This window comes from Mesorhizobium sp. AA22, from assembly GCF_001672375.2.
GTDB lineage: Bacteria > Pseudomonadota > Alphaproteobacteria > Rhizobiales > Rhizobiaceae > Mesorhizobium > Mesorhizobium wenxiniae.
Map to the genome: position 1 here is coordinate 4,046,450 of NZ_CP048406.1, position 112,291 is coordinate 4,158,740.

Annotated in this window: 115 protein-coding genes, 4 tRNA genes and 2 pseudogenes (1 of these 121 only partly in view); 35 read left to right on the forward strand and 86 right to left on the reverse strand. The window is 60.6% G+C overall.

Annotation, left to right across the window (positions count from 1 at the left end; translation table 11 throughout):
- From A9K68_RS19480 to rpsL, 35 genes are all read right to left on the reverse strand, one after another.
- Positions 1 to 733, reverse strand: partial view of an RluA family pseudouridine synthase gene (locus A9K68_RS19480; protein ID WP_065008712.1) — the 5' portion only. The gene continues 248 nt to the left of window position 1, outside the view; 733 of the gene's 981 nt are visible here — the first part of the coding sequence; it begins with the start codon at positions 731 to 733; its stop codon lies beyond the left edge, outside the window.
- A 133-nt stretch (positions 734 to 866) separates the two neighbouring features.
- On the reverse strand, positions 867 to 1,244 hold the full coding sequence (gene crcB / locus A9K68_RS19485) for a fluoride efflux transporter CrcB (protein ID WP_065008711.1): 378 nt from the start codon (positions 1,242 to 1,244) through the stop codon (positions 867 to 869).
- 68 nt (positions 1,245 to 1,312) lie between these two features.
- Positions 1,313 to 2,623, reverse strand: coding sequence for a replication-associated recombination protein A (locus A9K68_RS19490; protein ID WP_065008710.1), 1,311 nt, complete (start codon positions 2,621 to 2,623; stop codon positions 1,313 to 1,315).
- 51 nt (positions 2,624 to 2,674) lie between these two features.
- Entirely contained in the window at positions 2,675 to 4,162 is a 1,488-nt protein-coding gene (locus A9K68_RS19495; protein WP_065008709.1) for a DegQ family serine endoprotease, read from the reverse strand.
- Positions 4,163 to 4,354: 192 nt separating this feature from the next.
- On the reverse strand, positions 4,355 to 4,786 hold the full coding sequence (gene rplQ / locus A9K68_RS19500) for a 50S ribosomal protein L17 (RefSeq protein WP_023799277.1): 432 nt from the start codon (positions 4,784 to 4,786) through the stop codon (positions 4,355 to 4,357).
- Positions 4,787 to 4,930: 144 nt separating this feature from the next.
- Positions 4,931 to 5,941 carry a DNA-directed RNA polymerase subunit alpha gene (locus tag A9K68_RS19505; RefSeq protein ID WP_023799278.1) on the reverse strand — a complete coding sequence of 337 codons (1,011 nt, stop codon included), beginning with the start codon at positions 5,939 to 5,941 and terminating at the stop codon, positions 4,931 to 4,933.
- 101 nt (positions 5,942 to 6,042) lie between these two features.
- A complete protein-coding gene (rpsK, locus tag A9K68_RS19510) occupies positions 6,043 to 6,432 on the reverse strand; it encodes a 30S ribosomal protein S11 (protein WP_023799279.1) in 390 nt (129 codons plus the stop codon).
- 138 nt (positions 6,433 to 6,570) lie between these two features.
- Positions 6,571 to 6,939 (reverse strand): 30S ribosomal protein S13, encoded by a 369-nt coding sequence (gene rpsM / locus A9K68_RS19515; protein ID WP_029352234.1) that lies wholly within the window; start codon positions 6,937 to 6,939, stop codon positions 6,571 to 6,573.
- 200 nt (positions 6,940 to 7,139) lie between these two features.
- Positions 7,140 to 7,751 (reverse strand): adenylate kinase, encoded by a 612-nt coding sequence (locus tag A9K68_RS19520; protein WP_065008708.1) that lies wholly within the window; start codon positions 7,749 to 7,751, stop codon positions 7,140 to 7,142.
- A complete protein-coding gene (gene secY / locus A9K68_RS19525) occupies positions 7,748 to 9,088 on the reverse strand; it encodes a preprotein translocase subunit SecY (RefSeq protein WP_065008707.1) in 1,341 nt (446 codons plus the stop codon). The genes A9K68_RS19520 and secY overlap by 4 nt, the downstream gene beginning before the upstream one ends.
- A 191-nt stretch (positions 9,089 to 9,279) precedes the next feature.
- Positions 9,280 to 9,753: a 50S ribosomal protein L15 gene (gene rplO, locus A9K68_RS19530; protein ID WP_029352230.1), complete on the reverse strand. Its 474-nt coding sequence runs from the start codon at positions 9,751 to 9,753 to the stop codon at positions 9,280 to 9,282.
- Between the two features lie 22 nt (positions 9,754 to 9,775).
- Complete coding sequence (gene rpmD, locus A9K68_RS19535; RefSeq protein ID WP_006205449.1) at positions 9,776 to 9,973, reverse strand: 50S ribosomal protein L30; 198 nt, start codon at positions 9,971 to 9,973, stop codon at positions 9,776 to 9,778.
- A gap of 24 nt (positions 9,974 to 9,997) precedes the next feature.
- Positions 9,998 to 10,561 (reverse strand): 30S ribosomal protein S5, encoded by a 564-nt coding sequence (gene rpsE / locus A9K68_RS19540; protein WP_006333394.1) that lies wholly within the window; start codon positions 10,559 to 10,561, stop codon positions 9,998 to 10,000.
- A 154-nt stretch (positions 10,562 to 10,715) separates the two neighbouring features.
- A complete protein-coding gene (gene rplR / locus A9K68_RS19545; protein WP_029352225.1) occupies positions 10,716 to 11,075 on the reverse strand; it encodes a 50S ribosomal protein L18 in 360 nt (119 codons plus the stop codon).
- Positions 11,076 to 11,160: 85 nt separating this feature from the next.
- Positions 11,161 to 11,694: a 50S ribosomal protein L6 gene (rplF, locus tag A9K68_RS19550; protein WP_023799285.1), complete on the reverse strand. Its 534-nt coding sequence runs from the start codon at positions 11,692 to 11,694 to the stop codon at positions 11,161 to 11,163.
- 92 nt (positions 11,695 to 11,786) lie between these two features.
- Entirely contained in the window at positions 11,787 to 12,185 is a 399-nt protein-coding gene (rpsH, locus tag A9K68_RS19555; RefSeq protein ID WP_006205453.1) for a 30S ribosomal protein S8, read from the reverse strand.
- 12 nt (positions 12,186 to 12,197) lie between these two features.
- Positions 12,198 to 12,503 carry a 30S ribosomal protein S14 gene (gene rpsN / locus A9K68_RS19560; RefSeq protein WP_029352223.1) on the reverse strand — a complete coding sequence of 102 codons (306 nt, stop codon included), beginning with the start codon at positions 12,501 to 12,503 and terminating at the stop codon, positions 12,198 to 12,200.
- A 27-nt stretch (positions 12,504 to 12,530) separates the two neighbouring features.
- Positions 12,531 to 13,109 carry a 50S ribosomal protein L5 gene (gene rplE, locus A9K68_RS19565; RefSeq protein WP_023799287.1) on the reverse strand — a complete coding sequence of 193 codons (579 nt, stop codon included), beginning with the start codon at positions 13,107 to 13,109 and terminating at the stop codon, positions 12,531 to 12,533.
- Complete coding sequence (gene rplX, locus A9K68_RS19570) at positions 13,102 to 13,416, reverse strand: 50S ribosomal protein L24 (RefSeq protein ID WP_013531428.1); 315 nt, start codon at positions 13,414 to 13,416, stop codon at positions 13,102 to 13,104. Before rplX ends, rplE begins: the two co-directional genes overlap by 8 nt.
- A gap of 12 nt (positions 13,417 to 13,428) precedes the next feature.
- Positions 13,429 to 13,797 (reverse strand): 50S ribosomal protein L14, encoded by a 369-nt coding sequence (gene rplN / locus A9K68_RS19575; RefSeq protein ID WP_006205457.1) that lies wholly within the window; start codon positions 13,795 to 13,797, stop codon positions 13,429 to 13,431.
- Positions 13,798 to 13,878: 81 nt separating this feature from the next.
- Complete coding sequence (rpsQ, locus tag A9K68_RS19580; protein ID WP_023799288.1) at positions 13,879 to 14,118, reverse strand: 30S ribosomal protein S17; 240 nt, start codon at positions 14,116 to 14,118, stop codon at positions 13,879 to 13,881.
- Positions 14,119 to 14,129: 11 nt separating this feature from the next.
- Complete coding sequence (rpmC, locus tag A9K68_RS19585; protein ID WP_023799289.1) at positions 14,130 to 14,330, reverse strand: 50S ribosomal protein L29; 201 nt, start codon at positions 14,328 to 14,330, stop codon at positions 14,130 to 14,132.
- Positions 14,331 to 14,343: 13 nt separating this feature from the next.
- The gene (rplP, locus tag A9K68_RS19590) at positions 14,344 to 14,757 is read right to left on the reverse strand and encodes a 50S ribosomal protein L16 (protein ID WP_023799290.1); all 414 of its coding nucleotides are present in this window, start codon (positions 14,755 to 14,757) and stop codon (positions 14,344 to 14,346) included.
- Positions 14,758 to 14,784: 27 nt separating this feature from the next.
- On the reverse strand, positions 14,785 to 15,510 hold the full coding sequence (gene rpsC / locus A9K68_RS19595; protein ID WP_029352216.1) for a 30S ribosomal protein S3: 726 nt from the start codon (positions 15,508 to 15,510) through the stop codon (positions 14,785 to 14,787).
- Positions 15,510 to 15,899, reverse strand: coding sequence for a 50S ribosomal protein L22 (rplV, locus tag A9K68_RS19600; RefSeq protein WP_023799292.1), 390 nt, complete (start codon positions 15,897 to 15,899; stop codon positions 15,510 to 15,512). The genes rpsC and rplV overlap by 1 nt, the downstream gene beginning before the upstream one ends.
- Before the next feature lie 2 nt (positions 15,900 to 15,901).
- Positions 15,902 to 16,180: a 30S ribosomal protein S19 gene (rpsS, locus tag A9K68_RS19605; RefSeq protein ID WP_006205463.1), complete on the reverse strand. Its 279-nt coding sequence runs from the start codon at positions 16,178 to 16,180 to the stop codon at positions 15,902 to 15,904.
- 16 nt (positions 16,181 to 16,196) lie between these two features.
- Positions 16,197 to 17,030, reverse strand: coding sequence for a 50S ribosomal protein L2 (gene rplB / locus A9K68_RS19610; RefSeq protein WP_065008706.1), 834 nt, complete (start codon positions 17,028 to 17,030; stop codon positions 16,197 to 16,199).
- A 23-nt stretch (positions 17,031 to 17,053) separates the two neighbouring features.
- Entirely contained in the window at positions 17,054 to 17,347 is a 294-nt protein-coding gene (locus tag A9K68_RS19615; protein ID WP_065008705.1) for a 50S ribosomal protein L23, read from the reverse strand.
- The gene (gene rplD, locus A9K68_RS19620) at positions 17,344 to 17,964 is read right to left on the reverse strand and encodes a 50S ribosomal protein L4 (protein ID WP_065008704.1); all 621 of its coding nucleotides are present in this window, start codon (positions 17,962 to 17,964) and stop codon (positions 17,344 to 17,346) included. The genes A9K68_RS19615 and rplD overlap by 4 nt, the downstream gene beginning before the upstream one ends.
- Positions 17,964 to 18,710 (reverse strand): 50S ribosomal protein L3, encoded by a 747-nt coding sequence (rplC, locus tag A9K68_RS19625; protein ID WP_065008703.1) that lies wholly within the window; start codon positions 18,708 to 18,710, stop codon positions 17,964 to 17,966. Before rplC ends, rplD begins: the two co-directional genes overlap by 1 nt.
- A 93-nt stretch (positions 18,711 to 18,803) precedes the next feature.
- Complete coding sequence (rpsJ, locus tag A9K68_RS19630) at positions 18,804 to 19,112, reverse strand: 30S ribosomal protein S10 (protein WP_006205468.1); 309 nt, start codon at positions 19,110 to 19,112, stop codon at positions 18,804 to 18,806.
- A 63-nt stretch (positions 19,113 to 19,175) separates the two neighbouring features.
- Positions 19,176 to 20,351 carry an elongation factor Tu gene (tuf, locus tag A9K68_RS19635; RefSeq protein ID WP_029352152.1) on the reverse strand — a complete coding sequence of 392 codons (1,176 nt, stop codon included), beginning with the start codon at positions 20,349 to 20,351 and terminating at the stop codon, positions 19,176 to 19,178.
- A gap of 66 nt (positions 20,352 to 20,417) precedes the next feature.
- The gene (gene fusA / locus A9K68_RS19640; RefSeq protein WP_065011392.1) at positions 20,418 to 22,508 is read right to left on the reverse strand and encodes an elongation factor G; all 2,091 of its coding nucleotides are present in this window, start codon (positions 22,506 to 22,508) and stop codon (positions 20,418 to 20,420) included.
- Between the two features lie 30 nt (positions 22,509 to 22,538).
- Entirely contained in the window at positions 22,539 to 23,009 is a 471-nt protein-coding gene (gene rpsG, locus A9K68_RS19645) for a 30S ribosomal protein S7 (RefSeq protein ID WP_008875664.1), read from the reverse strand.
- Positions 23,010 to 23,094: 85 nt separating this feature from the next.
- Complete coding sequence (rpsL, locus tag A9K68_RS19650) at positions 23,095 to 23,466, reverse strand: 30S ribosomal protein S12 (RefSeq protein WP_006333356.1); 372 nt, start codon at positions 23,464 to 23,466, stop codon at positions 23,095 to 23,097.
- A gap of 463 nt (positions 23,467 to 23,929) precedes the next feature.
- Between rpsL and A9K68_RS19655 the strand changes: the two genes are divergently transcribed.
- Both A9K68_RS19655 and A9K68_RS19660 read left to right on the forward strand, forming a co-directional pair.
- Positions 23,930 to 24,211: a hypothetical protein gene (locus A9K68_RS19655; RefSeq protein ID WP_029352173.1), complete on the forward strand. Its 282-nt coding sequence runs from the start codon at positions 23,930 to 23,932 to the stop codon at positions 24,209 to 24,211.
- Positions 24,212 to 24,389: 178 nt separating this feature from the next.
- Complete coding sequence (locus tag A9K68_RS19660) at positions 24,390 to 25,325, forward strand: Gfo/Idh/MocA family oxidoreductase (protein WP_065011393.1); 936 nt, start codon at positions 24,390 to 24,392, stop codon at positions 25,323 to 25,325.
- A 365-nt stretch (positions 25,326 to 25,690) separates the two neighbouring features.
- On the opposite strand, the gene rpoC is transcribed toward A9K68_RS19660, so the two are convergent.
- The 13 genes from rpoC to tuf (A9K68_RS19725) form a co-directional block, all read right to left on the reverse strand.
- Positions 25,691 to 29,887, reverse strand: coding sequence for a DNA-directed RNA polymerase subunit beta' (gene rpoC / locus A9K68_RS19665; RefSeq protein WP_065011400.1), 4,197 nt, complete (start codon positions 29,885 to 29,887; stop codon positions 25,691 to 25,693).
- 130 nt (positions 29,888 to 30,017) lie between these two features.
- Positions 30,018 to 34,154, reverse strand: a complete 4,137-nt coding sequence (rpoB, locus tag A9K68_RS19670) for a DNA-directed RNA polymerase subunit beta (RefSeq protein WP_065011394.1) — start codon at positions 34,152 to 34,154, stop codon at positions 30,018 to 30,020.
- A 252-nt stretch (positions 34,155 to 34,406) separates the two neighbouring features.
- Complete coding sequence (gene rplL / locus A9K68_RS19675) at positions 34,407 to 34,784, reverse strand: 50S ribosomal protein L7/L12 (RefSeq protein WP_023680442.1); 378 nt, start codon at positions 34,782 to 34,784, stop codon at positions 34,407 to 34,409.
- A 54-nt stretch (positions 34,785 to 34,838) separates the two neighbouring features.
- A complete protein-coding gene (gene rplJ / locus A9K68_RS19680; protein WP_065011395.1) occupies positions 34,839 to 35,357 on the reverse strand; it encodes a 50S ribosomal protein L10 in 519 nt (172 codons plus the stop codon).
- Positions 35,358 to 35,752: 395 nt separating this feature from the next.
- On the reverse strand, positions 35,753 to 36,451 hold the full coding sequence (gene rplA, locus A9K68_RS19685) for a 50S ribosomal protein L1 (RefSeq protein ID WP_065011396.1): 699 nt from the start codon (positions 36,449 to 36,451) through the stop codon (positions 35,753 to 35,755).
- Between the two features lie 4 nt (positions 36,452 to 36,455).
- Entirely contained in the window at positions 36,456 to 36,884 is a 429-nt protein-coding gene (gene rplK, locus A9K68_RS19690) for a 50S ribosomal protein L11 (protein WP_029352163.1), read from the reverse strand.
- 175 nt (positions 36,885 to 37,059) lie between these two features.
- Positions 37,060 to 37,587 (reverse strand): transcription termination/antitermination protein NusG, encoded by a 528-nt coding sequence (nusG, locus tag A9K68_RS19695; RefSeq protein WP_006202141.1) that lies wholly within the window; start codon positions 37,585 to 37,587, stop codon positions 37,060 to 37,062.
- 27 nt (positions 37,588 to 37,614) lie between these two features.
- Entirely contained in the window at positions 37,615 to 37,818 is a 204-nt protein-coding gene (gene secE, locus A9K68_RS19700; protein ID WP_029352158.1) for a preprotein translocase subunit SecE, read from the reverse strand.
- A 407-nt stretch (positions 37,819 to 38,225) separates the two neighbouring features.
- Positions 38,226 to 38,301 (reverse strand) — tRNA-Trp (locus A9K68_RS19705).
- A gap of 35 nt (positions 38,302 to 38,336) precedes the next feature.
- Positions 38,337 to 38,846: a metal-dependent hydrolase gene (locus tag A9K68_RS19710; protein ID WP_065011397.1), complete on the reverse strand. Its 510-nt coding sequence runs from the start codon at positions 38,844 to 38,846 to the stop codon at positions 38,337 to 38,339.
- 97 nt (positions 38,847 to 38,943) lie between these two features.
- Positions 38,944 to 39,423 (reverse strand): group II truncated hemoglobin, encoded by a 480-nt coding sequence (locus tag A9K68_RS19715; protein ID WP_065011398.1) that lies wholly within the window; start codon positions 39,421 to 39,423, stop codon positions 38,944 to 38,946.
- A gap of 111 nt (positions 39,424 to 39,534) precedes the next feature.
- Positions 39,535 to 41,163, reverse strand: a complete 1,629-nt coding sequence (locus A9K68_RS19720) for a hypothetical protein (protein ID WP_246811194.1) — start codon at positions 41,161 to 41,163, stop codon at positions 39,535 to 39,537.
- Positions 41,164 to 41,467: 304 nt separating this feature from the next.
- A complete protein-coding gene (gene tuf / locus A9K68_RS19725) occupies positions 41,468 to 42,643 on the reverse strand; it encodes an elongation factor Tu (protein WP_029352152.1) in 1,176 nt (391 codons plus the stop codon).
- A 306-nt stretch (positions 42,644 to 42,949) separates the two neighbouring features.
- On the opposite strand from tuf (A9K68_RS19725), the gene A9K68_RS19730 reads away from it, so the two are divergent.
- Together A9K68_RS19730 and A9K68_RS19735 are read left to right on the forward strand one after the other, a co-directional pair.
- Complete coding sequence (locus tag A9K68_RS19730) at positions 42,950 to 43,837, forward strand: DMT family transporter (protein WP_065008270.1); 888 nt, start codon at positions 42,950 to 42,952, stop codon at positions 43,835 to 43,837.
- A 44-nt stretch (positions 43,838 to 43,881) separates the two neighbouring features.
- Positions 43,882 to 44,346 (forward strand): GFA family protein, encoded by a 465-nt coding sequence (locus A9K68_RS19735; protein WP_246811195.1) that lies wholly within the window; start codon positions 43,882 to 43,884, stop codon positions 44,344 to 44,346.
- Between the two features lie 66 nt (positions 44,347 to 44,412).
- On the opposite strand, the gene A9K68_RS19740 is transcribed toward A9K68_RS19735, so the two are convergent.
- From A9K68_RS19740 to A9K68_RS19750, 3 genes are all read right to left on the reverse strand, one after another.
- Positions 44,413 to 44,670: a GlsB/YeaQ/YmgE family stress response membrane protein gene (locus A9K68_RS19740; RefSeq protein ID WP_065008269.1), complete on the reverse strand. Its 258-nt coding sequence runs from the start codon at positions 44,668 to 44,670 to the stop codon at positions 44,413 to 44,415.
- Between the two features lie 403 nt (positions 44,671 to 45,073).
- A tRNA-Gly gene (locus tag A9K68_RS19745) sits at positions 45,074 to 45,147 on the reverse strand.
- A gap of 71 nt (positions 45,148 to 45,218) precedes the next feature.
- Positions 45,219 to 45,303: transfer RNA gene (locus A9K68_RS19750), tRNA-Tyr, on the reverse strand.
- Positions 45,304 to 45,502: 199 nt separating this feature from the next.
- Between A9K68_RS19750 and A9K68_RS19755 the strand changes: the two genes are divergently transcribed.
- On the forward strand, positions 45,503 to 46,354 hold the full coding sequence (locus A9K68_RS19755; protein ID WP_065008268.1) for an RNA methyltransferase: 852 nt from the start codon (positions 45,503 to 45,505) through the stop codon (positions 46,352 to 46,354).
- 73 nt (positions 46,355 to 46,427) lie between these two features.
- On the opposite strand, the gene A9K68_RS19760 is transcribed toward A9K68_RS19755, so the two are convergent.
- From A9K68_RS19760 to gcl, 3 genes are read right to left on the reverse strand one after another with little or no spacing between them, the layout of a single operon-like run.
- A complete protein-coding gene (locus tag A9K68_RS19760; protein WP_065008267.1) occupies positions 46,428 to 47,315 on the reverse strand; it encodes a 2-hydroxy-3-oxopropionate reductase in 888 nt (295 codons plus the stop codon).
- Positions 47,316 to 47,349: 34 nt separating this feature from the next.
- Positions 47,350 to 48,147 carry a hydroxypyruvate isomerase gene (gene hyi, locus A9K68_RS19765; RefSeq protein WP_065008266.1) on the reverse strand — a complete coding sequence of 266 codons (798 nt, stop codon included), beginning with the start codon at positions 48,145 to 48,147 and terminating at the stop codon, positions 47,350 to 47,352.
- Between the two features lie 16 nt (positions 48,148 to 48,163).
- Entirely contained in the window at positions 48,164 to 49,945 is a 1,782-nt protein-coding gene (gene gcl / locus A9K68_RS19770) for a glyoxylate carboligase (RefSeq protein ID WP_065008265.1), read from the reverse strand.
- A 204-nt stretch (positions 49,946 to 50,149) separates the two neighbouring features.
- Between gcl and bhcR the strand changes: the two genes are divergently transcribed.
- Together bhcR and A9K68_RS19780 are read left to right on the forward strand one after the other, a co-directional pair.
- Complete coding sequence (bhcR, locus tag A9K68_RS19775) at positions 50,150 to 51,034, forward strand: HTH-type transcriptional regulator BhcR (RefSeq protein WP_065008264.1); 885 nt, start codon at positions 50,150 to 50,152, stop codon at positions 51,032 to 51,034.
- Between the two features lie 61 nt (positions 51,035 to 51,095).
- Positions 51,096 to 51,566: a YbaK/EbsC family protein gene (locus tag A9K68_RS19780; RefSeq protein ID WP_065008263.1), complete on the forward strand. Its 471-nt coding sequence runs from the start codon at positions 51,096 to 51,098 to the stop codon at positions 51,564 to 51,566.
- Between the two features lie 322 nt (positions 51,567 to 51,888).
- On the opposite strand, the gene A9K68_RS31360 is transcribed toward A9K68_RS19780, so the two are convergent.
- Positions 51,889 to 52,041, reverse strand: a complete 153-nt coding sequence (locus A9K68_RS31360; RefSeq protein WP_156768319.1) for a hypothetical protein — start codon at positions 52,039 to 52,041, stop codon at positions 51,889 to 51,891.
- A gap of 64 nt (positions 52,042 to 52,105) precedes the next feature.
- Here A9K68_RS31360 and A9K68_RS19785 point away from each other — a divergent pair, with 64 nt between their 5' ends.
- On the forward strand, positions 52,106 to 52,720 hold the full coding sequence (locus tag A9K68_RS19785; protein ID WP_156768318.1) for a hypothetical protein: 615 nt from the start codon (positions 52,106 to 52,108) through the stop codon (positions 52,718 to 52,720).
- A 159-nt stretch (positions 52,721 to 52,879) separates the two neighbouring features.
- Here the strand turns inward: A9K68_RS19785 and A9K68_RS32490 are convergent, their stop codons facing one another.
- Together A9K68_RS32490 and A9K68_RS31365 are read right to left on the reverse strand one after the other, a co-directional pair.
- Positions 52,880 to 53,068 carry a BA14K family protein gene (locus A9K68_RS32490; RefSeq protein ID WP_348640727.1) on the reverse strand — a complete coding sequence of 63 codons (189 nt, stop codon included), beginning with the start codon at positions 53,066 to 53,068 and terminating at the stop codon, positions 52,880 to 52,882.
- Positions 53,069 to 53,375: 307 nt separating this feature from the next.
- On the reverse strand, positions 53,376 to 53,543 hold the full coding sequence (locus A9K68_RS31365; protein WP_082982369.1) for a hypothetical protein: 168 nt from the start codon (positions 53,541 to 53,543) through the stop codon (positions 53,376 to 53,378).
- 154 nt (positions 53,544 to 53,697) lie between these two features.
- Between A9K68_RS31365 and A9K68_RS19795 the strand changes: the two genes are divergently transcribed.
- The 3 genes from A9K68_RS19795 to A9K68_RS19805 all read left to right on the forward strand — a co-directional run bounded on the left by A9K68_RS19795 (position 53,698) and on the right by A9K68_RS19805 (position 56,017).
- Positions 53,698 to 53,773, forward strand: a tRNA-Thr gene (locus tag A9K68_RS19795).
- A 935-nt stretch (positions 53,774 to 54,708) separates the two neighbouring features.
- Complete coding sequence (locus A9K68_RS19800; protein WP_246811196.1) at positions 54,709 to 55,179, forward strand: VOC family protein; 471 nt, start codon at positions 54,709 to 54,711, stop codon at positions 55,177 to 55,179.
- 625 nt (positions 55,180 to 55,804) lie between these two features.
- Positions 55,805 to 56,017, forward strand: coding sequence for a hypothetical protein (locus tag A9K68_RS19805; RefSeq protein WP_246811197.1), 213 nt, complete (start codon positions 55,805 to 55,807; stop codon positions 56,015 to 56,017).
- A gap of 80 nt (positions 56,018 to 56,097) precedes the next feature.
- On the opposite strand, the gene A9K68_RS19810 is transcribed toward A9K68_RS19805, so the two are convergent.
- Positions 56,098 to 56,496: a hypothetical protein gene (locus tag A9K68_RS19810; protein ID WP_065008260.1), complete on the reverse strand. Its 399-nt coding sequence runs from the start codon at positions 56,494 to 56,496 to the stop codon at positions 56,098 to 56,100.
- 39 nt (positions 56,497 to 56,535) lie between these two features.
- Positions 56,536 to 56,706, reverse strand: a complete 171-nt coding sequence (locus A9K68_RS19815; protein WP_156768317.1) for a hypothetical protein — start codon at positions 56,704 to 56,706, stop codon at positions 56,536 to 56,538.
- Between the two features lie 986 nt (positions 56,707 to 57,692).
- Between A9K68_RS19815 and A9K68_RS19820 the strand changes: the two genes are divergently transcribed.
- Positions 57,693 to 58,067 carry a PRC-barrel domain-containing protein gene (locus A9K68_RS19820; protein WP_065008259.1) on the forward strand — a complete coding sequence of 125 codons (375 nt, stop codon included), beginning with the start codon at positions 57,693 to 57,695 and terminating at the stop codon, positions 58,065 to 58,067.
- A 223-nt stretch (positions 58,068 to 58,290) separates the two neighbouring features.
- Here A9K68_RS19820 and A9K68_RS19825 read toward each other — a convergent pair whose 3' ends face one another.
- Positions 58,291 to 59,199 (reverse strand): PhnA-like protein, encoded by a 909-nt coding sequence (locus tag A9K68_RS19825; protein ID WP_065008313.1) that lies wholly within the window; start codon positions 59,197 to 59,199, stop codon positions 58,291 to 58,293.
- 376 nt (positions 59,200 to 59,575) lie between these two features.
- Between A9K68_RS19825 and A9K68_RS19830 the strand changes: the two are divergent.
- Positions 59,576 to 60,115 (forward strand): annotated as a pseudogene (locus A9K68_RS19830) (ferritin-like domain-containing protein); the annotation flags it as partial.
- Between the two features lie 224 nt (positions 60,116 to 60,339).
- On the opposite strand, the gene A9K68_RS19835 reads toward A9K68_RS19830, so the two are convergent.
- Positions 60,340 to 60,549 carry a hypothetical protein gene (locus A9K68_RS19835; RefSeq protein ID WP_065008258.1) on the reverse strand — a complete coding sequence of 70 codons (210 nt, stop codon included), beginning with the start codon at positions 60,547 to 60,549 and terminating at the stop codon, positions 60,340 to 60,342.
- A gap of 783 nt (positions 60,550 to 61,332) precedes the next feature.
- Between A9K68_RS19835 and A9K68_RS19840 the strand changes: the two genes are divergently transcribed.
- Both A9K68_RS19840 and A9K68_RS19845 read left to right on the forward strand, forming a co-directional pair.
- Entirely contained in the window at positions 61,333 to 61,878 is a 546-nt protein-coding gene (locus A9K68_RS19840) for an isochorismatase family cysteine hydrolase (RefSeq protein ID WP_065008256.1), read from the forward strand.
- A gap of 24 nt (positions 61,879 to 61,902) precedes the next feature.
- Complete coding sequence (locus A9K68_RS19845) at positions 61,903 to 62,541, forward strand: DUF6766 family protein (protein ID WP_065008255.1); 639 nt, start codon at positions 61,903 to 61,905, stop codon at positions 62,539 to 62,541.
- 24 nt (positions 62,542 to 62,565) lie between these two features.
- Here A9K68_RS19845 and A9K68_RS32495 read toward each other — a convergent pair whose 3' ends face one another.
- The 4 genes from A9K68_RS32495 to A9K68_RS19865 form a co-directional block, all read right to left on the reverse strand.
- On the reverse strand, positions 62,566 to 62,949 hold the full coding sequence (locus tag A9K68_RS32495; RefSeq protein WP_348640688.1) for a hypothetical protein: 384 nt from the start codon (positions 62,947 to 62,949) through the stop codon (positions 62,566 to 62,568).
- Complete coding sequence (locus tag A9K68_RS31805; RefSeq protein ID WP_246811199.1) at positions 62,931 to 63,119, reverse strand: hypothetical protein; 189 nt, start codon at positions 63,117 to 63,119, stop codon at positions 62,931 to 62,933. The genes A9K68_RS32495 and A9K68_RS31805 overlap by 19 nt, the downstream gene beginning before the upstream one ends.
- Positions 63,120 to 63,228: 109 nt before the next feature.
- A complete protein-coding gene (locus A9K68_RS19860; protein WP_082982367.1) occupies positions 63,229 to 64,392 on the reverse strand; it encodes a PHB depolymerase family esterase in 1,164 nt (387 codons plus the stop codon).
- Positions 64,393 to 64,623: 231 nt separating this feature from the next.
- Complete coding sequence (locus A9K68_RS19865; protein WP_065008254.1) at positions 64,624 to 65,106, reverse strand: YidB family protein; 483 nt, start codon at positions 65,104 to 65,106, stop codon at positions 64,624 to 64,626.
- A gap of 570 nt (positions 65,107 to 65,676) precedes the next feature.
- On the opposite strand from A9K68_RS19865, the pseudogene A9K68_RS19870 reads away from it, so the two are divergent.
- A pseudogene (locus A9K68_RS19870) lies at positions 65,677 to 65,975 on the forward strand (PRC-barrel domain containing protein).
- Between the two features lie 111 nt (positions 65,976 to 66,086).
- Here A9K68_RS19870 and A9K68_RS19875 read toward each other — a convergent pair.
- Entirely contained in the window at positions 66,087 to 66,368 is a 282-nt protein-coding gene (locus A9K68_RS19875) for a hypothetical protein (protein ID WP_065008253.1), read from the reverse strand.
- Positions 66,369 to 66,677: 309 nt separating this feature from the next.
- On the opposite strand from A9K68_RS19875, the gene A9K68_RS19880 reads away from it, so the two are divergent.
- Entirely contained in the window at positions 66,678 to 66,929 is a 252-nt protein-coding gene (locus A9K68_RS19880; protein WP_065008252.1) for a hypothetical protein, read from the forward strand.
- Between the two features lie 497 nt (positions 66,930 to 67,426).
- Here A9K68_RS19880 and A9K68_RS19890 read toward each other — a convergent pair whose 3' ends face one another.
- On the reverse strand, positions 67,427 to 67,693 hold the full coding sequence (locus A9K68_RS19890) for a hypothetical protein (RefSeq protein WP_156768315.1): 267 nt from the start codon (positions 67,691 to 67,693) through the stop codon (positions 67,427 to 67,429).
- Between the two features lie 201 nt (positions 67,694 to 67,894).
- Between A9K68_RS19890 and A9K68_RS19895 the strand changes: the two genes are divergently transcribed.
- Positions 67,895 to 68,899 carry an HWE histidine kinase domain-containing protein gene (locus tag A9K68_RS19895; RefSeq protein ID WP_065008251.1) on the forward strand — a complete coding sequence of 335 codons (1,005 nt, stop codon included), beginning with the start codon at positions 67,895 to 67,897 and terminating at the stop codon, positions 68,897 to 68,899.
- A gap of 6 nt (positions 68,900 to 68,905) precedes the next feature.
- Positions 68,906 to 69,265 (forward strand): response regulator, encoded by a 360-nt coding sequence (locus A9K68_RS19900; protein ID WP_065008250.1) that lies wholly within the window; start codon positions 68,906 to 68,908, stop codon positions 69,263 to 69,265.
- A gap of 465 nt (positions 69,266 to 69,730) precedes the next feature.
- On the opposite strand, the gene A9K68_RS19905 is transcribed toward A9K68_RS19900, so the two are convergent.
- The 3 genes from A9K68_RS19905 to A9K68_RS19915 form a co-directional block, all read right to left on the reverse strand.
- Positions 69,731 to 69,919, reverse strand: coding sequence for a hypothetical protein (locus A9K68_RS19905; protein ID WP_156768314.1), 189 nt, complete (start codon positions 69,917 to 69,919; stop codon positions 69,731 to 69,733).
- 222 nt (positions 69,920 to 70,141) lie between these two features.
- Positions 70,142 to 71,227, reverse strand: coding sequence for a hybrid-cluster NAD(P)-dependent oxidoreductase (locus A9K68_RS19910; RefSeq protein WP_082982366.1), 1,086 nt, complete (start codon positions 71,225 to 71,227; stop codon positions 70,142 to 70,144).
- Positions 71,228 to 71,313: 86 nt separating this feature from the next.
- Entirely contained in the window at positions 71,314 to 72,171 is an 858-nt protein-coding gene (locus A9K68_RS19915) for a LysR family transcriptional regulator (RefSeq protein WP_065008248.1), read from the reverse strand.
- A 134-nt stretch (positions 72,172 to 72,305) separates the two neighbouring features.
- Between A9K68_RS19915 and A9K68_RS19920 the strand changes: the two genes are divergently transcribed.
- From A9K68_RS19920 to A9K68_RS19945, 6 genes are all read left to right on the forward strand, one after another.
- Complete coding sequence (locus A9K68_RS19920; protein ID WP_065008247.1) at positions 72,306 to 73,388, forward strand: amidohydrolase family protein; 1,083 nt, start codon at positions 72,306 to 72,308, stop codon at positions 73,386 to 73,388.
- A 12-nt stretch (positions 73,389 to 73,400) separates the two neighbouring features.
- Entirely contained in the window at positions 73,401 to 73,754 is a 354-nt protein-coding gene (locus A9K68_RS19925; protein WP_065008246.1) for a Rieske (2Fe-2S) protein, read from the forward strand.
- Between the two features lie 114 nt (positions 73,755 to 73,868).
- Positions 73,869 to 75,476 carry an ABC transporter substrate-binding protein gene (locus A9K68_RS19930; protein ID WP_065008245.1) on the forward strand — a complete coding sequence of 536 codons (1,608 nt, stop codon included), beginning with the start codon at positions 73,869 to 73,871 and terminating at the stop codon, positions 75,474 to 75,476.
- 72 nt (positions 75,477 to 75,548) lie between these two features.
- Positions 75,549 to 76,595, forward strand: a complete 1,047-nt coding sequence (locus A9K68_RS19935) for an ABC transporter permease (protein ID WP_065008244.1) — start codon at positions 75,549 to 75,551, stop codon at positions 76,593 to 76,595.
- On the forward strand, positions 76,592 to 77,476 hold the full coding sequence (locus tag A9K68_RS19940; protein WP_029353914.1) for an ABC transporter permease: 885 nt from the start codon (positions 76,592 to 76,594) through the stop codon (positions 77,474 to 77,476). Before A9K68_RS19935 ends, A9K68_RS19940 begins: the two co-directional genes overlap by 4 nt.
- A complete protein-coding gene (locus A9K68_RS19945; RefSeq protein WP_065008243.1) occupies positions 77,466 to 79,118 on the forward strand; it encodes an ABC transporter ATP-binding protein in 1,653 nt (550 codons plus the stop codon). Before A9K68_RS19940 ends, A9K68_RS19945 begins: the two co-directional genes overlap by 11 nt.
- Before the next feature lie 269 nt (positions 79,119 to 79,387).
- Here the strand turns inward: A9K68_RS19945 and A9K68_RS19950 are convergent, their stop codons facing one another.
- Entirely contained in the window at positions 79,388 to 79,621 is a 234-nt protein-coding gene (locus A9K68_RS19950) for an SOS response-associated peptidase family protein (protein WP_065008242.1), read from the reverse strand.
- Between the two features lie 407 nt (positions 79,622 to 80,028).
- Here A9K68_RS19950 and A9K68_RS19955 point away from each other — a divergent pair, with 407 nt between their 5' ends.
- The gene (locus tag A9K68_RS19955; RefSeq protein ID WP_246811200.1) at positions 80,029 to 80,691 is read left to right on the forward strand and encodes a Crp/Fnr family transcriptional regulator; all 663 of its coding nucleotides are present in this window, start codon (positions 80,029 to 80,031) and stop codon (positions 80,689 to 80,691) included.
- Between the two features lie 653 nt (positions 80,692 to 81,344).
- Positions 81,345 to 82,133, forward strand: a complete 789-nt coding sequence (locus A9K68_RS19960; protein WP_082982364.1) for a response regulator transcription factor — start codon at positions 81,345 to 81,347, stop codon at positions 82,131 to 82,133.
- Positions 82,134 to 82,235: 102 nt separating this feature from the next.
- Here A9K68_RS19960 and A9K68_RS19965 read toward each other — a convergent pair whose 3' ends face one another.
- Together A9K68_RS19965 and A9K68_RS19970 are read right to left on the reverse strand one after the other, a co-directional pair.
- A complete protein-coding gene (locus A9K68_RS19965) occupies positions 82,236 to 82,433 on the reverse strand; it encodes a hypothetical protein (protein ID WP_065008240.1) in 198 nt (65 codons plus the stop codon).
- Between the two features lie 267 nt (positions 82,434 to 82,700).
- Entirely contained in the window at positions 82,701 to 83,498 is a 798-nt protein-coding gene (locus A9K68_RS19970; RefSeq protein WP_065008239.1) for a response regulator transcription factor, read from the reverse strand.
- 768 nt (positions 83,499 to 84,266) lie between these two features.
- Here A9K68_RS19970 and A9K68_RS19975 point away from each other — a divergent pair.
- Positions 84,267 to 85,997, forward strand: coding sequence for a polysaccharide biosynthesis/export family protein (locus A9K68_RS19975; RefSeq protein ID WP_065008238.1), 1,731 nt, complete (start codon positions 84,267 to 84,269; stop codon positions 85,995 to 85,997).
- A 49-nt stretch (positions 85,998 to 86,046) separates the two neighbouring features.
- Here A9K68_RS19975 and A9K68_RS19980 read toward each other — a convergent pair whose 3' ends face one another.
- The 10 genes from A9K68_RS19980 to A9K68_RS20025 form a co-directional block, all read right to left on the reverse strand.
- A complete protein-coding gene (locus A9K68_RS19980) occupies positions 86,047 to 87,207 on the reverse strand; it encodes an NAD(P)/FAD-dependent oxidoreductase (RefSeq protein WP_163603052.1) in 1,161 nt (386 codons plus the stop codon).
- Complete coding sequence (locus A9K68_RS32500; RefSeq protein WP_156768313.1) at positions 87,200 to 87,550, reverse strand: FAD-dependent monooxygenase; 351 nt, start codon at positions 87,548 to 87,550, stop codon at positions 87,200 to 87,202. The genes A9K68_RS19980 and A9K68_RS32500 overlap by 8 nt, the downstream gene beginning before the upstream one ends.
- Before the next feature lie 96 nt (positions 87,551 to 87,646).
- The gene (locus A9K68_RS19990; protein WP_082982360.1) at positions 87,647 to 88,909 is read right to left on the reverse strand and encodes a GNAT family N-acetyltransferase; all 1,263 of its coding nucleotides are present in this window, start codon (positions 88,907 to 88,909) and stop codon (positions 87,647 to 87,649) included.
- A gap of 13 nt (positions 88,910 to 88,922) precedes the next feature.
- Positions 88,923 to 90,260 (reverse strand): hypothetical protein, encoded by a 1,338-nt coding sequence (locus A9K68_RS19995; protein WP_156768312.1) that lies wholly within the window; start codon positions 90,258 to 90,260, stop codon positions 88,923 to 88,925.
- Positions 90,251 to 91,531 (reverse strand): glycosyltransferase family 4 protein, encoded by a 1,281-nt coding sequence (locus A9K68_RS20000; protein ID WP_082982359.1) that lies wholly within the window; start codon positions 91,529 to 91,531, stop codon positions 90,251 to 90,253. The genes A9K68_RS19995 and A9K68_RS20000 overlap by 10 nt, the downstream gene beginning before the upstream one ends.
- Before the next feature lie 14 nt (positions 91,532 to 91,545).
- Positions 91,546 to 92,190 (reverse strand): hypothetical protein, encoded by a 645-nt coding sequence (locus A9K68_RS20005; protein WP_156768311.1) that lies wholly within the window; start codon positions 92,188 to 92,190, stop codon positions 91,546 to 91,548.
- Between the two features lie 100 nt (positions 92,191 to 92,290).
- The gene (locus tag A9K68_RS20010; protein WP_163603053.1) at positions 92,291 to 94,270 is read right to left on the reverse strand and encodes a hypothetical protein; all 1,980 of its coding nucleotides are present in this window, start codon (positions 94,268 to 94,270) and stop codon (positions 92,291 to 92,293) included.
- Positions 94,267 to 95,412, reverse strand: a complete 1,146-nt coding sequence (locus tag A9K68_RS20015; protein WP_065008233.1) for a glycosyltransferase family 4 protein — start codon at positions 95,410 to 95,412, stop codon at positions 94,267 to 94,269. Before A9K68_RS20015 ends, A9K68_RS20010 begins: the two co-directional genes overlap by 4 nt.
- The gene (locus tag A9K68_RS20020; protein WP_156768309.1) at positions 95,400 to 96,218 is read right to left on the reverse strand and encodes a glycosyltransferase family 2 protein; all 819 of its coding nucleotides are present in this window, start codon (positions 96,216 to 96,218) and stop codon (positions 95,400 to 95,402) included. The genes A9K68_RS20015 and A9K68_RS20020 overlap by 13 nt, the downstream gene beginning before the upstream one ends.
- A 667-nt stretch (positions 96,219 to 96,885) precedes the next feature.
- Positions 96,886 to 98,541: a hypothetical protein gene (locus tag A9K68_RS20025; protein ID WP_065008231.1), complete on the reverse strand. Its 1,656-nt coding sequence runs from the start codon at positions 98,539 to 98,541 to the stop codon at positions 96,886 to 96,888.
- 315 nt (positions 98,542 to 98,856) lie between these two features.
- Here A9K68_RS20025 and A9K68_RS20030 point away from each other — a divergent pair, with 315 nt between their 5' ends.
- The 4 genes from A9K68_RS20030 (at position 98,857) to A9K68_RS20045 (ending at position 103,941) form a co-directional block, all read left to right on the forward strand.
- Positions 98,857 to 100,149 (forward strand): cellulase family glycosylhydrolase, encoded by a 1,293-nt coding sequence (locus A9K68_RS20030; RefSeq protein ID WP_082982358.1) that lies wholly within the window; start codon positions 98,857 to 98,859, stop codon positions 100,147 to 100,149.
- Between the two features lie 114 nt (positions 100,150 to 100,263).
- Entirely contained in the window at positions 100,264 to 101,436 is a 1,173-nt protein-coding gene (locus A9K68_RS20035) for a glycosyltransferase family 2 protein (protein WP_065008230.1), read from the forward strand.
- On the forward strand, positions 101,437 to 103,053 hold the full coding sequence (locus A9K68_RS20040; protein WP_065008229.1) for a GMC family oxidoreductase: 1,617 nt from the start codon (positions 101,437 to 101,439) through the stop codon (positions 103,051 to 103,053). It begins immediately after the preceding gene.
- Positions 103,054 to 103,059: 6 nt separating this feature from the next.
- Positions 103,060 to 103,941: an NAD(P)-dependent oxidoreductase gene (locus tag A9K68_RS20045; RefSeq protein WP_065008305.1), complete on the forward strand. Its 882-nt coding sequence runs from the start codon at positions 103,060 to 103,062 to the stop codon at positions 103,939 to 103,941.
- Between the two features lie 452 nt (positions 103,942 to 104,393).
- Here the strand turns inward: A9K68_RS20045 and A9K68_RS20050 are convergent, their stop codons facing one another.
- Complete coding sequence (locus A9K68_RS20050; protein WP_065008228.1) at positions 104,394 to 105,113, reverse strand: class I SAM-dependent methyltransferase; 720 nt, start codon at positions 105,111 to 105,113, stop codon at positions 104,394 to 104,396.
- Positions 105,114 to 106,756: 1,643 nt separating this feature from the next.
- Between A9K68_RS20050 and A9K68_RS31815 the strand changes: the two genes are divergently transcribed.
- From A9K68_RS31815 to A9K68_RS20065, 3 genes are all read left to right on the forward strand, one after another.
- Positions 106,757 to 108,376: a family 16 glycosylhydrolase gene (locus A9K68_RS31815; RefSeq protein ID WP_246811201.1), complete on the forward strand. Its 1,620-nt coding sequence runs from the start codon at positions 106,757 to 106,759 to the stop codon at positions 108,374 to 108,376.
- Positions 108,377 to 110,168: 1,792 nt separating this feature from the next.
- Complete coding sequence (locus A9K68_RS20060) at positions 110,169 to 110,414, forward strand: hypothetical protein (RefSeq protein ID WP_127210427.1); 246 nt, start codon at positions 110,169 to 110,171, stop codon at positions 110,412 to 110,414.
- Between the two features lie 221 nt (positions 110,415 to 110,635).
- A complete protein-coding gene (locus A9K68_RS20065; protein WP_348640689.1) occupies positions 110,636 to 110,845 on the forward strand; it encodes a hypothetical protein in 210 nt (69 codons plus the stop codon).
- 174 nt (positions 110,846 to 111,019) lie between these two features.
- On the opposite strand, the gene A9K68_RS31820 is transcribed toward A9K68_RS20065, so the two are convergent.
- Positions 111,020 to 111,340: a hypothetical protein gene (locus A9K68_RS31820; protein WP_246811202.1), complete on the reverse strand. Its 321-nt coding sequence runs from the start codon at positions 111,338 to 111,340 to the stop codon at positions 111,020 to 111,022.
- A 266-nt stretch (positions 111,341 to 111,606) separates the two neighbouring features.
- Positions 111,607 to 112,221 (reverse strand): TetR/AcrR family transcriptional regulator, encoded by a 615-nt coding sequence (locus A9K68_RS20075; protein WP_065008224.1) that lies wholly within the window; start codon positions 112,219 to 112,221, stop codon positions 111,607 to 111,609.
- Positions 112,222 to 112,291: the final 70 nt, after the last annotated feature.

Sequence of the window (112,291 nt, forward strand, 5' to 3'; positions counted from 1 at the left end):
GGCCGGTATAGGGTTCCATCTCCAGCCAGGACAGCGTCTGCGCTGCCTGCTCAACGATCCGGTAATAGGACACCGCGTGGTCGGCGCCCTTTTCGCCATGCTTGGCGACGCGCACCCGGTCGCCGTCGGGCGTCGGCTCCTTGATCAGCCAGGTCGAGATCTTGTCCTCGCGCTTCGGCGGCACGCCCTTGACCAGCGCCCAATAGGTCTTCTTGGTCTCACGCGCCCGGAACGCCTCGGCAAGCTTCATGGCGGCGAGCCTGGTGCGGGCGACGACCAGCACGCCTGACGTGTCGCGGTCGAGCCGGTGCACCAGACGCGGTTTCTCGCCCTTCTGGTTGCGCCAGGCTTCCAGCATGTCGTCGACATTGCGGGTGACACCCGAGCCCCCCTGAACGGCAAGGCCTGCAGGCTTGTTGAAGACGAAGACTTTCGGATCTTCATGGATCAGCATCTTGGCCAGAACGTCGGCGTCGCCCTGGTTGCGGATCGAGTGACCGGTGAGCGGGCTCTCGCCCTTCTTGTCCACTTCGAGCGGCGGGATGCGGACCATCTGGCCCGGCTCGACGCGGGTATCAGCCTTCACCCTGCCACCGTCGACACGGATCTGGCCGGAACGCAGCAGTTTTTGCAGATGGCCGAAGCCAAGCCCCGGAAAATGGGTCTTGAACCAGCGGTCGAGCCGCATACCCGCCTCGCCGGCCTCCACCGTGATCTGTTCAACGCCTGCCATTGTCTCGTTTTACCCGTCTCTAGCGCATGACCTGAAATGGATTTTCGGAAAAGGTCATGCGCAAAATCAAAATGCTACAGGGTCCTTTGCGCGACATAAGGGACGCGCGGCGATGTAAGCGGGGGCAATAGCATTAAGGCAGGCTTCTTGCGAGCCAAAGACCCAGAAACAGGGCAATGATCGCGCCAATGAGGCTGGCAAGGGCATATCCGAACGCCGGCAGCGTCGCGCCACGCTCCCACAGCGTCGCGAAATCGAGCGAAAAGGCGGAGAAGGTGGTGAAGCCGCCGAGGATGCCGGTGGCGACGAACAGCCGGAGCTCGTTCGATCCGCCGTAGCGCCGCGCCAGGGTCGTGATGAACAGACCCATGGCAAAGGAGCCGACAATGTTGATTGCCATCGTGCCCCAGGGAAAACTCGGGCCGACAAGACGCAGCGCGACGAAATTGGCGGCGTGGCGCAGCCCGGCACCAATAGCGCCGCCCGCGGCAACGAGGAGGAGATTGATCATCGCCGTTTACTGCCCTTACAGGGCCACCTCGGTCAATCCCTGCCGCGTGAGCGGGAAATTGCGCGAGCCTACTTTTGCCGCTCGCCGCGCAGCTTCGCCCAGTAGTCGAGCCGTTTCCTGATATCGCGTTCGAAACCGCGCTCGGGCGGATCATAGAATGTGCGGCGGCCCATCTTTTCCGGAAAATAATCCTGTCCGGAAAAAGCGTCCGGCTCGTCGTGGTCGTAACGGTAGCCGGCGCCGTAATCTTCTTCTTTCATCAGCTTGGTCGGCGCGTTGAGGATGTGTTTGGGCGGCAGCAGCGAGCCGAACTCCTTCGCCGCCTGAGTGGCGGCCTTGAAGGCGGTGTAGACGGCGTTGGATTTGGGCGCGCTGGCGAGATAGACGGTGGCCTCGGCGAAGGCGAGCTCGCCCTCTGGCGAGCCCAGGTAGTCGTAGGCATCCTTGGCGGCATTGGCGATGACCAGCGCCTGCGGGTCGGCCAGCCCGATATCCTCCATCGCCATGCGCACCAGCCGGCGGCCGAGGTAGAGCGGATCCTCGCCGGCGTCGAACATACGGGCGAGATAATAGAGGGCGGCATCCGGGTCGGAGCCGCGCACCGATTTGTGCAGCGCCGAGATCAGATTAAAGTGGCCGTCCTGGCCCTTGTCGTAGATCGGCGCCCGGCGCTGGACGATGCGCTGCAGGCCCTCGGCGCCGAACACCTCGCCTGACTTGGCGGCGCGCCAGACCTCTTCGGCCAGCGTCAGCGCCGCGCGGCCATCGCCATCGCTCATGCGGATGAGCATCGCCCTCGCCTCGTCGTCGAGCGGCAGCGCCCTGCCCTCGGTCTCCTCGGCACGCGCCAGCAGTTTGGCGATGCTGTCCTCACCGAGCGAATGGAAGACCAGGACGCGCGCGCGGGACAGAAGCGCCGCGTTCAGCTCGAAGGACGGGTTCTCCGTCGTGGCGCCAACCAGCACGACGGTGCCGTCTTCCATGACAGGCAGAAAACTGTCCTGCTGGGCGCGGTTGAAGCGATGGATCTCGTCAACGAAGAGCAGCGTCTGACGGCCATTGGAGCGGCGCAGCTTCGCCGCCTCGAACACTTTCTTCAGGTCGGCGACACCGGAAAACACCGCCGATATCTGTTGGAAGGCAAGGCTGGTTTCGCCGGCAAGCAACCGCGCGACCGTGGTCTTGCCCGTCCCGGGCGGCCCCCAGAAGATCATCGAGCCGAGCGATCCCGAGCCGATCAGCCGCGTCAGTGCGCCGTCGGGCCCGGTCAGATGCTCCTGGCCAACGACCTCGCCGAGGTTCTTCGGGCGCAGCCGGTCGGCCAGCGGCCTGCCGGGCGGCGCCTTTTCCGGTTCATCGACACTGAACAGATCGGCCATGCACTTCGTTTCGTTGGAGCGCGATCTCGTCCGAAGGATCGACGCTCGGGCTCAGTAACGCAACACCTGGCGCAGTATCTGCCCGCCGCGCTCGACGGTAAAGCGCCACCAGCGCGTCTCTTCCATGGCTGCCTGTTCCAGGGTCGCGGCGGTATCGATGGTCACGCCATTGACCTCTCGAACGATGTCGCCCGGCTGGAAGCCGAAATCGGCTGCGGGCGAACCGCGATTGATGTCGACCACCGTAACACCCTTGACATCGGTGCGCATGCCGAGCCGCTGGGCGAGCCGGGGCGAGAGTTCCGCAACCTTGGCACCGGAAAACGGGCTGCGACCGCGCAGTGTCACTTCCGCGAGTTTTGCACCTTCCGGCGCGCGCTCCAGCGCGATGTCCATCGTCGCTTGCTGGCCTTTGCTGAGGACGCCAAAGCTGGCATTGGTGCCGATCGACAGCGTTGCCATCCGGTAATCCAGCGCCTCGATACTCTCGACCGGCGTGCCGTTGAGCGACAGCACGACATCGCCGGGCTTGAGCCCCGCCGTGGCCGCCGGCCCTGCTTCTTCGATGGACGAAACCAGCGCCCCGGTCGGGGTCTCCAGACCGAGCGATTCGGCGATCTGCGGCGTCACGCGCTCGAATTCGGCGCCGATATAGGGCCGCTCGAAGAAGTCGCGGCCGGCCTTGGCCGCATCGGCAAACGCGCGAACCATGTTGGAGGGAATAGCAAAGCCGATGCCGATCGAGCCGCCGCTGCGGCTGTAGATCGCCGTGTTGATGCCGACCAGTTGGCCACCCATGTTGATCAGCGCACCGCCGGAATTGCCGGGGTTGATCGCGGCGTCGGTCTGGATGAAGAAACTGGAATCAGAAACGCCGATGTGGCTGCGGGCAAGCGCCGAAACGATACCGCTGGTGGTGGTCTGGCCGACACCGAAAGGGTTGCCGATGGCCAACAACAGGTCGCCAACCTCGAGCGCGTCGGAATCGCCGATGGCGACGACCGGAAATGGCTTGTCGGCGGAGATCTTGAGCACGGCGAGGTCAAGCGTCTCGTCCTTGAGCAGCACCTTGCTGTCGAATTCACGCCCGTCCGCGGTGGCGACCTTGACCTGATCGGCGTCCTTGATGAGGTGGAAATTGGTGACCACTATGCCTGTCGGATCGACCAGCACGCCGGAGCCGAGCGAGGACTGCGCACGCGGCTGCGAACGGCCGAAGAACTCTTCGAAGAAAGGATCGCCGTCGAAGGGCGACCTCAACTTGGCCGTTTGCGAGGCATAGACATTGACCACGGCCGCCGCTGTCTGCTTGACCAGCGGCGCGAAAGACAGTTGCACCTCCTCGCGGCCGAAAGGCACGCGTTTGTCTGGACCGGAGGTGGCACTTTCGCCTTCGGCGCCGCGCAGCATGTCGGTCAGCACATCGGACAGACCGGGATCGGGCTTGGTGTCCTGAGCCAGCGCCTGCCTGGCCGCCGGCACGACTGCCAGCGCCATCAAGGCGCAGAGTAGAACAAGGGACATCCGTTTTACGCGCATTCCGAATCCTCCGGGTCGGGCGCCATTGTCCCGACGATTGTGCAAAATGAAAGGCTAAGGCAATGAAATCGAATCATTTTGAGCGATAAGGTCAGAGCTGAGCCAAGAAATGGTCGCAAATGTTCCGTGCCGCATTCCGGAATGCAAAAAGGGGCCCGCAGGCCCCTATGAACTCCTTACGCAAACCGAAGCTTATGCGGCTGCTGCTTCCTCGTCGGTGCCTTCTGCCTCGATGCGGGCACGGTCGCCGGCGCCCTTGGCCGAGGTGTCGCGATCGACGAACTCGATGACCGCCATGGCGGCATTGTCGCCGTGGCGGAAGCCCGCCTTCATGATGCGCAGATAGCCGCCGTTGCGGGTGGCGTAGCGCGGCGCGATCGTGTCGAACAGGCGCTTGACGACGCCTTCATTGCCGATCTGGGCAATCACCTGGCGGCGGGCATGCAGATCGCCGCGCTTGCCGAGCGTCACCAGCTTCTCGACGATCGGACGCAGATCCTTCGCCTTCGGCAATGTGGTGAGGATCTGCTCATGCTCGATGAGTGATACGGCAAGGTTGGCAAACATCGACTTGCGATGGCTTATGCTGCGGGCGAACCGGCGGCCTTTAAATCCATGGCGCATGGCTCTTCTCCTGGTGTTGTGGGCGGTTGGCCCGGCTGTTTCATTTTGTGAATGGTCAATAGTGAATGGTGAATGGAAGGGCTCTACCTCTCCGAAGTCGCCGACCGGCGACCATTCACCATTTCACCATTCTCAATTCACCGGTCAGTATTGATCTTCGTAACGCTTGGCGAGGTCTTCGATGTTTTCCGGCGGCCAATCCGGCACTTCCATGCCGAGGTGCAGGCCCATCGCCGCCAGGACTTCCTTGATCTCGTTCAGCGACTTGCGGCCGAAGTTCGGGGTGCGCAGCATCTCGGCTTCGGTCTTCTGGATCAGGTCGCCGATATAGACGATGTTGTCGTTCTTCAGGCAGTTGGCCGAACGCACCGAAAGCTCGAGCTCGTCGACCTTCTTGAGCAGCGCCGGGTTGAAGGCAAGCTCCGTCACCTGCTCGGCAGCGACTTCCTTCTGCGGCTCGTCGAAATTGACGAACAGGCCAAGCTGATCCTGCAGGATGCGAGCGGCGAAAGCCACCGCGTCCTCGCCCGAGATCGAACCGTCGGTGTCGATTGTCATGGTCAGCTTGTCATAGTCGAGAACCTGGCCCTCACGGGTGTTCTCGACCTTGTAGGAAACCTTCTTGACCGGTGAGTAGAGGCTGTCGACCGGGATGAGGCCGATCGGCGCGTCTTCGGCGCGATTGCGGTCGGCCGGCACATAGCCCTTGCCGGTATCGACGGTGAACTCCATACGGATTTCAGCGCCCTCGTCCAGCGTGCAGATGACGTGGTCGGGATTGAGGATCTCGACGTCGCCGACCGTCTGGATGTCGCCGGCGAGAACGGCGCCCGGTCCCTGCTTGCGCACGACCATGCGCTTGGGGCCGTCACCTTCCATGCGGATGGCGATTTCCTTGATGTTCAAGACGATGTCGGTCACGTCCTCGCGCACGCCGGCGATGGACGAGAATTCATGCAGAACGCCATCGATCTGCACGGCGGTCACAGCCGCGCCACGCAGCGAAGACAGAAGCACGCGACGCAGCGCATTGCCGAGGGTGAGACCAAAGCCGCGCTCGAGCGGCTCGGCGACCAGCGTGGTCAGCGTCTTCTTCTTCGACGAAAACTCGATCTTGTTCGGCTTGATCAGTTCCTGCCAATTTTTCTGGATCATGATGCTTTCCTTCCGTTGACCCGCCACCATCCAATCGTGGCGGGCGACCTGGAATGCCGTGGAGGAACGCTACTGGCGTTCGCGCGGCGTTCGGTAATTCTTTAGACGCGGCGCTTCTTGCGCGGGCGGCAGCCATTGTGCGGGATCGGCGTCACATCACGGATCGAGGTGATGGTGAAGCCGGCTGCCTGCAGCGCACGCAGCGCCGATTCACGACCGGAGCCGGGTCCGCAGACCTCGACCTCGAGCATGCGCATGCCGTGTTCCTGGGCCTTCTTGGCAACGTCCTCGGCAGCCATCTGGGCAGCAAACGGTGTCGACTTGCGAGACCCCTTGAAGCCCTGGGCTCCCGCCGACGACCAGGCAATCGAATTGCCCTGCGCGTCGGTGATGGTGATCATCGTGTTGTTGAAGGTCGAGTTGACGTGGGCAACGCCCGACGAAATATTCTTGCGTTCGCGACGGCGAACACGTGTGGCTTCCTTGGCCATGATGGTCCTTTCAGTTGATCTCTACACCGCCGTAATGCCAGCGGCTCCACCAGGGAGAAGGCAGTAGGGGATACGGCAGTAGGGCAGTATGTCTGCCGATCCTATTGCCCTACTGCCCTACTCCCGTACTGCCCTAAATTACTTCTTCTTGCCGGCGATCGACTTGGCCGGGCCCTTGCGGGTGCGTGCATTGGTATGCGTGCGCTGGCCGCGAACCGGCAGCGAGCGGCGATGACGCAGGCCGCGATAGCAGCCGAGGTCCATGAGCCGCTTGATGTTCATCGACACTTCGCGGCGCAGATCGCCCTCGACCTGATAGTCGCGGTCGATCGTCTCGCGGATCTGCAGCACTTCCGCGTCGGTCAGCTGGTTGACGCGGCGCTCGGCCGGGATGCCGACCTTGTCGACGATCTCCTGGGCGAAGTTCTTGCCAATGCCGTGAATGTACTGAAGCGCAATGACAACGCGCTTGTTGGTCGGAATGTTGACGCCGGCTATACGAGCCATGTTCTTCTCTTCTCCATGTGGGCCGGACAAGCCGGCGCTATCAAAGTTGCCCCGCGTCCGGTGGAGGCCGGCCCATGCGGGAGTTTCCAGTTCAAAGCGGCTGCCTTGCCCTTGCGGGCAAGCAAAACCTCATGCCTGATAGGAAGACGGGCCGCCATACCCCAGCGAACCGCTCCAGTCAAGCGTAATCGTTCAATTCTCTAGCTGGCCGCCTGGCCAACCTGCTGGGTCGCAGCTGTGAGCACCATTTCGATCTGTCGCGTCACCGCGTCGATGTCGGCCATGCCGTCGACACCTCTCAGCTTGCCCTTGGCATAGTAGTAGCCGATCAGCGGCGACGTTTTCTTGTAGTACTCCTTCAGGCGCTCTTCGAACACCGCCGGATTATCGTCCTTGCGCACCGGCAGACCCGCGGCCTTGGCCTCTTCGGCGCGCTTGCCGATTCGACCAACCAGTGCCTTGTCGTCGACGACCAGTTCGATGACGGCGTCGAGAGTGAGGCCGCGATCCGAGAGCATCGATTCAACCGCGTCCGCTTGCACCAGGGTTCGCGGGTATCCGTCAAGGATAAAACCCTTTGCGCAATCGGCCTGATCGATACGCTCTGCCACGATGGCGTTGACGATGGCGTCGGAAACCAGTTCGCCAGCGTCCATCACCGCCTTGGCGCGCTTGCCGACTTCGGTGCCGGCCTGAACAGCGGCGCGCAGCATATCGCCCGTGGAGAGTTGGGGTATGCCGTATTTTTCTACCAGTCTTTGTGCTTGCGTCCCCTTGCCCGCCCCTGGCGGTCCAAGCAATATCAACCTCATCTGGCCTTTTTCCCCCCGCGCAGCTTCGACTTCTTGATCAGGCCCTCATACTGGTGCGCGATCAGGTGACCCTGAATCTGCGCCACCGTATCGAGCGTTACACTGACCACGATCAGAAGCGATGTGCCACCGAGGTAGAATGGTACGCCTGTCGCTGAAATCAGGAACTCGGGCAGCAGACACACCAGCACCAGATAGATGGCGCCGACGACGGTGATGCGGGTGAGAACATAGTCGATGTAATCGGCGGTGCGCTCGCCCGGACGGTAGCCCGGAATGAAACCCGAATGCTTCTTGAGCTGGTCAGCGGTGTCCTTCGGGTTGAAGACGATCGCCGTATAGAAGAAGGCGAAAAACACGATCATCGCCGCATAGAACGCCATGTAGAGCGGCTGGCCATGGCCGAGTGCCGCCAGGACGGTGCTGGCCCAGGCTGGCATGTTGGTCGTCTGCGAGAAGCCGGCGACCGTCGCCGGCAGCAACAGCAGCGAAGAGGCGAAGATCGGCGGAATGACGCCGGCCGTGTTGAGCTTGAGCGGCAGGTGCGAGGTGTCGCCCTGGAACATTCGGTTGCCGACCTGGCGCTTCGGATACTGGATCAGCAAGCGCCGCTGGGCGCGCTCGAAGAACACGATCAGCGCGATGACGACGACGGCGAGAACGATGATCGCCAGGATCAGGCCGGTGGACAGCGCGCCGGTGCGGCCAAGTTCCAGCGTACCGGAAATGGCTTGCGGCAGGCCGGCGACGATACCGGAAAAGATGATCAGCGAAATGCCGTTGCCAATGCCGCGCGCGGTGATCTGCTCGCCGAGCCACATCAGGAACATGGTGCCGCCGACCAGCGTGATGACGGTCGAGATGCGGAAGAACATGCCGGGATCGCTGACGATGCCGTTGCCGCCCTCCAGTCCGACCGCAATGCCGTAAGCCTGGACCAGGGCCAATAGCACGGTGCCGTAGCGGGTATACTGGTTGATGACCTTGCGGCCCTGTTCGCCTTCCTTCTTCAACGCCTCCAGAGTCGGGATGACGGAGGTCATCAGCTGCATGATGATGGAAGCGGAGATATAGGGCATGATGCCGAGGGCAAAGATCGCCATGCGCTCGACGGCGCCGCCGGCGAACATGTTGAACATGCCAAGCACGCCCTTGCTCTGCGACGAGAAGGCCTGGGCGAAAGCGTCGGGATTGATGCCGGGCAGCGGGATATAGGTGCCGAGGCGGTAGACGAGCAGCGCGCCGATGGTGAACCAGATGCGCTTCTTCAGATCCTCCGCCTTGGCGAAGGCCGAGAAATTCAGATTCGAGGCTAGTTGTTCAGCAGCCGAAGCCATGCCTGATTCTCCGCTTGGTCACGCTCGATGGCCCGCAACTCAGGCGGCGCGTGTCACCGAAGCTCACGAGATAAGCTCCGGACTGCAAACATGCAAGCGGCCGCGTTGATGCGGCCGCCATATTGATCGGATCAAAGCGCAATCGAAAGCGAAACGTGTCTCACTCTTGCCGATCGCGCTTCAAATCGCCGTTACTCGGCGGCTGCCTTTTCCGGCAGCTTTACCGAACCGCCGGCCTTTTCGATCTTCTCGATGGCAGCCTTGGAGGCGCCGGCCACGTCGAAGGCGAGCTTCGACTTGATGTCGCCGTCCGAGAGGATGCGCACGCCGTCCTTGACGCGGCGGATGACCCCGGCAGCGACCAGCGCTTCGGCCGTCACAGTCGTCTTGGCGTCGAGCTTCTTGGCATCGAGCGCGGCCTGGATGCGGGCCAGCGACACGACGGCAAAGCTCTTGGCGAAGATGTTGTTGAAGCCACGCTTCGGCAGGCGCCGGTAGAGCGGCATCTGGCCACCCTCGAAGCCGTTGACGGCGACGCCGGAGCGCGCCTTCTGGCCCTTGACGCCGCGACCGGCAGTCTTGCCCGAGCCGGAACCGATGCCGCGGCCGAGACGCTTCTTGGAATGCGTCGCGCCGTCCTTGTCACGCAGATCGTTGAGTTTCATCTGAGTTCTCCTGCGTTCTGGTTCAGCCCTCGTCCACGACGCGGACGAGATGCTGGACGGCAGCGATCATGCCGCGCACTGAGGGGGTGTCCTCCAGCGTGCGCTGCTTGTGCATCTTGTTGAGGCCGAGGCCGACCAGCGTCGCTCGCTGCTCCTTCGGCCGGCGGATCGGCGAACCGATCTGCTCGACGGTGATGGTCTTGGTTGCTTTCTTGGCCATGGTCAAAATCCTGGTCAGCGTCGACTATTCTTCGGCCGCGACGGCGGTGCCGCGGCGGGCCTGAAGGGTCGAATACTTGATGCCGCGCGCAGCAGCCACATCCTTGGGATGCATCTGGCTCTTCAGCGCGTCGAAGGTGGCGCGAACCATGTTGTACGGGTTCGACGAACCCATCGACTTCGCGACGACGTCATGCATGCCGAGCGTCTCGAAGACGGCGCGCATCGGGCCGCCGGCGATGATGCCGGTACCCTGCTTGGCAGCGCGCAGCAGAACGCGTCCGGCGCCCCAGCGTCCCTCGACGTCGTGGTGCAGCGTACGGCCCGAACGCAGCGGCACGAAGATCATGTCGCGCTTGGCCGATTCGGTCGCTTTGCGGATCGCCTCGGGCACTTCGCGCGCCTTGCCGTGACCGAAGCCGACGCGGCCCTTCTGGTCGCCGACGACGACGAGTGCTGCAAAGCCGAAGCGCCGGCCGCCCTTGACGACCTTGGCGACGCGGTTGATGTGGACGAGCTTGTCCACCATGCCGTCGTCGCGCTCTTCGCGATCACGGCCGCGGCCGCCATCCCTACGTTCCTGTGCCATATCCTGTTCCTTGTTTTTTTCCGGAAGCACGGTTGATGATAATATCCGGCACCTCTGTGGGTTGCCGGGGGCGAAACTCATTTTTCCTTCGCGTGATCTTATCCGAAAAGTCTGCAACTTTTTGCTGCGCTGACCGCCGGTTCGGGATCATGCCTTAGAAGCTCAAGCCGCCTTCACGGGCGGCCTCGGCCAGCGCCTTGACGCGGCCGTGATAGATGTACGGTCCGCGGTCGAAGACGACTTCCTTGACGCCGGCCTTCGAAGCGCGCTCGGCAATCAGCTTGCCGATTGCCACTGCGGCGGCAGTATCGGCACCGGTCTTGAGCGAACCCTTGAGGTCCTTCTCCAGCGTCGAGGCGGCAGCGATTGTGTGGCCCTTGGCGTCGTCGATCACCTGGACGTAGATGTTCTTCGACGTGCGGTGGACCGACAGCCGCGGACGCTCGCCCGCGACCTTCTTGATCTGGCGGCGGACGCGCTGAGCGCGGCGTTGTGTGGATTCTTTCGAGCCCATGATATCAGTTCCTTGCCTTCAAAAAACGGGGGCAACCCTGTGCGGTAGGACAAGCCTCCCGCGACCGCTCCCCGCGGCGTTGAAATTACTTCTTCTTGCCTTCCTTGCGGACGATCTTCTCGCCAGCGTAACGAACGCCCTTGCCCTTGTACGGCTCGGGACCGCGATATTCGCGGATCTCGGCAGCAACCTGACCGACCTTCTGCTTGTCGATGCCGGTCACGGTGATTTCCGTCGGCTTCGGCACGGTGATCGTGATGTCCTGCGGCGTTTCGTAGACGACATCATGGCTGAACCCGAGCGCCAGCTGCAGGTTCTTGCCCTGCATGGCGGCGCGATAGCCGACGCCGGTGATCTCAAGCTTCTTTTCAAAACCGTCCTTGACGCCCTGCAGGATGTTGACGATCTGCGTGCGCGACATGCCCCATTTGGAGCGAGCGGTCTTGGTCTGGTCGCGTGGCTGGACAGCGATCTCGCTGCCTTCCATTTTGACCAGCACTTCGTCGTTCACCACGAACTTCAGCTCACCCTTGGGACCCTTCGCCGTGACGGTCTGTCCGTCCACGGTCGCGGTCACGCCCTGCGGCAGCGAAACGGGTTTCTTTCCAATACGAGACATTTTGTTGTCCTCGTCACTTCTCTTGTTTCAGGTCTCTGTTCTCGAACATGTGTCGGAAAACCGGATTCCACTTTCCGGGATCGCGCTCCAGATCAGAATATCTGGCAGAGGATTTCCCCGCCGACATTCTGTTCGCGCGCTTCGTGGTCGGCCATGACGCCCTTCGGCGTCGAAAGGATCGCGATGCCGAGGCCGTTGGCGACGTGCGGGATCGACTTCGCCGAAACGTAGACGCGACGGCCCGGCTTGGAGACGCGGGCGATTTCGCGCACGACCGGCGCACCGTCGAAATACTTCAGTTCGATCTCGATTTCGGACTTGCCGTTGTCGAAGTCGGTCTGGCTGTAGTCGCGAATATAGCCTTCCGCCTTCAGCACGTCGAGGACGCGGGTACGCAGGCGCGAGGCCGGCGTCGAAACGCTCGACTTCTTGCGGCCATAGGCGTTGCGGATGCGGGTCAGCATATCGCCGAGAGGATCGCTCAATGACATGTTATGTCCTCCTTACCAGCTCGACTTGACCAGGCCCGGGATCTGGCCGTTGTTGCCGAGATCACGAAGCGCGATGCGCGATACTTTGAGCTTGCGATAGTAGGCACGCGGACGGCCGGTGACTTCGCAGCGGTTGCGGATGCGGATCTTGGCCGAGTTGCGCGGCAGTGCCGCAAGCTTCAGCTGGGCTCGGAAGCGCTCTTCCATCGGCTTGGACTGATCCATGATGATCGCCTTGAGGGCCTTACGCTTGGCAGCGTACTGGTCCACAAGCTTGCGGCGCCTGTTGTTCTTCTCGACTGAGCTGGTCTTTGCCATTTCAGATTTTTCCTTTTCTCGCTGCCGTTACTGGCGGAAGGGGAAGTTGAAGGCCTTGAGCAATGCCCTGGCTTCGTCGTCCGTCTTCGCAGTCGTACAAACGATGACGTCCATGCCCCAGATCTGATCAACCTTGTCGTAATTGATCTCCGGGAACACGATGTGTTCCTTGATGCCCATGGCATAGTTGCCACGGCCATCGAAGCTCTTCGGATTGAGCCCGCGGAAGTCGCGGACGCGCGGCAGCGCGATGTTCACGAGACGGTCGAGGAACTCATACATGCGCTCCTTGCGCAGCGTGACCTTGGCGCCGATCGGCATCTTTTCGCGGACCTTGAAGCCGGCGATCGAGTTGCGCGCATGGGTGACGACGGCCTTCTGGCCGGCGATCAGCGCAAGATCTTCCGCCGCGATCGAAGGCTTCTTCGAATCGCCGGTCGCTTCGCCGACGCCCATGTTCAGCACGATCTTGTCGATGCGCGGAACCTGCATCTCGTTCTCGTAGCCGAACTGCTCCTGCAGAGCCTTACGAATGGTCTCGTTGTAGACCTGCTTGAGGCGCGGCGTGTTCTGGGCAGTCGCCTGCTTGGTTTGAGCCTTAGCCATTGATGACTTCTCCCGAGCGCTTGGCGACGCGCACCTTCTTGCCGTCCTTCTGGAAGATGAAACCGACACGGGTCGGCTTGCCATCCTTGGGGTCGGCCAGCGCGATGTTCGACAGTTGGATCGGCGCTTCCTTGGTGATGATCCCGCCCTCTTGGGACTGGGACTGCTTCTGGTGACGACGGATCATGTTGACGCCGCGCACCAGCGCGGTGTCTTCCTTCGGCTGTACCGAGAGGACTTCGCCCGAACGGCCCTTGTCCTTGCCGGCCAGCACGACGACCTTGTCGCCTTTTCTAATCTTCTGCATTGGTCCGGCTCCTTACAGCACTTCAGGCGCGAGCGAGATGATCTTCATGTGGTTCTTGGCGCGGAGTTCGCGCGGAACCGGTCCGAAGATACGCGTGCCGATCGGCTCTTTCTTGTTGTCGACGAGAACGGCCGCGTTCTTGTCGAAACGGATCACGCTGCCGTCCGGGCGGCGGATGTCCTTGGCCGTGCGAACCACGACCGCCTTCATCACATCGCCCTTCTTGACGCGGCCGCGCGGGATGGCTTCCTTGATCGACACCACGATGATGTCGCCCACGGAAGCGTATTTCCGCTTCGAGCCGCCCAGCACCTTGATGCACATGACACGACGGGCGCCGGAATTATCCGCGACGTCGAGGTTTGTTTGCATCTGAATCATGACTGGCCGCCTTTTTCTCTTCTAACGGGACGGGTTCTTCACCCTTCCCCGGTCTGTCCAAAATTCGTTTCGTTGCCCTGATCAGGCCTGGTCCGAAGACACGACGGTCCAGCGCTTGTCCTTGGAAATCGGCTTCGATTCCTGGATGAACACCTGATCGCCAACCTTGTGGGCGTTGTTCTCGTCGTGCGCCTTGTATTTCTTGGTCATGCGCACGGTCTTCTTCATCACGGGATGCGTGAAGCGCCGTTCGACCTTGACGACAACCGTCTTCTCGTTTTTGTCGCTGACGACGGTGCCCTGCAGAATGCGCTTTGGCATGGTTTTCGTCCTTAAGCCTTCTTAGCCGCGGACTTTTCCGCAGCGATGGTCTTGATACGCGCAATGTCCTTGCGGACCTGCCTCACGCGCGCGGTCTTCTCGAGCTGGCCGGTGGCCTTCTGGAAGCGCAGGTTGAACTGCTCCTTCTTCAGGCTGGCCAATTCATCGGTCAGCTGGTCCTGGGTCTTGGTCCGGATGTCTTCGGCTTTCATGATCAGCCCGTCCTTATTCTGCGATGCGCTGTACGAAGCGCGTCCTGACCGAGAGCTTGGCCGCGCCGAGACGCAGCGCCTCACGGGCGGTTTCCTCATTGACGCCGTCGATCTCGAACATGATGCGGCCGGGCTTGACGCGCGCCGCCCAGTAATCGACAGCGCCCTTGCCCTTTCCCATGCGGACTTCGGTCGGCTTCGACGTCACCGGCACGTCAGGGAAGATACGGATCCAGACGCGGCCGGCACGCTTCATCTCACGGGTGATCGCGCGGCGAGCCGCCTCGATCTCGCGCGCGGTGACGCGGTTCGGCTCAAGCGCCTTCAGCCCGAAACCACCGAAATCCAGATTGGTGCCACCCTTGGCGGCACCATGGATACGGCCCTTGAACTGCTTGCGGAACTTTGTGCGCTTTGGCTGCAGCATCGTTCTAACTCCAAATTCTCAACTGTCTCAGGCGTTTTCGCGACGGCGACCGCGTTCGCGCTCACCACCACCGCCATGCGCATGATCGCCCTCGGTGGCGCGGCGCTCCGAAGCCATCGGATCGTGCTCGAGGATTTCGCCCTTGAACACCCAGACCTTGACGCCGCAGATGCCGTAGGCGGTGTGTGCTTCGGCCGTGCCGTAGTCGACGTCGGCGCGCAGCGTATGCAGCGGCACGCGACCCTCGCGGTACCATTCCATGCGCGCGATCTCGGCGCCGCCGAGACGGCCGGCGCAGTTGATGCGGATGCCTTCGGCACCGAGGCGCATAGCCGACTGGACGGCGCGCTTCATGGCGCGGCGGAACGCGATGCGGCGCTCGAGCTGCTGGGCGATCGACTGGGCGACCAGCGTGGCGTCGATCTCGGGCTTACGCACTTCGACGATGTTCAGATGCGTCTCGGACTTCGTCATCTCCATCAGCTTCTTGCGAAGCTTCTCGATGTCGGCGCCCTTCTTGCCGATGATCAGGCCCGGACGCGCCGCATGGATGGTGACGCGGCACTTCTTGTGCGGACGCTCGATCACAACCTTCGAAATCGCAGCCTGCTTGAGTTCCTTCTCAAGATACTTGCGGATCTTGATGTCCTCATGCAGCAGCTGGCCGTACTCGCCGGTGTTGGCGAACCAACGCGAATCCCAGGTACGGTTGATGCCGAGACGCAGACCGATCGGATTGATTTTCTGGCCCATTATGCGGCCTCCACTTTTTCTTCGACTTCACGAACGACGATCGTGAGGTGCGAGAACGGCTTCTCGATACGGCTGGCGCGGCCACGGCCACGGGCATGGAACCGCTTCATGACGATCGACTTGCCGACATAGGCTTCCGCCACGATCAGCGCATCGACGTCGAGGTCGTGGTTGTTTTCCGCGTTGGCGATCGCCGATTCCAGCGTCTTCTTGACCGTGCCGGAAATCCGCTTGGCCGAGAATTCGAGATCGGAAAGCGCTGTCGCGACCTTCTTGCCGCGGATCAGCGCGGCAACCAGGTTCAGCTTCTGCGGGCTGATACGGATCGTGCGCAACACGGCGCGCGCTTCGTTGTCAGCAAGCCTGCGCGGAGCTTTGGCCTTGCCCATGATTATTTCCTCTTCGCCTTCTTATCCGCGCCATGACCGTAATAGGTCCGGGTCGGAGCGAATTCACCGAACTTGTGGCCGACCATGTCTTCGTTCACCGAAACGGGAACGTGCTTCTGGCCGTTGTAGACACCGAAGGTGAAGCCGACGAACTGCGGCAGGATGGTGGAGCGACGGCTCCACATCTTGATCACCTCATTGCGACCACCTTCACGAACCTTGTCCACCTTCTTGAGAAGGTAGCCGTCAATGAAGGGGCCTTTCCAAATCGAACGAGTCACTTGGCGTTACCTCTTCTTAGCTCTTGCGCTGATGGCGCGAGCGCAGGATGAACTTGTCGGTCGCCTTATTGGACCGCGTCTTCTTCCCCTTGGTAGGCTTGCCCCAAGGTGAAACCGGATGGCGGCCACCGGAGGTGCGGCCTTCGCCGCCGCCATGCGGATGGTCGACCGGGTTCATGGTCACGCCGCGGTTGTGCGGACGTTTTCCCCGCCACACAGTGCGGCCTGCCTTGCCGTCATTGATGTTGCCGTGGTCCGGGTTGGACACGGCGCCGACAGTGGCCATGCACGAGCCGTGGACGACACGCTGCTCACCCGAGTTCAGGCGCAGGATCGCCATGCCCTGGTCACGGCCGACGAGCTGGGCGTAACCGCCAGCCGAACGGGCAACCTGGGCTCCCTTGCCCGGCTTCAGCTCGATGTTGTGGACGATCGTGCCGACCGGCATCGAGGCCAGCGGCATCGCATTGCCCGGCTTCACGTCGACCGCTTCGCCGGCCACGATCTTGTCGCCGGCAGCAAGGCGCTGCGGGGCGATGATGTAGGACAGCTCACCATCGTCATACTTGATCAGCGCGATGAAGGCGCTGCGGTTCGGATCGTATTCGATACGCTCGACAGTTCCGACAATGTCGAACTTGCGGCGCTTGAAGTCGATGATGCGGTACGTACGCTTGTGACCGCCGCCGATGAAGCGGGCCGTGATGCGGCCGTAATTGTTACGGCCGCCCGACTTGGTCAGGCCTTCTGTCAAGCCCTTGACGGGCTTGCCCTTGTAGAGGCCCGAGCGATCGACGATGACCAGCTGGCGGGTGCCCGGCGTTATCGGGTTGAATTTTTTCAGTGCCATGTTTGTTGTCCTCGCGGTCTTGCTCAGAGACCCGTCGCGACGTCGATCGACTGGCCGTCGGCCAGCGTCACGATCGCCTTCTTGACGTCGCTCTGGCGGCCGATCGTGCCGCGGAAGCGCTTGATCTTGCCCTTGCGGACAAGCGTGTTCACGGCCATCACCTTGACGCCGAACAGCGCCTCGACGGCAGCCTTGATTTCCGGCTTCGACGCCTTCTTGGCGACGTTGAAGACGACCTGGTTCTGCTCGGAAGCCACGGTCGACTTTTCGGTGATCGCCGGCGAGACGATCACGTCGTAATGACGAAGGTCGGTCATTTGAAGCGCTCCTCGAGAGCCTCGACGGCGGCCTTCGAAAGGACCAGCGTGCCGCGGCGCAAAATGTCGTAGACGTTGATGCCCTGGATGGGCAGCACGTCGATGTTCGGGATGTTCGTCGCCGCCAGCTTGAAGTTCTTATCGAGCTCGGCGCCACCGATCACCAGGGCATTGGACAGGCCCAGCGTCGCGAAATTCGCGATCAGCGCCTTGGTCTTAGCCTCGGTCAGCATCAACTCGTCGATGATGATGAGCGACGCGCTCTTGGCCTTGGCCGAGAGAGCATGCTTGAGGCCCAGCGCGCGCACCTTCTTCGGCAGGTCGTGCTCGTGGCTGCGGACGACCGGGCCGTGGGCCTTGCCGCCGCCGCGGAACTGCGGAGCGCGTGCCGAATGGTGGCGGGCGCGGCCCGTACCCTTCTGCTTGTACATCTTGGCGCCGGTGCGGGCGATCTCGGCGCGACCCTTGGTCTTGTGCGTGCCCTGCTGCTTCTTGGCAAGCTGCCAGCGCACGACGCGCTGCAGGATGTCCTCGCGCGGATCAAGGCCGAAAATCTCCTCGGAGAGTTTCACCTTGCCGGCGTCCTTACCGCCAAGCGTTGTGATCTTGAGGTCCATTATTCCGCTCCCTCTGTGGCCGTGGCATCTACTGTGGCCGGGGCATCGTTCTTGGCGCTATCACTGGTTGCAATGACGCGGATTGCGGCGGGCTTCGGCGCATTGGCCGGCAGCGCAAACTTGGCCGCGTCGCGGACCAGGATCCACGCGCCCTTCGAACCGGGAACCGCGCCGCGGATCAGGATCAGGCCGCGATCGGCGTCGGTCGAGACGACCTCGACATTCTGCGTGGTGACGCGGGTGTCGCCCATGTGGCCGGCCATATGCTTGCCCTTGAACACCTTGCCCGGGTCCTGGCGCTGGCCGGTCGAGCCGTGGGTACGGTGCGAGACCGAGTTGCCGTGGGACGCGCGGCCACCGCCCATGTGATGCCGCTTGATAACGCCCTGGAAACCCTTGCCGATCGTGGTTCCCGTCACATCGACCTTCTGGCCGGCGACGAAATGATCGACAGTGATCTCGGCGCCGACATCGATCATGTTGTCGGCGGAGACACGGAATTCGGCAACCTTGGCCTTCGGCTCGACGGAAGCGGTCGCGAAATGGCCGCGCATCGCCTTCGACGTGTTCTTCACCTTGGCAAGGCCAACGCCGAGCTGGACGGCGGTATAGCCGTTCTTCTCCTGCGTGCGCTGCGCCACGACCTGGCAGTTCTCCATCTGGAGAACAGTGACGGGAACATGTTCCCCGGCATCGTTGTAGATGCGGGTCATTCCCACCTTCTTTGCAATCACACCTGAACGCATCGGTTCAATTCCTTTAGAGTTCCCTGTCGGGGCTGTCGCCCCTCCACGCCTCTTGTTCCTTCAGAGTTCCGGGTCGCCCCGCCCTCTGGTTCCTTAAAGCTTGATCTCGACGTCGACACCGGCGGCAAGATCGAGCTTCATCAAAGCGTCGACTGTCTGCGGGGTCGGATCGACGATATCGAGCAGACGCTTGTGCGTGCGCATCTCGAACTGCTCGCGGCTCTTCTTGTCGACGTGAGGCGACCGGTTGACCGTGAACTTTTCGATCCGCGTCGGCAGCGGAATGGGGCCGCGGACGTTGGCGCCGGTGCGCTTGGCCGTCGACACGATTTCCCGCGTCGAGGCGTCAAGCACCCGGTGATCAAACGCCTTCAGGCGGATGCGGATATTCTGTCCGTTCATGCGTCACTTCCTTGTTCTGGCGCGGCGCGGGCAGCGCCAACGACAGATCGGTTTAAGTCCAAATTACTCTTTGATGGTGACGACGATGCCGGCACCGACGGTGCGGCCGCCTTCACGGATGGCGAAGCGCAGCTTCTCTTCCATGGCGATCGGCACGATCAGCTCGACATCGACGGTGATGTTGTCGCCAGGCATCACCATCTCGGTGCCTTCCGGCAGCGACACGATGCCGGTCACGTCGGTCGTGCGGAAATAGAACTGCGGACGGTAGTTGGTGAAGAACGGCGTGTGACGGCCGCCCTCGTCCTTGGTCAGGATGTAGGCTTCGGCGACGAACTTCTTGTGCGGCTTGACCGTGCCGGGCTTGGCCAGAACCTGGCCGCGCTCGACACCTTCGCGGTCGACACCGCGCAAGAGCGCGCCGATGTTGTCGCCGGCCTGGCCCTGGTCGAGCAGCTTGCGGAACATCTCGACGCCGGTGCAGGTCGTCTTGGTGGTCGGACGGATGCCGATGATCTCCAGCTCCTCGCCGACCTTGACCACGCCGCGCTCGACGCGACCGGTCACCACCGTGCCGCGGCCCGAAATCGAGAACACGTCCTCGATCGGCATCAGGAACGGCTTGTCCAGCGGACGAACCGGCGTCGGGATGTAGTCGTCGACCGCAGCCATCAATTCGCGGATCGAATCCTCGCCGATCTTCTTGTCGGAATCTTCCAAAGCGGCAAGTGCCGAACCCTTGACGATCGGAATGTCGTCGCCGGGGAACTCGTTCTTGGTCAGCAGCTCACGCACCTCGAGCTCGACCAGCTCGAGCAGCTCGGCGTCGTCGACCTGGTCGACCTTGTTCAAAAACACCACGATCGACGGCACGCCGACCTGACGGGCCAAAAGGATGTGCTCGCGGGTCTGCGGCATCGGGCCGTCGGCGGCCGACACAACCAGGATCGCGCCGTCCATCTGCGCGGCACCGGTGATCATGTTCTTCACATAGTCGGCGTGGCCGGGGCAGTCGACATGGGCGTAGTGGCGGTTGGCCGTCTCGTATTCGACATGCGCCGTCGAGATGGTGATGCCGCGCGCCTTCTCCTCAGGCGCCGCATCGATCTGGTCGTAGCGCTTGTATTCGCCAAAATACTTGGTGATCGCCGCCGTCAGCGACGTCTTGCCATGATCGACGTGGCCAATCGTGCCGATGTTCACATGAGGCTTTGTACGCTCAAATTTACCTTTTGCCATGTGATCTCTCCATTCCTGCTCGCCCGTGCGGGCTTTGAATTAAGTTAGCGCTGCAACCCGTTCGGGCTACGCGTATTTCTTCTGGACTTCCTGAGCGACCGCGGTCGGCACCGGCTCGTAGTGATCGAACTGCATCGTGTAGGCCGCGCGGCCTTGGCTCATCGAGCGCAAATTGTCGACGTATTTGAACATGTTGGCGAGCGGCACCATTGCGTTGATGACCACCGCCACGCCACGGGCTTCCTGGCCTTGGATCTGGCCGCGACGGCCGTTCAGGTCGCCGATGACGCTGCCGACATAATCTTCCGGCGTCACCACTTCGACCTTCATGATCGGCTCGAGCAACTGCACGCCAAGCCTGGGGGCCGCTTCACGGAAGCAGGCACGGCCAGCGATTTCGAAAGCCAGTACGCTGGAATCCACGTCGTGGTAGGCACCATCGATCAGCGTCGCCTTGACGCCGATCATCGGGAAGCCGGCGAACGGGCCCGACGTCATGACGCTGTTGATGCCCTTTTCGACGCCGGGGATGTATTCCTTCGGCACAGCGCCGCCAACGATCTTGGATTCGAACAGGAATTCGCTGCTTTCCGGATTTGGCTCGAAAAGAATTTTGACGCGAGCGAACTGACCGGTGCCGCCGGTCTGCTTCTTATGGGTGTAGTCCTGCTCTTGGCTGCGGGTGATCGTCTCGCGATATGCCACCTGCGGCGCGCCGACATTGGCCTCGACCTTGAACTCGCGGCGCATGCGGTCGACGATGATGTCGAGGTGGAGCTCGCCCATGCCGGAAATGATCGTCTGGCCTGATTCCTCGTCAGTCTTGACGCGGAAGGACGGGTCCTCGGCAGCCAGGCGATGCAGCGCAAGGCCCATCCTTTCCTGGTCGTTCTTGGTCTTCGGCTCAATCGCGATCTGGATGACCGGATCGGGGAACTCCATGCGCTCGAGAATGACCGGATGCAGCGGATCGCAGAGCGTGTCGCCCGTGGTCGTGTCCTTGAGGCCGGCCAAGGCGACGATGTCGCCGGCGAAAGCCTCTTCGACGTCAGCGCGCGAATTCGCATGCATCTGCAGCATACGACCGATGCGCTCCTTCTTGCCCTTGACCGTGTTGTCGACCGAGATGCCCTTGGTGAGCTTGCCCGAATAGATGCGGGCGAAAGTGAGCGAGCCGACGAACGGGTCGTTCATGATCTTGAAGGCGAGCATCGACAGCGGCTCATTGTCGTCGGCATGACGCTCGATCTCGGCGTCGGTCTTGGCGTCGATGCCCTTGATGGCCGGAACGTCGGCCGGCGACGGCAGGTATTCGACGACGGCGTCGAGCAGCGGCTGCACGCCCTTGTTCTTGAAGGCCGAGCCACAGAACATCGGGTAAAATTTCACCGCAATGGTGCCCTTGCGGATTAGCGCACGGATCTCGTCATTGTCGGGCATCTTGCCTTCGAGGTAATTCTCAAGCGCCGTCTCGTCCATTTCGACGGCGGCCTCAATCATCTTCTCGCGGTATTCTTCCGCACGAGCCTTGAGATCGTCCGGGATCTCGACGACGTCCCAGGCAGCGCCGAGCGTTTCGTCGCGCCAGACCAGCGCGTTCATCTCGACGAGGTCGACGATGCCCTTGAACTCGGTCTCGGCACCGATCGGCAGCTGCATAACGACGGCATGCGCGCCGAGGCGCGAGCCGATCATCTCGACCGAGCGGTAAAAATCGGCGCCGATCTTGTCCATCTTGTTGCAGAAGATCATGCGCGGCACGCGGTATTTGTCGGCCTGGCGCCAGACGGTTTCCGTCTGCGGCTCGACACCGGCATTGGCGTCGAGCAGCGCAATGGCGCCGTCGAGCACGCGCAGCGAGCGCTCGACCTCGATGGTGAAGTCGACGTGGCCGGGGGTGTCGATGATGTTGAAGCGGTGCATCTTGCCGTCACGACCCTTCCAGAAGGTCGTGGTCGCGGCGGACGTGATGGTGATGCCGCGTTCCTGCTCCTGCTCCATCCAGTCCATGGTGGCAGCGCCGTCATGGACCTCGCCGATCTTGTGCGACTTGCCCGTGTAGTAGAGGACGCGCTCGGTGGTCGTCGTCTTGCCGGCGTCGATATGCGCCATGATACCGAAATTACGGTAATCTTCGATTTTGTATTCGCGGGCCATGGGAGGTGCCTCTTCAGTCTCGTTCGCGCTTTACCAGCGGTAGTGCGCGAAGGCGCGGTTGGCTTCTGCCATCTTGTGGGTGTCTTCACGCTTCTTGACGGCGGTGCCGCGGTTGTTGGCCGCGTCCATCAGCTCGCCGGAGAGGCGGTCGACCATCGTGGTCTCGTTGCGGTTGCGGGCGGCAGCGATCAGCCAACGGATGGCCAGCGCCTGACGGCGCTCGGGGCGCACATCGACCGGAACCTGGTAGGTGGCGCCACCGACGCGGCGCGAACGCACTTCCACATGCGGCGCGACATTGTCGAGCGCTTGATGGAAGACGGTGACCGGCTCCTGCTTGGTCTTGGACTGGACCTGGTCGAGCGCGCCGTAGACGATGGTCTCGGCAACCGACTTCTTGCCGTCATACATGACGGCGTTCATGAATTTGGTGACGATCAGATCGCCGAACTTCGGGTCCGGATTGATCTCACGCTTTTCTGCACTGTGACGACGGGACATTTTTTCTCTGCCTCAATTCTGCGTGGTGGCCTGGACCCCGGATCGTCGCCTGGCGCCGTCCGGAATGACCTTGGCTACGCTTCGGTCACTTCGGACGCTTGGCGCCGTATTTCGAACGGCGCTGCTTGCGGTTCTTCACACCCTGCGTGTCGAGCACGCCGCGAATGATATGGTAGCGAACGCCCGGAAGATCCTTGACGCGGCCGCCGCGGATCATGACCACGGAGTGCTCCTGAAGGTTGTGACCTTCGCCGGGGATATAACCGATCACTTCAAAACCATTGGTCAGGCGGATCTTGGCCACCTTGCGCAGCGCCGAGTTCGGCTTCTTCGGCGTCGTGGTGTAGACGCGCGTGCAGACGCCCCGCTTCTGCGGGTTCTGCTGCATGGCCGGGACCTTGTTGCGCTTCACCGGCGCAATGCGCGGCTTGCGGATCAGCTGGTTGACGGTAGGCATTAAACCCTCTTGTCTCTCAATTCCGTGTCTCGCCCGGTCAGGGCCGCTCAAAGCGTCATTTCCATACGCAAATTCGGGCCACAAACCGCGCCTCGCGGTCTTGCCCGAACAAATGGCAGAGGAAGCGGAAGCCGCTTCATGCACGCCGGAAATGTCTTTTCGCTCGCAAAACGAACCCTGTTTGAGGCAAACTCCAAAGCGTGTCGCTTCGGAAGGGAGAGCCTCACATCGGTTCTGACTGGGCGGCTTCTACTCGCAAGGCTGTTGCCCGTCAACCCCGGGCCGCCAAATATTACGTGGAAACCGAGGCTTGGCAGCCATGCGAAAAGCGCATGTAATTTTCTTTCGCCATTTTGCAAGGGGAAGGAAGAAAGTGACCGGCTTTCGGCTGTTGCACAGCCATGCTTCATGCGAAAAAGGCGGCATGAACAGCGCAAATCCCCCCGCCCGGAGGAATCGGCCCGTGAACGACAATGATGAGCGCCCGGTCACCATCATCACCGGCCGGGCATGGAAAAAGAAGGGCGGCAGGCCGGAAGGCGTCCACCTCATGCTGGTCGCGCCCGACGACGATTCGGCGGTGCGCCGGGCGCTCGAATCGCTCGCGGCCGAAGGCTATGCCGAGGCGGAGCTCGACCAGATCGGCGACCTGGACGGCGTGCCCGACGAAGAGCCACACCTGTCCGCCTATCAGGGCGCGCTCGAAGGCGAAGTCTCGATCGTCACCTTCGACGTGCCAGTCTGAAGCAGGCCCAGTCTGGAGCACGGCCAGTCTGAAGCAGGGCCGATCTGTTCGGGGTCTGTCTGAAACGAAGCCGATCTCGGCAGCCTGCGGGCAAGCTCCTGCCGCTTGCCCGACATCGGTTCTCTGCTAAGAACCATCGCTGCCAAGAGCAATTCATTTCCAATCCGCGGAGTCTCCCATGTCCAGGAACAACGACCCCATCAAGCTCGGCATCGTCGGGGTAGGAAAGATCGTCCGCGACCAGCATCTGCCGGCCTTGGCGAAGGACCAGGCCTACCGCCTCGTCGCCGCCGCCAGCCGGCACGGCAAGGTGGAAGACATCCCGAATTTCCCAACCGTCGAGGCGATGCTCGACGCCGTGCCGGAGCTCGAGGCCGTATCGCTCTGCATGCCGCCGCAGTTCCGCTATGACGCCGCGCGGACAGCGCTGGAAGCGAAAAAACATGTCTTCCTGGAAAAGCCGCCCGGAGCCACGGTCAGCGAGGTCGAAGACCTGAAAGCACTGGCCGCGGCAAACGGCGTCTCGCTGTTCGCCAGCTGGCATTCGCGCTATGCGCCGGCGGTGGAAGCCGCGCGTGCATTTCTCGGCTCGACCCAGATCAGCTCAGCAGCCATCAACTGGAAGGAGGACGTGCGCCGCTGGCACCCGAACCAGGACTGGATCTGGGCGCCAGGCGGCTTTGGCGTGTTCGATCCCGGCATCAACGCGCTGTCGATTGCGACCCACATATTGCCGGCGATGTTCATCACCTCGGCAATTCTCGATTTTCCCGAAAACCGCGCGGCCCCGATCGCTGCACATATCGCCTTCCGCACCTCGAACGGCTTGCCGGTGACGATGGAGCTCGACTGGCGCCAGACCGGCCCGCAAAGCTGGGACATCCTGGCCGAGACGGACAAGGGCGCGATGGTGCTTTCGGGCGGCGGCTCAAAACTAGCGGTCGACGACCGTGTCGTTCACGACGAGCCGGAAGCGGAGTATCCGATGCTCTACAAGCGCTTCGCCGAGATCGTGCGCGCCGGCGTGTCCGACGTCGACCTCGCCCCGCTGCAGCATGTCGCAGACGCCTTCATGCTCGGCAAGCGCAATTTGGTGGAAGCGTTTTTCGATTAAGCCGCGACGCTGTAAAGAGTGGCCGTCGCTTCCGGTCCTGACCATCTTGCAAGCGCCGCGCCGCCCCTCATCTGCCTGCCGGCATCTTTTCCCGTGAACGGAGGAGATGCCGGCATCAAAGATTTCGTCAATCTCCGGCGTCGCAGAAGAGCGCCAAGACTGCGGCCAGGTTCTTTCTCCCCGTTCACGGGGAGAACTGCCCGGCAGGGCAATGAGGGGCGGCGCTGGACGATCGAAATAAGTCACAACAGTCGACGACGCCTTCTCCAGTCCGTCGCCAGCGGCATTAGTTCCCAGCTTCAACACACAAAAAAGCCGCCGGGTTGCCCCGACGGCTTCGTTGCCTGAGATTTGTGCCGCCGCGCTTACTGCGCGGCGGAAGCCATGTCGGTCAGCATCGGGTCGGCGACCTCGACGCCCGACGCCTTGCGGCGCTCGTCGATGATCAGCTCGTCGCGCGAGGTGGCGATGCGCCGGATCTGGCTCATCGTGCCGCCGGTGCCGGCCGGGATCAGCCGGCCGACGATGACGTTTTCCTTCAAGCCCTGCAGCATGTCGGTCTTGCCGGCAACCGCCGCTTCGGTCAGCACGCGGGTCGTCTCCTGGAAGGAGGCGGCCGAGATGAAGGACGGCGTCTGCAGCGAGGCCTTGGTGATGCCCAAGAGCACCGGCTGGCCTTCGGCCGGCTTCTTGCCGTCCTCGACCAGGCGCTCGTTGACCTCTTCCAGCTCGATCACGTCGACGTGGTCGCCCGGAATGTAGGTCGAGTCGCCCTGCGCGGTGATCTCGACCTTCTGCAGCATCTGGCGAACGATCACCTCGATGTGCTTGTCGTTGATCGACACGCCCTGCAGACGGTAGACCTCCTGGATCTCGTTGACGAGGTAGGACGCAAGCGCCTCCACGCCCTTGATCGCCAGGATGTCGTGCGGCGCCGGATTGCCGTCGAGGATGTAGTCGCCCTTCTCGATGACGTCGCCGTCCTGGAGATGGAACGGCTTGCCCTTCGGGATCAGGTATTCGACCGGCTCAAGCGTCGAGTCATGCGGCTCAATGATAATGCGGCGCTTGTTCTTGTAGTCGCGGCCGAAGCGGATCGTGCCGTCGATCTCGGCGATGATGGCGTGATCCTTCGGACGACGTGCCTCGAACAGTTCGGCAACACGCGGCAGACCGCCGGTGATGTCCTTGGTCTTGGCGCTTTCCATCGGGATACGCGCCAGCACGTCGCCGGGGCGAACCTGTGCACCCGGCTCGACCGAAAGAATGGCCTCGACCGAGAGCAGGAAGCGAGCGTCGCCGCCCTTCGACAGTTTGCCGACCTTGCCCTTGGTGTCCTGGACGACGATCGCTGGCTTGAGATCGTTGCCGCGTGGCGTCGAACGCCAGTCGATGACCTCGCGCTTGGTGATGCCGGTCGATTCGTCGGCCGTTTCCTGGACGGAAATGCCATCGACCAGATCCTCGAACGCCACCTTGCCCTCGATTTCGGTGAGGACCGGGCGGGTATAGGGATCCCACTCGGCGATGCGCTGGCCGCGCTTCACCTTGTCGCCATCGTCCACGAAGATGCGCGAACCATAGGTGACACGGTGCGTGGCGCGCTCCTTGCCGGCCTCGTCGAGGATCAGCACCGCCATGTTGCGGCCCATGACCATCTGCTGGCCGTCGGAGTTGCGTACCACGTTGCGGTTGCGGATCTCGACCTTGCCCTCATACGAGGCTTCAAGGAACGACGAGTCCACCACCTGCGCCGTACCGCCCATGTGGAAGGTACGCATGGTGAGCTGGGTGCCCGGCTCGCCGATCGACTGCGCCGCGATGACGCCGACAGCCTCGCCCTGGTTGACCGGGGTGCCGCGGGCCAGATCGCGTCCGTAGCAGACCGCGCATACACCGACCCTGACGTCGCAGGTCAGCGCCGAGCGGATGCGGACCGACTGGACGCCGGCCTGTTCGATCTGCTCGACGTCGCGTTCGTCCATCAGCGTTCCGGCCTTGACCAAAACCTCACCCGTGACCGGATGAGTGATGTCGTCGAGCGCCGTGCGGCCGAGAACGCGCTGGCCGACGGAAGCGACGACCTGGCCGGCATCGACGATCGGCTGCATGGTGAGGCCTTTATCGGTGCCGCAGTCGACGGAGTTGACGATGCAGTCCTGCGCCACGTCGACCAGACGACGGGTGAGGTAACCCGAGTTCGCCGTCTTCAAGGCGGTGTCGGCCAGACCCTTACGGGCGCCGTGGGTCGAGTTGAAGTACTCGAGCACGGTCAGGCCTTCCTTGAAGTTCGAGATGATCGGCGTCTCGATGATTTCACCGCTAGGCTTGGCCATCAGGCCGCGCATACCGGCAAGCTGGCGCATCTGGGTGGGCGAGCCGCGCGCACCGGAGTGCGACATCATGTAAATCGAGTTCATCGGCTTTTGACGGCCATTATCCTCGAACTCGACCGCCTTGATGCGAGCCATCATCTCGTCGGCGACCTTTTCCGAGCACTTGGCCCAGGCGTCGACGACCTTGTTGTACTTCTCGCCCTGCGTGATCAGCCCGTCATTGTACTGCTGCTCGTATTCCTTGGCCAAAGCCTCGGTGTCGGAGACCAGCTTGATCTTGGCATCCGGGATCAGCATGTCGTCCTTGCCGAACGAAATGCCGGCGCGGCAGGCGTGGCTGAAGCCGAGGGCCATGATGCGGTCGCAGAAAATGACCGTCTCCTTCTGACCGCAATGGCGGTAGACGGTGTCGATCATCTTGGAGATGTTCTTCTTGGTCATCTCCTGGTTGGCGGTCTCGTACGGCACGTTGACGTTCTTCGGCAGAAGCTCGCCGATGATCATCCGGCCGGGCGTGGTGTCGTAAATCTTCGACACTACCTTGCCGTCCGCATCAACCGTGCGGAAGCGGCCCTTGATCTTAGAATGCAACGTCACCGTTTTGGTCTCGAGCGCGTGCTGGAGTTCGCCCATATCGGCAAACACCATGCCCTCGCCCGGCTCGTTCTGGTTGACGATCGAGAGATAGTAGAGACCCAGAACCATGTCCTGGGACGGCACGATGATCGGCGCGCCCGAAGCCGGGTGCAGGATGTTGTTGGTCGACATCATCAGCACGCGGGCTTCGAGCTGCGCTTCCAGCGACAGCGGCACGTGAACCGCCATCTGGTCGCCGTCGAAGTCGGCGTTGAAAGCCGTGCAGACCAGCGGGTGAAGCTGGATAGCCTTGCCTTCGATCAGGATCGGCTCGAACGCCTGGATGCCGAGGCGGTGCAGAGTCGGCGCACGGTTCAAGAGCACCGGATGCTCGCGAATGACCTCGTCGAGGATATCCCAGACCTCCGGACGCTCCTTCTCGACCAGCTTCTTCGCCTGCTTGACGGTCGAGGAATAACCCTTGGCGTCGAGACGGGCATAGATGAAGGGCTTGAACAGTTCGAGCGCCATCTTCTTCGGCAGGCCGCACTGGTGTAGCTTGAGCTCCGGACCGGTGACGATGACCGAGCGGCCGGAATAATCGACGCGCTTGCCGAGCAGGTTCTGGCGGAACCGGCCTTGTTTGCCCTTGAGCATGTCCGACAGCGACTTCAGCGGACGCTTGTTGGCGCCGGTGATGACACGGCCGCGACGGCCGTTGTCGAACAGCGCGTCAACGGCTTCCTGCAGCATGCGCTTTTCATTGCGCACGATGATGCCGGGCGCACGCAGCTCGATCAGCCGCTTCAGGCGGTTGTTGCGGTTGATGACGCGGCGATAGAGATCGTTGAGATCGGACGTGGCGAAGCGGCCGCCGTCCAGCGGAACCAGCGGGCGCAGGTCCGGCGGGATCACCGGTACCACCTTCATGATCATCCATTCCGGACGGTTGCCGGACTCCATGAAGTTCTCGACCACCTTGAGCCGCTTCAGATACTTCTTCTGCTTGAGCTCGGACGTGGTCGAAGCCAGCTCCGAACGCAGGTCGCCGGCGATCTTTTCCAGGTCCATGCCGGCCAGAAGGTCGTGGATGGCCTCGGCGCCGATCATGGCGGTGAAGCTATCTTCGCCATATTCGTCGACGGCCATCATGTACTCTTCCTCGCTGAGGAGCTGGTGCTCCTTCAGCGCGGTGAGGCCTGGCTCGGTGACGATGTAGTTCTCGAAGTAGAGAACGCGCTCGATGTCCTTCAGCGTCATGTCGAGCAGCGTGCCGATACGCGACGGCAGCGACTTCAGGAACCAGATATGGGCGACGGGCGCGGCCAGTTCGATATGGCCCATGCGCTCGCGGCGGACGCGCGACAGCGTGACTTCGACGCCGCACTTCTCGCAGATGACGCCCTTGTACTTCATGCGCTTGTACTTCCCGCACAGGCACTCGTAGTCCTTGATCGGACCGAAAATGCGCGCGCAGAAGAGGCCGTCACGCTCCGGCTTGAAGGTGCGGTAGTTGATGGTCTCCGGCTTCTTGATCTCGCCGAACGACCAGGACAGAATCTTCTCAGGGCTGGCGAGCGAGATCCGGATGGAATCGAACACCTGCGCAGGCGCCTGGGGATTGAAGAGATTCATGACCTCTTGGTTCATGCCGTTCTCCTTTTCGGGGTCCTCGAAAACCCCTTGCATCTAGCGCGGGCCAAACGCCCGCCGACTTGATCGGCCATCGGCCGAAGAATTTGGTGCGTCCGGTCGCGGAAGCCGCGACCGGACGTCTTGCTCACTCGGCCGCGTCGGGCAGCCGAACCGGGCTGTCGTCCAGCTTGGTGTTCTCCAGCTCGACATTGAGGCCCAGAGACCGCATTTCCTTGACGAGAACGTTGAAGCTCTCTGGGATGCCGGCCTCGAACGTGTCGTCGCCTCTGACGATCGCCTCGTAGACCTTGGTGCGGCCGGCAACGTCATCCGACTTCACCGTCAGCATCTCCTGCAGCGTGTAGGCAGCGCCGTACGCTTCGAGCGCCCAGACCTCCATCTCGCCGAAGCGTTGGCCACCGAACTGCGCCTTGCCGCCCAGCGGCTGCTGGGTAACGAGCGAGTACGGCCCGATCGAACGGGCGTGGATCTTGTCGTCCACAAGGTGGTGAAGCTTGAGCATATATATGTAGCCCATCGTCACTTTGCGATCGAACGGCTCGCCGGTGCGTCCGTCATATAGCTGCGACTGACCGCTGGTGTGCAGGCCCGCCTGCTCCAGCATGATGTTGATGTCGGCCTCGTGCGCGCCGTCGAACACCGGTGTCGCGATGGAGACGCCGCGGCGCATCTGCTCGCTGAGGCGCACGACGCTCTCGTCGTCATAGTCGCGGATCGGCTCGTTGCGGTCGTTCGCCGGCATGAAGCTCTCGAGTGTCTTGCGCAGCGGCTTGATGTCGCCGCCTGTCTTGTACGCGTCGATCAGCTCGCCGATCTTCCTGCCCATACCGGCGCAAGCCCAGCCCAAATGCGTCTCCAGGATCTGGCCGACATTCATGCGGCTCGGCACACCCAGCGGGTTGAGCACGATATCGGCATGCGTGCCGTCCTCGAGGAACGGCATGTCCTCGACCGGAACGATCCGCGACACGACACCCTTGTTGCCGTGCCGGCCGGCCATCTTGTCGCCGGGCTGCATCTTGCGCTTTACGGCCACGAAGACCTTGACCATCTTCATGACGCCGGGAGGCATCTCGTCGCCGCGCTGGACCTTCTCGACCTTGTCCATGAAGCGCTGTTCGAGCGCCTTCTTGGAATCGTCGTACTGGCCACGCAGGGCTTCCAGTTCGCTCTGGAGCTTTTCGTTCTCCACCGCAAACTGCCACCACTGCGAACGCGGATACTCGTCGAGCGTATCCTTCGACAGCTTCGAGCCCTTCTTGAAGCCCTTCGGCCCAGCAATCGCGTCCTTGCCGACGAGAACGTCGGACAGGCGCGAATAGACGTTGCGGTCGAGGATCGCCTGCTCGTCGTCGCGGTCCTTGGCGAGGCGTTCGATCTCCTCGCGTTCGATCGCCATGGCGCGCTCGTCCTTCTCCACACCGTGGCGATTGAAGACGCGCACTTCGACGACGGTGCCGAAGGTTCCGGGCGGCATGCGCATCGAGGTGTCGCGCACGTCCGATGCCTTTTCGCCAAAGATGGCGCGCAGAAGCTTTTCTTCCGGCGTCATCGGGCTTTCGCCCTTCGGTGTGATCTTGCCGACCAGGATGTCGCCCGGCTGCACTTCCGCACCGATATAGACGATGCCGGCCTCGTCGAGGTTCTTCAGCGCTTCTTCCGAGACGTTGGGAATGTCGCGCGTGATCTCCTCCGGCCCGAGCTTGGTGTCGCGCGCCATGACCTCGAACTCCTCGATATGGATCGAGGTGAAGACGTCGTCGGCGACGATGCGCTCGGACAAGAGGATCGAATCCTCGTAGTTGTAGCCGTTCCACGGCATGAACGCGACCAGCACGTTGCGGCCGAGCGCCAGATCGCCGAGTTCGGTCGACGGACCGTCGGCGATGATGTCGCCCTTGTTGACCCGGTCACCCATGCGCACCAGCGGACGCTGGTTGATGCAGGTGTTCTGGTTCGAACGCTGGAACTTCATCAGCCGGTAGATGTCGACGCCCGACTTGCCGGGATCGAGATCTTCCGTGGCGCGGATAACGATACGCGTCGCGTCCACCTGGTCGACGATACCGCCGCGGCGGGCGCCAATGGCGGCGCCCGAGTCACGGGCGACGATCGGCTCCATGCCGGTGCCGACAAACGGCGCTTCGGCACGCACCAGCGGCACGGCCTGCCGCTGCATGTTCGAGCCCATCAGAGCGCGGTTGGCGTCGTCATTCTCGAGGAACGGGATCAGGGCCGCTGCCACCGACACCATCTGCTTCGGCGACACGTCCATCAGATCGACGTTTTCGCGCGGCGCCATCATCACTTCGCCGGCGTTGCGGCAAATGACGAATTCGTCGACGAAACCACCATTCTTGTCGAGCTCGGCATTGGCCTGCGCGACGTGGTGCTTGGCCTCTTCCATCGCCGACAGATAGACGACCTCATTGGTCAGCTTGCCGTTGACGATCTTGCGGTACGGGCTCTCGATGAAGCCGTACTTGTTGACGCGCGCGAAGGTGGCCAGCGAGTTGATCAGACCGATATTCGGGCCTTCCGGCGTCTCGATCGGGCAGATGCGGCCGTAATGCGTCGGGTGCACGTCGCGCACCTCGAAACCGGCGCGCTCGCGGGTCAGACCACCGGGTCCAAGCGCCGAGAGACGGCGCTTGTGGGTGATCTCCGACAGCGGGTTGGTCTGGTCCATGAACTGCGACAGCTGCGAGGAACCGAAGAACTCGCGCACGGCGGCAGCCGCCGGCTTGGCGTTGATCAGGTCCTGCGGCATCACCGTGTCGATCTCGATCGAGGACATGCGTTCCTTGATCGCGCGCTCCATGCGCAGCAGGCCGACGCGGTACTGGTTCTCCATCAGCTCGCCGACCGAGCGCACGCGGCGATTGCCGAGATTGTCGATGTCGTCGATCTCGCCCTTGCCGTCGCGCAGTTCGACCAGTGTCTTGACCACGGCCAGGATGTCGTCCTTGCGCAGCACGCGGACGGTGTCCTCGGCCTTGAGCTCGAGGCGCATGTTCATTTTGACGCGGCCGACGGCCGACAGATCGTAGCGCTCGCTGTCGAAGAACAGCGAGTTGAACATGGCTTCGGCGGTTTCGAGCGTCGGCGGCTCGCCGGGGCGCATGACGCGGTAGATGTCGAACAGCGCGTCCTGGCGGCTCTCGTTCTTGTCGACGTTGAGCGTGTTGCGGATATAGGCGCCGACATTTACGTGGTCGATGTCGAGAACCTTGATCTCGTCGTCGCCGGCGCTGAGAAGCACCTTCAGCGTCTTTTCGTCGATCTCGTCGCCGGCTTCGAGGAAAATCTCGCCGGTCGCGTAGTTGACGATGTCCTCGGCAAGGTAGTTGCCGAGCAGGTCCTCGTCCGTCGCCTTGATCGCCTTGAGACCCCTTTCGCCGAGCTGGCGGGCCTGGCGGGCAGTGATCTTCTTGCCGGCCTCGACGACGACCTCGTTGGTGTCTGCATCGACCAGGTCGCCAACGGCCTTGAGGCCGCGGAAACGCTCGACGTTGAACGGGATGCGCCAATGGTCGCCGGCGCGCTTGTAGGTGATCTTGTTGTAGAAGGTCGACAGGATCTCCTCGCCGTCCATGCCGAGCGCCATCAACAGCGACGACACCGGAATCTTGCGGCGGCGGTCGATGCGGGCGTGCACGACGTCCTTCGAGTCGAACTCGATGTCGAGCCACGAGCCTCGATAGGGGATGACGCGCGCGGCAAACAGCAGCTTGCCCGACGAGTGCGACTTGCCCTTGTCATGGTCGAAGAAGACGCCCGGCGAACGGTGCATCTGCGAGACGATGACACGCTCGGTGCCGTTGACGATGAAGGTGCCGTTCAAGGTCATGAGCGGCATGTCGCCCATGTAGACGTCCTGCTCCTTGATGTCCTTGATCGACTTGGCGCCGGTATCCTCGTCGATATCGAACACGATGAGGCGCAGCGTCACCTTGAGCGGCGCGGCATAGGTCAGGTCGCGCTGACGGCATTCGTCAACATCGAATTTCGGTGCTTCGAACTCGTACTTCACGAATTCCAGCATCGAGGAGCCGGAAAAGTCGGAGATCGGGAAGACCGATTTGAAAACCGCCTGCAGTCCCTCGTCAGGACGCCCGCCCTTGGGCTCCTCTACCATCAGGAATTGATCATAGGATGCCTTCTGAACCTCGATCAGGTTCGGCATCTCCGCAACTTCCGGAATTTTTCCGAAGAATTTGCGTACGCGTCTGCGGCCATTGAAAGTTTGTGTCTGGGCCATCGTCGCTCCTTAGCTCGATTCTCGGGGCGAGCCTCGCCGCGGCTCGCCTTGCATTCTCGGCCACCTCGGCGGCGGCCTTTTATTTGTTCACCCGCCACCCTGTCGGTGGCCGGCCAAAACGGGAGAAAACCCGTTTCCTGAAGGCCGGTTTACGGCCCTCAGGAAAGAGGTTTTCGTACTCTTCGCGTTACGCAGCCTCCCTTCGCCAAGGGAGTGGCGGACGGCGCGAAGCCGCCCGCCGATATCAAACGCTTACTTCAGTTCGACCTTGGCGCCGGCTGCTTCCAGCTGGGCCTTGAACTTGTCCGCGTCGGCCTTGGAAACGGCTTCCTTGACCGGCTTCGGGGCCGCCTCGACCAGGTCCTTGGCTTCCTTGAGGCCAAGACCGGTGATGGCGCGAACTTCCTTGATGACGTTGATCTTCTGAGCGCCCGCCTCGGTGAGGACGACGTCGAATTCCGTCTTTTCCTCGACCGGAGCAGCAGCAGCCGCGGCACCGCCAGCGGCGGCAACCGCCACCGGAGCAGCAGCGGAAACGCCCCACTTTTCTTCCAGAAGCTTCGACAGCTCGGCCGCCTCGAGGACGGTCAGCTTCGAAAGGTCGTCTACGATCTTTGCCAGATCAGCCATTGCTATATTCCTTCATAAGGTTCGAACGTGTGTTTGTGATAGCGAGGAACGGCCTCATGCCGCCTCGTCCTTCCGGGCGTAAGCGCCGATGACACGCGCGACCGAAGCCGCAGGCGCATTGACGATCTGGGCGATCCGGGTTGCCGGCGTGGCGATCATGCCAACCAGCCTGCCGCGCAGCTCATCGAGCGACGGAAGTGTGGCGAGTGCCTTCACACCGTCGGCGTTGAGCGAGGTGGTGCCCATTGCGCCGCCGAGAATGACGAGCTTGTCATTTCCCTTGGCGAAATCGGACGCGACCTTCGGCGCCGCAATCGGATCCTCCGAATAGGCGATCAGCGTCTGTCCCTTGAACAGGTCGATGATCGATGCGGAGTCCGTGCCCTGAAGAGCGATTTTGGCGAGACGGTTCTTCGCGACTTTGACGGTGCCACCGGCAACACGCATTTTCGACCGAAGGTCGTTCATTTGCGCGACGGTGATACCGGCGTAGTGGGCCACGACGACTGAACCAGCGCCCGAAAACGCTTCATTCAGGCCCGTGACGAGTTCGCGTTTTTCCGCTCTGTCCACTGCCTATCTCCAGTTGACCCCTGCCTCATTACGAGGACAGGCGTCGGGTTGCCTTTTGCCGGCCGGGCCATCCAGTAACGGATCTCCCGAACGACGCTCGAGGATCCTGCCCCCTTTCGCCACACCAGCCGGCAAGCCGAATGGTGCGCAGACAAAAGGCAAACACGGTTCGAACCTTTCATTGGAGCAGTCGCTCCGTTGTCCGGTCTTCACCCGTCTCATGCAGGCCCACATGAATTAAGGCCCCCCTTGAACTAAGGCTTGGGGCCGCCCGCAATCTCGGACAGGATGTCCGGAAGCCTTCCGACTTCCGGTACCGGGCCGCCAAGATAAGTCGGAGGCCCGGAATTCTGTTTGCGGATCAGCTCTTTAGCGGCCGATCCGAATGGTTCGTATCAGGACGCTGCCAGCGTCGAGACGTCGAGCTTGAGGCCAGGACCCATCGTCGAGGTGACCGACACCTTCTTGACGTAGTTGCCCTTGGCGCCAGCCGGCTTCGCCTTGTTCACCGCGTCAGCGAAGGCGCGGACGTTCTCTTCCAGCGCCTTGACGTCGAACGAGATCTTGCCGACGCCGCCATGCACGATGCCGGCCTTCTCGACGCGGAACTCGACCGCGCCGCCCTTCGACGCCTTGACGGCGGCGGTAACGTCGGTGGTGACAGTGCCGACCTTCGGGTTCGGCATCATGCCGCGCGGGCCGAGCACCTTGCCCAGACGGCCGACCAGCGGCATCATGTCCGGCGTGGCGATGCAGCGATCGAAGTCGATCGTGCCCTTCTGGACGATGTCGACCAGATCCTCGGCGCCAACGATATCGGCGCCGGCCGCCTTGGCTTCCTCGGCCTTGTCGCCACGCGCGAAAACGGCGACGCGGACGGTGCGGCCGGTGCCGTTCGGCAGATTGACCACGCCACGGACCATCTGGTCGGCATGGCGCGGGTCGACACCCAGGTTCATCGCGATTTCAACGGTCTCGTCGAACTTCACCGAGGACCGGTCCTTGAGCAGCTTCAGCGCCTCACCCAAGGCATAAGCCTTGTTGGGATCGATGCCTTCACGGGTCTTTGATACACGCTTTGCAATCTTTGCCATGATCTCAGCCCACCACTTCCAGACCCATCGAGCGGGCGGAGCCCTCGACCATGCGCATGGCCCCCTCGATATCGGTTGCGTTCAGATCCTTCATCTTCTGCTCGGCGATGGCGCGCACCTTGTCGCGGCCAATCGTGCCGGCCTTGACCTTGCCCGGCTCCTTCGAGCCCGACTTCAGGTTCGCGGCCTTCTTCAGGAAATAGCTCACCGGCGGCGTCTTCATGACGAAGGTGAACGACTTGTCCTGGTAGTAGGTGATCACGACCGGAATCGGCGATCCCTTTTCCATTTCCTGGGTCTGCGCGTTGAACGCCTTGCAGAACTCCATGATGTTGATGCCGCGCTGACCAAGCGCCGGTCCGATCGGGGGCGACGGCGTAGCCGAACCCGCGGAAACCTGGAGCTTGAGCTGGCCTGCAATTTTCTTAGCCATCTCTTTCCTGCCTTTGTCTCATGCCGGCCCCACTATCTGGGCAACACCGGCGGGTTGCAGTCTGGTGGTGCGGTTCCTGTGGCCGGCTAAAGCCGCATTCGCCTCCCACCCGTTTTGGCCGCGCGATTTCCACGCCGCCTCCCCTCACCGCCGAATGGGCGACAAGGATTTCGGATCAGCCCTTTTCGACCTGCCCGAATTCGAGATCGACCGGCACGGCGCGCCCGAAGATCGAAACTTCCACCTTGAGCCGCGCCCGCTCCTCGTCCACTTCCTGGACGAAACCGTTGAATGACGCGAACGGACCGTCCGAGACGCGGATCGCCTCGCCGATCTCGAAAGTGACCGACGGCTTCGGCCGCTCGACGCCTTCCTGCACCTGGTTCAGGATGCGCTGGGCCTCGGTCTCGGTGATCGGCACCGGCTTCGAGTCACCCAGGAAGCCGGTGACCTTCGGCGTGTTCTTGACGAGCGAGAACACTGCGTCGGTCAGGTTGGCCTTCAGGAGCACGTAGCCCGGGAAGAACTTGCGCTCGGCATCGACCTTGCGGCCGCGGCGTATCTCGACGACCTTCTCGGTCGGCACGACGATCTGCTCGATGTCAGCGGACAGGCCTTTCTGCTTGGCCTTGTTCTCGATGTCCTCAGCGACCTTTTTTTCAAAGTTCGAATAGGCGTGGACGATGTACCACCGCGCAGTCATTTCAAGACTTCTCCGTAATCGCCGGACTTAGCGTCCGATGCCCAGAATCTGCTCGACCGCGAGGCCCATGAGCTGATCGGCGGTAAAGAAAAAGATCATCGCGATCACAGCGAACGCCAGGACCATCACCGTCGAGATCATCGTTTCGCGCCGCGACGGCCAAGTCACCTTGGCGGTCTCCGAGCGAACTTGCTGGAGAAAGACGAATGGATTTGTGGTTTTCGAAGCCATGTGCCGCTCTGTCTGCAAGACCCGTTGACCGGATCTCCTGGATGATCCCGCTGGCCGGGATGTGCCGCCTGAGCCTGTGTTCGCGCCGAATCAGCGCAATCATTTCGCCCATGCAAATCGGACGCGTAAAGCCGGCTTCCCAGCTCCACGCGTCGCGTGTCTGTTTCGTCTACATAAAACCGATTCTTGATCCACGCAAGTGGCAAGTGTCCGCTTTATGACCAAACGCCGCCTCGGAACCATCCAGTCGTCCCGTCCCGGCTATGGCCTCTTATGTCTCAAGACAGCCTATATGGCAAGTCACCGGCGGATTTTCAAAGGGCCAATGCGTGGAAGACCAGACAATTTTCATGAATTGGCCATTCCGAAAAATGGCACGGGTTTCATGAATTGGCCATTTCGAAAAATGGCACGGGCAGCAGGGCTCGAACCTACGACCTGCGGTTTTGGAGACCGCCGCTCTACCAACTGAGCTATGCCCGTATCGCGGGCTGCTATTTCACAAAGCGGGCGAGAACTCAAGTCGAGTTTTCAGGGATGCCCACGACAGCCCGCGATCGCCCAAATCCAAGCAGCAGCGCCCAGATGGATATGAGCAGTTCGATGGCGAAGGTCCAATGCAGGACAAAGCTCATGACCCAGTTGAGGTATGTGGCTGGGATCGCCACGAGTTCGGTTGCATGCCTGTCGAACGGCATCAGCCACATGATTGGCGATGCCACGGTATCCAGGACCATATGCAACAAGGCCGCGGCAAAGAAGACACCGACGACGGCAAGATACTGCCGCGCGTGTCGTTTCGTGACCGCCAGAGCCACAAGGCCTGTCGCTGCCCAAAACAGCGGCCAATGCATGATGTAGGCGTGGTGGTGGATGCGTCCGCCGTCGACGAAATGGAAGTACAGCATATCGATATCGGGGATGACGGCGCCGATCATGGCGGCAGCCATCACGCCCGGCGCTTCGCGCCAGCGCTTCCGCGCCAACGTTCCCAGAATGTAGCCCGATGGAAGATGCGCGATCAGCATCGCAAGACCTGCTCCCCTGCCAAAATCCGATCGAGATATAGCGGCATATTGCGGCGTTATTCCGGAAGGGCATGGCGGCCCCAACTCGCCGGGCGGATCACTTCGCGCTCGGCCTGTACGGTCCGCCGGGCACGCCCCAGCCCCAGGCCGGCATCGGCTCGGTTTCGGGATCGCAGGTCTCGCTAAGGTTGGAGTTCATCTTCGCCAGCCGCGACCCCCATTCGACATAGGCCATGAAAGCCGAGCGGAATTCCGGATCGTCCGGCAGCCCGACTTCATCGGCGGCATCGACGAGAAGGTTGATCCAGCGGCGGCGCTGTTCCTCGCTCAGATGCTTGCCGAGATGGTGCATCACCATCTCGCGGTGGCCGCCAAGCTCTTCGCTGTAGGTCTTCGGGCCGCCAAACACCTCGCCGATGAAAGCGGCGACATGGGTCGGATGATCGGGCGACATGTTCTTGAACAACGGACCGACGACGGGGTCCTGAAACACCTTGTCATAGAAGGTTTGCGTCAGGCGATTCAACGCCTCGGTGCCGCCGGCCCATTCGAACAATGTCGGGATATCCTGGCTCATTCTCGATCCTCGACTGGCCGGACTGTCAATTGTTGCGGACGATAGCGGAACTATCGAACGTTGCTCAACCTGCCTCGATGGCCAGTTTGGGTCAATTGCAGCGCCTGCGCCTTACAACTTGACCGGCGCCTCGGCCTGAACCTCGGACGTCGACACCACGCGGCAATTCTCCGGCACCGGCTCCGACTTGCAGATGGTCGGACCGGTAAATTCATCGACCGATTCTAGCCCGGTCGTCAGCCCGACTTTCACCATCATCTCGGGTTCGAGCTGCCGGTGGCGCGAGGCCGGCACCGACCGCATCGCCACCAGCAGACCGGGTCCGACCGCCATCTCTTTGAGATAGGTCTTGACCCGCTGCTCCAACCCCATCGAATGCACGGTCAACTGCGCACGAGGACCGACAAGGCGTCTGACACCGCCGGCGAGCATGATCGGACAGGCCGCGCCACACTCGCCGCTCGCATCGATCGTGAGCCCGAGATAGACGCCATCTTCGGCGGTGCAATCCGCCTTGTCCGGCTCGCATCCAATGAAGTCCGTCCGTGCAACCGCCACGTCGAGCTTGCGTTCTCGGATCAGCCTTCCGGCAGCCACAGCGCCGAGCACGTCACCTCCCGGCGAGTTGATCACCACGGGCAGTCGCCGATCACCGATCGTGTCCAGCAGTTGGCGCAGCCGTTCCGGCGTTTGAGCGCTAATCGTGCCTTCCGCCGAGATCCATTCGGGACAGTTGGGATCGCAGAGAAAACTTCTGCCGCGAACCAGAACGAAGCGCATATCTCCAATATCGGCCCGCCGCACGGTTTCGGGTTCCGCCGACGCGGCGGGAGCGGGCTTGGCGTATGCCACCACGTCGCCGGCCGGCGCCGGTATTTCCCTGCAGTTCGCAGCCACCGGATCTGTTTTGCATAGAGTTGGCGCGGTCAGCAGGTCGACGGCATCCAGGCTGGTAACCAGCTTCGCCTGCAACATGTCGTAAGGGGCCAGTTGCTGGATGCTGCTGGCCGGCGTCTCCTTCATCGCTTCTAGCACACCAAGGCCGACGCCCATTTCCCTGAGATAAGCCGCCAGCCTTTTCTCCACCGCCTTGCTCATCTCATAGGTCTTGTAGCTGCCGGCGTTCTTGCGGCTGATGACCTTTTTGTTGACGATCTTCTTCTTGCCTCTCACCACGCGGTAGGTGGTTCGGTACTGCAATTTCGTCCGGATGTAGGTTGTGGTGATCTGATGGACGCCGAGATGGGCCCATTGACCGACCACGCGCCTGATGCCGCCCGCAAGCATCAGCGGACAAGCGGAATTGCAGATCGCGCCGTCGGCATAGGCATTGCCGAAATAGCGAGCGCCCTTGCCGTCCTTTTCCTTGCACGCCTTGGCGTCGGGCTGGCAACCGGTGAGCCCGGTTTTGCCGACCGCAATATCGAGCTTGTTCTTGCGGATCAGCCGGCCAAGCGCCAGCGCGGCTTCGACATTGCCGCCGGGAGAATCCACGACAACGGGCAGTTTTCGGCCACCGAGCACCTTGAGCGTGCGTTTGAAAAGCGCCGGCGTGCCGGCTTCTATCGAGCCTTCAGCCGATATCCATTCCGGGCAGGTCGGCTCGCAACCAGGCGCGCTGCTGCGGACGACGACGAACCGCATCGTCGGGCCAAGATCCGGGGCGGATTCTTTTGTATTCGCCGCGAAGGCAGCGTGTTCCATGCCAAGGAACGACGCCAGGCAGATCACCCCAAGCATCCACCATGTCTGGCCATTCAGACGGTGCCATAGAACCATTCGGGCAAGCCCCCGCAATGCAAGCTATCCTAACGCACGACCCCCAAAAACGGAACCGATTTTCGCTCGCGATCATGCGCAATATCAACGTGCTACAGCGTCCTTCGCGCGCACGAACAACGCCCGGCGCTGTGATTGAGCTTTGACGGCTCGCAACAGGGTTTGCGATGGCGCCGCAGGCACTCGGCTGTGCTAAAAAAAAGCAAAAAGGGCAGCCCGAGGACTGCCCTTTCGCGATCGACCTGATCGGCAATGCCGGCGTCGATTACTCTTTGATGGTGACGACGATGCCGGCACCGACGGTGCGGCCGCCTTCACGGATGGCGAAGCGCAGCTTCTCTTCCATGGCGATCGGCACGATCAGCTCGACATCGACGGTGATGTTGTCGCCAGGCATCACCATCTCGGTGCCTTCCGGCAGCGACACGATGCCGGTCACGTCGGTCGTGCGGAAATAGAACTGCGGACGGTAGTTGGTGAAGAACGGCGTGTGACGGCCACCCTCGTCCTTGGTCAGGATGTAGGCTTCGGCGACGAACTTCTTGTGCGGCTTGACCGTGCCGGGCTTGGCCAGAACCTGGCCGCGCTCGACACCTTCGCGGTCGACGCCGCGCAGTAGCGCGCCGATATTGTCGCCGGCCTGGCCCTGGTCGAGCAGCTTGCGGAACATCTCGACGCCGGTGCAGGTCGTCTTGGTGGTCGGACGGATGCCGATGATCTCCAGCTCCTCGCCGACCTTGACCACGCCGCGCTCGACACGGCCGGTCACCACCGTGCCGCGGCCCGAGATCGAGAACACGTCCTCGATCGGCATCAGGAACGGCTTGTCCAGCGGACGAACCGGCGTCGGGATGTAGTCGTCGACCGCAGCCATCAATTCGCGGATCGAATCCTCGCCGATCTTCTTGTCGGAATCTTCCAAAGCGGCAAGTGCCGAACCCTTGACGATCGGAATGTCGTCGCCGGGGAACTCGTTCTTGGTCAGCAGCTCACGCACCTCGAGCTCGACCAGCTCGAGCAGCTCGGCGTCGTCGACCTGGTCGACCTTGTTCAAGAACACCACGATCGACGGCACGCCGACCTGACGGGCCAGCAGGATGTGCTCGCGGGTCTGCGGCATCGGGCCGTCGGCGGCCGACACAACCAGGATCGCGCCGTCCATCTGCGCGGCACCGGTGATCATGTTCTTCACATAGTCGGCGTGGCCGGGGCAGTCGACATGGGCGTAGTGGCGGTTGGCCGTCTCGTATTCGACATGCGCCGTCGAGATGGTGATGCCGCGCGCCTTCTCCTCGGGCGCCGCATCGATCTGGTCGTAGCGCTTGTATTCGCCAAAATACTTGGTGATCGCCGCCGTCAGCGACGTCTTGCCATGATCGACATGGCCAATCGTGCCGATGTTCACATGAGGCTTTGTACGCTCGAATTTACCTTTTGCCATAGTCTCTTTCCTTGGACGGCCTGGACCTTCAGTTCAGTCGAATGCGGGGCGCTTAGCGACAACGGCCGAAAAACACAAGTGCCTTGTGGCCGGGGGCTTTCTCACCCGGTCTGAACCCATGATCCGGTTTTCGGGGATGTGGCGCGGATATAGGAACGAACAAGAAGGAATGGAATGGCCGAAGATAGGTTCCGCGGGTACCGGCATTCAGCGGGTGGACATCGCCGCTCCCGCCTGTCCGCTTGCCGGATTTACAGCCGCATCTGGCCCATTGCCGGTGTGACGCCGGTCTGATTTCCTGATCCGATGCATTTCATTCCGATCGCCATCCGCGGCCCGCTGTTCATGATCCTCTCGACCGGGTCCTATGTCGCCAACGACACCATGTTGAAGCTCGCCACGGTGGGGCTGCCACCCTATCAGGTGTTGTTTCTGCGCGGGACGGCGGCAACGCTGTGGGGCATCCCGTTGCTGCTTTCGCTAGGTTACGCCAAGCAGATTCCGCTGATCCTCGACAGGAGAGTGTTACAGAGAAACCTGCTCGAGCTGGCGGCAATCCTTTGCTACGTCGTGGCGCTCGCCAACATGCAGATCGCCGATTCGACCGCCTTGGGGCAGATCACTCCCCTGCTCATGCTGATTGGCTCCTCTATCCTGTTTCACGAACGGATCGGCGGGCTGCGCATGGCGCTGATCGGGTTCGGCTTCATCGGCGCGGTGATGGTGGCGCAGCCGACCATGCAGGGCATCTCGGTCTACGCCTTGCTGGCGCTCGGCAATGCGGCATTCGCCGCCGCGCGCGATCTCGCCGGGCGGCGGGTCGCCGCCAACGTGCCTGGAATGATCGTCGCAATTTCCGCGGTGGTGGTGGTGCTGGTCGGCTCAGGCGCTGCGCATCTGATGTCGGAGCGTTGGGTGATGCCCGAGACGCATCATTTGCTGCTGATGGCCGGGGCCGGCTTGTTCCTGATCTTCGGCCACTTCTTCATCTTCATGGCCTATCGCGTCGGGCCGACCGGCGTGGTGGCGCCGTTCTATTACTGCTTCACCGTCTGGGCGGTCATTTCGGGTCTGGTGGTGTTCCAGCAATTGCCGAACGCGCTGGCGATCGGCGGCATCCTGCTGGTGGTGGCCAGCGGGCTGACCATCGTGTCGCTCGACGAGCGCAGGCGCCGTCTGACCGTGGTGGCCTAGGCCTCGGAACTGCACCAGGAACGGTCGGCTGAGTGGAGAAACCCGTGACAAGCCAAGAGAATGAAAGCAGCCTGAACGTAAGCAACCAGAATGCCAGCAACCGCATACTTGCCGGAAAATGCCTGTGCGGCGCCGTGCAATACGCGGTGGCCGACGACTTCATCTACGCCGCCAACTGCCACTGCTCGAACTGCCGGCGCACCACCGGTTCAGCATTCAAGCCGTTTGCCGGCATCCAGCGTGAGAGACTGAACCTGACAAAAGGCGAGGACAACCTCCTGACCTTTGGCGACGAGGCCGGCCATGACAGGCACTGCAAGACCTGCGGCTCATTGCTCTATTCGGTCGTCCGCGACGGCGCCTTCGTGCACGTCGCCATGGGAACCCTCGTCGACGAGCCGACCATCCGTCCGACGCAGCACATTTTTGTCGGCTCCAAGGCGAAGTGGTTCACAATCACCGATGACCTGCCCCAATATGGAGAGCATGTCGCCGAAGGTGCTGAATAAGAACCTGGCGATGTGGCTGCCGTCAGGCAGGCTCCCGAAGCGACAGCTCTGCCTGGCTTCTAATTTCTAAAGAGCCCGGTTCCCGGTGAACTGGTGATAGGCCCACAGAACGACCACCGATCCCAGCACGGCGACGATCAGGCTGTAGATGTTGAGGCCGGTAACGCCTGACGCGCCGAAGGCGCTGAAGATCAGGCCGCCGACAACAGCGCCGACAATCCCGAGTACGATATCAAGAACAAGGCCCTGCCCGCTCTTGTTGACGATCTTGCTGCCTATAAAGCCGGCGATGGCGCCAAGGATGATCCAGCTTAATATTGACATTTTCCTCTCCATTCCCCGCAACCGATTACTTCCAGATTATTAAGCGAAGCTCAAGACAACTTGAATTTCATGATTACAGAAAGCTCAACCAGCTTGAAATTCGGCCGGATGCGTCGTTGTGGAGATGCAACGGCAGGCCAACGGCCCGGGCAATGCGCTGGACCCACAGATCATTCGCGAGATCGCGCAAAGGACAGGGCTGAACGAGCAGGACTTGCTCAAGCAACTATCCGCGGCTTTGCCGGGCCCGTCGTCGATCAGTTGCGCGGAACGGACAGGTGCCGCAACAGCATCAGATCGCTTCCGCGTTCAACAGCCAGCGAGTTGGAGCCCTGCGCGTCCACCGGGCGCGCAATGCTCTAGCACCTTGAGTTCTGGCACTTTGATCTTGCGTGTGGAAATCTGGAGCGGGTAGCGGGAATCGAACCCGCATATTCAGCTTGGAAGGCTGCTGCTCTACCACTGAGCTATACCCGCGCATTTCGACCGAAAACCGCTATGCACTTTTCGGTCCGATGCTTTGCGTTTCAGGGCTTCCGGGCCGGCAGTGGTGGAGAGGGTTGGATTTGAACCAACGTAGGCATAGCCAACGGATTTACAGTCCGTCCCCTTTAACCACTCGGGCACCTCTCCAGTCTGCCGCCGGAGCCATGCAACGAGGCATCGACGCGTCGCGACCGCGTGAGCAGCCCTTCGCGAAGCGCCTTATGGCGGCAGCGCCCAAAACTGTCAACCGTAACGTCCCGGCAAAACGCGTTGAATTTCCGGACGGCCCGCCGAGCAGTGTATCCGGCTGTATCCTAAGACAGACGACACGGCTATAGAACCGGCCATGAGCAACGACAACAAGCCCAAGACCCCGAAAGACACCCACTACGCCAAGCTGCGCCGTGCGCACCGCGACGAGAAGAGCGGCGGCGCGCCGGCGTTCAGGCCGCGCCAGCCGGTGCCGCCAGGAGAGACACCAGCGGACGGCCTGGTGCGGCTTTACGGCCTGCACACGGTACGCGCAGCCCTCGACAATCCGCAGCGGCGGATCAAGAAGATGCTGGTGACGCGCAACGCCGCCGAGCGGCTGGCGATCGCCGACCTCGCCGCCCTGCCCTTTGAGACAAAGATGGTCGAGCCGAGAGACATCGACAAGGTCACCGGCTCCGATGCCGTGCATCAGGGCGTGCTGATCGAGGCCGAGCCGCTAAAACCCAAGCGCCTCGATGCGCTCGGCGATACGACGCTGGTGCTGGTCCTCGACCAGGTCACCGATCCGCACAATGTCGGCGCGATCCTGCGCTCGGCGGTCGCCTTCGGCGCCGGCGCGCTGATCACCACGGCGCGCCACAGCCCGCATGAATCCGGCGTGCTGGCAAAATCGGCCTCCGGCGCGCTGGAGCATATCGACCAGATCGAGGTGAAAAACCTCGCCGACGCGCTCGGCCAGTTGCACGAGGCCGGGTTCCAGACCATCGGCCTCGATTCGGACGGACCGGCGGAACTCGAAAAGAGTTTTTCGGGAGAAAAGATCGCGCTGGTGCTGGGCGCCGAGGGCAAAGGCCTGCGCCAGAAGACCCGCGAAACGGTGACGACGCTCGCCCGCCTCGACATGCCCGGCGCCATCCGCTCGCTCAACGTGTCGAACGCCGCGGCGGTGAGCCTTTATGCAGCGAGGAAATTTCTAGGGCAGTAGGGGAATAGGGCAGTAAGGGAGTAGGGAAGTGCAGTTTGTCGGATGCCGTGAATTTTGACCTCCCCCTACTGCCCTACTCCCCTAGCCCATGTCCCGCCATCCGCTCCAGCGCCCTGACTAGCGCAGAGTGATCCTCCTTGGCGCCGCCATTGGCCGCGCAGGAGTTGAACAATTGCTGCGTCGTCGAGGTGTTGGGCAGCGAAACGCCGAGCGCTTTGGCCCCTTCCAGCGCCAGGTTAAGATCCTTCTGGTGCAGTTCGATGCGAAACCCCGGCGAAAAGCTGCGCTTGATCATGCGCTCGCCATGCACTTCGAGGATGCGCGAGGCGGCGAGCCCGCCCATCAGCGCCTGACGCACCTTCGCCGGGTCGGCCCCTGCTTTCGATGAAAAAACAAGCGCTTCGGCGACCGCTTCAATGGTCAACGCAACGACGATCTGGTTGGCGACCTTGGTGATCTGGCCGACGCCATTGGGGCCGACCAGCGTGATGTTCTTGCCCATCTTTTCGAACACCGGCCTGGCGCGTTCGAAGGCCTTTTCCTCGCCGCCGACCATGATGGTCAGCGACGCGGCCTTGGCGCCGATCTCGCCGCCCGACACCGGCGCATCGAGATAGTCGCAACCGAGATCGTTGATCTTTTTTGCGAAAGCCTTGGTCTCGATCGGCGAGATCGAGCTCATGTCGATGACCAGCTTGCCATTAGTGAGGCCGGACGTGACGCCGTTCTCCCCGAACAGCACTTCGGCCACCTGCGGGGTGTCAGGCACCATGGTGATGATGATGTCGGCGGCCTGGGCCACGGCGTGGTGGCCGGAGACGGTCTTCAGGCCCTTGGCGACGAGATCGGCCTGCGGCTTCGAGCGGTGGTCGCTGGCGACGACCTGATAGCCGGCGCCCAACAGATGCCCCGCCATCGGCGCCCCCATGATGCCGAGGCCGATGAAGCCGATGGTTTCCATTGTTGTTCTCCGTTTCAATAATCCCCGGCCTGCCCTACGCCGCCGCACTGCCCTGCCCTGCAAATTTCCTGAACCAGCCCAGTCCGGCTTCCGTCCCGCCCTTCGGCTTGTATTCCGCGCCGACCCAGCCGGAATAGCCGATGCGGTCGATGTGGTTGTACAGAAAAGGAAAATTGATCTCGCCCGTCCCCGGCTCATGACGGCCGGGATTGTCCGCAAGTTGGATATGCGCAATGCGGTCGAGGTTTGCCTCGATGGTGCGGGCGAGATCCCCCTCCATGATCTGCATGTGGTAGATGTCGTATTGCAGGAACAGGTTCTTCGAGCCGACGCGGTCGATGAGCGCCAGAGCCTGATCCGAATAGTTCAGGAAGAAGCCGGCAATATCGAGCGTGTTGATCGGCTCGATCAACAGCCTGATGCCGGCCTGCTCCAGCTTCTCCGCCGCGAACGCCAGGTTTTCGACGAAGACGTCTTCCAGCACAATCCGGTCGACGCCCTGCGGCGCAATGCCGGCGAGGCAGTTAACCTGTTCGCAGCCCAGCGCATGCGCATAGGTGATCGCCTTGGCGACGCCTTGCCGGAACTCGGGAACGCGATCCGGCAACACGGCGATGCCGCGCTCGCCATTGCCCCAATCGCCGGCTGGCAGGTTGAACAGCACCTGCGTCAGGCCGTTCTTCTTCAACCTCGCCGCAACCACCTCGGGCGCATGGTCGTAAGGCCCGATATATTCGACACCCCTAAAGCCGGCGTGGGCGGCGGCTTCGAAGCGGTCGAGAAACTCGTGCTCGCCAAAGAGCATCGAAAGATTGGCTGAAAAACGCGGCATTTTTTCTCCGTAGAGTCTAATCAAGCATGACGATCGCCGTGGGGGCATCCTCGTGGCTCTCGGCAAGCTCCTCGAATTCGGTGATCTTGTCGATTTCGGTGCCCATCGAAATGTTGGTGACGCGTTCGAGGATAAATTCGAGCACGACGGGAACCTGGTGCTCCTTCATCAGGCGCTGCGCCTGCTTGAAGGCGCCGGCGAATTCCTCCGGCCTGCGCACCCGGACCGCCTTGCAGCCCATCGCCTCGGCGACGGCGACATGGTCGACGCCGTAGCCAGCTTCAGGGTCGTCCTTCCGGTTGACGTTCTCGAAGCCGAGGCTGACCTCGAAATCCATCGAAAAGCCGCGCTGCGCCTGACGGATCAGGCCAAGATAGGCATTGTTCACCACGACGTGGATATAGGGCAATCTGTGCTGCGCGCCGGCCGCCAGCTCCTCGATCATGAACTGGAAATCATAGTCGCCGGACAGCGCCACTATATTGCGGTGCGGATCGGCGGCGCGAACGCCGAGGGCTGCCGGCAGCGTCCAGCCGAGCGGGCCGGCCTGGCCGCAATTGATCCAGTTGCGCGGCTTGTAGACATGCAGGAACTGCGCGCCGGCGATCTGCGAAAGCCCGATCGTGGTGACATAGGTGGTGTCGCGGCCAAACGCTTTGTTCATCTCCTCATAGACGCGCTGCGGTTTCAGCGGTACCTGGTCGAAATGCGTCTTGCGCTTCATCGTCTTCTTGCGGACATGGCATTCCCTGGCCCAGCCCGACCAGTCGCGCAATTTTCCCGCGGTCTTATATTCGGTGGCGACGTCGAGCAGCATTTTGAGCGCCGCACCGGCATCCGACACGACACCGAGGTCCGGCGCGAACACACGGCCGATCTGGGTCGGCTCGATGTCGACATGGATAAATTTCTTGCCCCTGGTGTAGACGTCGACCGAGCCGGTGTGGCGGTTGGCCCAGCGGTTGCCGATGCCGAAGACGAAATCGGCTTCGAGCATCGTCGCATTGCCGTAGCGGTGCGATGTCTGCAGCCCGCACATGCCGGCCATCAGCCGGTGGTCGTCGGGGATGGCGCCCCAGCCCATGAGCGTCGGAATGACGGGCACGCCGGTGACTTCGGCGAACTCGATCAGCAAATCCGAAGCATCGGCGTTGATAATGCCGCCGCCGGCGACGATGACAGGCTTTTCCGCCGCGTTTAGCATCGCCAAGGCTTTCTCGGCCTGGCCGCGCGACATCGCCGGCTTGAACGGCACCAGTGGCTCATAGGCGTCGATGTCGAACTCGATCTCGGCCAGTTGCACGTCTACCGGCAGATCGACCAGGACCGGACCGGGCCGCGACGAGCGCATCAAGTGGAACGCCTTCTGCAGCGCCATCGGCACCAGATAGGGTTCCATGACGGTGACCGCCCATTTGGCGACAGGCGCGGCGATGGCGACGATGTCGACGGCCTGGAAATCCTCCTTGTTGAGACGCGCGCGCGGCGCCTGGCCGGTGATACAGAGGATCGGGATAGAATCGGCCGCGGCCGAATAGAGCCCGGTGATCATGTCTGTACCGGCCGGACCCGAAGTGCCGACGCACAGGCCGATATTGCCTGATTTAGCGCGGGTATAGCCTTCGGCCATGTGCGAGGCCGCCTCGACATGGCGCGCCAGGATGTGGCGGATGGTGCCCCTCGCCTTCAGCGCCGAATAAAACGGGTTGATCGCCGCGCCCGGCACCCCGAAGGCGCAGGAGATGCCTTCCTTTTCGAGAACGAGAACCGCTGCGTCGACCGCGCGCATCCTTGCCATGTCCGCCTCCACGGAATTGTTGATGGCCGAGAATGCCAGTGCGCCGACTATTTTTCGATTTTTTCAAAATATTTTTTCATTTCTAAGAAGCGACGGCTAGCGGTTGATTTCATTGAGTTACCCGTTTTCTATAGGTTCCGCTTGGCAGCTCCGTGAAAAACTTTTTCATTGCGTAATCGACGCGAAATCGGCAAGAATGTCGCAATGGAAACCACCGAAAAACGCCAGCGCGGACGTCCGCGTGCCTTCCATGGTCCGTCCGACGCCGCTTCGGTGCAGTCGCTCGACCGGGCGCTGCGCATTCTGGCCATCGTTGCCGAAGGCAGCGGGCTGTCGCTGAGCGAGATCGCCGCGCAGAGCGACCTTGCCGCATCCACCTCCTACCGCATGCTGACGACGCTGGAAAACCACGGCATGGTCGAGTTCGACAGCACCGACCAGCTGTGGTCCATCGGCGTTGGGACTTATCGCATGGGTGCGGCGTTCCTGCGCCGCCGCAAGCTGGTCGATCGCGCCCGTATCGTCATGCAGGATCTGATGGAGAAGACCGGCGAGACCGCCAATCTCGGCGTCGCCGAGGACGATTGCGTGGTCTTCGTTAGCCAGGTCGAGACGCATCAGGCGATCCGCGCCTTCTTCCGGCCGGGCACGCGCAGTTGCTTCCATGCGTCGGGCATCGGCAAGGCGGTGCTGGCGCATCTCGAGCCGGAACGCGTCGGCGCCATCCTGCGCCGGGCCGGGTTGGAGCGCTTCACCGAAAACACGCTGTCCGACATCTCGGCGCTGGCCCGCGATCTGGTGACGATCAAGCTGCGCGGCTGGTCGGTCGACGACGAGGAGCGGCACCCCGGCATGCGCTGCGTGGCCGCCGCCATCTTCAACGAGTTCGGCGAGCCGATCGGCGGCGTATCGGTTTCGGGACCGACGGTGCGGGTGACGCCGGAGCGGCTGGCCGAGATCGGCCCGCTGGTGCGTGAAGCCGCCGCCGACATCACCAGGATCATCGGCGGCCTGCCGAATCCGTCAGCGCTAGGCGCTGGCAACGGACCGGGGTCACTCTTCAATACAGGCAGTGTGCGTTCGCCTTGACAGCCGCCCAGCAACGGCCAAGTTTGCGTCCACCCTTAGCAAGCCGACGCCCGAAAGACGCATGACCCTCCAGTCCGTCAAAGCCTTCTTCGCCGAACATGCCCCAGACGTCGAGGTGATCGAAACGCCGACAAGCTCGGCGACTGTCTCGCTGGCGGCCGAAACGCATGGCGTCGAGCCGGGGCAGATCGCCAAGACCATCTGCCTGCGCGTCGGCGATCGGGTGATGCTGGTCGTTGCCCGCGGCGACGCGCGCATCGACAACCGTAAATCGCGCGATGCATTCGGCGGCAAGCCGCGCATGCTCGATGCCGACCAGGTGGCCGATATCACCGGCCATCCCGTTGGCGGCGTCTGCCCCTTCGGCCTCGCCTCGCCGCTGCCGGTCTATTGCGACGTATCGCTGCGCGTCTACGACCAGGTCGTGCCGGCGGCCGGCGCAATCAATGCGGCGGTGAAAATAGGCGTCGAGCGCATGGCAGCGCTGACCGGCGCCGAATGGTGCGACATCTGTCAGGATGGCCAGGGCTAAGCTTGCACCTAGGCAAGTGGTGGATTTGCCGCGCTATCGGGTTGGCGGCCCAACGCGTGATTAACGCCAGCGAGAAAGCCAGGAGGATGTCGACGGTGGTGACCGTGGCCGCTACGGAAAACCTTCCGATCAGTTCCCTTGTCAGGGTCGTGCTGTCCACGTCTTCCTCCCCTCCAGATTCCCAAACCTGATTCAAAGCTGTCTCTAAGAGGGCCGCTGGCGCGAGGCGATTCAACCGATGCGGAATGGCGGATCATCGAGCCGTTCCGCAAATCACGTCCCTCTCCCGAAATCGACGATTTCTAAGCGTAATAAGCAATCGTCATTGACTACCAAGGCGGATGTGCTTCATCTGCGGATCATCCATTGGATCAGTGAGAGATATTGTGCCCAGAGCGATCTTATCCGCGTTCGTTTTGTTCTGGCTGTTACCTGAACTGCCTGCGGCTTCGGAACTCGAAAAGCCGTCGAACATGCCTCCCACACAGCATGTCTTTGAGCGGTTATTGCCAAGTTCCGCGCTCCACGTTGGAATGCACGTGGACGAGCTGGAGGAGGCTATCAGATCCCGCTATTCCGATTGGGAGCGTTCTGAAAGAAAAAGACCGCTCAACAATCGCAAGGGAATATCGCTCTCACCGGAGGCTCAGTCTGCATACTTGCAAACTATCTCCATATCCCACGAAGACGAAGCTCAGAAACTGACCTTCAAATATAACTTCGTCTTGACCTCACCGCTCACTGGCAGTCGTATCTATTCGATAGTCTACAGGGTCGAGGCAGATACGTCCGCCCTAATATCAGTTGGTGATTGGGCCAATGCATTGCATTCCAGATGGGGCAACGAACATGGTGGGATACGATCAGATGCCCGCGCACGCGCAACATATTTCTTTGATGCGGAATGGCGCTTGATTGAAGATGCTGGAAACAAATGCGCCCCGATATACCCGGCATTTTATCGCCTAGACGAAAAAACCATCGATGAAGTAACTGCGGTGTCAAAAGTTCTGGACGCAACAGGATGCGCCTTCAGTCGAGACAGTGCGTTAGCGATCAAGGAAGGCGCAGCCGTTCAATCGATCTTCTACACGGTCGACTTCAGGCTTCAGGTAAATGACGTTTTGAAGCGAGTAGCATTTGGACTTCAGTAAGGTCGAACGGACTTTGTCAACAGCCCTAAGCTGTTGGGAATTTTCCAAATTCCTCGGTGGAACCGGTTGCCGGCGCTGAGTTCAAACTTGCAACCTAGACAGACAAAGGGCAGTGGGGTGCCCCTTTCTAGTCTTCTGACCCATTCCCCTCCTCTCCTCTCAAAGCCGGCAGCGGTGACGGTAGCCGTCGTAGCCGACATAGGTGTCCGAGTACGGATCGTAACTCTGATAGCGGTTGAGGCAGCGCCGGACGTGCCATGAGCCGCCGTTCTCGTCGATGTAGACGGTGCGCGGCTGGGCGAGCGCGCTGCCGAGCAGGAAGCCGCCGACGCCGGCGGCGATGCCGATGCTAGGTGCTTGTTGTGATGGTGCTTGTGATGGGCGGCTGAAGGCTGAACGGTGCCGGCCAGCATGGCGACGACAGTGGTGGCGATGAGGCCGGAAACGATGGTGCGCTTGAACATGATGATCTCCTTACTGCGTTGCGAGAGGCGATCCATCCGCCTCTTGACGATCAGTCGTTGCAGCAAGGGAAAAGGTTCGACGGTTCTTTGGATTTTTCGAAAGCGCAAAAGCGGCCAGTCTGAACATTGCAATGAGGCGCGCAATTACGACCGGCGAAGAGCGCCGGTCGATAGTCCGCCGGCGGAGGGCCTCAGCCCATGCCGGTGATATGGCGCAGCCAGAAGGCGAGCGCGATGAAGCCGATGATGGTGGTGATTCCGGTCCAGTCGACATTGGCGCTCTTCACTTGCTTGATGAGCTTCACCAGGAGAATCCAGGCCACGACGACCACCAGGGCAATGACGACAAGTCTGATCATGCGACACCCTCGCCTATGCGATTGCACCTTCGACCAATATAGGAATCGAATTGGCCGTTTTCAGGATGCCCGCGGCGGAAGCACGGCGCGCACTCACGGGCAAAACAGAGTTTTGTCTTTACTGGCGCAACAAATATGCTAACCGGAGCGCCGTGCCCTTGTAGCTCAGCTGGTAGAGCAGCGGTTTTGTAAACCGAAGGTCGGCGGTTCGATTCCGTCCGGGGGCACCAGCAAAAACCAAATAATCAAATACTTCATGGAAAGAGCGCGGCCACATGGGCGGCTTTTCATGTTGCAACACGTTACATTGAAAACCGCTGATTTGCGGGCTTTTCAACGTGTTGCTGTCTATTCCATGCAACACGGATGCAACGCGAGCCACGAAAAAGCCCGCCGAAGCGGGGTCTCCGGTCTTTGTGCTGGGGCGTCGGGTCAGTTGCCTTTGGCGCTGACATGCATCCTAATGCGTCGGACCTGCTCGGCCGAATCGTGCGTAGGTGGTCCACTAGTCGACGATGCCAAGACCGGAGAGAAGACCGTAGGCAGCAAGGATGCTGAGGGACACCCTCTTGAACGACACGACAAGGCCGAGGAGTGTAGGCAGCGGGCACAAGCTTAACGGCCGTTCCCGAACCCGCCTCGCGCCGGATGCGCCACTTGCGGATCGGGAAGGTGACAGGGCCGCCGAGGAACTCGAGGTAGCCTCGCAGGAATACCCGCAGTCGGTAGCCGACGATGCCCGGGACCTCGCTCCAGTGTCCGGACAGCCAGCGGAGGCCGTAGATGCCGTAGCCCGCCATCAGGAACAGAAGCAATCCGATCCAGGCCAACCCGAGCCAGCTGTACGCAGCGGTCGAAATCGGGTTCTCCGCACCGGCGACCCACAGCCACAGGCGTAGGCGAAAACGCCAAGGTTTTGACGCAACTCGTTATCGCGCGTGCCATGATGCGCGCCGCACGGCCCCTCTAATGGTGAAAACCTACCGCTTAGTACCCGACCGGGAGGGCTGCTCTGGGTAACAAGCGGAAATCCAGCCCCAATGCATCGAACAGCGCTTTGCGCACCGAATCGGCCGTTCGCGTCCAGTGATGTATCGCGGCTCCAGGCCGCCCGGTTCAACGCGAGATGGTATGCTCGTCATATTATCGGCAAGGGAGGTTCGGCATGCCTGTAACCGTTGGTGCGCACCATCTTGCGTTGTTCACGCAAGATATGGACCGTTTCATTCGCTTCTATGAAGAAGTCTTCGACGCGGATACGAAGTTCGATCTGTCCGAGCCCGGTCCCGGTGGCGGCACTCTCCGTCATTCACTTATCGACGTTGGAGGGGGCTTTGCCCTTCATCCGTTCCAAATGCCGGAACCAACGGGGTATGAAAATGGGTCGATGCAGATGGGCAAGAGAGGTCACATAGACCATCTCGCGCTGAAGGTAGACGATGAAGAGCGCTTGCAGGAAGTCAGGCGACGTCTAGTGAAAGCCGGCGCTTCGGATGGGACCATTACAGATTTCGGCGCTATCCGTCTGGTGACCTTCAAGGACCCGGATGGAATGGAGGGCGAGGTGGCACGGTGGACCGATAGCAAACGCGTGCTCGGCTTTGAAGAACGCAAGCGGGAGCTTTGGCCAGACTGATCGCGAAGGTCCGCATCGGGCTGATTCTGCCTCACAGCTGTTCTCCAGTCATCGACTGCAACGGGTCGGTTTTCGCCATTCATTGTGGGTACCAAGCGTCAGGCTTTCACCACTAGCGCTTGCTCAAAAGCAAAGGTTGGGTTCCCCTAGATCGGCCTATTTTCCGTAAGCGAACTCCCGAGCGCCGTTGACAGGATGGCACTGAAACTCGGACTTTTTTGAAGCGCGAACAAACGTAACGACCACAGTTCCATCGACCCAGCACCTCCCGCCGCCAACGGTATGCGGTCTTGGCACGACCATATACCAAATGGAGACCGTCAATTCTGCCACTGGCGGGATGATCGGCCGTTCTCAGGGTGCCGGAAAACGTTCCATTGCAGTTCACTGACGGGTCGCGAACAAAGGCCGTGCAAACTGTATAGTCAACCGGAGCTTGTATCGTCCCCCAGTGTTGATTTCCTTCGTCTCGGCGTGGCCCCACGATGGCATCTATCCCTTCGACAATCGCAGTCCCTCCTCCGGGGTAACCAAAATATGTGGAGGATGGTCCCTGTTGCTCACCGATGGCGAGTCCAGTGCTGCCTTCGAGGGAACGATCCGGTCCGCCCTGAGTTAGTAATTTATGACGAACACCATGGAACCCCACGAAAGCGCGATGGCCAATGCCAGAGAACGCATCAACCGGACCGAACTCGCGCTTGCACGCTCAGAAGAAATGCTGGCCGAGAACATCGCGCTGTGCAGCAGGCTCAGCGCGCAACGGCGTCTGGTCGAGGCCGCACACCGCTTACTGACGATCGATCCGCCCAGCACTGACGGTGGGCTGAAGGCCTAGCAGCGGGGGCCTGCCCGTCCTCATTCCTCACGGCAGTCCTGGAGCGAGGCGCAAGTCTTCCTCTCCACGCGCCGGCCGCTTCATCCTTTTGCCTTCTGCCACGCCTTCCAATCCTCGCGCAGATCGGAGTCGTCGGCTATCGCCTCGACCTTGTTCCGAGCAGCCCGCACGTCACGCAACGCCCGGTCAAGCTGCTTCGCCATGGCCAGGATTGTTCGTGTCGGAATGTCGAGATCGGACCCTGTCATGAATTCATAGCTGAGTTGCTGGATTTCTGACCGTGGCTGCTCGTCCGTCTGCGCGCGTTCATGATACTTGAGACCGGCTGGCAGCTCATAGCGCGGCAACGGATGCTTGTCGGTAAAGCCCTTGATCGTCGCGGTCAGCTTGGCCACTTCGGAATGCAAAAGTCTCATGTCGCGCCCGGCCTTGGTCAGGTGGCTTTTCACGCTCTCAACGGTGTTCTGACCGTTTGTCATCGGGTGATTCTCTGGTTCACTCAATTATACCACATGGGGCTATTCCTCGCGGATGGTGCGCAAGGTTGCATGGCGTAGTTTGTTCTCGCGTTTGAGGGTTTTGGCCCGGCCGACAAGGCCCGGCTCGGTGCATTCGGCCTCGACCTTGTCGGCACCCTTTGGTGGTGTGCCTTTGCCGGCTTGAACGCGCTGGTACAGGCGTTCGCGCACATATGATTGGCCCCAAGGCGGGCATCTACCGGTAACTATCTCGGTCCTTGGCCTTCTCCGCCTGGCAACTAACCTTACTCAGAACAGCCTTACGGTAAGCGCCATTAAACACGCGGACAGCCCGCTCGAATTTAGCGGGAGGCGCCAAGTGTTTATCTAGCCCTCGTTCAAAAGGAGGGGGACAGCCATCACGGCTTTTCCAGATTCGCTTGGTCTCAGCGCCGGGCACCTTTTCAATGTGCCATAGATGTTACCTGAAATTTTTGCAGCCCGATGCAATTTGCCATCTGCCATACGTGCCAAGTAATTGATGTTTTGCTCTAGCTGCCCGGCCGAAGCAGTCGATATTGTGAAGCAGATTCCTGCGATGACCGTTACCAAAATGCGGCTCAAACGTTTCCCCTCTTCTTGCAGCCAACTCGCCCTACTAATCACCCGCTATCATAGCTTAGCCCGAGGCTCGAAAGGTCGCCCGCCGGCGTCAGCGGGTATTGCCACTAAAGCTCAGTTGCGGCCCTCAAACCGGACGAACAATTCTTTGGTGGACAAGCTCAATCCTCTTCCCTGAAATCCTGTAGAGAGGCATGTCGCAGGTCTTCCTCTCCACGCAAGTGCTTTACACGCCCGATCAGCCCCGGTTTGACCCATTGCGTCGCCGGCCGCTTCATCCCCTTCGGCGGCGGCCCGGCGCGTTCCCTAACGCGCTTCCACAGCCGGTCCTTCAGCGAAGACGTTCATTACGCAGCGCGCCAAGTTTGTCCCTGTTTTGGTATGCCAGATGACCAGCATCGCCAATGCGAGATTAGCCATAATTGTTTTCCCTGTGTCGCTGCAGGAGAATCGTTCTTATCTGGAAAAGTTCGTCGCTATCAGAGGGCTAAACAAAGTCGCTGGGCGATAAGCGCGCTCGCTGATCTGCACAAGTTCCCTGGAACCTCGCGGGCACGGACCCGTTTTGCTCCCTGACCGACGGGAAGGAGCAAACCATGACAAACAAAGACCCCGACATTCGTGAGACCCACGACCTTATCGCCAGCGACATGGTCGTCGGCACCAACGTCTACGACATCCAGGGAAATCACATCGGACAAGTCGAAAGGCTGATCCTTGAGAAGAGAGGCGGCAGGGTATCCTATGCCGTTCTCAGTTTCGGTGGATTTCTTGGAATTGGCGACGACTACTATCCGCTGCCGTGGCGGAAGCTCGATTATGACGAGAGCCTTGGAGGCTTCCGTATCGACATCACGAAGGAGCAAGTCGAAGGCGCTCCGCGCTATGCTCGCGACCAGGATTTCGACTGGGATGCCGAGAGTGGCCGCCGCGTTTACGACTACTATGGAATCCGGCCGTATTGGATCTAGGCCACGCTGTAGCAGGCCGATGGACTAGCGGACCGGCTGATCAGCTCGACTCCATGGGATCGAGCCGGCGCACGATTATATGGGCCGAGGCCGTACGGGTACTCGTTGAGACCAAATTGCTTCATTGCCAACAAACGACACGGGTAGACGTACCACCATCCGGCCATAGCTGGTCCGTGCGGCGGATTGATTTCAGGCAGTTGAGAGTGAGGCTCTCGTCAATTTACAAACCTCGGCGAGTAGGTATAAGGCGGTCCGCAAAGACTGGGTGAACCACCCCAGAACGGCCACCAAACCAGCCCGCAATCGCGCCAAGGACAAGGGAAACGAATGCCACAAGCGCGCCGGTCGATACGACCGAAGCAGCGGCATCTGCAGCTTCCGCCGCTTTTTGCTGCGCCTGCTCGACGGCTTGGCGATATTGCTGTTCCATCTGCGTCACCTGTTGCGTGGCTTCTTCGAGCGGAATGCCGCGCGCCGTCGCCAGTGCTTGTGCCGCGTTTTGACGCGCCTCGGCCGCATCCGCCTCGCTGCCCAGGACGAGCGCACGCATTCCGTTAATGGCCGCATTGTTAAGCGCTTCCGGATTTGTTCCGGTCGCGCGCACCTGGGCTTCAATCGCTTGGAGAGGATTGGCCTCGGCGACAATCGGTGCCGCGGTCTGCGCTACAGACTCACCCAAGCCGCCAACGGCACTTGCGATGCCACTGAAAGCGCCTCCAACAATCATGCCGACGGTGCTGGTGAGAAAGTATAAGACCAGCAAGGTTGTGAGTGCCCATGTTGTCAGGCCATGAAACGCGCCCGTGGTCGGGAGTGTCTTGCCCGACATCCGAGCAGCGATGTAGCCGCCGACGAACGCAGCAACAATGCCGGACAGGACGTACCAGATTCCGGCTACAATCGAAAAGGTCGATGCCTCCGGATTGTCCCCGGTCCCGGGATCGAGTGTGGCGATGCCGATACCCGCACCCAGCATGGTCAGCAGGACTTGCGTTACGAGCGCGACGACCACTCCCGCGAAAATGGCGCCCCAACTGACTTTGTTCAGCAAGATCGTGTGAGCGTCGTCACTGGCGGTCGAGTAAGCCAAATTTTCTTCCTGGCCGGAGTTGGAAATTGCGTCGCTCATCATTCTCATCCCTGAATTCGCAGCGAGTTCCTAAAGAACGAGCGCTGCAGTGTTGCCTACACCGTTCCGGGCCCAGTAGAGTCCGTCCTCGCTCTTAACGGCAGCGAATAGGCAATGTTCCTTACGGATTGCGATTAAGGTCGGAGGCAGCCGGAACGCAGCGAATGGGCGGTGGTAACGGCGGGTGGGGCTTTAGCTGGGAGCCACTCGCCAAAACCCTGAAGTTTCGGACTTTCCCAGCCCAAAGCTTCCGCCCCTTGAGCTGGGGCGCATCGCGTGCGCCGCGTAGCCGATGAATGAGCGTTTCGGCTGGCCGCTGTCTACCCCAGCGGAGAAGAGCCCGCGCGTCCTGGCGAGCGCTTGTGCAAGCGCTGCGAGGTTCTATCGCAAGACCCTCGGAGACCAGGCTGTGCCTAGGCCGACCATCGATTTCGAAGCTGGCTTCGCAGCCGTCGCAAAGGCTGCAGCGCTAGGGGAGGACTTCGATCCCTTCGGTAATGAGACGAACTTCGTCCTTGGCGGAATGCTCTTCGAGGATGTTGGTGTTACCGCCTATGCCGGCGCGGCGACAGTGTTGAAGAACAAGGATTTCCTCGCCGCCGCCGCTGGAATACTGGCCGTTGAGGCTTACCACATGGGAATGGCGCGATCGACGCTCTACCGAAAGGGCGAACAGGCCTGGAAAGCCGCCAACGCGGTCTCCGACGCGCGTGACAAGATCGACGGATCGGACGACAAGGACCAAGGCATCCAGATAGACGGCAAGGCAAACATCGTTCCTTCGACACCGGATGCGATAGCCTTCACCCGAACACCGCAAGAGGTGTTGCGCATCGTGTATCTCACCGATCAGGAAGGTGCGAGCAAGGGTGGCTTTTACCCCAATGGAATGAACGGCAAGATAAAAAGTACCTGAATGGACTGGGCTGTCCGAGTGGCCAAAGCCTGACATCGACGATCGCTACGACCTTGCCGATGCCGTCATAATCTGTGCCGATGGAACATCGCTGGCCAGCGATCTCGGAGGGACTAATAGAGGACGCGACGACGGGATGCCCGGTCGCGTATGATTTTCCTTGCGTTAAATACCACGGGCTGGGCGAGATTTGAGTGGCGTCGCGGCGGAAGCCTTATACCAGTTTAGCGTCCTAAAGGGAGTTTCGACGCCGAAAACAGTTCTTCCTCGTCCGTGATTCCGGCTTGGTAGTTTGCGATGATGCGGGACGCGATCGCTTCACGTCGCTGCGGGGATTGACCCTCGATCGTCAACCTCTCGAAGACGCGGCCGAGCAAGGCCACTTCGGACGAGCTGAAGACGCCGGCTTCTTTAGCTTTTCGATGAATCGGCATGCAACTCTCCCTCCTGCATCCCTTGTGCAGCTAATCCAAATTGGAAACTCAATCAAAGAAAAACACGCGGGATGGCGCGCGCGATCAAGAGCGGCGATCCACTCGTCTTAGACGCGTGGTGATGCATACAGAAACAGACTCCGAAAATGGCATTGCATACCAGCGGAGCGCGCCTTACGCGCCTTGGTGCAGCAAGCCGTATAGGATCGTTGACAACGTCCGGCGTTAGGATTGTCACCGCCGAGTCGCAACGGGATCGAGCAGAGAGGTCAGTGGACGTGGTCCAACCTCAGCGGCGGCCAGGATGCCGCAGCTGTTGCGACTGAGCCATGCAACCGTAGAACATAAGCTGAAAACGCAAAAGCCCGCTGCCAAAGATGCGCCCGCTGGGTCACGCTCGAATAACGCGAGCGGAACAGAGCATCGAATGGTCGCAGGAACAGGCCCGTTTCAGCGTTGCAGGATCCATATGGATCGTTGTCGGCCGGCTTGGTCGAAGGCTAGAAGATCTTCTGGTCGACCTTCAGCCCGGCACGGAGAACGGCGAAGGGCTCAACGCCATCGACGTGCAGGAGGCGGAAGCGGCCCGTCAGACAAGACAATGAACCGGCAGCGGCTGGAGGCGGATTGCCAGAGATCCGAGGCTATGGCGGAACTTCCCGGGTCATGCCCACGCCGCTGTAGAGGCTATGCATCAACCAGTTGCGACCGAGGCTGATCATGGCCGCCCTAGGCCTGGTACACGGTCCGCTTGGTGAGAACTCCCTACATCTTTGCGTTGACATGCAGCGCTTGTTCGCACCGGGCGGGCCATGGGCCGTGCCGTGGGCGCAGAGGGTGCTGCCGGCCATCGAGGAGCTGGTGGACAGACATCCGGAGCGAACACTGTTCACCCGCTTCATTCCCGCCGCCCGACCCGGCGAAGGACCGGGCATGTGGGCGCGGTATTATCGGCGTTGGGCCGAGGTCACCCTTGCCAACATCGATGCTGGCCTCGTCGAGTTGATGCCATCTTTGGCGCGGTTCGTGCCGCCGGCGAAAGTTCTCGATAAGCATGTCTACTCTCCGTGGACCGAAGGTCGGCTCAACGCGATGCTCACGGGGTCGGGAATCGACACGCTGGTCATCACCGGTGGCGAGACCGATGTCTGCATCCTGGCCACGGTCCTCGGCGCCATTGACCATGGCTTTCGAACTGTTCTCGTCACGGACGCCATCTGCAGCTCAGCCGATCAGACCCACGATGCGCTGATGGAACTTTATCGCTCGCGCTTCAGCGAGCAGGTCGAGGCGGTGAGGATCGAAGAGGTTCTGGAGAACTGGCGCTAGTCGAAGACTCGAGAAGACACGATCATGAGAACCATTTTTCGGGACAACGGGCTTACAATCGTCTTGGTGGCGATGTTCCTGTTCAGCATCGTCGGCATGATCTGGTCGGGCCGTTCTGCCTACAATCAAGACCTTCGTGAGCATGGCTTGGCAGCGATCGGCTTCTTGGCTTATTTGAAAAGCGGCAACTTCCTCTCGGCGCTCTTCGAAAACTGGGAAAGCGAATTCCTGCAGATGTCGGCCTATGTCATGCTAACAGCGATGCTGTTTCAGCGCGGCTCGGCCGAGTCGCGTGATCCCGATGATCCCGACCGGCCCAAGGACGAACTTCCGACCGCTACTGGCAGGCGCAATCTGATCCTGTGGTGGCTCTATTCCTACTCGCTTGGCATAGCGCTGGCCCTGCTGTTCATCATCTCCTTTGGCTTGCACTGGTGGGCGAGCCTGACTGCTGCGAACGAGGAAGCGCTGCTGCACGGCGGCAAGGTTCAATCGATAGGAAGCTATCTTCTCGACGCCCAGCTATGGTTCGAGTCGTTTCAGAACTGGCAGTCGGAGTTCCTGTCGACCGCGGTCCTGGTCGTGCTGTCGATTTTCCTGCGCCACAAGGGCTCCCCGGAATCGAAGCCTGCTGGCGCGTCAAACTCCGAAACCGGCGCATAAGTCTCCGCGTGCACCCAACGATCGCTATGCGTCGGCAATCAGGCGGTACCGAAAACGGTTGCGAATGTGGTTGTTAAAGAAGCGGCCTTTTACGTTACGAAGGCGTTTCGGAAGGCCGCATAGGTCTCTGGCGGAACAGCCTCGTAGTCGTAACGTTTGCCGCTCGTCACGAACCACACCGAGAACCTTGCTCTGCGGATCGTACTCCGTTTGCGGATTGAGGTTGATGGCATGATTTCGGCGCTCTATACGAGCGCCAACGGCATGTAGCGGATGCTCACCGTGTCCTGCCGGAACGGCCGTTCGAGCTCGGCGCGCCGTCTGCGCCAGTCCGGGTAAGTCGATCTCCTCCACCATCACTTCGAAGATGACGATATCATCTTTGCTGGCTACTCGCCATCCTGCCACTGACCTTCCGCGGGCGCCTGCAGGTAGGCCGTAACGCCTTCGAAACAGCTGGCCAGGTCTTCCTTCACACGGTCGAAATCCTCCCGCCCAAACGGCCGGCCGATGTTGTCCGCGCTGGGAAGCAGGATGTGGACGAGGTGATTGGCGACCGCTCGATGAAAAGCGGTCAACGATTGCAAAGACACCGCGTTCCTTTGCTTGGCGGGCGATTGACCTATGCGGACGGCATCGGGGTATTCGTCCCCGAGACTGAGCGGGCGGTCGATTTGCGCCGTCCACCTAGCGCATCAAACCCGCCGCCCGAAGGGCATCCTCGATGAGCTTCTTCACGCCGGGCTGGCCCGATTCCGTGTGAGGCGGGAACTGATGGAGGGCAGCCAAATGTGGGGGCATCGTCTTCGCATTTTCCATAGCTGGCGCCGGTGACTGGGGCAGTTTCCGTTCGCTGGCGGGCACTTGCGGCCTTGATGTCCGGGAGGCGCTTTCCTCCGTTGCCGCGATCCCCCAGAACTGCGCGATCTCGCGTGTTGAGGCGATGCCGACATCAATCATATAAGGTCCCGGAGCGCCGAGGCCGTTGCCGAGCGGCGTGCCGTGGCCCATCCCAGCGATCATGTTGATTTCGATCAAGGCCTCTCCCGCGCCGTTACGCCAGACCTGCTTTGCGTGCGGTCCGGCAGCTTCCACGCGCGTCGGTGCTTCTTCAAGCCGGTGGACGCCTCGCCATTGGCCTGCGATCGCTTCCGCGTTGGAAGGCGAAACCGTGTGGTCAGCGGCACCGTGCCAAATCGAAATCCTCGGCCACGGTCCCCGATGATCCGATGCGCGGCGGAGCGCCCGTTGCAGATCCTGTTCCGATGAACCGCCGTGGCCGCGCATGCGATCGAACGCCTCCGGGATTGTCGTTGCGCTGCCGTAGGGCAGGCCGGCAATTAACGCACCGCCGCCAAACACTTCCGGATAGGTCGCCAGCATGGCCGCCGCCATTGCAGCTCCGGCCGAGAGGCCGGTGATGAAGATGCGCCTTCGGTCGAGACCGTGGGTGACGACCATCGTTTCTATCATCTGGCGAATCGAAAGCGCCTCGCCCGAACCACGCTTGGTGTCGCCAGGCTGGAACCAGTTGAAACAGAGGTTCGGATTGTTGCCGCGTTGCTGTTCGGGAAAGAGCAGCGCGAAGCCAGCCTCGTCGGCGAGTTGGGACCAGCCGGAATGATGGTTATAGCCGGCCGCGTTCTGTGTGCAGCCATGCAGCACGACGACGAGCGGGGCGCCCTTGGATAGGTGATTGGCAATGTAGAACTTCGCTCCCAACCCGCCGGGATTGGTACCGAAGTCGGCGAGCGTCTGGAGATGGTCCGATGCGCCGAGGTCGGCGGTATGCGTGGCATGTCGCGCCCGCAGCGCGGCGAGGCGGGCGATGGTATCGGAGATTTTTCGCAATGGAGCCGTCCCTGTTGTGACCGCCCCGGAAGACGGCAATCTATGCAACGCACGCGCAGCAATATCGTTGCTGCACTGCACAATAACAAGGGAGCTGGTGGAGATCGAGTCCGGCCGACCTCTGCGCCGGCCGGGAGTAGACGTCTTCATCCTCGACTGGCTGTGAGGTAGAGCGCGTCGCGGCAGCACGCGCCGCTGCGCATGCAGGCACAGGCACGTGCCGGCTGGAGATCAGCTACCTTTAGTCTGGGTCGTATTCGGGGGCACCTCGTCGAGCAGGGTCGTTTCATCCGAGCCGTGCGTCGGCTCAACTGGGGGTATTTCACCATTCGGGGTCAACTGATTGACCGCTTCAGGCAGATCTCGCGTGATCCTGGCAATGAGCTCCTCTCGCGAAAGACCGGTCTGCATAGAAAGAGACGTGAGCGTATCCTCGTCTATGGCCATCTCCACCTCGCGTGGCTCGATTGGCTGGTTCGGCCCAGTGCTCACCCAAGAGTCTACCTTCGATCCCGAGCCCACATTTCTAAATCGTTCGAGGATGTCGCCGAGAGCAGTGCCCGACACACCTTTGGACAGTTGATCGACGATTCCACCTTGCGGATTGTTCGGATCGCGCTCTCGTGCGCGACGGATCATGTCTCCGATCTTGTCGCGGTTCTGGTAAGCTAGAACCCCAAGCATCGCGATCGCTAATTTTCCCAGATTTGCCATTGGTTCCTCCTTGTTCAGATGGAGAAGGGCTCGGCCTCGCAAAAGTTCCGCGAACGAGGATCTAATATTGTGCAGGACGCACGCTGCAATTTGCTGTTTCCGGCTATCGCTTTGAAAGGACTTGGCTTCGTCGTCGATTGAGCAAATTGCAAAAGGTGGTTTGCAGTTTGCACACCACTGGGGAACAGCAACATGCCGACCGCAATCGCCTGTTATCGGGTTTCCACACGGCGGCAAGAACGCTCGGGCTTGGGCATTGAGGCCCAGCGTGCCGCAGTCGCCCGCTTTGCCGAGGCCGGGGGAATAATCATCCTCCAAGAGTTCACCGAGATCTAAACCGGAAAGGGCGCGGATGCTCGGAACGGACCAAGGCCGCCCTCGCCCCTGGCAAGACCACTGGAATGAACCTCGGTAATCCGACCAACACAGCGGAAGCCGCAGCGAGAGGTCGAAAGATCTCGATCCGGGAGGCTGACAGATTTGCCCAGACCGTGCTGCCATCATCGCACCCATTCGGAACGGTTGGCCGTGTCGGGGGTTACCTCAGACCAAATGAGAGGAGACCCCACAATGGACCACACCGATCACGTACGGCTTACGAATGCTGAACTGCGCGCTGACGTTGTTGAAGGCGCGACCATCTACGGTCGCGATGACGAGGAAATCAGTTCGATAGATCACGTCCATGGAACCGGAGACCAGGCCCAGGTCGTGTTCGATGTTGGCGGGTTCCTCGGCATTGGCTCGAAGCGCGTGGCGCTGTATGCGAGTCAGCTCGATTTCATGCGGGACGAAGAAGGCACCGTGCATGCCGTCACGCAGATGACCACCGACCAATTGAGGAGCTACCTGAGCATCACGATAGCTGATCTGTCTTGGCCCGGCACTGCCGGGCCTTTTCACACATGCACCAACGTAAAGGTCGAGCCGTCCAGCATCAATTCAGTAAGTGCCCAGACCAGCGCATCGGCACGATCAGGCTACCCCTCGCTGACATAGCCCTCCGGTGCGATCAAGCACATCTGATTTTCCAATTCTGGTATGGACCTGACGTGCGAGACGCGGCCTTTCTTGCCGCGGCTGGCCGTCACTTCCTTGCAAGGAGCGGTCGGCTCGATAGTTTTGATGACGTGCTCGACGATGGCGCCGCCGAAATTGCGCTCTGCCACGATCCTGTCGGCCTTCACCTTGTCCGGCGTCTGCGACCAGCGGCCATGATGTGCATCGACAGCTCGGCGCCCCCAGCCGTCAGGAAATAGCATGCATGTCCGGTCAGCAAGGACGCAAGCGCGACCGTCGATACCCTTGCCGGCCACGATGATGCCAATCTCGTCACCATCATCGCTTTGCCCCTTGGTGACTGAAGGGTCGACGACACCACGACACGCTGCAGATCGGGCTGGCGGCAATGTTAATTTCTTCGCCCTCGGCGGAGGGTGCTTCGGCGGATAGCCAGTCCGGCGGACCCGCTCGCTCCCCACCCCGGTTAGGCGCGTGCGTCCTTGGAACGGAGTCGCATCATCGACGTTACCGGGCCAACCAAACGCTGCCAATGATATGGAGGAACGGGCGTGATCGAGTTGACCGAGAAGGAAAAGCGCTTTCTCAAGCGCGTTGACACCATCACTCACGTTCCCTGGTCGAACAAAGTTACCGCCGCAGATGCCAAAGGCAAGCCAATGCGTATCGCAAGGGCGACGTTTGCCCGATTAAGAGACGACGGCATCATCATCCGATCTACTAGCGACCTGACGTCGAACACCTACGTCATTAATTCTGCACCCGTGACGCCACAAGTCGCGGAAGTGCAGGAAGCGTCCTGATCGGGCGGGATTAACCGTGCGGATCGCCCTGATCTCAGCGCCCGATGATCGCGCCTGATTTTGGTTGCGCAGGTCACCGTTTGAGCACTTGCGGGAACAAAGATCGTTTCCGCCTGTTAGATCACACCTCGAACAACGGGAGACTGCGATGCTCACCAAATCTCTATTAGCCCTTATGCTGGCTACCAGCTTAACTGCAACCGCAGCACCTGCCCTTTCGCAAGAAACGCCAACACCTGCACCGCCTGCCGCAGCCGATGATGCTCGCGACGACTTCGACTGGGGTTGGTTGGGCCTTATCGGCCTACTGGGTCTGGCAGGTCTAGCAGGCCGCAGGAGGCGGGACGACACTCTCGGTCGGACGAACGTCAGGTAATGAGCTACGGCGTGAGCGAGCGCCGCTCCGCATCCTCGCCGCCCCTATGTAGCGCTCTGCCTCAGATGTGCGATGCTGAGCACCGCACTGGCGCCTTCTCTGCGTCGCACAGTGCGGCGTTCTACTTTTTACGCTTATACGGGAAGGTGGCGTCGCCATCATCATTCCCGGATATGACGCGAGGATTGGCGCTAGAGACGCCGTTGCTGGTTCCACCTTTGTGGTTTTTCTCTGACTGGCCCTTGGCGTCCGCCTCCGGCCCCGGCTTGGCGGATGAGCGTTTGAGCTCTCGATCCACTACCGAGCGGCTGTCTTCGGCCGGGTCTTTATCAAGACGGTTTTTCTTAGATATGGCTCTTTCTCCAATGAGAAATCGCCAACTCGGCATGAGGAACAAAGTTCCCTAGATTAGGCGGCTTTCCGCTTCTGCCCTTCCCGCTGGCGATACCGTGCCCTAGTCGGACTAGGCCGCCGTCAACTGCAATGGGCGCTCAGGCGGCAGAAGGTGCCGGCCAGCTGGTCACGCTACTCGATTGCGGGACGCCGGGTAACCCCTTAATCTAGACCCTACAATGCAGGGCTGCTCATCATGAATATGGAAGACCTTTACCGCCTTCTGCGCACCGGCCACGTTCAGTTGCAGGGTATCGTCGATACCGTTGTCGATCCACTGCTTGTGCTGGATGAAGGTCTTTCCGTACAGAATGCCAGTCGTTCCTTCTTTGAAACGTTCAAAGTTGAGCGGGACGAGACGATCGGGCAGCACATCTATGAGCTGGGCGACGGCCAATGGGACATTCCGGAACTGCGTCATTTGCTTTCGGCGGTGATCCCAAAAAGCACGGCCGTGATCAACTATGAGGTCGAGCACGATTTTCCCAGTATTGGCCGGAGAACGATGCTTCTGACAGCTCGCACCCTGCACCATCCCGACAACGGCAGTCGTTCCCTGTTGCTATCGATGGTGGACGCAACCGATCGCTATCGCCGAGATGCAGCGAAGGACATGCAGTTCGGCGAACTCAGGCATAGGATGAAGAACCTGCTCGCTGTTGCGCAATCGATAGCCCGTCACACCACCACGGAGGGCCGTTCGGCAGAGGAATACCGTGATGATTTCCTGGGGCGTTTCAATGCCTTGGTGGAAGCGCAGGACATGGCCTTCGTCGAGCAGGACGAGCCAAATCTGGTGGCGCTGTTGGAGCGCATCCTCGCACCCTATACCGCTAATCCCGACGCAATCGTGATCGGACCCGGTGTGGCCGTTGAGCTTGATACCCGCGCGCTCCAGTCGCTCAGCCTTGTCCTGCACGAGCTAGCGACGAATGCCGCCAAGCATGGAGCACTGTCGGTATCTGGTGGTCAGGTGCGGGTCAGCTGGCGGATAGAGGAAGGGAACTGCCGGCTCCGACTCGGATGGGTGGAAAGCGGCGGCCCGCCGGTGACCCCGCCCGCTACGACGGGCTACGGTACCGAACTCATCCAATCCGCTACGACCTACAGCCTCGGAGGGCGGGTGGAACAGAAGTACCTAGTAGGCGGTTTAGAGACTGAGATCGTCATTCCGCTCGGGAGTGCCTCTCTCCCGGGCTGAAAGCTCATGCAAAAAAAAACCGTTTTGATTGTAGAGGACGAGTATCTGATCGCGATGGACCTCAAGCTGTTGCTTGAGCATCACGGCTGGCGGGTTATGGGCCCGGTGGCCACCGTGCGAGATGCGCTCCGCCTGTTAGACGACGAATTGCCCGCAGTGGCGCTCCTCGACGTTAATCTCGGGAATGAACTCGTCACGCCGCTAGCAGAGATCTTGAAAGCGCAAGATGTGCCTTTCGCCGTGGCAAGCGCCTACGACAAGCCCGAGCAAGTCGGCGGCGAGGTTCTGGCTGGAGCACCCAATGCCGGTAAACCGACTGGCGAGCGTCGTCTTCTGGCTGCGTTGGCGCAACTGACGGTGTACTGAGCATCTCTAAAGGAGCGTTTCTGGCTGTAGCCGGCAGAGTTCATGCCCGGAACTAGATCGAAGAGAAGTGCCCGCCCGGTGAGTTGCCGAGCGAGGAAGCCGTCTTGCTGCTCTATGGCCCAGAGCCGATCCACGAGGGGCGAACCCCTTGCCAAGGCGATCATTGAGATGATGGAAAGGCTGAACCGATGAGCGTCAAAACGGCTCGCCGATGCCAACCGGCACCTTGCGACTAGCCTTTCCTGATCAGAAAGCAGGCCTCTCGCATAAGCGAAGGCCAGTCGTCCCCAGAAGAGCGATAAGCTGGCGAGCCTGCTCTTCGGTTATAAGGGCTCCCTGACCAAGCGCCGGAGAACAGAATTGTCATGTGCGCTGGGTGTTCTGTCCTGCTCGTCAGTACTTGCAAAATCCCACCAGCGGGCGCAACGCAAACGTCCGGCGATGGTTCCGTCAATAAATAACTCGCTAATGTTCATTAAAGGCGTACATTTCCACGTCGCCCGCACCTTTTCCGGCAAGCGGGCGCTTGATAGCCAACTCAGGTGCTACCGCCCCATCTAAGCGGGAGACTGAAATGGCACGAAACCACTCAGCTTGTGCGATATCGGCCTTCGATTGCGATATCCTGCGAAATGCTTTCAGAACATCGGTCATCGAGGAGAGAATTCCCGAAGACAAATGGCGGTCGATTGCCGCGCGTTTGGTCAGCGACTTTACCGATAGCGATCACATCGAGTCAGACTTGCTGGAATGGATCGTGCGAAAGTAGGCCTCCAATCAGACGGACCATACCTCCGCCATCAACGCGACATTGGCAAAAACCAGTTACTCTTCGTCGCCAAAACCGCCGGGCTTGGCCATCAATTCGCAATGAGGTCAGAGATCGAGGCAAACGGTGCCTAGCGGCCGGCTGCAGCAAGCCAGCACATAACCAGCCGCCTTCTCTTGAAGGCTGAGTCCTCCAAGGTCATCGATCACGACGTCACCTGAGAGCTTGACCGTCCGACAGGTTCCGCAAATGCCCTGCTGGCATGCGGTAGGGATGTAGAGGCCGCTATTGCGCGCCGCATCGAGCAGAGTCTCTCCAGGCGCACACAGGTGCTCCACGCCAGACCGGGCGAAACGGACACAAGTTGGGCCAGCGGCAGCCGATTGAGGAGGCATGGAATTGCCCACGGCGCCGCCGAAACTTTCCTCGTGGTACTGCGAGGGTGCGATGCCGATCTCCGCGACACAGGCCCGAACCGTCTGCATAAACGGCTCGGGGCCGCAAACGTAAGACGTGCGCTGGTGAAGGTCGGGAGCCAGCCGCAAGAGCATGGGGCCGTCGATCCGACCCATAGGGCCCTGCCACGCCGAACCTTCCTGAGTGCAGATGAAGCTTACATCGACATTGGAGAATCGCGCGGCGAGCGTCTCCAACTCGGAGCGGAAAGCGATGTCGTTCGCCGTCCGAGCGCAGTGAATGAAACGGATGTCATGACCAGATGCCCGGTCGGTTAGCGCCCGCAGCATCGACATAACGGGAGTGATGCCGCTGCCGCCCGAAAGGAAAAGCGGCTTTTCGGATGGCAGATCGTCGAAGTTGAAACGCCCGACGGGCCCTTCGATTTCAATGTCGTGGCCCGGCCGGAGATTGTCGTGAAGCCAGTTGGAAACAAGCCCGCCCTTCACCCGCTTCACCGTGATCTGCAGGTCGAGCGGTCGAGTCGGCGGAGACGACACCGAGTACGATCTTGTTACTCGGGTGCCGTCGATCGTCAGGTGCAGGACTAAATACTGGCCTGCACTGAAGCTGAACATGTGGCCAGAAGCGGCCGAAAACACGAATGTCCTGACATCGGACGTGTCATCGATGACGCGTCGGCAGCGCACGAACTGTCTTGCGCTCTCCGCCCATTGCCGTTGACGCATCGCCGGAGCGAAATCGGTGGTCGAAAAGGAAGCGTGCGCGTTCATCATTTGACTCTGCTTGACCTGGCTAGGATGGCAGCCGGGATGCTTTAAAAAAAGCGGCAGATGTCCCCTTTACAATCGGATATTTCGATCTAACTTTCCATGGACATAACGGCCAGATGGAGCGCGCGAATCCCTCTGCGGATGATCGGCTCGTGCTTGCGGCGCGCCAAAATAGCGGTGTGAACGGGCTGCTGAAGCGCGGGCGCACCCTCGACCACAAAAGACGGCCGCTCGGCGGTATATCGCCGAGCGTCGTCATTGCGCATATAGCAAGTGCCACCCATGCGCCGCAGCATCGCTTCGGCGAGCGTTTCCGAGCCCATCGAAAGGCGGCCTATCGCCAATGCCGGTAGCGCCACGGCGTGGGCTTTTTCAAGCGCGACCGTGTAGCCTGGCCGGATATACGTATCCGGGTTGACCTCCGACAGGATCCTGGCAGACGTAGACACCATAACGTATTCTTCGACCATAAGAGGATCGTAGGAGATTTCAGGCAGGTATCGGGGCGCGTAGACCACAGCAATATCCAGGTTTCCCAAGCTCAAATCGGAAATCATCTGGGGCGAATAGTCGGATTCCACGTGAATTGACGATTTTGGCAGCACTTGGAACAACGTCTCCACCCAACCTGGCAATATCGAGCGCGTCATCCCGACCTGGGCAGCGACGCGCAAGGTGCCTTCGAACCGGTTAAATGCCCGCACGTCATGGCGGGCCTGTGACCATGTCGACAGCACGGCGCGCGCATAGGCTTCGAAACGCCGCCCCGCCGCGGTCGGTTCGGCGCCGCCTCGTCCTCGCAGGAAGAGCTCCGAACCGATGGCCTGCTCCAAGTTCCTGATGCGGGTGCTGACTGTTGACTGCGTTACGCCCAAACGATCCGCAGTGCGGTTGAAATTTCGCGACTCCATGATGTCGAGAAAGGTCTCGATGTGATCCAGCTGCATATCACCTCCCAATCGAAAAATTCGATCGTATTAGCCCAAATTACAAGCTTGATCAAATAATTCCCAAGGCGGAAGCTGCGGTTGAAGGAGCCGGCTAGGTTAGCCGGCCTGTTACGCCAGGGAGTTGGATAGGGGTGTTCATAGTCGATTGCGATTGCCACAATTACTGGTCGAGCGCGACGGTGCTCGAGCCCTACCTTTCCGGCGTCTGGAAAGACATGTTCATGGAAGGCGAGAAAACTGGTCCGAGAGGCGCCTTCCCGCACGGGCACCGTCCGTGGTTCCACCCGCAGGACTTCTCCCGCAAGGATGTCAGGCCAGAGACCGAAGCCGACAATTATCTCATCATGAAGGAAAAGCACCTCGACAAATATAATGTCGGGGCCGCTATCCTCACCGGCGACGAGCCGATAGAGGCATCCACGCTGGCAAACCCCTATTACGCCAGTGCGCTGGTCAGCGCCTATAACGACTACCAAATCGCCGAGTGGCTTCCCAAAGACAGTCGCTTTATGGGTTCCATCATCATCGCGCCGCAGGATCCGAAGCTCGCAGCAGCCGAGATCCGCCGCCTCGGCAATCATCCCCGTATGGTCCAGGTTCTGGCCTCCCAAGGCTCGGTCAAACCCTACGGCGATCCGTTCTACCATCCCATTTTCGAGGCTTGCGCCGAAGTCGGGCTGCCATTCGCGATCCACCTGGGCGGCCATGGCGGCATCAACTGGAACGCGGTTGCGCCGGCTCCGACTACCTTTTTCTGGGAGACCCACGCTATTCTTCACATGTCGGCCTTGTCGCATGTGGCGAGCATGATCGCGCATGGCGTTTTCGAGAAATGGCCGGATTTGTATTTCGTGATCATCGAGTGCGGCGTGGCCTGGGTTCCGTCGGTATTGTGGCGCCTGGACGCAGACTACAAAGCGCTGCGCAAGGAAACGCCGTGGCTGAAGATGCTGCCCTCAGAGTATTGCCGGCGCAACATCCGCTTTTCCACGCAGCCGCTGGAGCAGCCCGCGAACATACAGCATCTCTGGTCCACTCTCGAAGCAATGGACGGGGAGAACACACTGATGTTTGCCTCCGACTACCCGCATTGGGATTATGACGATGCCAACACGCTGCACATCCCGCCCGCCTGGAAAAGCAAGATCATGGGAATGAATGCGCTCGAGGTCTATAAACGCATTCCCCGCACGCAAGCGGCGAATGCCGCGTGACGGGAGCAAACGATGGCTGAGAAGACATACATTTGCCGCGTCGACGAAATCGAGACCGGAACCCCCTACATCGCCAAGATCCGCAGCCTTTCAGTCGGGATTTTCCGTATCGGAGATTCATTCCATGCCTTGCTGAACGTTTGTCCGCACCGCGGCGCTCCGCTTTGCGAGGGACCGCAATGCGGAACCACGGCACCGGTCGACCAAGCGCAATTCATCTACCACCGAGAGAACGAAATCGTGCGCTGCGCCTGGCACGGCTGGGAATTCGACATAAAGACCGGTGCCGCCCTAGTCGATCCGGGCGTGCGTGCCCGAACATTCCCTGTCACGGTGGAAGCTGGGGAAATCTATGTAACGGCGTAAGATTTGCATCAAACGGCGGAAAATCGAAAGGAGAGGCAAATCGGCTGAATCCGCCAGATCTGCTCGGTAAATGCCAACAACAAGAATGCTGGAAATCCGCTATGGGAGGAAGCAGTGTCGGAATCTGAATATAAACTGCGCTTGGCGCAAGACCTGATCGGCCGCGGCAAGGTTTCGCGCCGTGATTTCATCCATCTAGGGCTGGCGGCAGGCCTGACGGTCGCCGCCGCCAATATGCTCTTCGTGAGCGTGGCGCGGGCCGCACCCAAGCAGGGCGGCTTCGCCAAGCTCGGCATGGCGCATGGCGCGACGACGGATTCGATCGATCCGGCCGGCTATCCCGATACCTTCACGCAAACCGCCTTTTCGGGTGCCATGTCCAACAGCCTGACCGAGGTCGACGCGAAAGGCAGCATCCAGCCGGATCTTGCCGAAAGCTTCGAGACCTCGGACGAGGCGACGACGTGGGTTTTCAAGCTGCGCAAAGGTGCGACCTTCCACAACGGCAAGACCATCACCGCGGACGACGTGGTCGCCTCTATGCAATATCACATGGGAGCCGACACCAAATCGGCGGCGAAGTCGCTGCTCGAATCGGTGACCAACATCAAGGCAGACGGCCCGGAAACGATCGTTTTCACGCTAAATAGCGGGAATGCAGACTTTCCCTACATCATGAGCGACTATCATCTTGTCGTCATGCCTGCCAAGAACGGAAAAGCGGACTGGGAATCGGGCGTCCGGACCGGCGCCTTCGTGCTTGAGAACTTCCAGCCAGGCGTCTCGGCGAAGCTCAAGCGTAATCCCAATTACTTCAAGGCCGGCAAACCCTATTTGGACGAGGTGGAGTTTATCGCGATCACGGACCTCGCCGCGCGTATGGCCGCGCTGTCGACCGGCGAGGTTGATTATATCGGCCGCGCCGACCTGAAAACGCTCGGCATGCTGAAGCGCAAGCCAAATATCGATATCCTTGAGGTCACCGGCTACGGCCACTACACGCTGCCTATGAACGTGACGGTTGCCCCATTCGACAACCCCGATGTGCGCATGGCCCTGAAATGGGCGATCGACCGCGAGGAAATCGCGCAGAAGATCTTCCTTGGCCATGCAACCGTCGGGAATGACAACCCAATCGCACCGGCTATCAAGTTCGCCATCAATCCGGAGCCGCAGCACAAATTTGATCCTGAAAAGGCGCGCTTCCATCTGAAAAAAGCGGGAATGGAAAATCTCAAGGTCGACCTTTCCGTCGCCGACGCCGCTTTCGCCGGCGCCGTGGACGCAGCCGCCCTCATCCGCGAGACGGCGGCCCAATGCGGCATCGATGTCAATGTGGTGCGCGAGGCCGAGGACGCCTATTGGGACAATATCTGGCTCAAGAAACCGTGGTGCGCCTCCTATTGGAGCGGTCGTGCAACGGCCGACTGGATGTTCACGCAGGCCTACTCGGCCGATTCCAGCTGGAACGAGACGTTCTGGAAAAATCCCCGCTTCAACGAACTGCTGATTCAGGCACGCGCGGAGACCGACGAGGCCAGGCGCTCCGCGATGTATGCCGAAATGCAGCAGTTGACGCATGACGACGGCGGCGCCATCGTCCTGGTCTTCAACAATTTTGTCAGTGCCAAGTCCAAGAAACTGGCGCATGGCGAATTGGCGCCGAACTGGGAAAATGACGGACTGAAGATGGCCGAGCGCTGGTGGGAAGCCAACGCGTGACGTTCGCCAGGCGAACCGCCGGTGGCGCGGGCGGTTCGCTCCTTTCAGGGGAAACGCTCGAAGGCACCGCCCATGAACCCGGTCGTTAGGACGGTTCTGCAGCGCCTGGGTCTCGGCCTGATCACGCTGTTCATCGTCTCCATCATCATCTTTTCGGCGATTGCCATGCTTCCGGGCGATTTCGCCAAGGCGATGCTCGGGCAATCGGCGACGCCGGGGACGGTCGCTGCGTTCCAGCGCGAGATCGGCATCGATCGTCCGCCGGTTGAGCGCTATTTCGCCTGGGTCGGACAGATCGTGCAGGGGGATTTCGGCTCTTCCTTCGCAAGCCGCACCGGCTACCGGCGCACGGTCGCCGAGATCATTGCGCCCCGGCTCTACAACACGATGTTCCTCGCCGTGATGACTGCCCTTATAGCGGTTCCACTCGCGCTGGGACTCGGCATTCTCGCCGCTCTCTACCGCAACAGCTGGTTCGACCGTGTGGTGAACACGGTGACGCTGACGACGATTTCATTCCCAGAATTCTTCGTCGCCTATATGCTGGCCTATCTCATCATCTCGCGCGACACGTTCATTGGAACCGAATTCGCACAGTCCCTGCCCGAGTGGCTCGCGGCTTCGATCAACTGGGTCCTGAACCTGGTTCCCAAATTTCCGACACTGGCGAACATCAGCGACCGAACGCCGTTCTGGGAGCACGTCTGGCGCGCAGCGCTGCCGTCCATCACCCTCACGCTGGTGATTGTTGCCCATATGATGCGTATGACGCGCGCTGCGATTATCAACATGCTGGCAAGCCCCTATATCGACATGGCGCGGCTCAAGGGAATGTCGCCGATGGCAATCGTTCTCAGACACGCCCTGCCCAATGCCTGGGCGCCTATCGTCACGGTAATTGCGTTCAACCTCGCTTATCTCATCGTAGGCGTGGTCGTCGTCGAGGTGGTGTTCGTCTATCCCGGCATCGGCCAATTGATGGTCGATGCGGTGAAGTCCAGGGATGTTCCGGTCGTGCAAGCCTGCGCCTTGATTTTCGCGGCAACCTACATCCTGCTTAACCTGACCGCCGACATCATTTCCATCGCCACCAATCCGAGGCTTTTGCACCCGCGATGACCAGTACCGAACATGTCGTGGCGGTTCCGAGACAGAGGCGCACGCGCGCCTCCCGGGTAAAAACCGCACTCAAAAAGGCTCCATTCAGCGCCTGGTTCGGCGTCGTGGTCATCCTTGGCTATGTCTTCGTCGCGCTGTTAGCGCCCTGGATAGCGCCCTACGGAGAAACGCAGGTTTTCACCGAGGCTTTCGCGCCTTGGAGCCAGGAGTTCATCGTCGGGACTGACCAACTCGGTCGGGACGTGCTCACCCGGCTGATCTATGGCGCGCGCAATACAATCGGCATCGCCTTCGCGACTACGCTTCTGTCCTTCGCGGTGGGCGTCACGCTCGGATTGCTGGCCGCGATGTACCGGGGGTGGCTCGACCAGATTCTGTCGCGCGCGGTAGACGTGCTGATGTCGATCCCAAGCCTCATCTTCGCGCTGATGTTGCTGTCCATTTTCGGTTCCTCGGTCACCAACCTGATCCTCATCATTGCCTTGCTCGATTCGACCCGCGTATTCCGGCTGGCGCGTGCGGTCGGGCTGAATGTTGCCGTCATGGAATACGTCGAAGCCGCGCAACTGCGTGGCGAAGGGCCGAGATGGATTCTGACCAAGGAGATCCTGCCCAACGTGCTGCCGCCGCTGATCGCGGAATTCGGCCTGCGCTTCTGTTTCGTTTTCCTCACCATCGCCGCGCTCTCCTTTCTCGGCGTCGGCATCCAGCCGCCGACAGCCGACTGGGGTTCGATGGTGCGGGAAAACGCCACCCTCATCACCTATGGCGACATCACTCCGCTCTTGCCGGCAGGCGCGATCGCCCTTCTCACGGTCTCTGTGAATTTCGTTGTCGACTGGTTCCTGCACGCGACAAGCGGGTTGCGCGATGAAAAGTAAGGTTTCTGGCCTACGCGAAAAGGGGACGAAACTCCTCAGCATTCGCGACCTTCACGTCGAAGGGTTTTCCGACGAGCGCTGGCACCCGATCGTTCGCGGTGTGGATCTCTCGCTAAGGCGCGGTGAGGTCCTCGGCCTCATAGGCGAGTCCGGCGCCGGAAAGTCCACTATTGGGCTTGCCGCGATGGGATATGCCAAGCCAGGTTGCCGAATTACGCAAGGGTCGATCCTGTTCGACGGGATCGACCTTCTCGCCATGAGCGAAACCGCACGGCGGCGGCTCCGAGGCTCGCGCATCGCCTATGTCGCACAAAGCGCGGCCGCTTCCTTCAACCCGGCGCATCGGCTACTCGATCAGACGGTCGAAACAGTCGTGGCTCACGGGATCGCCAGTCGCGAGGCAGCGAATCGGGATGCCATCGAGCTTTACCGGCGTCTTCACCTGCCGGATCCGGACACCATCGGCTTCCGCTATCCTCACCAAGTCTCCGGAGGGCAGTTGCAGCGGGCGATGACGGCGATGGCGATGGCCTGCCGGCCCGACCTCATCATCTTCGACGAGCCGACGACGGCGCTTGACGTAACCACACAGGTCGAGGTCCTCGCCTCGATCCGCAAGATTGTCGAAGATTTCAACACTGCCGCGATCTACGTCACGCATGATCTGGCCGTCGTCGCGCAGATGGCGGACAGGATCATGGTTCTGCGCCATGGCCGTACTGTGGAGGAGGCCGAAACACGCCAGATGCTTGCGGCGCCGACTGAAGACTATACGAGGACGCTCTGGGCGGTGCGAAAGCTAGCCAAACCAGAAGTGCCGGCCGCGGACCATCTGCTCACGATCGACAACATCACCGCCGCCTACGCCGGGGCAGTCAAGGTTCTGCAGGATGTATCGATCAAGGTGCCGCTCGGACGGACGGTAGCGGTCGTCGGTGAATCTGGTTCCGGTAAATCGACGCTCGCCCGCGTCATAACCGGCCTGCTGCCGCCGGTCTCGGGCTCGATCTCGTTTGCGGGACATCGTCTGCCAAAAACACTGAAGGAGAGGCCTAGAGACATTCTGCGCCGCATTCAGATGATCTACCAGATGCCTGACAACGCGCTCAATCCGCGTCAGACCGTCGAGGAAATCATCTCCCGGCCGCTCGAGTTCTATCTCGGCCTCAAAGGGGCGGCGTGCGACCGCCGCGTTGGCGAACTCATGCACATGATCGAGATGGACGAAAGCTTCCGCGACCGTCTGCCGGGCGAACTTTCGGGCGGTCAGAAGCAGCGCATCTGTATTGCCCGGGCGCTAGCTGCTAATCCGGAGCTCATCATCTGCGACGAGGTGACCTCGGCCCTCGACCAGATCGTACAGGAAGAGATCCTGAAGCTCCTTATGCGGCTGCAACAAGAATTCGGAGTCAGCTACATTTTCATCACGCACGACATCGCGACGGTGCGGGCAATCGCCGACGAAATTGTCGTCATGCACCAAGGCAAAGTCGTCGAGCAGGGGCTCAAGACCGAAATCCTGACGCCGCCGCATGCTCCGTATACCGAACTGCTTCTCTCCTCGGTGCCGGAGGTGGATCCAGACTGGCTGACGAAGCTGCTGGAAACCCGGGAGCGCAAGCGGGTCGGCGCGGCAAACTAAATCCCAACGTATTGACCGCTTGAGACTCCGGCTCCAGTTCTCGCGCGAACGTCCTATATTGAGGGGTGGCGGGAATCACCGTTATGCCGCAACCGCGACGTCCAGAATGGTTGCAACAATGTCTGCTTTCAGGCAGTAGCAACGGTCACCTCAACGGCCGATATTAGGCGGATAGCGTCGTTCACCAAAGTTGGCAAGAACGACTGCAACGGGTTGAAGGCAGATATTGGTGGCGATCTACCTGAGTTTATTTCGCGAAGATGGTTCGCTCATCTAGGAAACGGGCCGTATTCCGAGGCCATGTCGATCGGCTGAATCAATTCCTCTCCGCCCTTATTCTTGCTCAAATTCACCTGGCGATCGACTCTGTTGAATTGCAGTTGGCCACCGAGATCGCGCCTGAGCAGGTCCTTGGCCGCTGAGGTCGGCGTCGCCGCATCCAGCCAGGCGTCATAGGCGGCGGGATCGAGAATTATCGGCTGCCGATCATGGAGGTTGGCCATCGAAGGCTGCCCTGTCCGTCGGGCAACCAGCACCAGAGATGGCCCGCGCCGTCATATTCACCGTCACCGGCGATCAATCACCGGCATCGGTCGGCGCCACTGACGTTCACTCTGCGATCCGGGTGTTCTGCACCGAATCGTCACGCCGCCAAGCGAGCAAAGAGCGAGTGTCCGACACAAGCCGGGAGACCCGCCTGATGCGTGCATCACCTTGCTTTAAGCGCAATTTGCCTCATTCAAACAGACGAGGACAGTAGCCCGGCCTGATTCTACGTTAGGAGGTCGTCCTGTGAACTCGTCCTGGAGCAATTGCAATTATTGCACGTTATGCGGAAACAGAAGCAAGCTCGTGAATCTTCATGCAGACACTGTTGGAGTTCATGCGGTCGCATCCCGTAGGGGGCACATTGTCGAAGAACGGCCGGGGGAACAACGATTTTTTCGGTGTTACCGCAAAAATCTACAAACCCCATTCGGTTATTTCCCGCCAGGATGACCACAACGATGGGATATTTGTCGTAAAATCGGGTTGGGCCATCCTTTACCACGGACTGCCGGACGGAGAACGGCAGATCATCGACACCCCTCTCAAGGGAGACATTGTCGGTTTCCGTGGTGTGGACGGACCCCGTCTGGCGTCGCTGGCGTCCATAACCGAACTAGCTGTTTATGAAATTTCCAGTAAGGAACTGCTCAAGGCAATTTTGTCCCAAGGCCACCTCGGGAAGAAGATCGCCTGCTCCCTGGCCCGCTTGAACGCCATCCTTGCCGAACATCTTATGAATACCGGGCGGCGGAACGCGATGAGGCGCACCGCCCATTTCCTGCTCGAGTTGGAGGAGAGGCTCTCCATGGTTGGGCTGTCGGCCCATGGGAGATATGAGTGCCCTCTTACCCAATATGAACTGGCCGACATCCTCGGAATGACCGCCGTTCACGTCAACCGAACGTTAAGGGAACTCCGCAAGGCCGATCTCGTTTCTTTCAAGTCAGGCTATGTAGAGGTGATCAACCGCAAGAAGCTGGTCGAAACAGCCGGATTCGACAGCGAGTATCTCAGATATCTCTGAGCGGCAGCATGCGGACCATCAGCAAATTCTCCGCTGACGACACCGTCCGGCGTCGCCGGAACAGTCACCTGGCGGGGCTTGGTATGTCAACGACGGCAGCCGCATCCGGCTCGAGGCGGTGGAAGGTTGGGCTCAGCGGAACTCAACCCATTCAAAATCGAGAGAAGCCAGATCCATCACGCCCGACGGCGACACGGCCTACCGCGCGAGGTCGGCGTGTGCCTACGGCAGATCCATCGGGTGTGCTCGAATTAAAGCGTTGCGCCACGGATATCACTTCTGCGCCCTGACTATGCCAACAGCACCTTCAGGAATTCTGGTCTACCTCTGCAATCGCGGCAGGCACTAGCCGATCCACGTTCGGGTGTCGGCTGGGCTGAAGATGGCTAAGTGGTCTCATGCCTGCGTCTTAAGGCAGATGCAGCGCCTTGGGGCCAGCCTGGCGTCGGTTTCCTTGAAAATTGCGAAAAAAGCAACCTATGTTAGAGACTGCTTATAAATAAACCGTACACTCACCCAAGCTGGTCTCGCTGAGGAGTCGGAGAACTGAAAACGGCTCAAATGGGGTAATCGAGCCTCAAGCTTTCACAAGGCCTGGTTATCAAACCTGCAATGCTAGTGAATGAAGAAACTACATCGCAAGGTGGCTTGGTATGGGAAAGAGTGGGTATTCCACGGCACGGCTGCATAACTACACTTCGGCCAATCGGTCAGGGGTTCCGTCCAGCGGAAGCGTTCACGGACAGAGGGAGTACCTCCTCATCCTGGACGGAAGGGCCCTAGACCGCGAGTGTCTCGCATCGGCTCTCGTGGACCACGAACTCGGCATGGGGGTCGCCGCCCTGAGTTCGATCGATGAATGGCGCGTAAAGAAGGGCTCGGCCCCTCCCCTGGCAGCCATACTCTTCAACCTTGGCGGACGGAAGGTCACCGATCATGGCATCGCAGACGAGATCAGGCACATTTCCTCCGAGTTCAAATCAATCCCTGTGGTCATCCTGGCCGACACCGAAGACCTTGTACAGATACTGACCGCTCTCGAATGCGGTGCACGCGGCTACATTCCGACCTCGGTCGGAATCGATGTCTGCGTCGAGGCTATAAACCTTGCGGCAGCGGGAGGCATCTTCGTCCCGGCGAGCAGTGTCCTTTCCATGCGGCACCTGATGGATTCGGGCAGCCGCGACAGACAGCCTTTGACAGGCATTTTCACACTCAGGCAGGCCGAGGTTGCCCAAGCGCTCCGGCGCGGCAAGGCGAACAAGATTATCGCCTACGAACTGAACCTGCGCGAAAGCACCGTGAAGGTCCACATCCGAAATATCATGAAGAAGCTGAAGGCGACCAACCGCACGGAAGTCGCCTACAAGGTCAACGATCTCCTCGCCGAGGGAACTCTGGTTGAAGAGTGGACCAGGCATAACACTGCCCGCCTTGGGTGAATTCCGCGGGCTGTGTTCGAGGTCTTCGGCACGATCGGCAGTATTGCCTAACTGACTGTGCGGGTTGATTGCTACCGCGGAATCGGCCGCTCAATCTGCGATCTAAGCAGGCTCGGGGAAGGTGTGTCTGCCTACCCATCCTATGGCCTCCTCGATCGTACCGAAATTCTGCCCGCTCAGCAGCCCGAACCCTGTCTCGAGGAACCATTTGCCTTTCGTGGAGTAGGCTTCCTCGTCGATCTGGGTGAGGACCGCCACCAGTTGGTCACGTTTCCTATTCGGGATCTCGTATTCGAGCATCAGGTGATCGCAAAAGACGTTCTGGGTCGGTTGGTTGACCTCCCGTTGGTCCTCGGGATCAACCCGTGATCTGCATCCGTCGGCCACTGCTTATCGATCGGCTATGGGCGGGGAAGTAGCTGTCTTCGAAATCAGCGGGTTCGAATGTGGACGAGTTTAATCGGAAGGGCCTCGGCCGAAGCTATCCAACGCTACCGCTAGGCTTTGGCAAGTGACCGCACAAGCCCGAATGACGATATGTCAGGACGGGAAAGCGGGTTTATCGGATTAGTGGTACCCCTTTAGTGCTTTAAGTAGATCTTGCGGATGGTGAGACTGCTGAGTTGCCATCTTGTCGTTCCCCGACGAGCCATTGCCAGAGGGGGGCGTAAGCATACCATGGTTCATCGCCCAAACTGCAGCCTGTGTCCGGTTGCGGACCCGAATCTTTCGAAGGATGGCCTTGACGTGTACCTTCACTGTAGCTTCGGCGATGTTAATCTCGCGCGCGATGGCTTTGTTCGATTCCCCTTCGATCAAGCGCCATAAAATACATCTTTCCCGATTTGACAAAATTACTAGTTCTCGATCCTCGTTCTCCACTTTAACAGCCATGTGTGTTAACTCGTCAGTTACCGTGGCATGTTTCAGACCATGCCTTACATCTTGAAGAAACGTCGAAGTTTCTGCAGGTAACACCATCTGCCCTAGCATAACCAATTCGAGAGCTTTGACGAAAGTGTCGTAAGCAGCAGCTTTTGTCAAATACCCGTCAGCCCCCGCACGAAGAGCTGAAACTATATCGGTCGTTCGACAGTAATCGGCTAGCGCAACGACATGGCAGGTCGGGTAAATCGCTTTAAAGTCTGCAATTTGTGCGAATTCAGCATCCGCATCAATACCGCCGACATCTATGATGAGCAAGATGGGTCGGTGCTGGGGTAGCGGCTTCTGCAGGAGATCGTGAACACAAGCCGCAGAGAAAAGAATACGAAAATTTGCTGCATCCAGGATTCGACTAAGGCCTTCTCGGAGTAACTCGCTCGGCCCGACAAGCACTGTGATAAAAGATTGCCTTGTCATCATGGCCTTCTCGCTCTGCGCGATTAAGATACACGCATCGATTAGGGGGCTCCACGCACCACCGCACAGTTTCTTTTTTTACCTTACGCTTGGAAAGCCCTACCCCAAAATACCCTCTTAAGGCGTAGGGCAGCATCGTCGAGGCCTATCCGGATTCTCAAGCCTACGGCCTTTTGGGGAAGGCACGAGCCCGGCTTTCAGCCGCTCCGGTAGCGGAATGATCGCGTTTGCAACTAGGAGCCGTAAATGGTGATCGGCTCGTTCTTCCAGGACCTGGATGATGAAGTTGGAAACGGCCCAGCCATCCTGCGAATGCATGTCGGAGCCGCAGGCGGTTCGAGACGCTGCGTCGGCAAACCAAGAGTTCCTCTTCGTTGCGTTGATCGCTTTTTGTCCCGTTTGCCATCAAAGAAGTTCTCCTGCAGCGCAGCAACCTGGCTATTGGACGAGTTCTCCCAAGACCGCGCTTTATCCGGAAGGAGTGCCCACAAAGGATAGTTGTGCCGCTGGCGGCGAAGGCTCACGATACGGCAGAGCCTTGCCCGTCGACCCTCGACCAGTTCGGGACGGGACGGGATGGCCGCCCTGAAATGAAAGCCATATGCCATGGCCATGGATACAGAATACAATTCCGGGCCCGCCCCTTTCCCGTCACAGGCGCCCCCACGCAGGGGAATAAAGGCCGTCCTGCTTGTCTTCGGGCTGTGCGGGGTCGCCGCCCTGGGAGGGGCCGCGGTCAGAAACGGGGGGGCCATGGAGGCTTCCAGAGCCATGGTACAAAAGGTCAAGGATGCCTCCGGATCCGTGGTGCAGAAGGTCGAGGATGCCTCCGGATCCGTGGTGCAAAAGGTCGAGGATGCCTCCGGCGCCATGGTGCAGAAGGTCGAGGATGCCTCCGGAGCAGTGGTGCAAAAGGTCGAGGATGTCTCCGGAGCCGTAGTGCAGAAGGTGTCTGCTGCTATCCATAGCTGGCAAGAACATCCGGTCCAAGCCACGGCCGAACCCTCCCGGGGGATCGTGTCGAGACCGGATGCGTCGACCATGGCGTCGGTCGAACGGAGCGCCGTCCCTGCGGTCCCCACTAGGGCCGAGCCTCCCAAAACCCTCAGGACGGGACCGGCTGCGTCGACTATGGCGTCGGTCGAACGGAGCGCCGTCCCTGCCCTCCCGATCAGTGCCGAGCGCCCCAAAAGCAAGGCGCCAGACGTGCCAACCGGAGCCCTCTTCGGCGTCGGCGATCGCCTCAAGGCCGTGTTCTACGAGCGCGTCGACGTCGAGGAAGACAAGTGGGGGGGCGCGTCCTCGGCCTTGCACGGCATCCTCCAGCGTCCGGAACTGAGCGGCGAATATATTGTCCAAGAGGACGGCACGATTTCAGTGCCCTTGCTTGGCTCCATTCCGGTCGCCAACCGGTCGACGCAACAGGTACAGGCCGACCTGGCGGAAACCTTCAATCAACTGCTGGGCCGCAAAGGACTGGTCAACATCCTGCCGCTGGAGCGCCCGCCCATTTACGTGCTGGGCCCGGTCAAGAATCCAGGCTCGTTCAAGTACGCGGCCGGCATGACGATCCTGCACGCGATCGCGCTGGCCGGCGGACTCGACCGGGCCGAGAGCGAGCCGTGGCAGAAGATCGAAGCCGTGCGTGAGACCCAGAAGCGGACCGGGGCGATCGATACCATGTTGAAGTTGCTCGCGCGCGCGGCCGTGCTGAAGGCCGAGCGCGACGGCACGGCGCCCAAGATCCCGCGCCAGTTGCTGGAGCTGGCCGGCGCGACCGAAGCTGCCAACCTCGTGAACGAGCAGAGCGACCGGCGCAAGGCCGTCGCCACGGCCCGCAAGGATCGCGAGCGCGCGACCATGCGTGCGCTGGAGGCGGCCAAGCAGGATGTTGCCGCTTATGCGCGCATGGAGTCGTTCGACGAACTCATCAAGCTGCGCCAGGAGCGCGTCAACAGCATGCGCACGCTCGTGGACCGCAAGGTTCTCAGCATGACGGTGATGGATCAGATCCAGAGTGAGTTGTCCGACGCGCAACAGCGTCGGCAGGACGCCCGCAACCAATACGCGAGCGCCAAGCAGCGCCTCGCTTGGCTAGAGTCTGAGGTGTTGCGGACCCGGGCCGACCTCAGGAACGATCTGGAGGTCGAGATCGAGACCACGGAGAGCCAGATCGCGGCCAATGTGCGCGAGTTGAACGCCAGCGAAGGCGTCCTGTATACGTTGCCGGTGACCCGCGCGCAGTTTGCGAAGGACGCAAACAGCGCAACTTATCAAATCGTGCGGCAATCGGCAGCCGGGCCGGTCAGCATCGAGTCCGATGGGATGACCCTGTTGCAGCCAGGCGACCTCGTCAACATCAGCGTGGGCGCTAGCGAGCCAAGAGAGCCGGCCGGTTCGCCGGTCCCGACCTTGCCGCTGACCGGCGAGAGCTTGCCGCCCGCGCGCACACCTAGCGATGGTCTTGGAACGTCGCTTCTCGAGAATGGCATTCAACAGTAGCGCTGCTATCCCCGGGAGACCCGGCATGAAGACCAGCTCAGCCTGCTCCTCAACGAACTGCGCTTGCCGCCATCAAGCGAAGTTGTGGGATCGAGATCCCCATCATATCGAGACCAATCCAGCCCATCCGACGAATACGCCATAAAAGCGTTGTATCGGACGCCAGTGATCGGTTGTAAAATGCTTCACCAAGCGACCATTCATCACAGGCAACTTTGACGGGATCCCTGTAGTATGTCTGAATTTTCTCGATCCCCATTCCGGGCGTGGCTAACCATGTCGGAATATGATGGCATAACCGATCAACGTCGGTTAGCACTTTATTGAGACCGGTACCCGCCGCCGGATCGCTGGTAGCAAAACTGTCACCAGCCAATACCAGACCGGGTTGCTGTTCATGATTCTGCGCAGCGTAAAGATCAACGGGTCGAATCTGAATATCACTTGACACGACAGCATCACCAAGGAGACGCTTCAATCGGGGCATTACCGAATACAATGCAGATAACGGCGATGTGCGAACTTCCTGACACCACGGATGGCGTATATCACCATGGTAGACGAACACATTGGCGCGCATTCTTGAACCAATCGGAAACATGCTCACATAACCCATAGGCCCTGGCCTTTCCGCAGAATACGTTAAAGCTTGAAATTTGAAACCAGCTTTAGAGGTGAGATCAAAACCAACACTGATCGAGTGGCATTTGCTGATCTCGGATCGCGTGATCGCACCCCGGACGACATTGTTTAAGCCGGTCGCCACCACAATCAATCGGGTCGACCATGTGTCACCATTTGACAGGGTAATTTCCTGCCGGTCGGAACTCGTCGTTATTTTGGTCACTTTAGCGCAGATGAATTGGACACTATCTGGAATCTGGCGGCGAATAACATTTACCAAATCCTCATAAGCCACCCCATATTCGCAGGGCTCGCCGTGTTTCCCTTGCTTTTTACCAATGACATAACCGCGACGGGCCACCCATATCTCAGCCATCGGTGTCGCAGCCGCCAATACGTCATCCACCAGCCCGGTTTTTTTGAGCAAGTCGACTTGATCGCCATCGAGTTTTTCGCAGCGAAACTCCACCGGATAGACTGGATGGATATCAACAAGGATGGTCGAAATCCCCATCCGGCCAAGCATCGCAGCGGCTAACGAGCCGGCGGTACCACCCCCGAGGACCGCTACATCAATATTATTCAATTCCCGCTCCTTCGCCCACCACTTCATTGACAACACGATCATGACAGCGAACCAAACGGTGTCGAAGAAAATTCAAGACTCCGTCTATTGCTGCAAAAACACAGTTCGGTGAACAGCGTTGACCTGGTCGCGCGATAAACAAGCGCCCCTGGTTCTCCATCAACCGGCCAGTCTCGCGAAGCAACCTGAACTGCTTCTCCTCAATTGTCTCGCAGCGAAAATCCTCCGGATAGGGATGATGCGCGTCGATCAGGACGACCGAGAATCCGGCTCGCCCGAGCGTCGCGGCGGCGATGGAGCCCGCCAAGCCGCCGCCGACAGTCCCAATATCTACGCCATACATCATAGTCTCCCGCAAAGTAATCTCATTATACTATACTTTTTCGAGAAGCTCGAGGATTGTATCCCGCTCCAAGATCAAAAACTCGTGAAGGGTCGGTCAGATAAACATGCGACGCAAGGATCGTCTTGTCTTACGAAGAACCTGCCGCAGCGGCGGATTTAACAACGTCGTTTTGGCATACCATGTATCCACATAATGGATCGCCATTCGCACCGCAATGACAATACGACCACGCAAATTTCTGCTATCAAAATGGAAAAACAAAGGCAAATTGATATCGGACCATGCAAGCTTATAGGGTTCGTCGCCGATCGTAAAATCGAATTTCTGCATCTTCTGGGCAATGGCATATTGCATCATTTCCTGAATATGCTGACGCCCGGGACTGTATTTGGCGAACTCGTCCTCATAACTCGACATCACCAGCGAATAAATGGAGTTGAACCGGAGACCGAGACCCGTCGCCACCGGAATCCCAGCCACATCCAGCCGCGTGACATGGATGACCTCGCACAAGCGAGGATTGGCGACAATCGCCAAATAAAATTCGCGAAAACCCGGACGTGCGAACATATCATGAACACCCATTCGGGCATAGCTGCTCCGTTTTTGTTCGATCAGCTTTGTAATGGTGCACTCGATCTCGGCCTGCTCTTGCACGTCTACAAAGCGAATCGACCCGCCACCTCGCTTGGCGAGGTTTTTGGCCTTGCGCCGGTGGGTATGCAGAGTCGAATTCGAAAACTTTGACGCATAAAACCGATCCCAGTTCGCTTCCGGGAGGGTTGCGACATGTCCGCCGCAATTAGTCAGCAAGACTGGCAAGTCGAGAAAGGGATTAGGTTGAGAGCCGACAACACTGGGCATATTGTAAAATTCAACAGCGTCGAAACGAAGTTGAGGATAGTCTTGAATCGTCCGAATTATGTCTTTCCATAGGCGGCCGAATTGCCCAGGTTTCACGTGATCGCTAAAATTTGTCGCCAGGATGGGCGAATTATAATCGCACAATTCCGATCCAAACCAGACCAGTCGGCGGATCAGACCATGGCGTTCGATCGCCAATGGCAGAATAAAAACCGCCACGCCGGTATCGTCGAGACCCAGCACGATCACCGGAATCAGTTTCTCTTTGGAGCCGATGTGGCGATACCATTCCATCTGCCAATCAAACAATTGGAATACAGTACAATCCGCATGCTGCTCTAATGTTCTCCACTGAGCTTCCACCGCGTCCATATCGGTGAAAATTTGCAGAGCAATATTCGCCGTCGTCATTGGGTGTTCCAATGTAACAAAGGTTTTAGCCAGTCCTGCTGCTAGAGAATGTTCTGCTTGAAATCCCAAACCCAGCGCCATGATCGATGTCTCCTCAAGTCTGTAGCGGCGACTCGGTCGGTCGCTCGTGCTGCGCGGGGCCGGCGGCAGAATCCAGTTTCACCGCGAAGGCCAAAATCAGGGCGGCACATGCACCCTCGATGCTGACGGCGAGCGTCCAGCCTAGGACCAGGCCTTGAAGTCCACCAAGCTTCGCCCCCGCGACCACGAAGCACAGCTCCAGCAATCCGCCAAGCGCGAACCAGCGAGATGCCTTGCGCATCCTGTCGCCCAACCGCGCCAGCGTACAGGCATGAAATTTGAGCGTTGATCCCAACAGGCTGAAGCCGAGGAAGCGCAGGCTCGAACCGGCGATCTCAGGATACGCTGGATTGAAGACCGCAAGGATCTGCTGCGAATAGGTGAAGACTATGACGGCGCAGACCAGCGAGAAGAGCAATGACGCCGTCACCGATACAAGGACATCGTGTCTGGATTGTTTTGGGCATGCCCTGATCACGGGGAACAGGACCGTGGCCATGGCTGCGGGAATCAATGACGCCATAGAGACCAGCATCCACAACGCCACGAAGGCGGCATTTGTGGTGGGCGACAGGAGAACCAGCACAAGGTAGGGCATGATGACGCTCGGGGCCTGCACGGCCACATCGAGCGCGTAATGGTCGACCACCTTGCGTCGGAGAATATGGAGCAGCCGAAAATCGGGGACCCCAACAAGACGACGCGCGCCGCCCCGGGTCAAGAGATCGACGCCGACAAAGGACGCCAGCAGGCCGGCCACCCAGGTCAGAAGCAGCGCGGCACTGGACGTGTGGCCGGCGGCCGCAGCGCAGGCGATCAGCAGCAGCTTGAATGTGGAGAACAGCACTTGCCGGATCATCCTGCCGGTGCTGCGCAGGTTGCCGACGAAGGCCTGGTCGACCATCATGGCGAGAACTGTCAGGCCGCAACCGAGGACGAATGCAACTCTTTGGAGCCAGCCGCCGATCGACTCGGTCGAGCTGTTGAGGTACGCATCTCCGAAGACAAACACCACGGCCAGGCCGACCCCCAGCACCACCCCGATGGACGCTGCAGCGGCCACGAGGCCGCGGTCCCTGCCTGGATGCCGGACGATTTCACCCATCAGCAGGGTCCCGAGCCCGCCCTCCCCCAGCAGGCCGACGAACGCCATCACGGATAGGAGGGCGGCGGCCTTGCCGATCACTTCCGGCGGAAACAGCCGCGCCGCGAGCCACCAATAGACAAACCCGAGACCGGCCGCTGCAATCGTTCCGATCGCCAGAGCGCTGGAATTCAGCACGAGCGCGGCGCTCTTTCGAAGCTCTCGTCGGGCGCGAATAATGGCCGTCCTGACGAGGTCTACCGGCAAGATGGCTCTCCCGACGAACCTTGCTGCGACGGCACCGCTGCCCTGCTGGCGGCTGGGCGCAGGACGTCCCGGTAGACCTGCTCGATCCGGGTCACGACCGCTCCGGCCTTGAGGCGGCCGACCCTGGCGAGGCTTGTCACCTCCAGGCGGGCCAGCAAGGCGCGGTTCTCCAGAAGGGTCTGCATTGCGTGGGAAAGGGCGTGCGCATCACCGGGCGGCACGAGAAGCCCAGTTTCGCCATGATCGACTAGATCCGGCATGCCGCCGACGCCGGTTGCAACGACCGCCTTGCCGGACGCCATCGCTTCCATGATGACCGTCGCGCAGGCTTCGGGCCCGACCGACGGCAGTACGCCGTACAGTGAGCGCCGCCAAGCATGCATGATGGCGGAATGCGGCCATGCGCTGAAGACGCGGACGTTCGGCGGAAACTCTGTTGGCGTATCGGCGACTCGGCGCCCGATCAGGACCAGCTGCGGCGCCCGCTCCAGGCCGGCATAGGCTCGCAGGAGAACGTCAATGCCCTTGAGGCGCATCATGTCACCGACGAACAGGATGAATTCATCCCGGGGTAGCTCCCGCAGGCAGGGATTTTCCGGGCCAAGCACCCCGACATCGTCGGGCACGAAGTTGGGGATGACCTCGTAGGGGGCGCTGCCTTCGGTCAGTCCGGTGTGACGCGCCACCGCGTGGCTCACCGCGATGAAGCGGTCCACCGCGCGCCGAGCGGCGAAGCTCGACGCCCAGTTGCCAAACGTGGTCGCGGCTGCCTTCACTGCCCCGTAGTGCCTTGTAGCGCAGGGCAGGCACTTGGCCGGCGCTGGGCCACTGCAGAGATTGGCGCCCAAGTGCATGAAGTTCTTCTTGGCGCAGACAAGACCGTAATCGTGGAGCGTAACCACGAGGCGTGCCCCACTCAGACCTTTGAGCGGCAGGAAGGACGCGTAGATCCAGTTGTGGGCGTGGACGATGTCCGGCTCCTCCCGGGCGACCAGCCGCTTCAGGGCAAGCACCAGTTCGGGATCCGGAAAGGGCGGTGCATGGCGGCGCTCGGGATCGCTGTGGAGGCCCGACAGACGCTGCAGCGTGCCGCGCAGGCGATGCACGCGGACCGCGCCGTCCAGCTCCGTTTCGGGGGATCCGGGATGCATCAAGGTCCCGACGCTGACATGATGGCCCCGCTGCGCCAGCGCCGCGCCGAGATTGCGGACATGCCGCTCCTCTCCCCCGATCACCGGAGGATAGAACTGCGATAGCAGCAGGATGCGCATGGTCCAACCTCGTTTCAGATGCGCGGCACCAGCGTCGAAACGCTGCGATAGAGCCGGTTATCTTTCGGTCGATAGAGCCGCGCCTCGGCCGTCTGGCGAGTTGCCAAGGCGGACACCGAGATTTCCCGTGTCCAGGTGTGGCCCGGCGGGACGGCGATCGATCGGAAAACGGCGAACGGTTGCCCATCAAGGGTGATTTCCACGTCGAATCGCTGAGGTCGGGTCTCGGCGCTCCTGATACCGACGGTGATCCGGCCGGACTGGCCACTGGCCGACGGCAACAACCAGAACGCGATGTATTTGAATTCCCGGTAGGCCGCTTCGTCCCGGACGGCCAGCGCATAGGCTCCGGTCGCCACAAGCACCGCTAGCATGAGCGCGGCCACCTGCCAGAGCCGGACCCGCGCCGGGGCCGGCCAGGCTGGCAGATCGGGAGTGTCGCAGCGGCCGGCGGCCACCACTGCGGCGGCGGCCGTCACGGCCCAGAACCACAACGCCCAGCCGAGCGGCGTGAGGAGGCCTGCGGCGTTCAGGGCAAAGCCCCCGGCGATGCCGGCGGCAAAGCTAGCCCCGACCGCGTAGACGAGGTGTTGCAGCGCGGAGGTGGTCCTGATGCCAATGGCCCGCAGCACCGTGTGACCCGGGACGAGTAACACCATGGGGGCGCCCAGGACGGTACGGAGGAGCAAGCTGTCGCTGACCGCAACGGCCGCCACCGCGGCCCCCGCCCAAAGGCATGCGGCTAGAAGGTCCCGCTTGCTATGAATTCTCATGCAATCCCCTCACGTCGTAGATGACGATCCAGCCGTTGTCGTAGATGCGGGTGATTCCCTTGACGTCATTGAACTTGAGCAGAGCTGCGCCCAAGAGCGGCGTTCCCCGCTGCGCTTGCCACGGCTGAAAGTAAAAGCCGAGCACTGGGGGAGCCGTGGTCAGGCGCAGGTCAATCAGCAGGAAATCGATGTCGCTTCCCGCCAAGGCCCAATACTCGTCGGGCCCCAATGTCTCCGCCTCGAATATGCGCGCGGGGTCGATGCCTTCGATGATAGTGACCCTGACGTCCTGCCGGCCATAGCTCGCAAGCAGAAGGCGGTTGATACGGTCAGTGGTGAAGCGGTTGCCGGCACCGAGCCACTCCTTGGCCCAGCGTGCCGTTTCGATACCCATCGGCTCGATCGATTCCTGGTCCGCGGCCACCCTGAAGCGCCCATGGATTGGATTAATCGAAGAGCTAGTGACGCCGCCCAGGACGATGATCACCAGAGCAACGGCCGGTGCGATGCGGCGCCACCCGCGTGGCGTGCGGCCCTGCCAGAAGTGGACGATGCTCACCGCGACGACCAGCCCGACGGCGATGAACACGAACGTTGCCATGCGGTTGCCGATTTCCCATCCGGCGACGGTCAGTCGGAAGGCCACCGAGACCGGCAACCCGAAAGCCAGCAAGCTGAGGAGCACGAGGCGGCTGTCGCTCCAGCGGCGTTTGAGAATGTTTTGGATGGGACGCCAACGGGACCGCGCACCACCTGGCGCTGCCATGGCCAGCGACCGAAAGAATCCCGTTGCCAGTCCGAGTGCCACCAGAAGGAGCGCCAGTAAGGTGGTCAGCCGCATGTAGAGGGCCTTGTCTGGCGCTCCGAGGTGCTCCGACCGCGGGGTGGGCGCGCCCAGGATCTTCCCGAGCAATGTGTCGAAGCCAGACTCGATCACCGGGCCGAGATAGCCTGTGAGAGGGATGCCACGGGCCTGCACCCACAGGGACGGCAGGGCTATGGCGAGGATCGCCGCGACGCCCACTGCGATGCTGGTCTTGTTCCGCAGGGGTTCGTGCCGGCGCAAAGCCTCGAGGGCCGCCAGCGCTCCGAAATAGATGGCGGCGAAGGCGGCAGAGAGGTGATGCGTGACCGCGAGGCTTGCCAACAGCAAGGCAATCAGCCCGAGCGACTTCAGCCTCGGTCGCCCGACCAGATCCTTGGACGCTGCTTCGACCGCGAAGGTCAGCACGCACAGCACGATACCGAGGCTCCCGTAGGAGAACATCGAGTCGAATAGGAAGAATGTTGAGCAGCCCATATAGGCCAGACAGGCGATGGCCGAGATACGCGGCGATCCGGCGATGCTTTCGAGGAACAGAAACAGGGCACCGATGAACGTGCCCTTGAGGATGGCCAACAAGAGCGTCCCCGCCACAAACAAGGGCAGTCCCGTCAGGTCGACGATCGCCGTCGTCAGGATTTCCAGGGCGGGATACGTTGGCCCGATCGGGAAAAGCGGGTTGGACAGGAACAGCCGGCGGGCCGTGATGAGATCCTCAGCCGCGATCCAGTGCAAGACCTCGTCGTAACCGCTGAAGCTCGTCGGGGAATAGACTACCTTGCAGTAGAACAGGGCTTCAGCAAGCAGGAACAGGAGGAACAGGCGCTCCCCGCGGGCTGTTGTCGGCCAGGCGATGCGAAGGCTGGTCGGAGCGACCAGGAGAACGATACCGGGCCAGAAGAGCAGCGGCGCCACGTCATAGCCCCGGCGCCCGGCGGCGTGCCCGGCCACGACCAGGAGCAGAGCCGTAGCGACCGTCAGGCACAGAACCGCGATCCATCCGGAGTTGGCCCGTTGCGGCGGGGTATCGGCGCTGCCCCCGCGAAGGTCGGGACCGATAACGGCCGAGACAAACCTAATCCCGGCCTGGAGCGGGTTGATCCTGGTTCCCGCGGTGAAATGAGCCGGCATCATCAGCATCATGCCCTCGTCGCAGGAGGCCACGATGTCACGCCGCCGGAGGGCAAGCGGACCATGGATCGGCTGCTCAGGACCTCACAGTAGACGTCGTTCAGCGCTTGAGCGCAGGCATCCCAGTCGGGCAGCGCCATACCCGGCACCTCCCGATGGGCCCTCAGCTCCTCGGCCATGGCGGCGGCCAGCTCTTTCGGACCGGCGTCGGGCGGAATCGCCCTGCATAGGCCATTGGCGGCCAGCTCCCGCAACCCGGAGGTGTCGCTGACAAGGACCGGACGGCGCAGCGACAGGGCTTCCATGACGGCAACCGGATGGGCTTCGTAGTCGCTGAACAGCACGAACAGCGCGGCGCTCGCCAGGAGGTCTGCCATTTTCTGCCGCTCGGATCCGGGGATACCCCCAATTGTGACCCGCTTCTCGAGGCCGTGCGTCGCGACGAGGCGCCGCAATTCTCCCTCGTACGGGCCTGTTCCGACGATGTGCAGTCGCACGTCCGGTACCCGGCGGATCAGTTCGGGCAAGGCCGCAATCGCTCGGTGATGGCCCTTGTAGCGCTCCAGCCTACCGCCCGACACGATCAAGTTCGGATCGACCTTGACGCCGGGGCTCGCAGCCGGCATTGCAGCGCCGTTCGGGATGACGACAAACCGTTCCCGCGGCAAGCCCATCCTCACGCTGAAGAAGTCGGCTTCGAATTCGGAGACCCCAATCAGCCGCGCGGCCCGGGCCACCAGCGGCCGAAGCAGCGCGTGCTGTGTGCCACGCACGGCGTTGCGCAGCCGGGAGGAATGCCCGCCGCTGTGGAAGGTCAGGATGAACGGCAGGTCCCCGCGGATGGCCGCCAGCAGCCCGATCGGTGCCACGAAGCTGTTGTAACCTTGGAAATGGATCAAATCCCAAACCCCGCGCCGGATCGCGGTATAAATGCCGGGCGCAGCATAGAGGTCCAGCTCCCTCGGCCAAGCTCGCACGCGCCGCACGCGCATGCCGCGCACCTCCTCCTCAACCGGCAACTCCCCCGAGGGATCGGTGGAGAGCACGTCGACCGAGTGGCCACGCGCCACCAAGCGTGGACCGACTTCCTGGATGTGAGTTTCGATGCCGCCTATGAGGGGATAGCAGCGGGCGGCAACCATCAGGATTCGCATCGGGTTTGTCCACCGACATCACAAGCTGTCGCGCTCCGCCTTTGCTGTGGTTGCACCCTCTCGCGCAGGATGGTCTTGAGGATGCGCCAGCCGTCCGGGATGGCGCGCAGATGGCTCACACCGCTGATGCGCGGAACCTCGAAACTCGCCACCTCGACGATATTGAGGTGGTTCTTCAAGGCCCGCACATTGATGAGGGTCTCGATTTCGAACCCATCGCAATCGCAGTCCAGCGTGGCGACGTGCTTGCTCCAGAAGGCTATGTATCCGTAACATAGATCGGAGAACCAACCGCCAAAGAGCAGCCGCACGAACAGGGTCAGCCCCTTGTTGCCGAACATCCGGAACAGCGACATGTCGTGGGTGCCGGCGCCCTGGATAAAGCGTGAACCCTTGACGAGATCCGCGCCGGCCATCAGTGCACTGACAAAAACGATCGCCTCCTCCGGGACCATGGAGCCGTCAGCGTCCAGCATCACGATGATGTCGCCTGTGGCGGCCAGGAATCCCGCTTGCAGTGCAGCGCCCTTGCCCCGCCGGGGCTCCATCACAACCTTCACGTCCTCTCGCAGGCGGCGCGCGACTGCGACCGTGTCGTCAGTCGAACGACCATCCACGATAATGATCTCATGCGCCCAGTTGGGGATGCGCGGCAGAAGCCAAGGGAGGTTCTTGGCTTCATTGAGCGTCGGGACGACGAAGCTGACTCGGGGCAGAGTCACCGATCGCCGCAGCGCGAAATTGACCGGGTCAGGCGGCGATGTGGCACCGACGGGGGCGAGAATGCTGGAGAGAGGGGCGTTCATGGCAGCGCTTCGAGGTCGTACGATGGGACCCATCCGGGGGGCATATTGTGCTTCCATGACCCCATGAGCTCCCCGAAAATCCGGTGCTCCACATCGCGCGCGCGCAAATGCGCGGCCAGCGACAAGCCGCAGCGACCAGCTCCAATGACCGCCACATCCACGGATGTGCTTGATCCAACCATATGCGGACTCCCGGCCATATAATGAAAGGAGATGAAATGAAAGAAGATCGGTACTCTTGTCCCCCATGATCTTAGGTTGTTATACGACGATTACTGATTCAGATCTGAAATGGAAGGACGATAGATGGCTAGGAAAAGACAATAGATGATTAGCCCTTTTGGGGTATCCCTTCAGGTTATTTCCAGTCCATACCACCTGCGCGGATAGCACGGCAGCGCCACCGATCATCTTCAGCAGCTGTGCTGGCAGCGTTGCCAAACCCGATTAGACTTCTGGGGCCACCTTCAACGCCAGCGGGGACATCCATCGACCTGCGGCCGGCACTAGCCCATAAGCGACAATTTCTGCTGAGCGAACCGTGCGGAAGGCAGCGAAGATCGTCGGCGCGAAGAAATGAACGTCCATCGCAACGCTGACATTGCCACTGGCCAGAAGCTGCGATGTGCAGGTGGGCTCGCTCCTTCACTCGGCCGTGTTTCCGAGCTTATTCTGTGGCCGAAAAGGGCCGAGCGTGCCCGGCCCTTCGCAGGCGGGGTACCTCGCGCTCGACCGCTTGGCTACGGGTAGCTAACCCGGACGAGACCGGCCAAGAGAGGGACTGCCCACGCGGTCCCGAGACCTCACGCGGTCCCGAAACCGGCGCGTCGGGTACCAGCAAACGATAGGAGGTCGTGACCTCTCGCAAACCCCGGATATGCCCGAACAGGTCGATCACCTCCAAACCAGACCGGCGGTTGTAGGTGTGACATCCCAACGCTCCGGACCAAATGCGACCGACCGGGGTCTGGGCAAACTCCGACGCCCCCAGCGCATCGATTTGGCAGAACGTCACCGCGCCGCCATAAACGCGCGCGCAGTCTTGGACCGGGCGTAGCGTGCGTCCGCCGTGTCGGATGACGGCGCCTGCGGGGCGGCTGAGCCTGGCATCGAGCAGGACGGGGTTGGCGGCATGCGACGTCCAAGACCCGGTCAGGCTCTCGGCACGGTAGAGGCTGAGGACATCCCAGGACGTGGACCTCCACAGCCTTGGACTGACGAAAAACCAAAAGCCGCCCGCATGCCAGAACGGCGTGGTATCGTAGCCCTCAATGCCTTCCATGAGGCAGGCCTCCCGCGTCCACCGGTAAGGGAATTCCACTGCCCGGTAGAGGCTGACATTTCTGGCCGCCCCCGATTCGGGGATCATCCAGGTCTGCCCATCCTGCTCGAACACGAACGGATACGAGAGGTGATGCGGTTCCTCTACGACGATCCGGGATGCGCCGGCTGTCCCGTCCCGGTTCACTGTCACGACCGCAATGCATCCCCGGTTCTTCGAGTAGAGATACTGTTCGACAAAAATGAAATCCTGCCCCTGGTGCCGGAACGGGAATGGGTCGGCAAGGTAGCTGTCGGCATTTCCGGTGAACACCCGGAAGGCTGCTTCGCCTTTGTCGAGCAGGCTCGCCGATTCATCGAAGCGCCAGCCAATCCCCCACATCCTGCCGCCCCTCGCCAGGACGTCCAAAAGCCCGATCGCCTTCGATGCAACCGTGCCGGTCGCCCTTGCAAGCGCCGAAAGCGCGCCAAACGAAGGCACTGCCATCCGTGGACCGGGGATACCGGACGCAGATGAACCGGTTTCCTCGTACAGGGCTTTGAGGATCAGCGGCACAGCGCATGAAAGGGCGCTGTCGAGCCTCGTTGCCAACACCTCACGGTCTCCACTGGCCGGACGCGCCGTCCACGGCCGCAACGGGCGCGCCGTGTCATGCAGGTCGACGAGAAGATCTTGATGATTCAACCAGGCCGCCACGACTCCGATCTCGCCGGGTGCGCCGTTGAAGACCGGGGTGAGCACGCGCCGCGCCGCCGGGAGCGATTCCGCCCCGCTCAGATCGATCACCACATCCACTTGGTCGGCCTGAGGCGGCGGCAGGCACCGCAGCGCCGCCTCGACGGGGTCGATGGCGCCGTACCCACGAAAGCCATAGACCAGTCGTTCGAGTTCGAGCAGCAGACGGCAGATTAACGGCAGCGGGCGGCTACCTGCCGCCAAAGCGCAGGAGACTTCGTTGCCGGGCACCTCAGCAAGCGCTTCTGTCAGCCAGAGGTGCCACCGCAGTAGCCGGGACGGATCGAGACTCAGGCAAATGCGCATTGTTGTTCTCACGGGATTTCAAAAGGACGTCAGCGATCCGCCTACCCTGGACTCCGCGGCGGGCCCCGCGAGCCAAGGGCGGCAGATGGAAAGCCGCAGCGCGAGGATGGTTTACACTTACTGCGGTGGCGGGGACTCGCCATGTGGGGGAGCCGAACACTTGATTGGGAGATGCCTGACAGCACGGGTCCATACTCGAGCGGCTGGGAGCGGCCAAGCGCCACTATGCCCGAACGATACCGGGCTGTGCGAGGTCAGATGAGGTAATCCTTCGGGGTTCTTGCGCTGTGTCTCCGGCAAGGGTCATGTGGAGGGATGATTATCGAATGGCAACGGGCGAAATACGGACTGCGCAAGGCGTGGTTGTGTGCGCTCGTGTTCGCGTTCGTATCCGTTCCGGCAGTCGCGAGCGCCGCGGACGGTGCGTCGGCAACGTCGTTCATCAAGACTTCCGGAACGAACTTCACCTTGGACGGCAGGCCGTTCTTCGTGACCGGCGTAAACAACCACTATCTGACCTACGGGTCGCAGGATGAGGTCACCCGCGTTCTCGACGACGCGGTGGCAATGGGCGCCAATGTGGTCCGCACCTTCCTCCAGCCGGTGATCGGGTCGCTCGACGGAAGCAAGCCTACGCTCTGGGATTGGCAGCTTGAAGGCGAAGCCAGCAATCTCGCGGTCAAGGGCACATATCTGCTCCACTGGGATCCGAGTCAAAACAGGATGGCGATCAATGACGGCGTCAACGGCATGCAAAAGGTTGATTTCCTCATCGCCGAGGCCGGCAAGCGACGCCTCAGGCTCATCATCGCCGTCCTGGATTTCTGGGCCTTCACAGGCGGCGCCCAGCAGATGCGGGCCTGGTATGGGAGCCGGGACGCCCCAGGCGTGCAGAGCCAGTACAACACCGACCTCAGCAAAGAGAGGTCGGTGTTTTTCTTCCAGGATCCGCGCACGAAGCGCGACTACAGGATTTGGGTCCGCCACGTCGTGCAACGCGTCAACCCGCTTACCGGGCTTGCCTACCGGGACGACCCGACCATCATGGCCTGGGAGCTGATGAACGAAGGCAATGCGCAGCCTGAGGCTTTGCGGTTGGCCTGGACTGCCGAAATGTCCGCTTACGTCAAGTCCCTCGATTCCAATCACCTTGTCAGTTCAGGGCATGCCAACATTCTCGACCCGAAGCTAGCCGATTTGACGATCCCGACTCTCGATTTCGGGACCTGGCACGGCTACCCGCTCTATAACAAGCTGACGGTCCAGCAATTCAACGACATGATCCCCGAGTTCTGCCAGTTGGCCGCCCGCGCCAAGAAGCCGGTGCTTCTGGAGGAGTTCGGCCATGCCCGCTCCAATCAGAACGTGGCTGCAGCTTACGCCATGTGGCTCGACACGCTGACGCGTGATCGCAACTGCGCCGGCTGGATGGTGTGGCGCCTGGTGTCGCGGCAGGACAGCGGACGCTATCCCGTCGACGAACACGACCAGTTCGATATCCACAATGACGGCGGTGCGCTCTGGAACATCCTCAAAGCCGCCGCGGCTCGGGCGACACAGACACGCGAAACCAGCCCGGCCACAGAACCCAGCCGGCAGCTGCCATGACCGAAGACCGTGTGATCTGCCCCTACACGCTCGACCGCTGGGAGAATTTGAACGTGGCAATCGCGGCGGTCCAGACCCGGCCCGCCCGCGAGATCTAGTCGGGAGAATTCCTAGATGCGTATCCTGATGCTTGCGCAATCTTATCCGCCGATTGGCCAGGAGGGCGACGTCCGGAACCTAAGCGTCGGCCTCGACCCCCGCAGTCAAGACGTTACCGGTGCCTCTACCGGTCAGCCTGGATCGAAAGCCGGGCAGTCCGAGAATGGCGTCAGCAGCGAACGCCGGCAGATTCCGCGCCCCCCCACGATCTCAGTGATTATCTGCGCCTACACGGAGGACAGATGGGAGCTGATGCGTCAGTCCGTGGCCTCGGTTCAGGGGCAGAGCTTGCAACCGTGCGAGATCATCGTATGCATCGACCATAATGAAATTCTGTTCCACCGTTGTGCCGCGTACTGGGCTGACTCTGCCGCATCCACCCCTCCGATACGGGTGATCCAGAACAAGTATGACGGGCACTTGGGTTCGGCCCGAAACACGGCAGCAGAGACAGCTGCCGGAGAGATCCTGGCGTTCTTGGATGACGATGCAGCGGCCGACAAGGACTGGCTCCAAATTCTTACTGATCCGTACCACGATGAGCGCATCGGCGCCGTCGGCGGGCGTCCTCTGCCGGTTTTCGAGGCTGGCCGCCCCGCCTGGTTTCCTGTGCAGTTCGACTGGGTGTTCGGGTGTGCTTATGACGGTCTTCCGACCAGCCGAGGCCCTTTGGCTCACCTCATAGGTGCCAACATGTCGGTGCGGCGGACCCTCCTCGAGCAGGTGGGAGGGTTCCACTCCGACAATCACGACGACATGGACATGAGCCACCGCGTGGCGCACATCAGGGGCCGCGAGGCGGTCATCTACGAACCGGCAGCGACCGTCCGCCACTTTGTACCCGCCTCACGGCCGACTTGGAAATATTTCTGGCGCCGCTGCTTCTTCGTCAATAAGGGGAAGGTCGAGGCCTTTGCCCAGATGGGCGACGCCGCTGCTCTCGATGCAGAGACCCGCTTCGTCTGGTACGCGCTGGCCAAGGCCGTACCGCGGGGGATTTCGCAAGCGGCCAAGGGTGATGCCCACGGGCTGGCCCGGTCCGCGGCAATAATCGCTGGCATGGGGCTGGCCGCGGCAGGCCACGTCGCCGGTCGAATTGAGCTGGCGCGGCGATTGCGCCGGCAGCGCCAACAGGCAACCAGGCAGGTATTTGACACAGCCGCGCAAGCCGGTGGGCGAGAGAAGTGAATGCCTTCTTCGATAATCATTGGTTCCGGTCCGGCTGCAGCCGCCGCCGTGTTGGCGCTGTCCGAGAGGCCGGACGAGAAGATAACCGTGTTCGATCCGGGCACCGTGCTGGACGCAGAGACGCAAGAGGTAATCTCCAGGCTATCCAAGCTGCGTGTCGACGACTGGGATGAGGAAGACATCCGCCGGGTCGGCCTGCAACCCAAGCAGGTCCAGTCCGATTCGCTGCCTGAAAAGAGAAGCTACGGGTCCGATTTCCCCTTTGTCAACAAGGGCCAGCTCGACGGCGTCCACCCCCAGGGTAGAGTCAATTCAGCTGTCATATCAAGCGCTTATGGAGGGTTCAGCAATGTCTGGGGGGCCCAGATCATGCCCTTCAGCGCCGCCACATTCAAAGAATGGCCGTTCGACTTCTCGGATATGGAAGAGCACTACCGGACCATCCTGGGTCACATTCCTTTCGCTGGAGAGTCCGACGATCTCGATGAGTGGTTTCCGCTCATCGGATCCCCGAACCCGCTTCCGCCGCTGGCACCGCGGACGCAGATGGTCCTGGCCAACTACGACCGGCACCGCGATCGTGTACGCTCCACGGGAATAACAATAGGCCGCGCACGGCTCGCCTTCTCTGCGCCCGAATGCCAGCCCTGCGGTCTATGCATGACTGGGTGCCCGCGGTCGCTGATCTTTTCGGCCTCGCACAGCTTCGACCGCTTCAGGCGCAGCGGGAGGATTGACTACCATAGCGGGCTGCTCGCGGTGCGAGTCGGCCAGGAGGCCGACAGGGCCGTCGTGAAGGCCCGGGAGCTGTCCAGCGGCCGGATCCAGCGATTCACAGCCGACCGGGTCTTCCTGGGTTGCGGAGCAATCGGGACCACCCGGCTGATCCTGGGCTCACTCGGATCGAAACAGCCGGTCCATCTTTCGGAATCGGCTCAGTTCGTTCTTCCAATGTTGTCCGTGAAGCCGACCCCCGACCCGCGTGCAAGGCGCGAGTTCACACTCAACCAGTTCAACATGCTTATCGGCCGGGACGACGAAGGCTTCGATGTCTCACAGATTCACTTTTATCCGTTTAACCGGGCATACTACGATGCGCTGCCCGGCTTCCTCCAACATCCCGCCGCCGCCTTCGCGACGGATCGGCTTCTGAGCCGATTGACGGTAGGCCTCGGCTACTTGCCGTCCTGGGCGTCACCCAAGATCCGGGTCACGCCCCAAGTGCCCGCAGCTCCTGATGAACTACCCCAGATCACCCTCACTTCGGAGGGCTTCAGCGCGGCCGGGCTCAGGGGCAAAGACGTGCCTCCGATGCTGCCTGACGTAATTAAGCGGATCTACAGGGCGGCACCTTACCTTGACTTGTGGCCAGTCACATCGCAAATGCTGTGGTCGGGTGGGGCCAAAAGCTACCACCTTGGCGGCAGCTTTCCCCACGTCAGTGAGCGGGATACCGGGAGTGCGACGACAGACCGCCTCGGGCGGCTGGCGCGCTGGGACCGAATCCATCTTATCGACGGGTCGGTTTTCCCAAATGTTCCAGCTACTACCTTTACGCTGACTGTGATGGCCAATTCTCATCGCATCGCCTGTGAAGCGATGGACCTGACGGGGTGAGTGTTCATGAGGGTCGGTATCACCGGAGCCAATGGATATGTCGGGACCATCCTGCGTGCCGCCTTCGCCGAAGAAGGGCATGAGGTCATCGCGTTCGCCCGTCCGAACCGGGTGACCTCCGAATCTGCCGCCGCAATGTCCGGCGTCGCCGAGTGGCGCCCGTATGAGATCAAGCGCCCTCCGCCGGGGGCTGCATTCAGCGATCTGGATGTGCTCATCCATGGTGCATGGGACCTGACTCTCGTTAGCGCCGGCGATGTGTGGGGTATCAATGTGTCCGGCTCGCAGCACCTCCTACGCAATGCCGCCGACGCAGGAGTTCGCCGGGTCATTTTCATCTCCTCGATGTCCGCTTATAAGGGAACCCGACAGCTGTACGGCCAGGCGAAGCTGGCCTGCGAGCGCACCGCCGGCAGTCTGGGAGGCGTCTCCGCCCGCCTCGGATTGGTGTACGGCCCCGGTTGGGGCGGGATGGCAGGCGCGCTCCGCAAGCTCACCAACCTGCCGGTCACACCTCTCATCGGGGCGCGCTCCCATCAGTTCACCGTGCACGAGGCGGACGTGGCAGCCGCCATGGTGCGTATTGCCGAGTCGAACATCCCCCTGCCGGAACCGGTAGGGCTGGCCAACCCCGAACCGGTGCCGTTCCGACGGCTCATGAAAGAGATCGCCGCGTCACAAGGCAAAACACTGCGCGCCGTCCCAGTGCCCTCTCAGCTTGTCAGTGGCATCCTCAAGGCAGCTGAGGGCCTGCATGTGCCCCTACGCTTCCGATCCGACTCCATCCTTGGGCTTGTGCACCCGGCGGCAGAGGTTCCCGGTGTAGAGCGGCTCAAGCAGCTCGGAATCGAGTTTCGGAGCTTCTCGCTGGACAGTGATCGACCTTAAAAATATGGGAGATCCGCCCGGCCTTGCCGGGGGTGACGGGGTGACAGTAGCAGTTTGACGTGTCCGGAGGCCAATGCAACGCTCGCCTCGTGAGCCTCCACACACACGAAAGGTCAGTTCGCACTGGGCCAGCCCAAGTCACACGAGCCGGGACTGCAATTTACCACGTCATCTTCAGGCTGAAGCAAGGGGTTGTATGGGCATCTGCGCAAGCACCTTGGCGAGGTTCCGCGAAAAGCAAATTCATGCGGTCGGCGCGACCGTAGGGAGCGAAGGCATCTAGTCATATCTTTCCGACTTGCTCACTCAACACCTCGGGAACACCCGAGCGTGGTGGAGAGGAAAGGCGCCGGCGTGGAACAAAATTTTACCGCAGCGTCTGGCCCTCGGGTCTCGCCATCTCCCTTGCCGCCACTGCGAGTCGGTTGTGCTGACGCGCGCCTAACACCCCCTCAGCTAGTGAGTACCATCAGCGACGCGCCGCCAAGTAAGCGCACAGACACGTCCTCTCCGGCAATAGTCCGGACAATACGCCGTGCGGCATTACCGAGGATGGCTGTCGTGGTTCGCCATTCGGGATGGGTCTGCAGGATATCTTCCGCTGTCCTAGTGTACTGTGCGTCAATAATCTTAAAGCCCGTGTCGCGCAGAGTCGCTAGTGCTGTTGCCTGATCAAAGTAATGCAGGTGACCAACCTCCTTGCGTTGCTTAAGGTGCTGGCCGCGCAAAAGACCGACGATACTAATGTCAAGAGGAATATGATACGCATAGTATTTCGAACGTCCTCTGAGCCTTCGAAGAAAGCCCATATAGTCATCGATGTGCTCGAAAACATCTATGCACAAAAGAAGATCGTAATTTTCGTTGGTTTGCAGGAAGTCACTGCAGTGAAAGCTTAGGTTTTTTCTTTCTCGCTGTTTGGCCAAATTTATAGCATAGGGAGCGATATCGTAGCCGACGGCCTCTGAGTCACGAAAGATATCGTGCTGAAGAAGCGCATTCAGAACGCCTCCCGTCCCGCAACCTGTGTCGACGATTTTCCGGCAACTGATGTTGTTGGAGCGCACGATCTTGGCGATGTTCGCGGCCTTAACACCGCCGTCTTCATCATGCCAGGTCGGATTGGCAGCGGCATAATCTTTTCCGGTATAGAGGTCATTACTTGACATCATCTCTACCCATCTTGATGTGTTGGAGCCAAATTAAGTTGCCTCTTGGAATGCTTCGGCCTAATAATTGCTTGTGACTTTGAATGAAAACAACCAGCTCTCTGCATGGCCCTAAGGCCAGCTCCAGAACGGGAAACCTAAGTCGTCCCTGTTGATCGAACTTCACATTTTGGGAATGAACGAATCTTAGGTCGGCACCGGTCCGCCTTGAGGTCGCTCCAGAGTTCTAGAGTTCCTCCCTTGCCCCGGGGCTGCACGCAAAGTGCGAACCGCGCACCTCAGAAAGTGGGCGCAACCGGATAGAAACAAAATCTAATCATAACAAATGTAACGACACTCTCGATGCCGTCAAGGCACCTCCTGCGAAGCTTCCGGGGAGGAACCTTAAAAGCACGCGGCCCATCTGAGGTAGCTCGTGAGAACCAAACTCTCCGCGTTCCACAGCGACGCTGATGGTAGAATATTGTCGCCGATCAGGGACAAGCGATGCCGCATCATCGGCTTTGTGTTCTGAACGAACACGGCCAGTTCATGGGCGCGGTCAACCTAGCCTGCATAGACGACGATGCAGCGAAAGAGCACGCTAACCGGTTAGCACTTGGCCACAGGTGGAGCTTTGGCGACTGGTTGCGCGGTTCAAATTCGGGCCGTCCCGAGCGAGAAAGCGCCCTCGCGTTCTAGGGGTCATGTATCAGCCATATCAACAAGCCGCTTAAGCGATCGTCCTTCCCTTGGATGCGGGTGCAGCTTTTGGCGCTGTTCGATGCAGGCACGTTGGTGTTGCGATCGAATGGCCTGTCCGGTGCTGTAGGAGGCTGCGCTCGATAACAGTGCCAGGCCTTCCACCTTCGATCATCGAAAGCGGATGATGCCGACGTCGCCGCCGTGCCGCCGGCGACGTCGCTCAGCAACACGCGTAGAGACTGGAGCTTAGTCGAACCGCAACAGCGGACCTGGCCGGCGCATCGGCCGCGCAATTGGCCGGTCGAACATCCGGGCCGGCAGCTCCGGCCCAGGCCCGACGGCCCATCCGCCACGCAGCCCGGCCGTGCGTTTCTACGACCTCTATGCGAACGACCCGCTCGAACCACAGGCCCCCAAAACAGCGACATTTTAACCGACGGACACGGTTTTCGGAAGGACGTTCGGAAGGCTGTTTCGGTGTGGTTGTTCGACGCACCGAATATATTAGAAGCTGTTAATAAGTTTTCGCCTAGCCTCATTCTCGCCGCAAATGGTCGCTTGGCTTGCGTACATCGTCCACGAATGATCCATTCACGTGAGTACAAGACGATGTGTGTATAAATCATAGAGCGGAAATGCCTGCGTTTTACTTAGGGCGCGGGTGGAATGAAAACAAGAAAAACGCAACTAACTAAGGATTTACCGTGCTTTTACTGAACGGCAAGCTTGGCGCCTCCGCCAAAGAGCTGGCGCTCGACTTCAATTCGGCTGCGGCTCGAACCGTTGTACACCTTGCGTGGCGCCCACCGATTCAAGGGAGGGCCTGATGGGCATTCCCGTGACAACTCACCTTCGATGGCGAGTTCAGCGTTAAGCTCGCTCGACAATAATGTCAGGGCGAGGACTTCCAAATCTCCGCTACTTTGAAATCCGTTCGCGGTGCCCAATAGCGGGCATGCGATATGTCGCGCGCCTTGGCGATGCGCGGCGTGGAATTCCTGTTTTCAACGCCAAAGAAGGATCACGGAATGACTCTTTCCGCACCCGCAGGCTTTGCCTCTAGCGATCTCGTCTTCGAGGAGAGCTTCTCCGGTACGGCGCTCGACAGCGACTGGAATACCTACATCACCAGCAATGCCGCCAACGGCTGGCCATGGAATAGCAATGGGTCAGGAGGAAGCAACGCAGGCTCGCAGTATTATGCCGACTACGATGTGCCGAGCCAAGTGTCCGTGAGCAACGGGCAGTTAGATCTCACGGCGATCAAGCAGCCCATCAGCGGCATAAAAGATGGGACGACACAGACATACCCGGTCACGTCCGGCGCCGTCAGCAGCTACGGCAACTTCGAATTCAATGGCGGCTACCTTCAGATCAGCATGAAGGCGCCGAGCGGCGACGGCGCATGGCCAGCCCTCTGGATGTTGCCCGGCCAAGGTGCCGGCAGCAGCGGTGACAATTTCGAGATCGATATACAGGAGGGCGGGTTTACCGAAAGCTCCGGCCCGGTTGACAATAACTTCACTTGGCACCTTCACGGCCCATCTGGATGGGTCGGCGCGAGCATCGACAGCGGCGTCGACCTCACGGCCGGCTTCCACACCTACGGCATCAACTGGGATCCCGGTAAATCGATCACCTGGTATCTCGACGGGAAGCAGATGGCGCAGGTCACCAGCGCACAGGCGACGATCCCGAATGAGCCGATGGAATTGATCATGAACAATGGGGTCGCCAATTCGAACACGGCCGGATGGCACACGACTCTGGATAGTTCGACTCCCTCGTCGATGCAGATGCAAGTCGATGAGATCCAGCTGTATCAGAAGGCAGGCAGCGGCGACACCGTTACAGGTGCCAACGTCACTCCCCCAACCACTGGCGCGATCGGGACCGAGACTGGATCTGGGACCGGGACTGTCCTTCCTCCCGGCGGCACCAGCGATGGCACTTTGTACGGCACCAGCGGCGCCGATGTCCTTCGGGAAACCGGCGCCCACACGATGATCGGCTATGGCGGCAACGATGAGTACTACGTCGATAATGCCGGCGACAAGGTGGTCGAGTCCTCTGGCCAAGGTCAAGACAGGGTGTGGGCTTCCGTGAGCTATGCTCTCTCGGCCGGCTCGTCGATTGAAGTCCTTGGCACCACAAAGGACGCCGGGACCACGGCAATCAACCTGACCGGCAACGGGTTGGCCCAAACCATCCAGGGCAATGCCGGCGCCAACGTCATCAACGGCCGCGGCGGTGCCGATAAGTTGAGCGGCTTTGGCGGCAACGACACTTTCGTCTTCAATAGCGCCCTTGGTAACGGCAATGTCGACAGGATAACCGACTTCAACCAGGACAAGATCCACCTCGACGACGCCATTTTTGCCGGGCTTCATTTGGGAGGGCTTCCGTCCGCGGCTTTCTTTGCTGGTACAGCCGCGCATGACAGTTCCGACCACATCATCTACAATAGTACGACTGGGTCGCTCTCCTTCGACAGCGACGGGGCCGGCGGCGCATCTCAAACACAGTTCGCCACGCTTTCCCCACATCTCTCGCTCACCGCAGCCTCATTCTATGTGACCTGAAGGACCTACGCGGGGAAATAACATCCCGCGAAGGGCTCTCCGTGGCCAAACAAGGGCTGGATACGGCACCCCAAAGCCATAATCCCGAACCAAAGGTCAGCGTAGCAAAAGGCGGGAGCCCGGTTTTCGGAGTCAAACAAAAGCGATGGAGTTCCATCCCGATGGCATCGGGATGGAACAGGCTCTAGTGGCGAGCTTTCTGTAGGTTGTCCAATGTGGTGGCCAAGCGCACCAGAGTAAGCCGGCTCTCATGATGGCAACTTGTTGTCACGCAAAGAATGGTCGCCTGATGACCCATGGCCAGCATCTTGCCGATCGTTAGCGCTGACTTGCGGAACCGCTCCTGTGGTCAGGCAGCGGCATATGGATAGCCCCTACCTGAAGAACGCCGCCGCCTCGTCATCATCATCGTCCTCGAGCGGCGGTGACCACTCCAGTTTGCAAAAATCGGCGGGCGTGGCACCCACTGAGCCGAGGCAAAGCCATAACGATTTTATGCGACTGGTCCCGAGATCGCCGCGTGTCAATCGCCCGGCCAGAAGGGAGGCAATCGAGAGAATGCCCCTGTGCGATCGGTTCAACCATGGCAAGGAATCCGCAAACTCCCACCAGGCCTCTTGCTCTGGATCTAACCAAATAGAGCGGATCCCCAATTGGGTCGGCATATTCTGGTGGTTGATTGCTGCCCGTCCGGGAACGCTCAGAATGCTTAAGCGAATAGCCCGTCATGTTGGCTTTTCTAAAGGTACGCGCGGTCTGGCCGTTGTGTGACCCCCATATTTTCAATTGGAAAAATGTGCGCGATGGGCCAGGAGCGGTTTTTAAAAAAGGGCGTTGCGCTAGGCCCCCCGCGTCATGGCGGAACCGTCATTGACTGACCGCGTTGATTGTCTCCAGAGAAGGAGACCGATCGATGTTCAGGTTGCTGCTGTTAGGGCTAATCGGCTATCTCGTTTACCGCTACGGGCGCGAGATACTCGAGGAGACATCAGACGACGTGCCCGGCGCACCGAGGCGGCGCAGAGAGTCTTGATCGGCATTGTCATTCACCGGCTCGAGGTCTGGCCGCAGGGTGTAGAATTCGCACCACGATAGGCGCTTACCGCGGAATGGTCGGTCGCTGTAGCTGGGTACGGTTGCTGCCATTGATGCTCCCTTCTGTCGCTATGTCTGGCCTTCATGCTGCTTCCTTCCAATGCAGAGAGCGAATGGCGTGGTTGTCATCATTTTCGCGAGGGAGATTGTCGTTCAACTCGTCGGGGTATCGGCCCCACCTCTCGATTCCTCCTCATCTTTTTCCAGTCCAGAAATCGACTAGAACACGGCGAAATTCGATTTCACCCTCATCGTTCACGCCGAGTTGGCGAAGCATCTCGGCAAACTTGTCCCTCGCCATCCTGTGGCCGTATGTCTCTTTTCTCGCCCTCTCTGGCGTCGTGGGCCGCTGATGGCCCATTGGCGTGGGCCGGTTCATCCTGCTCATCAACTGGCCCGGTATCGTGGGCCGGTGCGGAAATTTGCCTTGGGTTGCCAATTCCAGAACGTTGATGACGGGAACAAAGCGGCTGGCGCCTTTGCCCTTCCCCGCCCTTGGAAGGTGCGTACAACCCAACCCGTGTTCATAAGGGCATGATCGCGCGCTGCACGGCATAGCGCGACGGTACAACGGCACCGGCGGGCGCGCGTTGCTTCAGGCGGTCGATATCTGCTCATCCCCGATTTCCACAGGTTGGGACCGTAGCATATCAGTTCCAACGCTTATATTCCCTAGTGGAAACCGTAGGAGTCTCTGTTGGAGCAGAAACGCACGATCGCCCCCTTTATTGGTGGCATGTATGGCAGCCTTGTTGCCCTCGCGTTGGCGTTCGGTTTCCGCTTCCTGATGATTCCCGATCCCGATCCGACCTCGCAAGCAACTATAGTCCTTTCAGGACTGGCCTTTTCGATCTGTTTCAGCCTGACCTTCCTGCGCGAGCATCGACGCCAAATTGCCGCCGCGAGAGAATTTCTAAGCCGGCCAAGATCGTATCAGGACTAATCTTTGCGTTCTGCAACGCAAAACCCCGAACCTCTCCAGATAGGGTCCGGGGCATCTGAAAAATTCAGTCGAACCAACCTGATGCAACAGGGCGATGCTGGCCGGCCGGCATCTCCTGCTGGCCGGCCATTCTAATGCCATTCGATTAAAATGCCCCTGTGTATATTAGGAATCGCTCAATTTGGCGCGTCAACAATGTCAGGGCGGCGGGTTAAAACCAAATGGGTGATGTCATGCGAAGCGACTTCGCCGCTGCGCGCGAGCTCTTGGAGTGTGCCCAAAACCGGCTCTGCGGCATGGACGAAACGAGCCAGCGCGTCAGCGAGGCGCTGGATTCCCTGATCGAGGAAATAGCCATCGCGGAATTCCGCAAGGCGCCATTGACCGTCGTGCCGTTTCCCCGTGCGCGGCCACCCAAGCATGCCCGGTAGAATTGCCGATCGTGCTAAATGTTGATGGGAATTCAGCGCCTGAGTGGCAGGCGCCTTATCGCCTCTATGACACGCTCGCGACTTGACCAGATGCGACCGTCTTGGTGAACGTGTTCGTCACCCTGACTGACTTGTAGGCGTAGGCGACCCAAATCCCGGTCAGTACAAAAGAGACTATGGCGCTGCTAGTGCACCGCCCGCGAGCATTTGGCTCATCGGGACGCCAAGAACCGCCGAAATCCACACCGTATCCAGAATAAACACAATTGGTATTGCAAACCACTGGTATAGGAATAGCTGCTTGAAGCGGTATCTCCGCCGCAGCATTGCAACGAACACAACCACCTGGAGCACTAGAAACGCCAGCAAGAGGGCAACCTCGCGGTGAACCGCCAGGCTGCCATTTGGCAGCGCCATGAGTTGTTGGTAGCCGTCACTCGACGAACCCAATGCGACGAGTGCGCCCAGCGTGGATAAAAGCCTGACGGGTCGCAAGCAGCATTAGCCAGCCTCCAAACCCCACAAGGCCCGCTGGATTCTGTGAGGGTTTGGTCGCAGACAGAACAGCGACAATGACAGGCACGCCATCAGCAGAAACAGTATTGCCCAGTGCCAGATCGAAACACCCATTTACCCCTCCCCCTTTTCACACTCTTAGGCTGTATCGTCTTTTTTTAACAACTCAAGAGGGCGACTCTAATGAACCGGTGCCTTTGGCCAGAAATCCGTTCTTCCTGACCGGTCCTGAGACGGTTACCCCTTCAAACCGCAATCGCCGCCACCAAAATCCGGTTCTGCCTTCGTATTGCCGCCCGCAATTCGGCGATCCTCGCCTCATCACGCTTCACGAACTCGATGAACATCATGTTCATGTTGTTAAACACCAGCTCGCCCAAGGCCTGCCCGTCGATATCGCGGCGTACCAGGCCGAGCGCCTGTAGCCTCGCGATCAGCGCGCGGATCTGCTCGGTAAGTGCCCGGTCAAGCGCGGTATAAGCCTGGCCGAACGGGCTGTCGGGCAGTTGCGTCGAGATCGCCATCGCCTGCCGCCACATCTCCTTGCTGAGATAATGCAGTGAATGCTCGATATAGATGCCGAGCAGCGTGTCCAGCGCATCGCCGACATTGACCGGCGGGTTGGCGACGACGCCTTGCCCGGCATTGAGCACCTCGTTGACCTCCATCGAAACGATGGCGCCGAGGATGTCGCCCTTGTTCTGGTAATAGTTGTAGATCGTGCCGACCGAGACCTCGGCCTGCGCGGCGATGGTCTCGATCTTGGCGCCTTCGTAGCCGGCATCGCGGAAAAGCTCCGCAGCCGCCTCGATGATGCGGCGGTGCCGATCCGCCTTTTGCCTTGCCCGCAATCCGCTCATATCGGCTATTTGCCATAAAAACAGAATTGACTCAATTTTAGAATTGGTTCAATTTTTTGCCAGAAGCCAA

Bases quoted from the DNA above. Each gene is read 5' to 3' on its own strand.
- rpsH (WP_006205453.1), bottom strand. From the start codon at position 12,185: ATGTCATTGAGCGATCCTCTCGGCGATATGCTGACCCGCATCCGCAAC.
- A9K68_RS19755 (WP_065008268.1), top strand. From the start codon at position 45,503: ATGAGCAACGACAACAAGCCCAAGACCCCGAAAGACACCCACTACGCC.
- rplB (WP_065008706.1), bottom strand. From the start codon at position 17,030: ATGGCACTGAAAAAATTCAACCCGATAACGCCGGGCACCCGCCAGCTG.
- rpsK (WP_023799279.1), bottom strand. From the start codon at position 6,432: ATGGCCAAGGAAGCCACACGTGTTCGCCGTCGCGAACGCAAGAATATT.
- rpsJ (WP_006205468.1), bottom strand. From the start codon at position 19,112: ATGAACGGACAGAATATCCGCATCCGCCTGAAGGCGTTTGATCACCGG.
- A9K68_RS19715 (WP_065011398.1), bottom strand. From the start codon at position 39,423: ATGAGCCAGGATATCCCGACATTGTTCGAATGGGCCGGCGGCACCGAG.
- A9K68_RS19960 (WP_082982364.1), top strand. From the start codon at position 81,345: ATGGGAAAGAGTGGGTATTCCACGGCACGGCTGCATAACTACACTTCG.
- gcl (WP_065008265.1), bottom strand. From the start codon at position 49,945: ATGGCAAGGATGCGCGCGGTCGACGCAGCGGTTCTCGTTCTCGAAAAG.
- A9K68_RS20015 (WP_065008233.1), bottom strand. From the start codon at position 95,412: ATGCGAATCCTGATGGTTGCCGCCCGCTGCTATCCCCTCATAGGCGGC.
- A9K68_RS19845 (WP_065008255.1), top strand. From the start codon at position 61,903: ATGAGAACCATTTTTCGGGACAACGGGCTTACAATCGTCTTGGTGGCG.
- rplO (WP_029352230.1), bottom strand. From the start codon at position 9,753: ATGAAACTCAACGATCTGCGTGACAAGGACGGCGCGACGCATTCCAAG.
- A9K68_RS31365 (WP_082982369.1), bottom strand. From the start codon at position 53,543: ATGATCAGACTTGTCGTCATTGCCCTGGTGGTCGTCGTGGCCTGGATT.
- nusG (WP_006202141.1), bottom strand. From the start codon at position 37,587: ATGACTGCGCGGTGGTACATCGTCCACGCCTATTCGAACTTTGAAAAA.
- rplA (WP_065011396.1), bottom strand. From the start codon at position 36,451: ATGGCAAAGATTGCAAAGCGTGTATCAAAGACCCGTGAAGGCATCGAT.
- rplX (WP_013531428.1), bottom strand. From the start codon at position 13,416: ATGCAGAAGATTAGAAAAGGCGACAAGGTCGTCGTGCTGGCCGGCAAG.
- rpoC (WP_065011400.1), bottom strand. From the start codon at position 29,887: ATGAACCAAGAGGTCATGAATCTCTTCAATCCCCAGGCGCCTGCGCAG.
- A9K68_RS20065 (WP_348640689.1), top strand. From the start codon at position 110,636: ATGGGTGATGTCATGCGAAGCGACTTCGCCGCTGCGCGCGAGCTCTTG.
- rplC (WP_065008703.1), bottom strand. From the start codon at position 18,710: ATGCGTTCAGGTGTGATTGCAAAGAAGGTGGGAATGACCCGCATCTAC.
- A9K68_RS19615 (WP_065008705.1), bottom strand. From the start codon at position 17,347: ATGACCGACCTTCGTCATTACGACGTGATCGTCTCGCCGGCGATCACC.
- A9K68_RS19505 (WP_023799278.1), bottom strand. From the start codon at position 5,941: ATGATCCAGAAAAATTGGCAGGAACTGATCAAGCCGAACAAGATCGAG.
- A9K68_RS19840 (WP_065008256.1), top strand. From the start codon at position 61,333: ATGCAGCGCTTGTTCGCACCGGGCGGGCCATGGGCCGTGCCGTGGGCG.
- A9K68_RS19720 (WP_246811194.1), bottom strand. From the start codon at position 41,163: ATGCTTGGGGTGATCTGCCTGGCGTCGTTCCTTGGCATGGAACACGCT.
- A9K68_RS19910 (WP_082982366.1), bottom strand. From the start codon at position 71,227: ATGATGAACGCGCACGCTTCCTTTTCGACCACCGATTTCGCTCCGGCG.
- A9K68_RS19915 (WP_065008248.1), bottom strand. From the start codon at position 72,171: ATGCAGCTGGATCACATCGAGACCTTTCTCGACATCATGGAGTCGCGA.
- secY (WP_065008707.1), bottom strand. From the start codon at position 9,088: ATGGCTTCGGCTGCTGAACAACTAGCCTCGAATCTGAATTTCTCGGCC.
- tuf (WP_029352152.1), bottom strand. From the start codon at position 20,351: ATGGCAAAAGGTAAATTTGAGCGTACAAAGCCTCATGTGAACATCGGC.
- A9K68_RS19730 (WP_065008270.1), top strand. From the start codon at position 42,950: ATGCATTTCATTCCGATCGCCATCCGCGGCCCGCTGTTCATGATCCTC.
- rpsQ (WP_023799288.1), bottom strand. From the start codon at position 14,118: ATGCCAAAGCGCATTCTGCAGGGCACCGTCGTCAGCGACAAAAACGAG.
- crcB (WP_065008711.1), bottom strand. From the start codon at position 1,244: ATGATCAATCTCCTCCTCGTTGCCGCGGGCGGCGCTATTGGTGCCGGG.
- rpoB (WP_065011394.1), bottom strand. From the start codon at position 34,154: ATGGCCCAGACACAAACTTTCAATGGCCGCAGACGCGTACGCAAATTC.
- rpsC (WP_029352216.1), bottom strand. From the start codon at position 15,510: ATGGGCCAGAAAATCAATCCGATCGGTCTGCGTCTCGGCATCAACCGT.
- A9K68_RS19965 (WP_065008240.1), bottom strand. From the start codon at position 82,433: ATGCTCGAATACGAGATCCCGAATAGGAAACGTGACCAACTGGTGGCG.
- A9K68_RS19805 (WP_246811197.1), top strand. From the start codon at position 55,805: ATGACGAACACCATGGAACCCCACGAAAGCGCGATGGCCAATGCCAGA.
- bhcR (WP_065008264.1), top strand. From the start codon at position 50,150: ATGGAAACCACCGAAAAACGCCAGCGCGGACGTCCGCGTGCCTTCCAT.
- rplN (WP_006205457.1), bottom strand. From the start codon at position 13,797: ATGATTCAGATGCAAACAAACCTCGACGTCGCGGATAATTCCGGCGCC.
- A9K68_RS19825 (WP_065008313.1), bottom strand. From the start codon at position 59,199: ATGAGCGACGCAATTTCCAACTCCGGCCAGGAAGAAAATTTGGCTTAC.
- A9K68_RS19660 (WP_065011393.1), top strand. From the start codon at position 24,390: ATGTCCAGGAACAACGACCCCATCAAGCTCGGCATCGTCGGGGTAGGA.
- A9K68_RS19520 (WP_065008708.1), bottom strand. From the start codon at position 7,751: ATGAGGTTGATATTGCTTGGACCGCCAGGGGCGGGCAAGGGGACGCAA.
- A9K68_RS19820 (WP_065008259.1), top strand. From the start codon at position 57,693: ATGACAAACAAAGACCCCGACATTCGTGAGACCCACGACCTTATCGCC.
- A9K68_RS19905 (WP_156768314.1), bottom strand. From the start codon at position 69,919: ATGACCGATGTTCTGAAAGCATTTCGCAGGATATCGCAATCGAAGGCC.
- rpsE (WP_006333394.1), bottom strand. From the start codon at position 10,561: ATGGCACAGGAACGTAGGGATGGCGGCCGCGGCCGTGATCGCGAAGAG.
- A9K68_RS20005 (WP_156768311.1), bottom strand. From the start codon at position 92,190: ATGGTGTTACTCGTCCCGGGTCACACGGTGCTGCGGGCCATTGGCATC.
- A9K68_RS19495 (WP_065008709.1), bottom strand. From the start codon at position 4,162: ATGCGCGTAAAACGGATGTCCCTTGTTCTACTCTGCGCCTTGATGGCG.
- A9K68_RS19925 (WP_065008246.1), top strand. From the start codon at position 73,401: ATGGCTGAGAAGACATACATTTGCCGCGTCGACGAAATCGAGACCGGA.
- A9K68_RS19740 (WP_065008269.1), bottom strand. From the start codon at position 44,670: ATGTCAATATTAAGCTGGATCATCCTTGGCGCCATCGCCGGCTTTATA.
- A9K68_RS20075 (WP_065008224.1), bottom strand. From the start codon at position 112,221: ATGAGCGGATTGCGGGCAAGGCAAAAGGCGGATCGGCACCGCCGCATC.
- A9K68_RS19865 (WP_065008254.1), bottom strand. From the start codon at position 65,106: ATGGCAAATCTGGGAAAATTAGCGATCGCGATGCTTGGGGTTCTAGCT.
- A9K68_RS19875 (WP_065008253.1), bottom strand. From the start codon at position 66,368: ATGCTATTTCCTGACGGCTGGGGGCGCCGAGCTGTCGATGCACATCAT.
- rpsG (WP_008875664.1), bottom strand. From the start codon at position 23,009: ATGTCCCGTCGTCACAGTGCAGAAAAGCGTGAGATCAATCCGGACCCG.
- A9K68_RS19940 (WP_029353914.1), top strand. From the start codon at position 76,592: ATGACCAGTACCGAACATGTCGTGGCGGTTCCGAGACAGAGGCGCACG.
- A9K68_RS31360 (WP_156768319.1), bottom strand. From the start codon at position 52,041: ATGTTCGACGGCTTTTCGAGTTCCGAAGCCGCAGGCAGTTCAGGTAAC.
- rplE (WP_023799287.1), bottom strand. From the start codon at position 13,109: ATGGCTAAGGCTCAAACCAAGCAGGCGACTGCCCAGAACACGCCGCGC.
- A9K68_RS19975 (WP_065008238.1), top strand. From the start codon at position 84,267: ATGGTACAAAAGGTCAAGGATGCCTCCGGATCCGTGGTGCAGAAGGTC.
- tuf (WP_029352152.1), bottom strand. From the start codon at position 42,643: ATGGCAAAAGGTAAATTCGAGCGTACAAAGCCTCATGTGAACATCGGC.
- secE (WP_029352158.1), bottom strand. From the start codon at position 37,818: ATGGCTTCGAAAACCACAAATCCATTCGTCTTTCTCCAGCAAGTTCGC.
- A9K68_RS19835 (WP_065008258.1), bottom strand. From the start codon at position 60,549: ATGCCGATTCATCGAAAAGCTAAAGAAGCCGGCGTCTTCAGCTCGTCC.
- fusA (WP_065011392.1), bottom strand. From the start codon at position 22,508: ATGGCCCGCGAATACAAAATCGAAGATTACCGTAATTTCGGTATCATG.
- rplF (WP_023799285.1), bottom strand. From the start codon at position 11,694: ATGTCTCGTATTGGAAAGAAACCCGTTTCGCTGCCGCAGGGCGTGACC.
- rplQ (WP_023799277.1), bottom strand. From the start codon at position 4,786: ATGCGCCATGGATTTAAAGGCCGCCGGTTCGCCCGCAGCATAAGCCAT.
- A9K68_RS19935 (WP_065008244.1), top strand. From the start codon at position 75,549: ATGAACCCGGTCGTTAGGACGGTTCTGCAGCGCCTGGGTCTCGGCCTG.
- A9K68_RS20000 (WP_082982359.1), bottom strand. From the start codon at position 91,531: ATGCGCATCCTGCTGCTATCGCAGTTCTATCCTCCGGTGATCGGGGGA.
- A9K68_RS20050 (WP_065008228.1), bottom strand. From the start codon at position 105,113: ATGATGTCAAGTAATGACCTCTATACCGGAAAAGATTATGCCGCTGCC.
- A9K68_RS20025 (WP_065008231.1), bottom strand. From the start codon at position 98,541: ATGCGCATTTGCCTGAGTCTCGATCCGTCCCGGCTACTGCGGTGGCAC.
- rplR (WP_029352225.1), bottom strand. From the start codon at position 11,075: ATGGGCTCGAAAGAATCCACACAACGCCGCGCTCAGCGCGTCCGCCGC.
- A9K68_RS19490 (WP_065008710.1), bottom strand. From the start codon at position 2,623: ATGGCCGATCTGTTCAGTGTCGATGAACCGGAAAAGGCGCCGCCCGGC.
- A9K68_RS20010 (WP_163603053.1), bottom strand. From the start codon at position 94,270: ATGATGCTGATGATGCCGGCTCATTTCACCGCGGGAACCAGGATCAAC.
- A9K68_RS20030 (WP_082982358.1), top strand. From the start codon at position 98,857: ATGATTATCGAATGGCAACGGGCGAAATACGGACTGCGCAAGGCGTGG.
- A9K68_RS31815 (WP_246811201.1), top strand. From the start codon at position 106,757: ATGTCGCGCGCCTTGGCGATGCGCGGCGTGGAATTCCTGTTTTCAACG.
- A9K68_RS19710 (WP_065011397.1), bottom strand. From the start codon at position 38,846: ATGCTGATCGCGCATCTTCCATCGGGCTACATTCTGGGAACGTTGGCG.
- A9K68_RS19895 (WP_065008251.1), top strand. From the start codon at position 67,895: ATGAATATGGAAGACCTTTACCGCCTTCTGCGCACCGGCCACGTTCAG.
- rpmC (WP_023799289.1), bottom strand. From the start codon at position 14,330: ATGAAAGCCGAAGACATCCGGACCAAGACCCAGGACCAGCTGACCGAT.
- hyi (WP_065008266.1), bottom strand. From the start codon at position 48,147: ATGCCGCGTTTTTCAGCCAATCTTTCGATGCTCTTTGGCGAGCACGAG.
- A9K68_RS20020 (WP_156768309.1), bottom strand. From the start codon at position 96,218: ATGAACGCCCCTCTCTCCAGCATTCTCGCCCCCGTCGGTGCCACATCG.
- A9K68_RS19810 (WP_065008260.1), bottom strand. From the start codon at position 56,496: ATGACAAACGGTCAGAACACCGTTGAGAGCGTGAAAAGCCACCTGACC.
- A9K68_RS32500 (WP_156768313.1), bottom strand. From the start codon at position 87,550: ATGTATGGCGTAGATATTGGGACTGTCGGCGGCGGCTTGGCGGGCTCC.
- A9K68_RS19890 (WP_156768315.1), bottom strand. From the start codon at position 67,693: ATGCCGAGTTGGCGATTTCTCATTGGAGAAAGAGCCATATCTAAGAAA.
- rpsL (WP_006333356.1), bottom strand. From the start codon at position 23,466: ATGCCTACCGTCAACCAGCTGATCCGCAAGCCGCGCATTGCGCCGGTG.
- rpmD (WP_006205449.1), bottom strand. From the start codon at position 9,973: ATGGCCAAGAAAGCAACCAAGACCATCACCGTCGAGCAGATCGGTTCG.
- rplP (WP_023799290.1), bottom strand. From the start codon at position 14,757: ATGCTGCAGCCAAAGCGCACAAAGTTCCGCAAGCAGTTCAAGGGCCGT.
- A9K68_RS19945 (WP_065008243.1), top strand. From the start codon at position 77,466: ATGAAAAGTAAGGTTTCTGGCCTACGCGAAAAGGGGACGAAACTCCTC.
- A9K68_RS20035 (WP_065008230.1), top strand. From the start codon at position 100,264: ATGCGTATCCTGATGCTTGCGCAATCTTATCCGCCGATTGGCCAGGAG.
- A9K68_RS19780 (WP_065008263.1), top strand. From the start codon at position 51,096: ATGACCCTCCAGTCCGTCAAAGCCTTCTTCGCCGAACATGCCCCAGAC.
- A9K68_RS20045 (WP_065008305.1), top strand. From the start codon at position 103,060: ATGAGGGTCGGTATCACCGGAGCCAATGGATATGTCGGGACCATCCTG.
- rplK (WP_029352163.1), bottom strand. From the start codon at position 36,884: ATGGCTAAGAAAATTGCAGGCCAGCTCAAGCTCCAGGTTTCCGCGGGT.
- A9K68_RS19990 (WP_082982360.1), bottom strand. From the start codon at position 88,909: ATGGCGCTGGGTTTGGGATTTCAAGCAGAACATTCTCTAGCAGCAGGA.
- A9K68_RS19950 (WP_065008242.1), bottom strand. From the start codon at position 79,621: ATGGCCAACCTCCATGATCGGCAGCCGATAATTCTCGATCCCGCCGCC.
- rplV (WP_023799292.1), bottom strand. From the start codon at position 15,899: ATGGGCAAGGCCAAAGCTCCGCGCAGGCTTGCTGACAACGAAGCGCGC.
- A9K68_RS19900 (WP_065008250.1), top strand. From the start codon at position 68,906: ATGCAAAAAAAAACCGTTTTGATTGTAGAGGACGAGTATCTGATCGCG.
- rplL (WP_023680442.1), bottom strand. From the start codon at position 34,784: ATGGCTGATCTGGCAAAGATCGTAGACGACCTTTCGAAGCTGACCGTC.
- A9K68_RS19800 (WP_246811196.1), top strand. From the start codon at position 54,709: ATGCCTGTAACCGTTGGTGCGCACCATCTTGCGTTGTTCACGCAAGAT.
- A9K68_RS19970 (WP_065008239.1), bottom strand. From the start codon at position 83,498: ATGATGACAAGGCAATCTTTTATCACAGTGCTTGTCGGGCCGAGCGAG.
- rpsM (WP_029352234.1), bottom strand. From the start codon at position 6,939: ATGGCTCGTATAGCCGGCGTCAACATTCCGACCAACAAGCGCGTTGTC.
- A9K68_RS19760 (WP_065008267.1), bottom strand. From the start codon at position 47,315: ATGGAAACCATCGGCTTCATCGGCCTCGGCATCATGGGGGCGCCGATG.
- A9K68_RS20040 (WP_065008229.1), top strand. From the start codon at position 101,437: ATGCCTTCTTCGATAATCATTGGTTCCGGTCCGGCTGCAGCCGCCGCC.
- rplD (WP_065008704.1), bottom strand. From the start codon at position 17,964: ATGGACCTCAAGATCACAACGCTTGGCGGTAAGGACGCCGGCAAGGTG.
- rpsN (WP_029352223.1), bottom strand. From the start codon at position 12,503: ATGGCAAAGACCAGCTCAGTCGAGAAGAACAACAGGCGCCGCAAGCTT.